At 71.1% G+C, this 98836-nt stretch carries 91 protein-coding genes, 3 tRNA genes and 1 riboswitch (1 of these 95 cut by a window edge); of the genes, 50 read left to right on the forward strand and 44 right to left on the reverse strand.

Features of this window, described 5'->3' with window-relative positions; genetic code table 11:
• On the forward strand, positions 1-304 hold the 3' portion of the coding sequence (locus ACIPY5_RS18555) for an amidohydrolase (protein ID WP_400973396.1). The gene continues 1349 nt to the left of window position 1, outside the view; 304 of the gene's 1653 nt are visible here — the last part of the coding sequence; its start codon lies beyond the left edge, outside the window; it ends in the stop codon at positions 302-304.
• A 112-nt stretch (positions 305-416) separates the two neighbouring features.
• Here ACIPY5_RS18555 and ACIPY5_RS18560 read toward each other — a convergent pair whose 3' ends face one another.
• The gene (locus ACIPY5_RS18560) at positions 417-1964 is read right to left on the reverse strand and encodes a hypothetical protein (protein WP_400973399.1); all 1548 of its coding nucleotides are present in this window, start codon (positions 1962-1964) and stop codon (positions 417-419) included.
• A gap of 151 nt (positions 1965-2115) precedes the next feature.
• Here ACIPY5_RS18560 and ACIPY5_RS18565 point away from each other — a divergent pair, with 151 nt between their 5' ends.
• The 5 genes from ACIPY5_RS18565 (at position 2116) to ACIPY5_RS18585 (ending at position 10321) form a co-directional block, all read left to right on the forward strand.
• The gene (locus ACIPY5_RS18565; RefSeq protein ID WP_400973402.1) at positions 2116-4647 is read left to right on the forward strand and encodes a CDP-glycerol glycerophosphotransferase family protein; all 2532 of its coding nucleotides are present in this window, start codon (positions 2116-2118) and stop codon (positions 4645-4647) included.
• 126 nt (positions 4648-4773) lie between these two features.
• The gene (locus tag ACIPY5_RS18570) at positions 4774-6804 is read left to right on the forward strand and encodes a primary-amine oxidase (protein WP_400973404.1); all 2031 of its coding nucleotides are present in this window, start codon (positions 4774-4776) and stop codon (positions 6802-6804) included.
• Between the two features lie 207 nt (positions 6805-7011).
• A complete protein-coding gene (locus ACIPY5_RS18575; RefSeq protein WP_400973407.1) occupies positions 7012-7524 on the forward strand; it encodes an FHA domain-containing protein in 513 nt (170 codons plus the stop codon).
• A gap of 114 nt (positions 7525-7638) precedes the next feature.
• Positions 7639-8652 carry a glutaminase A gene (glsA, locus tag ACIPY5_RS18580; protein WP_400973408.1) on the forward strand — a complete coding sequence of 338 codons (1014 nt, stop codon included), beginning with the start codon at positions 7639-7641 and terminating at the stop codon, positions 8650-8652.
• 28 nt (positions 8653-8680) lie between these two features.
• Positions 8681-10321 (forward strand): MFS transporter, encoded by a 1641-nt coding sequence (locus ACIPY5_RS18585; protein ID WP_309340394.1) that lies wholly within the window; start codon positions 8681-8683, stop codon positions 10319-10321.
• 21 nt (positions 10322-10342) lie between these two features.
• On the opposite strand, the gene ACIPY5_RS18590 is transcribed toward ACIPY5_RS18585, so the two are convergent.
• Positions 10343-11692 carry a DUF222 domain-containing protein gene (locus ACIPY5_RS18590; RefSeq protein ID WP_400973413.1) on the reverse strand — a complete coding sequence of 450 codons (1350 nt, stop codon included), beginning with the start codon at positions 11690-11692 and terminating at the stop codon, positions 10343-10345.
• 52 nt (positions 11693-11744) lie between these two features.
• On the reverse strand, positions 11745-12401 hold the full coding sequence (locus tag ACIPY5_RS18595; protein WP_400973416.1) for a histidine phosphatase family protein: 657 nt from the start codon (positions 12399-12401) through the stop codon (positions 11745-11747).
• A gap of 123 nt (positions 12402-12524) precedes the next feature.
• Here ACIPY5_RS18595 and ACIPY5_RS18600 point away from each other — a divergent pair, with 123 nt between their 5' ends.
• From ACIPY5_RS18600 to ACIPY5_RS18610, 3 genes are all read left to right on the forward strand, one after another.
• On the forward strand, positions 12525-13172 hold the full coding sequence (locus ACIPY5_RS18600) for a PadR family transcriptional regulator (protein ID WP_309340400.1): 648 nt from the start codon (positions 12525-12527) through the stop codon (positions 13170-13172).
• 11 nt (positions 13173-13183) lie between these two features.
• Positions 13184-14950 carry a sulfatase gene (locus ACIPY5_RS18605; RefSeq protein ID WP_400973420.1) on the forward strand — a complete coding sequence of 589 codons (1767 nt, stop codon included), beginning with the start codon at positions 13184-13186 and terminating at the stop codon, positions 14948-14950.
• A gap of 107 nt (positions 14951-15057) precedes the next feature.
• Complete coding sequence (locus ACIPY5_RS18610) at positions 15058-16425, forward strand: MFS transporter (protein WP_400973423.1); 1368 nt, start codon at positions 15058-15060, stop codon at positions 16423-16425.
• A 70-nt stretch (positions 16426-16495) separates the two neighbouring features.
• On the opposite strand, the gene ACIPY5_RS18615 is transcribed toward ACIPY5_RS18610, so the two are convergent.
• Positions 16496-17809 (reverse strand): MFS transporter, encoded by a 1314-nt coding sequence (locus tag ACIPY5_RS18615; protein WP_400973426.1) that lies wholly within the window; start codon positions 17807-17809, stop codon positions 16496-16498.
• Between the two features lie 92 nt (positions 17810-17901).
• Here ACIPY5_RS18615 and ACIPY5_RS18620 point away from each other — a divergent pair, with 92 nt between their 5' ends.
• Both ACIPY5_RS18620 and ACIPY5_RS18625 read left to right on the forward strand, forming a co-directional pair.
• Complete coding sequence (locus ACIPY5_RS18620) at positions 17902-18507, forward strand: TetR/AcrR family transcriptional regulator (RefSeq protein ID WP_309340407.1); 606 nt, start codon at positions 17902-17904, stop codon at positions 18505-18507.
• A 96-nt stretch (positions 18508-18603) separates the two neighbouring features.
• Positions 18604-20454, forward strand: coding sequence for a sulfatase-like hydrolase/transferase (locus tag ACIPY5_RS18625; RefSeq protein ID WP_400973429.1), 1851 nt, complete (start codon positions 18604-18606; stop codon positions 20452-20454).
• 26 nt (positions 20455-20480) lie between these two features.
• On the opposite strand, the gene ACIPY5_RS18630 is transcribed toward ACIPY5_RS18625, so the two are convergent.
• Positions 20481-21602: a helix-turn-helix domain-containing protein gene (locus ACIPY5_RS18630; RefSeq protein ID WP_309340411.1), complete on the reverse strand. Its 1122-nt coding sequence runs from the start codon at positions 21600-21602 to the stop codon at positions 20481-20483.
• Between the two features lie 113 nt (positions 21603-21715).
• On the opposite strand from ACIPY5_RS18630, the gene ACIPY5_RS18635 reads away from it, so the two are divergent.
• The 4 genes from ACIPY5_RS18635 to ACIPY5_RS18650 are packed head-to-tail and all read left to right on the forward strand — an operon-like array spanning position 21716 to position 28571.
• Complete coding sequence (locus ACIPY5_RS18635) at positions 21716-22990, forward strand: MFS transporter (RefSeq protein WP_400973433.1); 1275 nt, start codon at positions 21716-21718, stop codon at positions 22988-22990.
• Between the two features lie 25 nt (positions 22991-23015).
• Complete coding sequence (locus tag ACIPY5_RS18640) at positions 23016-24647, forward strand: family 20 glycosylhydrolase (RefSeq protein WP_400973436.1); 1632 nt, start codon at positions 23016-23018, stop codon at positions 24645-24647.
• Between the two features lie 35 nt (positions 24648-24682).
• Positions 24683-27106, forward strand: coding sequence for a beta-glucosidase (locus ACIPY5_RS18645; RefSeq protein WP_400973439.1), 2424 nt, complete (start codon positions 24683-24685; stop codon positions 27104-27106).
• A 19-nt stretch (positions 27107-27125) separates the two neighbouring features.
• Positions 27126-28571: a glycoside hydrolase family 1 protein gene (locus ACIPY5_RS18650; RefSeq protein WP_400973441.1), complete on the forward strand. Its 1446-nt coding sequence runs from the start codon at positions 27126-27128 to the stop codon at positions 28569-28571.
• An 89-nt stretch (positions 28572-28660) separates the two neighbouring features.
• Here ACIPY5_RS18650 and ACIPY5_RS18655 read toward each other — a convergent pair whose 3' ends face one another.
• The 5 genes from ACIPY5_RS18655 to ACIPY5_RS18675 form a co-directional block, all read right to left on the reverse strand.
• Positions 28661-29002: a DUF202 domain-containing protein gene (locus ACIPY5_RS18655; protein ID WP_309340422.1), complete on the reverse strand. Its 342-nt coding sequence runs from the start codon at positions 29000-29002 to the stop codon at positions 28661-28663.
• On the reverse strand, positions 28999-29361 hold the full coding sequence (locus ACIPY5_RS18660; RefSeq protein WP_309340424.1) for a DUF202 domain-containing protein: 363 nt from the start codon (positions 29359-29361) through the stop codon (positions 28999-29001). The genes ACIPY5_RS18655 and ACIPY5_RS18660 overlap by 4 nt, the downstream gene beginning before the upstream one ends.
• Positions 29358-30356: a formylglycine-generating enzyme family protein gene (locus ACIPY5_RS18665; protein ID WP_400973445.1), complete on the reverse strand. Its 999-nt coding sequence runs from the start codon at positions 30354-30356 to the stop codon at positions 29358-29360. The genes ACIPY5_RS18660 and ACIPY5_RS18665 overlap by 4 nt, the downstream gene beginning before the upstream one ends.
• 78 nt (positions 30357-30434) lie before the next feature.
• Complete coding sequence (locus ACIPY5_RS18670; protein ID WP_309340430.1) at positions 30435-31517, reverse strand: ATP-binding protein; 1083 nt, start codon at positions 31515-31517, stop codon at positions 30435-30437.
• Between the two features lie 53 nt (positions 31518-31570).
• On the reverse strand, positions 31571-32686 hold the full coding sequence (locus tag ACIPY5_RS18675) for a hemin ABC transporter substrate-binding protein (protein WP_400973449.1): 1116 nt from the start codon (positions 32684-32686) through the stop codon (positions 31571-31573).
• 49 nt (positions 32687-32735) lie between these two features.
• Here ACIPY5_RS18675 and ACIPY5_RS18680 point away from each other — a divergent pair, with 49 nt between their 5' ends.
• Both ACIPY5_RS18680 and ACIPY5_RS18685 read left to right on the forward strand, forming a co-directional pair.
• Entirely contained in the window at positions 32736-33830 is a 1095-nt protein-coding gene (locus tag ACIPY5_RS18680; RefSeq protein WP_400973451.1) for a FecCD family ABC transporter permease, read from the forward strand.
• Positions 33827-34606: a heme ABC transporter ATP-binding protein gene (locus ACIPY5_RS18685; protein ID WP_400973454.1), complete on the forward strand. Its 780-nt coding sequence runs from the start codon at positions 33827-33829 to the stop codon at positions 34604-34606. The genes ACIPY5_RS18680 and ACIPY5_RS18685 overlap by 4 nt, the downstream gene beginning before the upstream one ends.
• A 37-nt stretch (positions 34607-34643) precedes the next feature.
• On the opposite strand, the gene ACIPY5_RS18690 is transcribed toward ACIPY5_RS18685, so the two are convergent.
• The 4 genes from ACIPY5_RS18690 to ACIPY5_RS18705 form a co-directional block, all read right to left on the reverse strand.
• Entirely contained in the window at positions 34644-35438 is a 795-nt protein-coding gene (locus ACIPY5_RS18690; protein WP_400973457.1) for an HtaA domain-containing protein, read from the reverse strand.
• Positions 35439-35502: 64 nt separating this feature from the next.
• Positions 35503-37938, reverse strand: coding sequence for an HtaA domain-containing protein (locus ACIPY5_RS18695; protein WP_400973459.1), 2436 nt, complete (start codon positions 37936-37938; stop codon positions 35503-35505).
• A gap of 165 nt (positions 37939-38103) precedes the next feature.
• Positions 38104-39087 (reverse strand): biliverdin-producing heme oxygenase, encoded by a 984-nt coding sequence (locus ACIPY5_RS18700; RefSeq protein WP_400973462.1) that lies wholly within the window; start codon positions 39085-39087, stop codon positions 38104-38106.
• 94 nt (positions 39088-39181) lie between these two features.
• Positions 39182-41158, reverse strand: coding sequence for a bifunctional lysylphosphatidylglycerol flippase/synthetase MprF (locus ACIPY5_RS18705; RefSeq protein WP_400973464.1), 1977 nt, complete (start codon positions 41156-41158; stop codon positions 39182-39184).
• Positions 41159-41310: 152 nt separating this feature from the next.
• Between ACIPY5_RS18705 and ACIPY5_RS18710 the strand changes: the two genes are divergently transcribed.
• From ACIPY5_RS18710 to ACIPY5_RS18725, 4 genes are all read left to right on the forward strand, one after another.
• Positions 41311-41973: a response regulator gene (locus ACIPY5_RS18710; protein WP_400973467.1), complete on the forward strand. Its 663-nt coding sequence runs from the start codon at positions 41311-41313 to the stop codon at positions 41971-41973.
• Between the two features lie 38 nt (positions 41974-42011).
• The gene (locus ACIPY5_RS18715; RefSeq protein ID WP_309340442.1) at positions 42012-43085 is read left to right on the forward strand and encodes a histidine kinase; all 1074 of its coding nucleotides are present in this window, start codon (positions 42012-42014) and stop codon (positions 43083-43085) included.
• Positions 43086-43210: 125 nt separating this feature from the next.
• A complete protein-coding gene (locus tag ACIPY5_RS18720; protein ID WP_400973470.1) occupies positions 43211-43702 on the forward strand; it encodes a DUF2076 family protein in 492 nt (163 codons plus the stop codon).
• Positions 43703-43811: 109 nt separating this feature from the next.
• Positions 43812-45170 carry an alpha/beta hydrolase gene (locus tag ACIPY5_RS18725; protein ID WP_400973473.1) on the forward strand — a complete coding sequence of 453 codons (1359 nt, stop codon included), beginning with the start codon at positions 43812-43814 and terminating at the stop codon, positions 45168-45170.
• A 63-nt stretch (positions 45171-45233) separates the two neighbouring features.
• On the opposite strand, the gene ACIPY5_RS18730 is transcribed toward ACIPY5_RS18725, so the two are convergent.
• On the reverse strand, positions 45234-46436 hold the full coding sequence (locus ACIPY5_RS18730) for an FAD-dependent oxidoreductase (protein ID WP_400973475.1): 1203 nt from the start codon (positions 46434-46436) through the stop codon (positions 45234-45236).
• Positions 46437-46520: 84 nt separating this feature from the next.
• Here ACIPY5_RS18730 and ACIPY5_RS18735 point away from each other — a divergent pair, with 84 nt between their 5' ends.
• Positions 46521-47003, forward strand: a complete 483-nt coding sequence (locus ACIPY5_RS18735) for a MarR family winged helix-turn-helix transcriptional regulator (RefSeq protein ID WP_400973478.1) — start codon at positions 46521-46523, stop codon at positions 47001-47003.
• 150 nt (positions 47004-47153) lie between these two features.
• On the opposite strand, the gene ACIPY5_RS18740 is transcribed toward ACIPY5_RS18735, so the two are convergent.
• Together ACIPY5_RS18740 and ACIPY5_RS18745 are read right to left on the reverse strand one after the other, a co-directional pair.
• A tRNA-Ala gene (locus ACIPY5_RS18740) sits at positions 47154-47226 on the reverse strand.
• An 85-nt stretch (positions 47227-47311) separates the two neighbouring features.
• A complete protein-coding gene (locus tag ACIPY5_RS18745; protein WP_400973481.1) occupies positions 47312-48181 on the reverse strand; it encodes a hypothetical protein in 870 nt (289 codons plus the stop codon).
• 123 nt (positions 48182-48304) lie between these two features.
• Between ACIPY5_RS18745 and ACIPY5_RS18750 the strand changes: the two genes are divergently transcribed.
• Positions 48305-49681, forward strand: a complete 1377-nt coding sequence (locus tag ACIPY5_RS18750) for an MFS transporter (protein ID WP_400973484.1) — start codon at positions 48305-48307, stop codon at positions 49679-49681.
• Positions 49682-49822: 141 nt separating this feature from the next.
• Here the strand turns inward: ACIPY5_RS18750 and ACIPY5_RS18755 are convergent, their stop codons facing one another.
• Positions 49823-50464 carry a GNAT family N-acetyltransferase gene (locus ACIPY5_RS18755; RefSeq protein ID WP_400973575.1) on the reverse strand — a complete coding sequence of 214 codons (642 nt, stop codon included), beginning with the start codon at positions 50462-50464 and terminating at the stop codon, positions 49823-49825.
• 25 nt (positions 50465-50489) lie between these two features.
• Positions 50490-51386, reverse strand: a complete 897-nt coding sequence (gene galU / locus ACIPY5_RS18760) for a UTP--glucose-1-phosphate uridylyltransferase GalU (protein WP_400973487.1) — start codon at positions 51384-51386, stop codon at positions 50490-50492.
• A 72-nt stretch (positions 51387-51458) separates the two neighbouring features.
• Between galU and ACIPY5_RS18765 the strand changes: the two genes are divergently transcribed.
• From ACIPY5_RS18765 to mscL, 3 genes are read left to right on the forward strand one after another with little or no spacing between them, the layout of a single operon-like run.
• Positions 51459-52049, forward strand: coding sequence for a 5-formyltetrahydrofolate cyclo-ligase (locus ACIPY5_RS18765; protein ID WP_400973490.1), 591 nt, complete (start codon positions 51459-51461; stop codon positions 52047-52049).
• Between the two features lie 28 nt (positions 52050-52077).
• Positions 52078-52353, forward strand: a complete 276-nt coding sequence (locus ACIPY5_RS18770) for an FmdB family zinc ribbon protein (protein WP_309340454.1) — start codon at positions 52078-52080, stop codon at positions 52351-52353.
• Positions 52354-52382: 29 nt separating this feature from the next.
• A complete protein-coding gene (mscL, locus tag ACIPY5_RS18775; protein ID WP_309340455.1) occupies positions 52383-52781 on the forward strand; it encodes a large conductance mechanosensitive channel protein MscL in 399 nt (132 codons plus the stop codon).
• A 70-nt stretch (positions 52782-52851) separates the two neighbouring features.
• Here mscL and ACIPY5_RS18780 read toward each other — a convergent pair whose 3' ends face one another.
• Together ACIPY5_RS18780 and ACIPY5_RS18785 are read right to left on the reverse strand one after the other, a co-directional pair.
• On the reverse strand, positions 52852-53085 hold the full coding sequence (locus tag ACIPY5_RS18780) for a hypothetical protein (RefSeq protein ID WP_400973494.1): 234 nt from the start codon (positions 53083-53085) through the stop codon (positions 52852-52854).
• Complete coding sequence (locus tag ACIPY5_RS18785; RefSeq protein ID WP_400973497.1) at positions 53078-56776, reverse strand: AAA family ATPase; 3699 nt, start codon at positions 56774-56776, stop codon at positions 53078-53080. The genes ACIPY5_RS18780 and ACIPY5_RS18785 overlap by 8 nt, the downstream gene beginning before the upstream one ends.
• A gap of 160 nt (positions 56777-56936) precedes the next feature.
• Here ACIPY5_RS18785 and ACIPY5_RS18790 point away from each other — a divergent pair, with 160 nt between their 5' ends.
• The 4 genes from ACIPY5_RS18790 to ACIPY5_RS18805 all read left to right on the forward strand — a co-directional run bounded on the left by ACIPY5_RS18790 (position 56937) and on the right by ACIPY5_RS18805 (position 59358).
• Positions 56937-57494 (forward strand): methylated-DNA--[protein]-cysteine S-methyltransferase, encoded by a 558-nt coding sequence (locus tag ACIPY5_RS18790; RefSeq protein WP_400973499.1) that lies wholly within the window; start codon positions 56937-56939, stop codon positions 57492-57494.
• A gap of 164 nt (positions 57495-57658) precedes the next feature.
• Positions 57659-58513: a LuxR C-terminal-related transcriptional regulator gene (locus ACIPY5_RS18795; RefSeq protein WP_400973502.1), complete on the forward strand. Its 855-nt coding sequence runs from the start codon at positions 57659-57661 to the stop codon at positions 58511-58513.
• A 43-nt stretch (positions 58514-58556) separates the two neighbouring features.
• Positions 58557-58621: riboswitch (guanidine-III (ykkC-III) riboswitch) on the forward strand.
• A gap of 11 nt (positions 58622-58632) precedes the next feature.
• A complete protein-coding gene (locus ACIPY5_RS18800; RefSeq protein ID WP_309340464.1) occupies positions 58633-58959 on the forward strand; it encodes a multidrug efflux SMR transporter in 327 nt (108 codons plus the stop codon).
• A 54-nt stretch (positions 58960-59013) separates the two neighbouring features.
• Complete coding sequence (locus tag ACIPY5_RS18805; protein WP_400973505.1) at positions 59014-59358, forward strand: Lsr2 family protein; 345 nt, start codon at positions 59014-59016, stop codon at positions 59356-59358.
• 231 nt (positions 59359-59589) lie between these two features.
• On the opposite strand, the gene ACIPY5_RS18810 is transcribed toward ACIPY5_RS18805, so the two are convergent.
• The 3 genes from ACIPY5_RS18810 to ACIPY5_RS18820 form a co-directional block, all read right to left on the reverse strand.
• Positions 59590-59663, reverse strand: a tRNA-Arg gene (locus ACIPY5_RS18810).
• Between the two features lie 30 nt (positions 59664-59693).
• Positions 59694-60191: an HNH endonuclease gene (locus ACIPY5_RS18815; protein WP_309339105.1), complete on the reverse strand. Its 498-nt coding sequence runs from the start codon at positions 60189-60191 to the stop codon at positions 59694-59696.
• A 291-nt stretch (positions 60192-60482) separates the two neighbouring features.
• Positions 60483-61319, reverse strand: coding sequence for a M23 family metallopeptidase (locus tag ACIPY5_RS18820; protein ID WP_309339108.1), 837 nt, complete (start codon positions 61317-61319; stop codon positions 60483-60485).
• Positions 61320-61343: 24 nt separating this feature from the next.
• On the opposite strand from ACIPY5_RS18820, the gene ACIPY5_RS18825 reads away from it, so the two are divergent.
• Entirely contained in the window at positions 61344-61490 is a 147-nt protein-coding gene (locus ACIPY5_RS18825) for a hypothetical protein (RefSeq protein WP_309339111.1), read from the forward strand.
• A 65-nt stretch (positions 61491-61555) separates the two neighbouring features.
• Here the strand turns inward: ACIPY5_RS18825 and ACIPY5_RS18830 are convergent, their stop codons facing one another.
• Together ACIPY5_RS18830 and ACIPY5_RS18835 are read right to left on the reverse strand one after the other, a co-directional pair.
• Positions 61556-62386, reverse strand: a complete 831-nt coding sequence (locus tag ACIPY5_RS18830) for a M23 family metallopeptidase (protein ID WP_400973509.1) — start codon at positions 62384-62386, stop codon at positions 61556-61558.
• 284 nt (positions 62387-62670) lie between these two features.
• Entirely contained in the window at positions 62671-63363 is a 693-nt protein-coding gene (locus tag ACIPY5_RS18835; RefSeq protein WP_309339117.1) for a metal-dependent transcriptional regulator, read from the reverse strand.
• A gap of 194 nt (positions 63364-63557) precedes the next feature.
• Between ACIPY5_RS18835 and serC the strand changes: the two genes are divergently transcribed.
• Complete coding sequence (serC, locus tag ACIPY5_RS18840) at positions 63558-64670, forward strand: phosphoserine transaminase (RefSeq protein ID WP_400973512.1); 1113 nt, start codon at positions 63558-63560, stop codon at positions 64668-64670.
• Positions 64671-64762: 92 nt separating this feature from the next.
• Here the strand turns inward: serC and ACIPY5_RS18845 are convergent, their stop codons facing one another.
• Positions 64763-65467 (reverse strand): DUF3027 domain-containing protein, encoded by a 705-nt coding sequence (locus tag ACIPY5_RS18845; protein ID WP_400973514.1) that lies wholly within the window; start codon positions 65465-65467, stop codon positions 64763-64765.
• Positions 65460-65840: a cold-shock protein gene (locus tag ACIPY5_RS18850; RefSeq protein ID WP_251446244.1), complete on the reverse strand. Its 381-nt coding sequence runs from the start codon at positions 65838-65840 to the stop codon at positions 65460-65462. Before ACIPY5_RS18850 ends, ACIPY5_RS18845 begins: the two co-directional genes overlap by 8 nt.
• A gap of 115 nt (positions 65841-65955) precedes the next feature.
• Here ACIPY5_RS18850 and ACIPY5_RS18855 point away from each other — a divergent pair, with 115 nt between their 5' ends.
• The 3 genes from ACIPY5_RS18855 (at position 65956) to ACIPY5_RS18865 (ending at position 69738) form a co-directional block, all read left to right on the forward strand.
• Positions 65956-66231 (forward strand): multidrug ABC transporter ATPase, encoded by a 276-nt coding sequence (locus ACIPY5_RS18855; protein WP_292723193.1) that lies wholly within the window; start codon positions 65956-65958, stop codon positions 66229-66231.
• Between the two features lie 23 nt (positions 66232-66254).
• Positions 66255-68030 (forward strand): helicase-associated domain-containing protein, encoded by a 1776-nt coding sequence (locus ACIPY5_RS18860; protein WP_400973518.1) that lies wholly within the window; start codon positions 66255-66257, stop codon positions 68028-68030.
• Between the two features lie 64 nt (positions 68031-68094).
• The gene (locus tag ACIPY5_RS18865; protein WP_400973521.1) at positions 68095-69738 is read left to right on the forward strand and encodes a DNA repair helicase XPB; all 1644 of its coding nucleotides are present in this window, start codon (positions 68095-68097) and stop codon (positions 69736-69738) included.
• Between the two features lie 417 nt (positions 69739-70155).
• Here ACIPY5_RS18865 and ACIPY5_RS18870 read toward each other — a convergent pair whose 3' ends face one another.
• A complete protein-coding gene (locus ACIPY5_RS18870; protein WP_309339133.1) occupies positions 70156-70749 on the reverse strand; it encodes an NADPH-dependent FMN reductase in 594 nt (197 codons plus the stop codon).
• A gap of 123 nt (positions 70750-70872) precedes the next feature.
• Between ACIPY5_RS18870 and ACIPY5_RS18875 the strand changes: the two genes are divergently transcribed.
• From ACIPY5_RS18875 to ACIPY5_RS18885, 3 genes are all read left to right on the forward strand, one after another.
• Entirely contained in the window at positions 70873-71565 is a 693-nt protein-coding gene (locus ACIPY5_RS18875) for a response regulator transcription factor (protein WP_292720678.1), read from the forward strand.
• A gap of 3 nt (positions 71566-71568) precedes the next feature.
• Positions 71569-73275, forward strand: coding sequence for a HAMP domain-containing sensor histidine kinase (locus ACIPY5_RS18880; RefSeq protein WP_309339136.1), 1707 nt, complete (start codon positions 71569-71571; stop codon positions 73273-73275).
• Positions 73276-73420: 145 nt separating this feature from the next.
• The gene (locus ACIPY5_RS18885; protein WP_309339139.1) at positions 73421-73708 is read left to right on the forward strand and encodes a WXG100 family type VII secretion target; all 288 of its coding nucleotides are present in this window, start codon (positions 73421-73423) and stop codon (positions 73706-73708) included.
• 173 nt (positions 73709-73881) lie between these two features.
• Here ACIPY5_RS18885 and groL read toward each other — a convergent pair whose 3' ends face one another.
• The 3 genes from groL to ACIPY5_RS18900 form a co-directional block, all read right to left on the reverse strand.
• Positions 73882-75501, reverse strand: coding sequence for a chaperonin GroEL (groL, locus tag ACIPY5_RS18890; protein ID WP_309339141.1), 1620 nt, complete (start codon positions 75499-75501; stop codon positions 73882-73884).
• A gap of 117 nt (positions 75502-75618) precedes the next feature.
• Entirely contained in the window at positions 75619-76224 is a 606-nt protein-coding gene (locus ACIPY5_RS18895; RefSeq protein ID WP_309339144.1) for a LytR C-terminal domain-containing protein, read from the reverse strand.
• 73 nt (positions 76225-76297) lie between these two features.
• Complete coding sequence (locus ACIPY5_RS18900) at positions 76298-76555, reverse strand: DUF3263 domain-containing protein (RefSeq protein WP_309339147.1); 258 nt, start codon at positions 76553-76555, stop codon at positions 76298-76300.
• Positions 76556-76660: 105 nt separating this feature from the next.
• Between ACIPY5_RS18900 and msrB the strand changes: the two genes are divergently transcribed.
• Both msrB and ACIPY5_RS18910 read left to right on the forward strand, forming a co-directional pair.
• A complete protein-coding gene (gene msrB / locus ACIPY5_RS18905) occupies positions 76661-77077 on the forward strand; it encodes a peptide-methionine (R)-S-oxide reductase MsrB (RefSeq protein WP_400973529.1) in 417 nt (138 codons plus the stop codon).
• Positions 77074-77793 carry a nitroreductase family protein gene (locus ACIPY5_RS18910; protein WP_400973531.1) on the forward strand — a complete coding sequence of 240 codons (720 nt, stop codon included), beginning with the start codon at positions 77074-77076 and terminating at the stop codon, positions 77791-77793. The genes msrB and ACIPY5_RS18910 overlap by 4 nt, the downstream gene beginning before the upstream one ends.
• On the opposite strand, the gene ACIPY5_RS18915 is transcribed toward ACIPY5_RS18910, so the two are convergent.
• On the reverse strand, positions 77768-78760 hold the full coding sequence (locus ACIPY5_RS18915) for a DMT family transporter (protein ID WP_400973534.1): 993 nt from the start codon (positions 78758-78760) through the stop codon (positions 77768-77770). The two genes, ACIPY5_RS18910 and ACIPY5_RS18915, sit on opposite strands and share 26 nt — an antisense overlap.
• A gap of 73 nt (positions 78761-78833) precedes the next feature.
• Between ACIPY5_RS18915 and ACIPY5_RS18920 the strand changes: the two genes are divergently transcribed.
• On the forward strand, positions 78834-79469 hold the full coding sequence (locus tag ACIPY5_RS18920; protein WP_309339154.1) for an SOS response-associated peptidase family protein: 636 nt from the start codon (positions 78834-78836) through the stop codon (positions 79467-79469).
• 10 nt (positions 79470-79479) lie between these two features.
• Here ACIPY5_RS18920 and ACIPY5_RS18925 read toward each other — a convergent pair.
• Together ACIPY5_RS18925 and ACIPY5_RS18930 are read right to left on the reverse strand one after the other, a co-directional pair.
• Positions 79480-79552: transfer RNA gene (locus ACIPY5_RS18925), tRNA-Thr, on the reverse strand.
• Between the two features lie 76 nt (positions 79553-79628).
• Positions 79629-80597, reverse strand: coding sequence for a thioredoxin domain-containing protein (locus ACIPY5_RS18930; RefSeq protein ID WP_309339157.1), 969 nt, complete (start codon positions 80595-80597; stop codon positions 79629-79631).
• 284 nt (positions 80598-80881) lie between these two features.
• Here ACIPY5_RS18930 and ACIPY5_RS18935 point away from each other — a divergent pair, with 284 nt between their 5' ends.
• Together ACIPY5_RS18935 and ACIPY5_RS18940 are read left to right on the forward strand one after the other, a co-directional pair.
• Positions 80882-81985 (forward strand): ABC transporter ATP-binding protein, encoded by a 1104-nt coding sequence (locus ACIPY5_RS18935; RefSeq protein WP_400973538.1) that lies wholly within the window; start codon positions 80882-80884, stop codon positions 81983-81985.
• Positions 81986-82066: 81 nt separating this feature from the next.
• The gene (locus ACIPY5_RS18940; RefSeq protein WP_400973541.1) at positions 82067-83371 is read left to right on the forward strand and encodes a DUF4032 domain-containing protein; all 1305 of its coding nucleotides are present in this window, start codon (positions 82067-82069) and stop codon (positions 83369-83371) included.
• A gap of 124 nt (positions 83372-83495) precedes the next feature.
• Here ACIPY5_RS18940 and ACIPY5_RS18945 read toward each other — a convergent pair whose 3' ends face one another.
• From ACIPY5_RS18945 to ispD, 5 genes are all read right to left on the reverse strand, one after another.
• Entirely contained in the window at positions 83496-84137 is a 642-nt protein-coding gene (locus ACIPY5_RS18945; RefSeq protein ID WP_309337688.1) for an NAD(P)H-binding protein, read from the reverse strand.
• A 257-nt stretch (positions 84138-84394) separates the two neighbouring features.
• The gene (gene rlmB, locus ACIPY5_RS18950; RefSeq protein ID WP_400973545.1) at positions 84395-85420 is read right to left on the reverse strand and encodes a 23S rRNA (guanosine(2251)-2'-O)-methyltransferase RlmB; all 1026 of its coding nucleotides are present in this window, start codon (positions 85418-85420) and stop codon (positions 84395-84397) included.
• Positions 85413-86825 (reverse strand): cysteine--tRNA ligase, encoded by a 1413-nt coding sequence (gene cysS, locus ACIPY5_RS18955; RefSeq protein ID WP_400973547.1) that lies wholly within the window; start codon positions 86823-86825, stop codon positions 85413-85415. Before cysS ends, rlmB begins: the two co-directional genes overlap by 8 nt.
• 99 nt (positions 86826-86924) lie before the next feature.
• Positions 86925-87902, reverse strand: a complete 978-nt coding sequence (locus tag ACIPY5_RS18960) for a zinc-binding dehydrogenase (protein WP_400973550.1) — start codon at positions 87900-87902, stop codon at positions 86925-86927.
• A gap of 113 nt (positions 87903-88015) precedes the next feature.
• A complete protein-coding gene (ispD, locus tag ACIPY5_RS18965) occupies positions 88016-89209 on the reverse strand; it encodes a 2-C-methyl-D-erythritol 4-phosphate cytidylyltransferase (protein WP_400973552.1) in 1194 nt (397 codons plus the stop codon).
• Between the two features lie 98 nt (positions 89210-89307).
• Here ispD and ACIPY5_RS18970 point away from each other — a divergent pair, with 98 nt between their 5' ends.
• The 4 genes from ACIPY5_RS18970 to ACIPY5_RS18985 all read left to right on the forward strand — a co-directional run bounded on the left by ACIPY5_RS18970 (position 89308) and on the right by ACIPY5_RS18985 (position 92486).
• Positions 89308-89649 (forward strand): PadR family transcriptional regulator, encoded by a 342-nt coding sequence (locus ACIPY5_RS18970; protein WP_045273464.1) that lies wholly within the window; start codon positions 89308-89310, stop codon positions 89647-89649.
• A gap of 4 nt (positions 89650-89653) precedes the next feature.
• Positions 89654-90547 (forward strand): permease prefix domain 1-containing protein, encoded by an 894-nt coding sequence (locus ACIPY5_RS18975; protein WP_400973555.1) that lies wholly within the window; start codon positions 89654-89656, stop codon positions 90545-90547.
• Positions 90548-90642: 95 nt separating this feature from the next.
• Entirely contained in the window at positions 90643-91671 is a 1029-nt protein-coding gene (locus ACIPY5_RS18980; RefSeq protein WP_400973558.1) for an ABC transporter ATP-binding protein, read from the forward strand.
• Positions 91668-92486 carry an ABC transporter permease gene (locus ACIPY5_RS18985; RefSeq protein ID WP_400973561.1) on the forward strand — a complete coding sequence of 273 codons (819 nt, stop codon included), beginning with the start codon at positions 91668-91670 and terminating at the stop codon, positions 92484-92486. Before ACIPY5_RS18980 ends, ACIPY5_RS18985 begins: the two co-directional genes overlap by 4 nt.
• Positions 92487-92551: 65 nt before the next feature.
• Here the strand turns inward: ACIPY5_RS18985 and ACIPY5_RS18990 are convergent, their stop codons facing one another.
• Complete coding sequence (locus ACIPY5_RS18990) at positions 92552-93034, reverse strand: CarD family transcriptional regulator (RefSeq protein ID WP_045273462.1); 483 nt, start codon at positions 93032-93034, stop codon at positions 92552-92554.
• 167 nt (positions 93035-93201) lie between these two features.
• On the opposite strand from ACIPY5_RS18990, the gene ACIPY5_RS18995 reads away from it, so the two are divergent.
• A complete protein-coding gene (locus tag ACIPY5_RS18995; RefSeq protein ID WP_400973565.1) occupies positions 93202-93747 on the forward strand; it encodes a DNA modification methylase in 546 nt (181 codons plus the stop codon).
• A gap of 86 nt (positions 93748-93833) precedes the next feature.
• On the opposite strand, the gene ACIPY5_RS19000 is transcribed toward ACIPY5_RS18995, so the two are convergent.
• Both ACIPY5_RS19000 and ACIPY5_RS19005 read right to left on the reverse strand, forming a co-directional pair.
• Entirely contained in the window at positions 93834-94517 is a 684-nt protein-coding gene (locus ACIPY5_RS19000; RefSeq protein WP_045273460.1) for a response regulator transcription factor, read from the reverse strand.
• Positions 94514-95776, reverse strand: a complete 1263-nt coding sequence (locus ACIPY5_RS19005) for a sensor histidine kinase (protein ID WP_400973568.1) — start codon at positions 95774-95776, stop codon at positions 94514-94516. The genes ACIPY5_RS19000 and ACIPY5_RS19005 overlap by 4 nt, the downstream gene beginning before the upstream one ends.
• 229 nt (positions 95777-96005) lie before the next feature.
• On the opposite strand from ACIPY5_RS19005, the gene phoU reads away from it, so the two are divergent.
• Positions 96006-96716: a phosphate signaling complex protein PhoU gene (gene phoU / locus ACIPY5_RS19010; RefSeq protein WP_309337721.1), complete on the forward strand. Its 711-nt coding sequence runs from the start codon at positions 96006-96008 to the stop codon at positions 96714-96716.
• Between the two features lie 157 nt (positions 96717-96873).
• Here the strand turns inward: phoU and ACIPY5_RS19015 are convergent, their stop codons facing one another.
• Entirely contained in the window at positions 96874-97617 is a 744-nt protein-coding gene (locus ACIPY5_RS19015; protein WP_309337724.1) for a phosphoglyceromutase, read from the reverse strand.
• 147 nt (positions 97618-97764) lie between these two features.
• Between ACIPY5_RS19015 and ACIPY5_RS19020 the strand changes: the two genes are divergently transcribed.
• Positions 97765-98730 (forward strand): intradiol ring-cleavage dioxygenase, encoded by a 966-nt coding sequence (locus ACIPY5_RS19020; protein WP_400973572.1) that lies wholly within the window; start codon positions 97765-97767, stop codon positions 98728-98730.
• The last annotated feature ends 106 nt before the right edge of the window (positions 98731-98836 follow it).

Raw genomic sequence — 98836 nt, forward strand, 5'->3', positions numbered from 1 at the left:
GAACCTGTTCATCGCCACGACCCGGCTCTCGGCGTCCGATCCCGATCTGGAGGCGAACGTCCCCGGCAATGCGATGGCGATCGCCGACGCCGTGCGCCGCGCGACCCGCGACGCGGCCTATGCGTGCGGCTGGGAGGGCGAGCTCGGCGTGCTCCGCGCAGGGGAGGCAGCCGACTTCGTGGTCCTGGACGGGGATCCGTTCCGCGATGGCCCGCAGGCGTTCCTCACCGCGCGCGTGCGGACGACGGTCATCGGCGGAGTCGATCACGCCACGACCCTCATTTCCTCACCCCTAGGTCGTTGAGCGCCCTTCGTCTCGCTTCGCTCGCTCAGGGACCGCTCCACGGATCGGTCCCTGAGCGAGGAGCGCAGCGACGAGACGAAGGGCGCTCGACCACCAGGGGCGGACCCGCGGATCACCGCTCGTAGAGCAGGATCACGCTCCCTGCACCGTCGACGCGGCGGGTCTCGTGATAGCCGAGCGACTGCAGCTGCTCCAGACCCCAGGTGTCCTCGACTCCGGAGAACTTCAGCTCGACCACCCACACCCGGTCGACGCCGTCGAAGCGCCCCATCCCGGACGCGCGCGGGATGCCGTAGGTCTGGTCGTACCAGGTGTAGGACTTCTGGAACGGCGTCTTCAGCAGCAGGTCGGTCACGTTGCGGAACGCCGTCGGATCCGTCGCCTTGGCGAGCCGCGTGCGCTGAGACGGACGCGCGCCGTCGTCGAACACGATGCCGTCGCCCGGAACGGCGTTCGCGCTGATGAACGCGGCGATGTCGTTCCAGTCCGACTGGTTCTTGGCGTACGGTCCGCGCTGCGAGACCGCGACCGGCACCGCCGCGATCACGACCGCGGCGACCGAGACGGCCGCGAGCGTCGTGCCCAGCCACCGGCGCGGGAGGCGGGCGAGCCGGCGTACGCCGAGGGCCATCATGATCGCGACCGCGGGTGCGGAGAACGTGCCGTAGCGGGCCGTGTATCCCGACACGAACGGGCTCGCGGCGACCAGGATCCCCATCGGCAGGACCATCCAGCTCAGCGCGACGGTCTCGAGCCGCATCCCCAGCGGGGCGCCGGAGCGGCGGATCCGCACCGCCTCCCTCGCGAAGAAGATCACGGCGACGAGGATCAGCGCCCAGGCGATGACGGCGAACCACCACTCCTGGAACCACATGTTGCGCAGCAGCACCTCGGGGGTGATCGACTCGCGCTGGCCGATGAACGCGATCTGCCGGCGCTGCATGTATCCGAACCAGGCCAGCGGAGAGGCGAGCACCAGCGCCGCGGCCGTGCTCGCCGCCGCCGCCCGCCAGCGCCGGCGCAGGGGCGCACTGCACAGCACGATCACGGCGAGCGCCGGCACCATGAGCGCGAAGTAGAGGAAGAGCCAGATCCCGACGGTGAGCACAGCGGAGTACGCGATCCAGGCGCCGCGCGCACGGGAGTCGCGGCGGCCGATCTCGACCAGGATCGCGCACAGCACTGCGGCGAGCGCCGCCGTCATCGCATAGGAGCGCGCCTCCTCCCCCGCGTAGATCAGCCGCGGCAGGATCGCCGTGAAGACGCCGGCCAGCACCGCGAAGCGCAGCGTTCCGAAGCGTCCGCACATCCACACGACCGCGGCGGCGCACACGCCCATCGCGACGGCGGAGGGGAACCGGATGGAGAAGGCGCTGGACCCGAACACGTCGATCCATGCGTGCAGCCCGAAATAGTAGAGCCCGTGCACGGCGTCGACGTAGCTCAGCATGTGCACGAGGGACGGCAGCGGCCGCGTCGCCGACATGAGACTCGCGGCCTCGTCGCCCCACAGAGAAGGGATCCAGGAACCGGCCGCACTCGCGGCGACCGCGAACAGCCCGACGAGCGCCGCCCACAGCCCGAGACGACGGGGATCGGCGAGCCGCTCCCCGTCAAGGGTCTCCTGAGCCGCCGCGCGGTGCAGGGCCTGACTGGTCACGACGCCCGAGCGTAGCGTGTGCGTCTTGGCATCCCCTCCGAGGCGTTCCCCGGGCGAGCCGCGCTCCCCGGTCCAGGACCGCTCTCGTCACCGGCCCTTCACCCACCGTTCTCCGAGAGTTCCCCCGGGATGCGCCTCATATCCTTGAAGGGTGTCTCTCTCCTCCTCCGCGCGGCGCCTCCGCTCCACCACCCGACGCCTGAAGCGCGCCGTCGACGCGGAGCGCATCGCCTTCTGGCGCTCCCGCCCCGTGCGCCCCGATCAGGTGCTGTACGAGTCCTTCGCCGGCAACGGCATGCTGTGCAACCCCGAGGCGATCTTCCGCCACCTGCTGGCCGACCCCGCCTACTCCCGCCTGACGCACGTCTGGGCGCTCGCCGACGACGATGCGATCGAGCGCTTCCGGGCCGAGTTCGCCGGGGACCGACGGGTGTCCTTCGTGCGCCGTGGATCCGCCTCCTACCGCCAGGCGCTCGCGGTGAGCGGCTGGCTGATCAACAACGCGACGTTCCCGACCTGGTTCAGCAAGAGGGAGGGCCAGGTGTACCTGAACACCTGGCACGGCACCCCGCTCAAGCTCATGGGCTTCGACATGCCCTCGGGCGCCGTGCAGTCGGCCAACACGCTGCGCAACTTCCTGATGTCGGACTTCCTCCTCGCCGCGAACCCGTTCATGGCCGAGACCATGTACGAGGGCGCCTACCGGCTCACCAACGTCTACCCCGGCACGCTCATCGAGGAGGGCTACCCCCGCATCGACCGGCAGCGCCTCGACGCGGCGGCCGAAGCGGAGGTGCGCGCGGAGCTGGAGGGCAGCGGCGTCGTGCTCGGCGACAAGCCGATCGTGCTTTTCGCGCCCACCTGGCGCGGGACCTCGTTCGACGATCCCGAGGACAACATCGATGAGCTGGCCGCCCAGCTCGCCGCTCTGCAGGCCGGCGTCGGCGACGACCGCGTCGTCGTGCTGAAGACGCACCAGATCGTGCACGCGCACGCCTCGGCGCGGCCGGAGCTCGCGCGCTCGCTCGCGCCGAACTCGATCCCCTCGAACGTGCTGCTGGGGGCCGCGGCGGGCCTCGTCACCGACTACTCCTCGATCTTCTTCGACTACCTGGCGACGGGCCGCCCCATCGCGTTCTTCACCCCCGACGCCGACCTGTACTCCTCGGGCCGCGGCACGTACATGCCGCTGGACACGCTGCCGGGTCCGGTCGCCGACGACGCGGCGGAGACCGGCCGTGCGCTGGGCGCGCTGCTGGACGGCGCCGAGCCGCACCCGCAGTACGCATCCTGGGCCGAGCGCTTCGCCCCGTTCGAGGACGGCGGGGCGACCGCGCGCGTGGTGGACATCGTCTTCGGCGGCGCCCGAGAGGGCTACCGCGCCCGACCGACCGCGCACGACGGCCGCAAGCGCCTGCTCGTGTATCTCGGCGGCATGAAGCCGAACGGCATCACCACGAGCGCGCTCAACCTCCTCGGCGCGATCGACCACACCCGCTACGACGTGACCGCGCTGCTGCCCAAGAGGCGGCTCAGCACGGATCCGCTCACGCAGGCGCGTATTCCCGCCGAGGTGCGCCAGGTCTTCCGCATCGGCGGGATGAACGGCTCGAAGGCCGTGCACCTGCGCCGGCGCATCGACGAATGGCGCGGCGCCCCGCGCACCCCGGGCGCGGAGCCCTGGCACGAGGCGCTGTGGACGGCGGAGTGGATGCGCGTGTTCGGCGACGCGCGCTTCGACTGGGTCGCCGATTTCAGCGGCTACGGTCCCGTGTGGACCACGCTGCTGCTGCACGCCCCCGCGGTGCGCGAGGGCGGGCCGGATCCGGTGCGCGCGGTCTGGATGCACAACGAGATGGCCTCCGACCGCGAGCGCACCGTGAACGGCAAGGCCAGCATGAAGCGCGGCCTCGGCGCCGTGTTCTCGATGTACTCCGACTACGACCAGCTGGTGTCCGTGTCGCACCAGCTCACCGAGCTGAACCGCATCGAACTGGCCGCGTACGCACCCGCCGACCGCTTCCGCACCGTCCGCAACTTCCCCGACGTCGAGCACGTCGTGCGCGGCGCGCGCCGGCCGCTGAGCGAGTTCTTCTCCGAGTCCGACGCCCAGCACGAGGCGGCCGACACGGAGATCCCGCCCCGCCCGGCGTGGTACGAGGCGCTCCAGGCCGATGAGGGCGCGCTGCGCTGGTTCGTCACGGTCGGCCGCCTCTCCCCCGAGAAGAACCATGCGCGCCTGATCCGGTCGTTCCGCGCCGTGCACCGCGCGCATCCCGAGACGCGGCTGCTCATCGTCGGCGGAGGGCCGCTGCAGGACGAGCTGCAGCGGCAGATCGACGAGGCGGGACTCTCCGAAGCGGCGTTCCTCACCGGCGCGCAGCGCAACCCCTACGCGCTGCTCGCCGCCTCCGACTGCTTCGTGCTGTCCAGCCTCTACGAGGGGCAGCCGATGGTCCTCATCGAGGCGGCGATCTGCGGACTGCCGATCGTCTCCACATCGTTCGGATCCGTCTACGGCGCGCTGCCCCCTGGCGCGATCCGGATCGTGGAGCAGGACGACGACGCGCTCACGGCGGGGATGACCGCGGTCCTCGACGGCGAGGTGCCGCCGGCCTCCCTCGACACGGATGCCTATCGCGCCGATGTGAAGGCCGAGTTCGAGGCGCTGCTGACCGACTGAGCGTCGAGCCGCGCCCCGGAGGACCTGGTGGCGCGCTCTCGCGCGGCACCACCCGGTGATGGCAGACTCGAAGTCCGCCGGGGCGCGCATCGTGGCGCCCCCGGGGATCGAACGATCGGGACCCACATGTCGTCGCAGCCCACGCCATCGCACCCCCTGGACTCGCTCACGGGTGCGGAGTTCTCCGCCACCGCCGCCGTGCTCACCCGCGAGCACGGCATCGACGCCGGCTGGCGCTACGCGTCGATCATCCTCAAGGAGCCGCCGAAGGCGGAGGTCAAGGCGTGGCGCGAGGGGGATCCGGTCGTGCGCCGCTCCCTCTCCGTGCTGTGGCGCAAGCAGACCAATGAGGTCTACGAGGCCGTCGTGAACCTCACCGACGACACCGTCGAGTCGTGGACCCACGTGCCGGGCGTGACCCCGAACTTCACGATCGACGAGTACCACGACTGCGACCATGCGATGAAGGAGAACCCGGAGGTCCGCGCCGCGCTCGCGGGTCGCGGGATCGACGACCTCGACCTCGTCCTGTTCGACGTCTGGACCTACGGCGGCGCCGTGATCCCCGACAGATGGCGCGACCGCCGCCTCGGCTGGGTGGACCTGTGGGTGCGCGCGACGCCCGACGGCAACCCCTACGCGCACCCCGTGAGCGGACTGAAGATCATCGTCGACATGAACACGCTCGAGGTGCTCGAGATCGAGGATCACCACGACTTCGGCTTCCCCGAGGTCCGCGGCGAGTACGTGCCGGAGCTCGCGGGCATCACGCCGCGCGAGGATCTGAAGCCGCTGCAGATCGTGCAGCCCGAGGGCGTCTCGTTCACCGTGGAGGGATCCCGGGTCCGCTGGCAGAACTGGAACTTCCGGCTCGGTTTCAACTACCGCGAGGGACCGGTCATCTACCAGGTCGGCTTCGACGATCAGGGCACCCGGCGCGAGGTCGCGTACCGGCTCTCGTTCGCCGAGATGATCGTGCCGTACCGGGACTCGAGCTTCGACCACTACCGCCGCACCGCGTTCGACATCGGCGAGTGGGGCCTCGGATACATGTGCACCTCGCTCGAGCTCGGCTGCGACTGCCTCGGCGAGATCACCTATCTCGACGCCGTGCTGCCGGACACGGCAGGACAGCCCTGGACGATCACGAATGCGATCTGCCTGCACGAGGAGGACAACGCCGTGCTGTGGAAGCACGTCGACCCGGACTCGGGCACGGAGGTGCGCCGACAGCGTCGTTTCGTGGTTTCGGTGCACGCGACGGTCGCCAACTACGAATACCTCGTCTACTGGCGCTTCTACCAGGACGGCAACATCGAGTGCGAGGTGCGCGCCACCGGCATCATGGTCACGACGCCCATGGCGGAGGGCGAGCAGGGCAAGGCGACGGGCACCACGATCGACGCGCGCACATACGCGCCGTTCCACCAGCACTTCCTGATCGCCCGGCTCGACCTCGACGTCGACGGGGACGGCAACACCGTCGTCGAGTCCGATTCGATGCCCGCGCCGATCTCGGACACGAACCCCTTCGGCCTCGACCTGCACACGCAGGCCACGGTCATCCGCTCCGAGGCCGAGGCGGGGCGGCGCTACGACTGGGAGCGTCAGCGCGGCTGGAAGGTGCAGAACCCGAACCGCCTCAACGCGTGGGGGGCGCCCGTGGCGTACAAGCTCGTGCCCTCGGCGTCTTTCCCCGCGATGTTCGACGAGTCGTCCCCGATCCTCAAGCGCAACCCGGTGATCGGCAAGACCCTGTGGGTGACGCGGCACCACGACGACCAGTTCTGGCCGGCCGGCGACTACCCGACCCAGGCCGTCGACGACCTCGGAAACGGCATGACGGCGTGGATCGCGGACGACGAGAACCTCGTGGACGAGGACGTCGTGCTCTGGTACAACTTCGGGATCCACCACATCACCCGCGCCGAGGACTGGCCGATCATGCCGGCGGACACCATCTCGTTCTGGCTCAAGCCGTTCGGGTTCTTCGACCGCAATCCCTCGCTCGATGCTCCGCGCACGGTCAAGGGCGCGGCCTGCGCCTGCGGCGGCGGCGAGTGCCACTGCGACCACGGCGAGGGGCACGGAGACGGTGCGGCCCACGGCGACACGCACGGCCGCGACGAGGGGCACGAGCACGATCATCACGGGTGAGCGCGGCTCGGCCCGCTGACGCGCGACGGGTCCGTCTCCCCCCCCCGGGGCGGATCCGTCGCGCGCGCAGGAACGGCTTCGCCGGATCCGGCGCCGACGCCCGCGGCCGGGGTTACGATCGCGGTATGCGAGAGACCAGGGCGACACCCCGCTGAGCGTCCTGGACCGATGATCCGCGTCGCCCGGCCTCCGCGAAGGAGGTCGGACATGAACACGCAGGAGCAGCGCGGCACCACCACGCACGCGGACTGGGGCGCGGGGCATCCTCATCTGCTGATCACCCGCGAGGACACGCACCTGGTGCACGAGATCACGGAGGACGAGACCCGGATCGGATCCGGCGCGGACTGCCAGATCCGCCTCGAGGGCATCGACGCGGTGCATGCGATCATCCGCCACGACGGGCACGACGACTACGACCTCGAGATGGTCGGGCCCGGACAGACCAGCGCGAACATCGCGAAGGCCGCCGAGGAGGAGGGGCGCCCGGTCGAGACGCTGCACACCGGCGCGCGCTTCACCGCGGGCGACTGGCGCCTGGTGTTCGTGCGCGACGAGTTCGCCGACCACGGCCGCCCCTACGGCGGGCGCCTCGGCGGCGAGGGCGCGCACCAGCGCCGGCAGCCGCCCCGCCCGGACTACGAGAGCCAGGGCCACACCGGGGCCATCCCGGTGCCGCCGGCGCCGCCGCAGACCGCGCCGGACGCGTTCGGCGACTGAGGCGCGATCGCCGAACGCCCTTCCCACCAGGGCGTTTCCCGGGCGTCGGTGTGCGGGCGCCCTCTGTCGCCGGACGGCGCTCTGCGGAATACTGGTGCCGTCAGAGGAGACGACGTGTTCCAGGCCGCCGTGAACGATGTCCCGCAACTCAGCTTCACCGGCGCGCTCCCGCACACCGCGCGGATCGACGAACTCGTCGCCGCTGCGCATGCACGCTACTCCGGCCACGACGACGGGGCCGTCGCCGACTACATCCCCATCCTCGCGGAGGCGGATCCGGCCTGGTTCGGTCTCTCGGTGGTGGACGTCGACGGCGGTGCGCATGCGGCGGGCGAGGTCGGCGTCGCCTTCTCCGTGCAGTCGATCTCGAAGGCCTTCGTCTTCGCCCTGGCCGCGGACGAGATCGGGCACGACACGATCCGCGAGACCGTCGGCGTGAACAACACGGGACTCGCGTTCAACTCGGTCGTGGCCGTCGAGCTGAACGACGGCAGCCCGATGAATCCGATGGTCAACGCGGGTGCGATCGCGACGACCGCGCTCGTGCCCGGCGCGCACGCCGAGGAGCGCTGGCAGCGGATCCGCGACGGGCTCAGCCGGTTCGCCGGACGACCGCTCGCCCTGGACGGCGAGGTGTACCGGTCGGAATCGTTCACGAACCACCGCAACCACGCCCTCGCGCGCCTGCTGCAGAGCTACGATCGGCTCGCGATCGCGCCGGACGAGGCCGTCGACATCTACACGCGGCAGTGCTCGCTCGCCGTGACCGCCCAGGATCTCGCGGCGATGGGGGCGACGCTCGCCGACGGCGGCGTGAACCCGCTCACGGGCGAGCGCGTCGTCTCGGCGGACACCGCGCGTGACACCCTCGCCCTCCTCGCATCGTGCGGCATGTACGAGCGCAGCGGCGAGTGGCTGTTCGAGATCGGTCTGCCGGCGAAGTCCGGCGTCTCCGGCGGCATCGTGGCGATCGCCCCCGGTAAAGGCGCCATCGGCGCCTTCTCCCCCCGCCTCGACGAGGCCGGCAACAGCGTGCGAGGTCAGCGCGCGTGCGCGTTCCTCTCCCGCGCTCTCGGCCTCAACCTCTTCGCCTCCGCACCTCGTGGCACCCACGCCCCCGGCGCCTGACGGATCCGACCGCTGTGAAGGAGTCCTCATGACCGATGTCACCTCCCCCGTCACCCCGCCCGTCGAGGAGCGACGCTCCTGGGCGCCCATGATCGGGCTCTTCCTCGCCCAGGTGCTGATGTCCTTCAACGTCGCAGCCCTGCCGATCTCGCTGGGCGGGATGGTCGAGGACTTCGGCGTGCCGCCGACCACGGCCAGCTCGACCATCGTCGTGTACGGGCTCGCGGTCGCCGCGCTCGTGATGACCGGCGCCAAGCTCGGTCAGAGGGTCGGCTGGGTGCTCATCTTCCGCATCGTGGTGGCCGTGTTCGCGCTCAGCAGCGTCCTGATGATCACGGCGACCTCGATCGGCTGGGCGATCGGCGGGCAGGTTCTCGCGGGCGCATCCGCCGCCATCATCGTGCCCTCGCTCGTCGCGCTCATCGCGGAGAACTATCGCGGCGCGCAGCAGGCGACCGCGGTGGGGTCGCTCGGCTCCGCCCGCGCGTTCTCCGGCATCAGCGCATTCCTCATCGGCGGCACGCTGGGCACGTTCGTCGGCTGGCGTCCGGTCTTCTTCATCACTCTCGCGCTCGCGATCGCCGTGTTCGCGCTGAGCTTCGGACTGCGCGGCGATCGCGGCAACCCCGCGATCCGGATCGACCTCGTGGCATCGGCGCTGATCGGCGCCGCGGTCGTGCTGCTCACGCTGGGCTTCAACAACCTCAACGCGTGGGGCATCCTGCTCGCCGAGCCCGGAGCCCCGTTCTCGGTGCTCGGCCTCTCCCCCGCCCCGCTGTTCGTCGTGGTCGGCGTGATGTTCGGCCAGGCTTTCTTCCTGTGGACCCGACGGCGCATGCGCCTGGGCAAGGTGCCGCTCGTGGACCTGAGCGTGCTCGGCAAGCGCTCCGAGCGCGCCGCAGTCTACGCGATGTTCATCATCGTGGCGATGGAGGCCGCGGTGAACTTCACCGTGCCGACCTACATCCAGGTGGTGCAGGGGCGGACGCCGTTCGACACCTCTCTCGCGATGATGCCGTTCAACCTCACCGTGTTCGTGACCGCCACCCTCATCGTGCGGTTCTACAAGCGCTTCGCCCCGCGCACGATCGCGCTGTTCTCGTTCACCCTGACCACCCTCGCCCTGATCTGGCTGTCCATCGTCGTCACGAACAACTGGGAGACGTTCCCGACGATCCTCGGCCTCGTCGTCTTCGGCATCGGCCAGGGATCGCTCGTCACGCTCGTGTTCAACGTGCTCGTCACCGCGGCGCCGAAGACCCTCGCCGGCGATGTCGGATCCATCCGCGGCACGACGCAGAACCTCGCGAGCGCCGTGGGCACGGCGGTCATGGGGGCGCTGCTGGTGACCCTGCTCAGCATGGGTTTCACGCAGGCCGTCGCCGCGCACAAGGATCTGCCGCCGGAGATCATGACGCAGGTCGACCTGGATCAGGTGAACTTCCTCAGCAACGACGCCCTGAAGGCCAAGTTCGAGGAGACCGACGCGACCCCCGCGCAGATCGACGCAGCGGTGGCGATCAACGAGGAGCAGCGCCTGCGCACCCTGCGGCTCGGCTTCCTCGTGCTCGCCGGCATCAGCGCGATCGCCGCCCTCCCCGCCTCGCGCCTGCCGCGCTACCGCCCGGAGGAGATCCCCGCGCCCGACAACCTGAAGGAGAAGCCCTGACGGGAGAAGTGCGGAAGCTGCTCAGACGAATTGGACGCGCCGTGGGGGCTCGTCGATGTAGGTGCGGCCGTCCGGGCTGATCCATTCGATGATGCCGCCAGGCTGCGGGATGGCGTGCCATCGCCAGCGATCGTCGAGGTCGGGGTGTTTCAGCGCATGATGTCCGCGGCACAGGCAGGACAGATTGCCGAGATCGGTGGGGCCGCCCTTGGCGTGGTCGTGGTTATGGTCCAGGTCGCAGGAACGGGCCGGCATCCGGCACCCCGGGAACCGGCAGCGCTGATCCCTGGCTCGCAGGAATCGTCGCATCCGCTCCGTGGGGGCGTAGGTGTCGGTGCGGGTGAGCATCCCGCGAGCGTCGAGGAAGAGCCGGTCCCACACGTCGGCCGTCGCCGCGAGGCGCCGGGTGAGGTCCACATCGATCGGACCATGCCCGTCGAGCTCGGCGGGCCGGTCGTCGGCTCCGGTCAGGGTCGGTGCGGCGATCGTGACCTGCACGGTGGCGCGGATGCTGTCGATACCGCTCTCGGGCATCAGATCGGTGTCGGAGGCGAGCAGCAGATCCGTCGCGATGTCGGCGCGCATCTCATCGAGAGACCGAGTATCACGGGCCGGTTCCTGGAGGTCTTCCGCCATGGACGCGAACAGCGCCAACCGTCGCCGGTCGTCGTCGCTGAGTTCTTGGCCGGCCTGAGGAGCGTGCGGCCCCTGGAACGCACCGCCGGCCTCGGCGTCGCCGGTCAGCCGGAGCTGCCGGGCGATCGCCGTCAGTCGATCTTGGGCGGCGTGCGCGAGCGGCGAAGGCATCAGGATCTCCAACCAGGCCATCCCGTCGTCGACGTCGGTGACCCGCACCTGCCGATCAGCGCGGGCACGGCGATGCCTCTCGGTCGTGCTCTGCGGGGCGACCGCGGCGGCCGCGGACCTCGCGAAAGCCTCCGCACGCGGCGCCGTCTCCGCCACCGCGCAGGGGACCACGAGCCCCTCGTACCGGTGGTGCGCGTCGACATCCGCGATATCGAGCGGCGCCGCCGCCTGCACGATCACGACAGCATGCCGCAGCGAGATCTCGCCGGCGGCGAGCGCGGCCCTCGTCATCGGGAAACGGTCGTTGAGAGACCATCCCGTCGCGAGCGCTCGAACCGCCGCCGCCCGGGAGATGCGCAGGCCCGCGGAGACCTCCGCGAACATCGACCGCTCAGCGCTCTCGAACCCGTCGGCACCGGGGGGAACCTCGTCGAGGAGCAGCTGCACCCGCGCTCCGAGCAGGGCCGACTTCTCCGCCTCGAGGGCGGCGATCCGTCGGTCGATCTCGCGGCACCGATCCACGATCTCGTCACTGCGGACGAGGTGCGGATCGAAGATGGCCATACCCCATTGTAGAACATATCTTCGAATGAGGGAAGAGGCCGTCGGACTCCTCTCAGGACTCGGACGGCACCAGAGGCAGCTGCGGACCGTGGTTCCACGCCAGGATCGCGGGCTGCTCGCGGGTGAAGCCGAGCACGGAAACGGATCCGGCGTCCAGCGTGATCGCGGCCCCGAACCTCGGCGCCTGACGCAGGAACACCGCGGTCAGGATCCGCAGGTAGTGGCCGTGCGCGATGAGCGCGACATCGCCTTCGACCATCGCGGGCAGCACCCGGGTGAGCACGCGCGAGGCGCGCGCGGCGACCTCCTCGACGGTCTCCCCCGGCGTCTCCCCGCGGATCACGCCGTGCGTGAACGCGCTCCAGTTGTAGCCGAGCTCCGCGCGGATGTCCTTGGTCGTGCGCCCCTCGAACCCGCCGTAGTCCCACTCCACGAGGAGCGGATCGACGTCGGCCTGCAGCCCCGCGAGCTCCGCCGTGCGGCGGGCGCGCTGCAGCGGCGAGGACAGGACGAGACGGAAGTCGTATCCGGTGACGAGCGCTCCGGCCAGGCGGGCCAGCTCCTCGCCGCGCGGGGTGAGCGGGATGTCGGTGCGGCCGGTGTGCCGGCCGCTGCGCGACCATTCGGTCTCGCCGTGCCGCAGCAGCACGAGCTTGCCCTGCGGGTTGTCGGGGGCGGGATGGTCGGGCAGCGGGTCGAGAGTCTCCACCTCGCCACCGTACGCCCCGGACCTCTGCGCCGTCGCGGAGGTCGGCTCTTGACGCACCCATGACTCTTGTGTCATCCTCGGTCTGTCATCGCGAGGATGACACAAGAGTCATAGGTTGGATCAATGAAGCTCGAACACCTCCTCCTCGGCCTGATCGGCGAGAAGCCGTCCACCGGCTACGAGATCAAGCGCTACCTCGATACGCACGGACGCTTCCTGCGCTCGAACACGACGATGAGCCAGGTGTACCGCTCGCTCGCCGGCATGGTCGAGCGCGGATGGGTCGTCTTCACGGTCGACGACCGCCCCGGCGCCCAGGACGCGAAGATCTACCGGGTCACCCCCGAGGGCATGACCGTCCTGCTCGACTGGCTCACCGGTCCCTACAGCCCGCCGAGCCGCTTCCAGGATCCGGAGTTCGGCGCGCGCCTCAGCTTCGCGGGGTTCATGACCAGGGAACAGCTCATCGACCTCATCGAGACCGAGCTCACCGCCCGCGAGGAGCAGGTCGCGCGCTTCCGCCTCCGTGATCGCACCCTGCAGGTCGCCCCCGACGTGGAGTTCGACTACGAGTTCGCCGCCGCGCTCAACGAGCGCCTGCACGTCTACGGCATGGCGGCGATCGACGGCTACATGGACATGCTGCGCGAACTGCGCCGCGACCTGCTCGACGGCGTGATCGGATCCGCGCCCGCCTCCTCGCACCAGGGGTCGTCGCACCGGACCGCCCCCGAGACGTCCGAGACGTCCGCGAGCGGAGCGACCCGCTGATGCGCGCGATCATGGTCATGTTCGACAGCCTGAACCGCCACCTGCTGCCGCCCTACGGCTCGGACGAGATCCACGCCCCGAACTTCCGCCGTCTCGCCGAGCGGACCGTGACCTTCGACCGCTTCTACGCCGGATCCATGCCGTGCATGCCCGCCCGGCGCGAGCTGCACACCGGGCGGCACAACTTCCTGCACCGTTCCTGGGGCCCGCTCGAGCCCTGGGACGACTCGATGCCGGAGATGCTCGGCAAGGCGGGCGTGCACACGCACCTCGCGAGCGATCATCCGCACTACTGGGAGGACGGCGGCGCGACCTATCACACGCGCTACACGACCTGGGAGTTCTTCCGCGGTCAGGAGGGCGACACCTGGAAGGCCGATGTGGCGGCGATGGGTCCGTCGACCGGCTTCAAGGACCGCCTGCAGCGCCAGGACGCGATCAACCGCGGATATCTCGCGCGCGAGAGCGAGCATCCGCAGACCCGCACCTTCGACGCGGGCCTGGAGTTCCTCGCCACGAACGCGGATGCGGACAAGTGGTTCCTGCAGATCGAGTGCTTCGATCCGCACGAGCCGTTCTTCACGTACGAGGAGTACCGCCGGCTCTACCCGCATCGCTATGAGGGCCCCGAGTTCGACTGGCCGCCGTACGCGAAGGTCACCGAGCCCGAGGATCAGGTCGAGCACGCCCGCTACGAGTACAAGGCGCTCGTCTCGATGTGCGACCGGTCGCTGGGCCGGGTGCTGGACTTCATGGACGAGCACGACATGTGGGAGGACACCCTGCTGCTCGTGAACACCGACCACGGCTTCCTCCTCGGCGAGCACGGCTGGTGGGCGAAGAGCGTGCAGCCCTGGTTCGAGGAGCTCGTGCACCTCCCCGCCTTCCTCTGGGACCCGCGCACGGGCCTGGCCGGCACCCGCAACGACGATCTGGTGCAGACCATCGACATCGCGCCCACCCTGCTCGACCTCTTCGACGTCGCGCCGACCGAGGACATGCTCGGGATCGCGCTCCGCCCCGGCGGATCCGAGTCCCAGGAGAATGAGGACGCCTCCCCCGCGAGGGTCCACGAGGGCGCGCTCTTCGGCATCCACGGAGGGCATGTCAACGTCACGGACGGGCGCTACGTCTACATGCGCGCATGCGCGACGCCGCAGAACGCACCGCTCGAGGAGTACACGCTCATGCCGACGCACATGCGCGGACGGTTCGCGCCCGCCGAGTTCGCGGGCGCCGAGCTCGCCGAGCCGTTCCCGTTCATGAAGGGCGTGCGCCCGCTGCGGCTGCGCGGCTCCGCGATGGTGAGCCCGTTCCTGCACGGCACGCTGCTGTTCGACCTGCAGGAGGATCCGCAGCAGCTGCGACCGCTCGACGATCCCGCGCAGGAGCTGCGGATGCTGCGCCTGCTCGCCCGGCTCCTGCAGGAGAACGACGCCCCGGAGAGCCAGTACGCCCGGCTCGGGATCCCCGCGGACGCGGAACCCGGCGAGGAGCATCTGCTCGTCGCCGCGCAGGCCGCCCTCGCGACGGCCGCGGCCCAGCCGCTCCCGCCGCTCGACGACTTCCCGGCCGGACGGTTCGGCCTCGGCACGCCGCTGCCCGAGCTGCTCTCGCATCCGCTCGCGCTCGAGGTGCTGCGGGGCGCGGTGCCGCAGCTCGTGCACACCGAGACGCTCGGCATGCTCGGCAGCACCTCGCTCTACCAGCTCGCGGCGATGATCGCCCTGCCCCCGGCGCTGCTGCGCGGCGTCGCCCAGGACCTCTCCGCCCTCTGACCCCTCACCGTTCCATCCCTCACGTTCCATCCCTCACGTTCCATCTCTCACCGTTCCACCCCTCACCCCAGCCCGCTCGACGATCGACGATGATCCAGGAGACCCCCATGTCCGCACCCGAATCCGCCCCTCCCCTCGCGCCGCCGGCGGGCACGCCCACCTCGGTCATCCGCGCCGAGAAGGCGGCGCATGTGCCGCACCGCTGGCGCAACCTCTTCACCCTGACCGGCATGCTCGTGGTCGACGGCACCGAGGGCGGCCTGACCACGACGCTGTTCCCGACGATCGCGAAGGCCCTCGGTCTCGACAACGGCCATCTGGGCCTGCTCGCGGCCGCGGGGAAGATCATCTCGGTGCCGTTCGGACCCGCCTGGGTCTGGATCTCCGGCCGGACGTCACGCCGCACGGCTCTGGCGCTCAGCACCGCCCTGGCCGGAGTGTTCGGCATCGCCGCGGGCTTCTCGAGCGACTTCCTCGCCCTCCTGATCTTCAACACGCTGATGGCCGCCGCGCTCATCGGTGCGCAGCCCATCGCGAACGCCGTGGTCTCGGACCTCTTCGACGACAAGAACCGCGCCCGCGCCGTCGGCATCTTCTACGGCGCCGCCGCGGGCATCGGAGCGGTCCTCAGCCCGCTCATCGCGCAGCTCTCGCACTTTGCCGACGGCTGGCGCTGGGGCATGTGGGCGCTCGGCGGCGTCTGCATCCTCGCCGGCGCCGCGATCCTCGCGCTCTTCAAGGATCCGGGCGTCGGCGCCGCGGAGAAGCAGCTCGCCGGCCTCGATGCCGAGAAGCGCGCCGAGGTGAAGCCCACCTTCCGCAGCGTGATGTCGCTGTTCCGGGTCCCCTCCTATGTCGTGATGATGGTCTCCCGCCTGCTCTCCGGACACCTGCTGATCGGCGTGTTCGGCATCCAGTTCCTCGTCACGGTGCGCGGGTTCGACAACGCCACCGCCGCGATCGCGGCGCTTCCCTTCGGCATCGGCTACTTCCTCGGCACGCTCGGCGGAGGCTTCCTCGTCGGCGTCCTCGACCGTCGCGCCCCGCGGCGCGGCCGTGTCGCCTACATCCAGGCCGCACAGGTGCTGTTCGCGGTCGTCGCGTTCTTCGGCACCCAGTTCGCCTACACCGGCATCGGCGTCTACGCGCTGATCTGGGGGCTCATGGGCATCGCGCAGGGCATGAACCCTGGCGTGAACCGGCCGATCATCATGGCGATCACCCTGCCCGAGCTGCGCGGCCAGGCCTTCGCGATCATGATCACGATCTTCGAGGCGATCGGCTGGGCCGTGTTCTCGATCGGTGCCGGCTTCCTCGCGAACGCGCTCGGCCTGCAGGCCGTGTTCCTCTGGGTGCTCGTGATCCTCATGCTCGTCAACGCGGCCGTGCTGGGGATCCTGTACCGCACCTACCCGCGCGATGTCAGGAAGGTCGCCGACGAACTCGAAGCCCGCCGGCTCGAGCTCACCGCCTGATCCGCCGCACCGCCCGCTCGGTCGGCGAAGCGGCCCGTCCCTCCGGGGACGGGCCGCTTCGCCGTCTCCGTCAGCGCACGGATCGGATGAACTGGTTGACGACCGCTCCGATGATCGCGATGATCGCGCCCCCGATGAAGAGCGCCGCGTAGTTGTCGCCGCCGCCGATCATCAGGAACAGCGGCGCCGTGACCGGGACGAGCGTCTGCGGCAGCACGTTCGCGAGATGCAGCACGCCCATGTCCTTCGCGACGTCGCCGCGGGAGGGCAGCACCTCGGCGATGAGCGCCTGATCGACCGCCAGATACGCGCCGAGCGCGAGTCCGGCGACGACCGCGGCGATCACGAACACCGCGAACGAGGGCGCCATCGCGGCGACGACGTGCGCGATCGCGACGACGATCGCCGAGATCAGCACGAACATCTTGCGTCGCCCGAGCCGATCGGACAGCCGTCCGAGCAGGATGCTCGTGGGGATGGTCGTCGCGGCGCCGATGAGCGTGAGCAGGAGCACGGCCGGCCCGACGTTCGCCTGGGTGAACCCGAAGCGATCGAGCAGGAAGTAGAGCTGGTAGTTGGCGAGGGTCGTGTTGCCGAATGTCACGAGCAGGCGCGAGACCCAGGCGAGGGCGAAGTCGGGGGCCTTGCGCGGGCTCGTCCAGAACGCCTTCAGGAACAGCAGCAGGTCGAAGGGGGCGACGTCCTCGCGACGCAGCCGGCGGTCCTTGAGCACGAAGAGGAACACGGTCACGAGCACGAGCAGCGCGATGCCGGGGATGAGGATCGCGGCGGTGAGATTGGGCAGGAACGCCTGCGCGAGGAACGCACCGGCGACGCCGGCGAGGACCTGGGTGATCCCGATGAGACCGGAGACCCGGCCGAGCTGGCGCCGCGGCACCTGGTCGGGGATGACGGGGTTGAGGCCGGCGAGCAGGATGTTGAACGTCAGCTGGGTGAGCGCCCACGCGCCGACCAGCATCGGGATGTTCGAGGCGAAGGCGAGCCCGATGAGGCTCGCCGCCCCCGTCACCATCCCGCCCAGGATCCACGGGCGGCGCATGCCGAAGCGGCTCGAGGTCCGATCGCTCAGGGCGCCGAAGATGTTCTGCGCGACGAGGGCGACGAATGCGCCGACCCCCAGGACGAGCGAGAGACTCGTAGCCTTGCCTGCCGGATCGATCTGGTTCACCTTGAGCGCGAGCGTGATGCCGGTGGCGGGAAGCAGCGCCGTCCAGGTGCCGAGGAAGGCGAAGAACAGCGATGTCTGGAAGCCGGCCGTGACGAGCCTCTCGGGCGCCGCAGGCGGCTGCGGATCTCGGGCCGTCACGGAGGCCGTCGCGGCCATCGGATCGAGGGGTGCGGCATCGGTGCGGTTTTCGTCCACGGCGGTGTGGCCTTTCTCTGGCGGGTCCTCCATATTTACCGAGTACTCAGTCGATAGCGCAAGATCTCCGCCGAAATCGATACGATCAGGACATGACGGATCAGTCGACGCCGACCCGGCGCACCAGGGCAGCCCGCCTCAACCCCGAGGAGCGCCGGGCGCAGATCCTGGACGCGGCCGTCGCCGTGTTCGGGCGCCAGGGCTACCGACAGGGATCCCTGAAGACCGTCGCCGACGAGATCGGGCTCACCATCCAGGGGCTGCTGCACTATTTCCCCACGAAGGAGGACCTGCTGCTCGCCGCCCTCGAGCGCCGCAACGAGGCGGATCAGGAGGCCCTCGACGCCGCGTACGCGAGCGGCGGGACCCTCGAGTCCTGCCGCCACATCCTGCGCCGGAACCTGGAACGCCCTGGATTCATGCGGCTCTTCGTGACCCTCGCCGCAGAGGCGACGGATCCCGAGCATCCCGCCCACGACTACTTCCTGCGGCGCTACCGCGGGGCGGTCGTGCAGTTCAGGGACTATCTGCGCCGCGACGTCCGCGCCGGGCGGCTCGCCCAGGACCTCGACGCCGAGGACGCGGCGTCGCAGGTCATCGCCCTCATGGACGGACTGCAGCTGCAGTACCTGCTGCGCCCGGGCTTCGACCTCATCGCCGCCTTCGATGCGGCCGTCGCCCCGCTCACGCGGGACTGACCTCCCGCGGCGCGCCCCGCGGATCACGGCACGGTTGGCTGTTCTCATCCTCTCTGTTATAACTACTGAGTACTCGGTAGTTAGAAAGAGGTCGACGTGGACTCGGATAAGCGCCCCAATGTGCTCTGGATCGTCTCGGAGGACTGCCCGCCGTGGTTCGGCTGCTACGGCGACCGGCTCGCCGCGACCCCCGCGATCGACGCGCTCGCGGAGCGCGGCGTCGTCTTCACGGCGGCGAGCTCGCCCGCCCCGGTGTGCGCCCCTTCGCGGTTCGGCCTGCTCACCGGCATCGCTCCCGAGAGCCACTCCCCCGCCGACCGGATGCGGTCCTCGGCGTCGGTGCCGGACTGGATGACCACCTATCCGGAGCTCTTCCGGGACGCCGGCTACTACTGCACCAACAACGCCAAGACCGACTACAACGCCTCCTTCGACCCCGACGCGATCTGGGCGGAGAGCTCGGCGACGGCGCACTGGCGCAACCGTCCAGAGGGCGCGCCGTTCGTCGCGGTGTTCAACTTCGACGCCTCGCACGAATCCGCGGTGTTCGACGAGGACTCGCCGTTCATGGCGGCGCTCGCGCCGTTCCTCGCCCAGATGGACCGGAAGCCCTTCCCTCCCGCGATCCCCCTCGACGCCATCGAGGTCCCGCCCTATCTGCCGGACGACCCCGCGGTGCGCCGCGACTTCTCCGTCTACTACTCCGCGGTCGCCGCCTACGACGCGTTCGTCGCGGGCCTCCTCGCCCAGCTCGAGGAGGACGGGCTCGCCGAGGACACGATCGTCCTGCTGACCTCCGACCACGGCGGGGTCATGCCGCGCAGCAAGAGATTCCTCTACGAGGAGGGCGTGCACGTGCCCCTCGTGATCGCGACCCCGCAGCGACTCGGCGCGCCTCTGGGCGCCCCCGGCACGCGCGTCCCCTCACCGGTGTCGACGCTCGCGATCGCCCCCACCCTGCTGGGTCTCGCCGGGCTCGACGCTCCCGCGCACATGGGCGCCGAGCCCCTCACCCGCACCCTGCCCGCTCATGCGTACAGCGCGCGCAACCGCATGGACGAGCGCTACCAGCTGGCGCGCACGGTGCGCAGCGGGCGGTACCGCTACATCCGCAACTACACGCCGCACCGCCCGCATCTGCAGCATCAGGCGTTCGCGTGGAACGCCGCGGGCTACCGCGCGTGGGAGCGGGCGCATCTGGACGGCCGGCTCGACGCCGCGCAGGAGCGCTGGTGGCGCCCCGCCCCGGGGGCGGAGCTGTACGACCTCGAGAGCGACCCGCACGAGGTCGTGAACCTCGCCGGATCCGCGGCGCATGCGGAGGTGGAGCAGGAGCTGCGCACCGCGCTGCGCGCGCACATCCTCGCCGTGCACGACAACGGGTTCCTCGCCGAGGACTCGCCCGCGCGGGGCTGGGACGAGAGCCGCGCACCGGGCGCGTATCCGCTCGAACGCGTGCTCGCGCTCGCCGACCGCGGCGCGGATCGGGACGCCTCGGCCGTCGAGGACTTCCTCGCCGCGCTGCGGGATCCGGATCCGACGGTGCGGCGCTGGGGCGCGATCGGCCTGCTCGCCCTCGCTCCGGATCCGGCCCCGGGGCCGGCGGCCGTGGCCCTGCGGCGAGTCCTCGAGGATCCGGACCCGTCCGTCGTGATCCCCGCCGCCGAGGCGCTCGCCCGGATCGCCGGCGACGAGGCCGCGTACCGCGTGCTCGCCGGGATCCTGCGGGACCACGACAGCGTGTGGTCCCGGCTCGAGGCGGCGAACGCCCTGACCTTCCTCGATCTCGACCGCGTCCGCCCGCACCGCGACGCCGTCGAGACCGCGGCCGGGTGCGGACACGAGTACCTGGGGAGCGCCGCCCGGTACCTGCTGTTCCAGCTCGACGGGACCTACACGCCGGACTCCGTGGTGTTCGACGCGAGCGCGATCCTCTCGGCGCGCTGACCCGCCGGCACCCGCGCGGGAGGCGGTCAGCGCCGGGCGCCGGAGCGCACGCGGCTGAGGATCCCCTGCAGCAGCGACGATGGATCCACGAGCTCCGGCTCGTAGAGCCAGGCGATGAGGATCCCGAGGCAGGATCCGACGACCCAGTCGGCCTCGATCGCGGGGTCGCGCACGCCCTCGTCCGCGAGCATGCCTTCGACCGATGCCCGGGCGGCGGAGAGGCGCTCGCGGAAGAACACGTGCGCCGGGTGGGACGGCACGGTCGCCTCGCAGATCAGGACCACCTCGGCCGCGGTGACCCACCTCGGCCGGGCGGTGAGCCCGAGCACCTCGGCATGATCCGCGGGCGCGCCGAAGAGCCCGGAGAGCACGGCGTCGAGGAGCGCGCGCTTCGTCGGCGCGGTGTGGATGAGCGCGGCACGGGTGATCCCCGCATCGTCGGCGACGGCTTGCATCGAGGTCTCGTAGTAACCGTGCGCGGCGTACTGTCGCGCGGCCGCGGCGATGACCTCGCCGTCGTCCGCGGCCCGCGGGGAGGCCTCGGCGGGGACGACGGGTTCCGCGGCGGCGGTGGCGGGGAGATCGCTCTCGTGCCGTGCGAGCTGACCCACGAGATCGATCTCGCCCGGGAAGTAGAGCCAGAGGATCTGCAGCCCCTCCCACCCCGCGACGAGCAATCGCAGCTCCCGCTCGCGCTGCGCCGCGGTCGATCCCAGAGCCGTGTAGGAATCCACCGCGAGAGCGATGCCGGCGCGACGGCGCTCCAGCATGAGCGCGTGCCCCGGGTGCGTCGGGCTCGTGCCCTCTCCGAGCAGCGCGGTGAACAGCTCGATCCAGCCGGGCACGGCCTGCCCCGCCCGCGCGATCGCCGACGCCGACATGACCTCCTCGCCCTCTGCCCCGCGACGCTCCCAGCGCGCCGCGCTCTCGGCGTCCAGACGGGCGATCAGGGCCGTGAGGATCTCACCGCGGGACGAGAAGTAGCGCAGCACGGCGGGGTGCGAGACGCCGGCCGCGCGCGCGATGTCCCGCAGCGAGGTCGCCCGGTAGCCCTGCGCGATGAACAGCTCGTGCGCCGCGTCCAGGATCCGTTCGACCCGTTCGCGTCCCGTGCGGTAGCTGCCGCGCGCCTTCGTCTCGTTCTCCATGATCGATCGAGTCTTGCAGATCCGAATACTTACCACTACGGTGGTGACACTGTCCGAGAGTGACGATGCTCCCGGAATCAGGATCCCCGAGTCCTTTCGCCCTGGAGACATCGATGTCCACCAACGCTGACGCCCCCTCGCCCACGATCGAGCGCGACCCCCGCCTGTCAACGGACAAGCTGCCCGTCGACCTGCGCCGCCTGTTCCGCCTCGCGCCGTTCGCCGCCGCGGCCGCCCCGATCGCCTACGGCGTCGCGGGCTTCTTCATGGCGATCCAGGTGCAGGGGTTCGACCCCGCCGCCAAGGTCCAGCACCTCGCGCTGATCAACTCCCTGTCCGCGATCGCGGCGATGCTCGCGCAGCCGGTCTTCGGCGTGCTGTCCGATCGCACGCGTTCGCGATGGGGATCCCGGCACCCCTGGATGCTGACCGGCGCCGCGATCGGCACGGTCGGCCTGCTCACCGCCGGCCTCGCGCCGAACCTGGCGGCCCTCACGGTCTGCATGCTCGTGGTGCAGTTCGGGTTCAACGCGTGGCAGGGCCCGTTCTCGGCCCTGCTGCCGGACCGGGTGCCGGAGCGTTTCCGCGGCCGCTACTCGACGTTCGTCGGGCTCGGGGTGCTGCTCGGCGCCGTGATCGGACCGATCCTCGGCTCCTTCTTCGTCCGCCGGATCCCGCTCGGATATGCCACCGTCACGGGACTCGTCGTGGTGCTCATCCTGCTCTTCACGCTCCTGGTGCGCGGCCGCGACAACCGCGGCGAGCCGCGCCGACCGTTCTCGATCGGCGCGTTCCTCTCGGCGTTCTGGGTGAACCCGGTCCGCCACCCGGACTTCTTCTGGGGGTTCACGGGCCGGATCCTGCTCTTCGGCGGGTACTACATGACCTCGACGTACTCGCTCTACATCGCGCAGGACTACATCGGTCTCACCCTGTCCGAGGCGACCGCCCTCGTCCCGCTGCTGAGCCTGATCGCCCTCCCCGGGCTGCTCATCGCGACCGCCGTCTCCGGCCCCCTCTCGGACCGCATCGGCCGCCGCAAGCCCATCGTCCTCGTCGCGGGCCTGCTCATCGCCCTCGGCGCCGCGATCCCGTTCCTCGTCCCGACCGTCACGGGCCTCATCCTGCAATCCGTCATCGTGACGATCGGCTTCGGCGCCTTCGTCGCCGTCGACCAGGCCCTCATGGCCACGGTGCTCCCCGACCCCGAGGCCTACGGCAAGGATCTGGGCGTGCTGAACCTCGCGGCGACGCTCCCCGGCACGATCGCCCCCGCCGCGGCCGGCTTCCTCGTGATGTCGCTCGGCTACGGGCCGCTGTTCCTGGTCGTCGGAGCGATCGGCATCGCCGGCGCTCTCGCGGTCCTCCCCATCCGCACCGTGCGCTGAACCCGCCTGACCAGAGGACATCTCGATGAACCATCCCGCCGCCCTGCTCCTGCCCGCACCGCGCCTCGCCGAGGAGCGCGACGGGATCCTCTCGCTGTCCGACGGCGCCCCCGTGACCGTGGCCTCCCCCGACCTCCTCCCGCTCGCGGATCTCCTCGTCGAGAGCCTGCACGCGGCGACCGGCGTGCGGCCGAGCGCACCGCGCACGGGAGCGTCGGCGCCCGGAGGGATCCATCTCCTCGTGGAGCCCTCCGACGAGGGGATCGCCGCGATCCCGCCTGCTCGCGGCGTGAGCCCGGACGGGTCGCCCCTCGACACCGAACGGTTCTCGGTCCTCGTCGACCCGGACGGCGCGGGCCTCGTCGGCAGCGGGGCGGCCGGCCTGCATCACGCGACGACGGTGTTCCGCGCCCTCGCGGAGCAGTCGCCGCGTCAGGGGTCCGCTCTCTCGATCCCGGCCGTGCGGATCCTCGACGGCCCGGCGCTGGCCTGGCGGGGACTCTCCTTCGACGTCGTCCGCAACGCCTTCTCCCGCGCGGAGGTGCTGCGGGTGATCGACCTGCTCGAGCGGTACCGGATGAACGTGCTGCACCTGCACCTGACCGACGAGCAGGGCTGGCGCCTCGAGATCCCTTCGCGGCCCGCCCTCACCCCGCCCGGTACCCCGTACTTCTCGGAGGAGGACTTCAGCGCGATCGTCGCGCATGCGTCCGCCCGGCACATCACCGTCGTCCCCGAGATCGACATGCCCGGTCACAGCGGAGCCGCGATCGCCGCCTACCCCGAGCTGTCGCCCACCGGCATCGCCCAGCCCGTGATCGCGGACCCGATGGAGGCGACCGCGCGGATGGCCGCCGAGGACTTCGCCCCGCAGTTCCTCGACCCGCGCAAGGACGAGGTCTGGGCGTTCGTGGACGAGGTGATCGGCGCCGTCGCCGCCCGCACACCGGGCCCGTACCTGCACATCGGCGGCGACGAGGCCTTCGGCATGCCGCAGGAGCTGCACGACGCGTTCGTCACCCGTACCAGGGAGATCGTCCGCGCGCACGGGAAGGAGCCCGTCGGCTGGCAGGAGACGGTCCGCTCCGCCGCCGAACCCGGCGAACTCGTCCAGCTCTGGATCGGCGAGGACCCCCTCCCCGACGCCGGAGAGAACCCCTTCTTCCGCATGCTTCCGCCCCGGCTCATCGACATGCTCGCGACGACGTTCGGCGAGGCCGGGGGCGACCCTCGGCGGATGATCGCGCAGCGCGCCAGGGTCATCATGTCCCGCACGGACGTCGCATACCTCGATGCCCCCTATGCCGAACCGTCCGCGGAGCCGGAGGAAGAGGCCCTGCGTTCCCGGCTCGGCCTCCCGACCTATCCGGCGGTCACGATCGAGAGCGTCGCGACCGCTCGGATCCCCGGCTTCGACGAGGACTCGGATCTCGACATCATCGGCTTCGAAGCGGCCATCTGGTGCGAGACGGTTCAGAGCTTCGACGACCTGACCTTCCTGCTCCTCCCCCGCCTGCCCGCGCTCGCCCAGCGCGCCTGGGACGCGGGCCCCGCTCGCCCGTGGGAGGACCTCCGCCCCCGTCTCGCCGCGCAGGAGCCGCTCTGGCGCCGCGACGGCCTCGCCTTCTTCGCCGCGCCCTCCGTCCGCGGACGCTGACACCCCGACCGCCCCTACCCGAAAAGGATGACCGCATGACCCCCGATCTGCCCGCACTCGTATCCCGGCTCTCCCTCGCGCAGAAGGTGACCCTTCTGACCGGTGCCTCGACGTGGACCCTCGCCTCCGAACCGGCCGTCGGCCTGGCGTCGATCATGGTCTCCGACGGCCCCACCGGCGTCCGCGGACCCGCGATGGACGACCGGGATCCGTCCGCGAGCCTCCCCTCCGCCACCTCGATCGCCGCCGCCTGGGATCTCGATCGCGTGCGCCGGCTCGGGAAGCTCATCGCCGCCGAGGCGCGTGCGAAGGGCGTGGGAGTCGTGCTGGGCCCGACGATCAACCTGCACCGCTCCCCGCGCGGCGGCCGGCATTTCGAGGCGTACAGCGAGGACCCGTGGCTGACCGGCGAGATCGCCGCCGCGTACATCGAGTCGCTGCAGGCCGAAGGCGTCGCGGCCACGCCCAAGCACTACATCGCGAACGACAGCGAGACCGAGCGGGAGAGCGTCGACGTCATCGTCGACGAGCGCACGCTGCGCGAGCTCTACCTCGCCCCGTTCGAGCGGGCCGTGCAGGCGGGCGCCTGGATGGTCATGTCCTCGTACAACAAGGTCAACGGCGCGCACGCCGCATCGAACGATCTGCTGCGCACCCCGCTGAAGGACGAGTGGGGCTTCGACGGCGTCGTGGTCTCCGACTGGAACGGCGTGAAGGACACCGTGCAGAGCGCCAACGCCGCGCAGGACCTCGTCATGCCGGGTCCGGACGGCCCGTGGGGCGCCGCGCTCATCGCAGCCGTGCAGGCCGGCGAGGTCCCCGAATCCGCGCTGGACGAGAAGGTCGAGCGCCTGCTGCGTCTTGCGGCCAGGATCGGCGCACTGGAGGGGGCGCCCGCGGCGAAGGACGTCCCGGCATGGACGGCGCCCGCGATCGCCGAGCTGCTGCGCGAGGCCGCCGCGGACGGCATGGTGCTCATCCGCAACGACGGGACGCTGCCCCTCGAAGGCGCGCCGAAGGTCGCGGTGATCGGCCAGCACGCCCAGCACGGCCGCGGTCAGGGCGGCGGTTCCGCGATGGTGTTCCCGGCGGTCGAGCACTCGCCGTGGGACGGCATCGCCGAGGCGTTCCCCGGCGCCGTCGCGGCACCGGGTCTGCCGCCCGTCGCCGAACTGCGCCCCTTCTCCCGGGGAGCCCTCACCACGCCCGACGGCGAGGCGGGGACGCAGGTGCACTACATCGGCGAGTCCGGCGAGGAGTTCGGCGCCGAGACGTTCCCCTCCGGACGCTTCGGCTGGCTCTTCGCCCCCGAACTGGCCCGGTCCCAGCGGCTCGAGTTCCGCACCGTCTACACCGCGGAGCAGTCCGGCCCGCAGCGGATCGGGTTCGCGGGCCTGGGCCGCGCGACGCTCCGCATCGACGGCGAGACCGTGGTGGACGAGGAGATCGCGCCCCTGGCCGACGACCTGGTCTCCGGGGTGCTGCATCCGCCCGTCCGCTCCGCCGAGGTCGACCTCGAGGCAGGGCAGCAGGTGCGGATCGAGCTCGATCTCGTGCCGTTCCTGCCCGGGGGCTTCCCGTTCGCGATGATCCTCCTCGGCACCGAGAGCGTCTTCGGCGATCCGGCCGCCGAGCTTCAGCGCGCGATCGACGCCGCCAGGGACGCGGACGTCGCGATCGTCGTGGTCGGCACGAGCGACAGCATCGAGTCCGAGGGCTTCGATCGCCCGACCCTCGCTCTTCCCGAGGGTCAGGACGACCTCGTGCGCCGGATCGCCGCCGTCAACGACCGCACGATCGTGGTCGTGAACTCCGGCGCCCCCGTGCTCATGCCGTGGATCGACGAGGTGGCGGCGGTGCTGCTGAGCTGGTTCCCCGGGCAGGAGTTCGGCACCGCCCTCGCCGATGTGCTCCGCGGCGCCGTGGAACCGGGCGGCAGGATGACCACGACCTGGGCCCGCGCGCAGGAGGACGTGCCGGTGTGGAACACGACCCCGCAGGACGGCAGGCTGGCCTACGACGAGGGTCTGCACATCGGCTACCGCGCCTGGGGGGCACGCCCCGACGGCCCCGTGCCCGTCGCACCCTTCGGGTCGGGACTCGGATACACGCGATGGCGCATCGCCGACGAGAAGGCCATCCTCTCGGACGAGGGCGCGCGGATCTCCGCGACCGTGACCAACGTCGGCGGCCGCAACGGCAAGCAGGTCGTCCAGGCCTTCGTGTCCCGCGTGGACGACTCCGCGATCGACCGCCCCGCGCTCTGGCTCGCGGGCTTCGCGACGGTCCGTGCCGCGGCGGGGGTCGCCACCCCGATCGCCATCGAGATCCCGCGGCGGGCATTCCAGCACTGGTCGGTCGAGGAGCATGCCTGGATCGCCGAACCAGGGCGCTACGCCGTGCGGATCGGCGCCGGCGTCGACGCCCTCGGCGACGAGCACATCATCACGATCGACTGACGAGAAGAGGAGACGGATCATGTCACGAGTACCGGAAGGGTTCCTCTGGGGAGCCTCCACCGCCGCCCACCAGGTCGAGGGGAACAACACCTCGAGCGACATCTGGCGCTGGGAGGGCGACGGCTTCCTCGCCGAATACTCCGGCGACGCCGACGACAGCTACCACCGCTACCCCGAGGACATGCGTCTGCTGGCCGAAGCCGGGTTGACCGCCTATCGGTTCAGCATCGAGTGGGCGCGGATCGAGCCGGAGCGCGACCGCTGGTCGCTCGCCGAGCTCGCCCACTACCGCCGCATGATCGACACCGCCCGCGAACTCGGACTCGAGCCGGTCGTGACGCTCCACCACTTCACCTCGCCGTACTGGTTCGCCGAAGCCGGCGGCTGGATGGGGGACGAAGCGCTCGATCGCTGGCGCCGCTACGTCGAGAAGGCGTCGACGATCCTCGACGGCGTCGAATGGGTGTGCACCATCAACGAGCCCAACATGGTCGCCCTCATGCAGAAGTTCCTCGCCGGGACCGTGTCCGGAGACGGCGAGGGCCTCACGCTCGCGCATGACGGGCCGTTGACCCCGGACCCCGCGCTCGGCGAACGGATGGTCGAGGCGCATCGGGTCGCGACCGCGGTGCTGCGCGAGCGCACCACCGCGAAGGTCGGCTGGACCATCGCCCAGCAGGCGTTCACCCCGACCCCGGGGAACGAGGAGGTGTTCCGCGAGACCACGTGGGCGTGGGAGGACCTCTATCTGGAGGCCTCGCGCGGCGACGACTTCGTCGGCGTGCAGTCGTACACGACCCAGCCGGTGAACGAGCACGGGCCCGTGCCTCATCCGGCGCACCCGGACAACACGCTCACCGGATGGGCGTATCGTCCGGATGCTCTCGGCCTGGCCCTCCGGCATGCACACGAGGTGACGGGTCTTCCCCTGCTCGTGACGGAGAACGGCATCGCGACCGGGGATGACGAGCGCCGCATCGCCTACACGACCGAGGCCCTCCGGCATCTCGCCGCCGCGGTCGAGGACGGGATCGACGTCCGCGGCTATCTGCACTGGTCGGCGCTCGACAACTACGAGTGGGGCCACTGGGCTCCGACGTTCGGGCTGATCGCGGTCGATCGGGAGACCTTCGCGCGCACGCCGAAGCCGAGCCTCGCCTGGCTGGGCGAGGTCGCCCGCTCCGGAGCATCCGGGATCCCCGCCGGGACCGCCTCCTTCGCCGCGGATCCGCCGGCCGCATCCGGGGCGCCGGCGCTGTTCTCCCGGGATTCCCCCTTGGGCGACCTCCTGGACGATCAGCGCAGCAGGGCCCTGCTCGAGGCCGCGGCTCCCGGGATCGGCGCGCACCCGATGATCGGCATGGCGCGGGCCTTCCCGCTCGCCGCGATCGCCGGCATGGCGAAGGATGTGCTCTCGGCGGAGGCGCTCGACGCCCTCGACGAACGCCTCCGCGCGATCGTCTGATCCGCCCCGCGCACCAGTGCCCCGGGTCGCCCTCTCCGGAGGGCGGCACGGGGCGCTTCGTCGTCCCCGTCAGCGTCCGACGAAAGCGTTCATCCGCGGCCGAGCACGAATAGCAGGCAGAGCACGCCGACGAGCAGCGTCGCGCCGGTCAGCGCGGCGACCGGCCAGCCCGAGCGCAGCACCACCGGCTCGGTCGAGGTGAGCGCCCGGTGCTGGCGCCGGTAGCGCCGGTGCGAGCCGACCAGCACGATCAGCGCCAGAGCGAGACCCGCGAATCCGAGCACGAGTGCGGCGCCGCCGATCACCGACGGCAGGATCCGCATGATCACGACGGATCCCCCGGCGAGCGCGAGCGCCGTGCGCCGCCAGGCCAGAGCGGTGCGCTCGGGCTGCAGGCCGGGGTCGAAGACCCGCTCGGGTTCGCGGGTCACGCCAGCAGCACCCCGAGCAGCACGAGCACTCCGGTCGCCACGACCACGACGGCGAGAGGGATCGCGATCCACGGCGGTCCCAGCGGAGTCGACTCCCGCAGCGAGCGCTCGGTGCGCATCCAGCCCAGCCACGCCTGGACGGGCGTCAGCAGCCCGGCCACGATGAGCAGGATCGAGGCGGCGTGCCGGAAGCCCGGGTGCATGCCCAGCCCCAGGGCCTCGAGTGCGACGCCGCCCGCGAGCAGTGCGAGGGAGGTGCGGATCCAGGCGAGGAACGTGCGCTCATTCGCGAGGGTGAAGCGGGCGTCCGGCTCCTCGCCGCGGTCGTAGACGCGCCGGGGGAAGCGGCTGGTGCTCATGCGTTCTCCGTTCGGAGCGAGACGGTGCGGAATCCGGCGTTGCCCATCGACGAGTCGGGCGTGTTCGAGCTCCGCGCGGAGTTGCGGTAGCGGTTGCAGTAGGAGATGTGGCACAGGTAGCTGCCGCCGCGCAGCACGCGCGCCATGCCCAGCGACGGGCCGCGCGGGTCCGCCTCGGCCGAGCGCTCGTATGCGCGCGGATCGAACCAGTCCGCGCACCACTCCCACACGTTGCCGACCGGCTGGAAGAGCCCGTACCCGTTGGCGGCGAAGGCGCGCACGGGAGCGGTGGTCAGCCAGCCGTCCTCGAGGGTGTTCTCGCGCGGGAACGAGCCCTGCCAGATGTTCGTGCGCCAGCCGCCGTCGTCCGGCTCCTGGTCGCCCCAGGGGTACTTCGCGCCGTCGAGTCCGCCCCGGGCGGCATACTCCCACTCCGCCTCGGTGGGCAGGCGCCGGCCGGCCCAGGCGCAGTAGGCCAGGGCGTCGTTCCAGCTCACGTGCACGACGGGGTGGTCGGCGAGCGCGTCCAGATCCGAGCGGGATCCGCCGGGGTGCGCCCAGTCCGCGCCGCGCACGCCGTACCACCAGGGCGTGCCGGCGGCCGGGCCCATGATGTCGGCGTCGGAGGCGCTCACGGCCAGGTGGAACACGGCGGAGAAACCGAAGGTCTCGGCCTCTGTGCGGTAGCCGGTGTCCTCGACGAAACGGGCGAAGTCGGCGTTCGTGACCGTGGTCGCATCGATCTCGAAGGCTTCGAGCGCGACCCTGTGTCGGGGCGTCTCGCCGTCGCCCCGGTTCTCATCGCCGGACGAATCGCCCATGACGAAGGATCCGGCGGGAATGCGCGCCTGCGCGATCGCATGCCGGCCGGCCGCGTCTCCCGCCCCCGCCTCCCGCGCGCCGAGCAGCGGAAGCGTCGCGCGACCGCCGGAGAGCACGTCGCGCGGCGGAGCGCCGCAGGCGCAGTCGGGACCGCAGGAGGTCGATTCACCCATGGGATCCATCTTCCTCGCTGTCGCGCCTGCGGGCGAAACCGGCGCGTGCTCTCCGCACCGCGCGGCGGACCGAGGCTGTCAGCGCAGCGCGATCGGCACGTCGGATCCGCCCTCGTGGGTGAGCCGGGACCCCATCTGCACGAGCTGCGGCTCGGCGGCGAAGCCGCCTGCGAAGAGCGCCTGCCCCTGCGCGAACCGCGGCGAGCGCTCCAGGATCTCGCGCGGAGCGAAGCCGAACACCTCGCCGAGCTCGGCGAGATCGCGCTCGGAGCTCATCTTCATGAGGGCGAGGTTGTCGCACTGGGAGATGACGTTCGGGTGCACCTTCGAGGGGCGCTGCGTCGACAGCAGCAGCCAGAGTCCGTACTTGCGCCCCTCCGCCGCGATCTGGACGATGCGGTCGGTGAGCAGCCGCTGCAGCGGCGTCGCCGCCTCGGGACCGCAGAGGTTGTGCGCCTCGTCGATCACGATGAGCCGGCCGACGCGCTCCTGACGCCGCGCCCAGAGCTCGTCGAGCACGGCGAGGGCCGCGGTCTGCATCTGCGCGGGCGTCGCGAAGTGGCCGAGATCGACCACGGTGGCGTCGGCGCGGTCCCCCACGATGTCCGTGACGTCCCTGCGGTCCCAGGCCCACATGTCCCAGTCCGGGAGGCCGAGGTTCTCGATCCGCGTCGCGATGCGGGCGTAGCCGGGGTCCCCGGTCGAGCGCAGCCACTCGACGACGGGCGCCTCCTCGTCGACGAGGTACTGGGTGTCGATCCGCAGCATGAGGTTGTAGTCCTCGGCGTCGCGGATCGGATCCAGCTGCAGCATCGCCGCCCGCGCGCGGATGTCCAGGTCGACGAAGCGCACGAGCAGCCGCTGCGTGTGGCCCGGCGCGGAGTGCAGGACGCGCACATCGCGCTCCCGGAGCAGGTCCGCCTCCGCGGCGGGTGCGTCGTCGCGCACCTTCCCGAGCGACACGAAGTCCGAGTTCGGATCGAACACGACCAGCGGCAGCCGGGTGTGCAGCAGCAGCTGCTCGAGCAGCACGCCGAGCGCGTAGGTCTTGCCGGATCCGCTCTGCCCGCACCAGAACGTGTGACGGTTGAGTCGCGACGCGTGCAGGAAGGCGGGGGCGTCGGAGTCCAGGAGCGTGCCGATGGGCAGTTCAGCGGGCATGCTCGACATCCTAGGGAAGCCGTCGGGCGACGACGGCGTCGAGCTGCTCCGCTCTAGCCGGACGCGCCGCTGTCCGGTGCGTAGAGGGCGCGCGCGAGACCGTCCATGATGTCGGGGAGCAGCGTTCCCGCCGCGAAGATCCGGGTGTCCTCGGCATCGATGATCCTCCGGTGCTCGCCCGCCGTGGTCAGGGCGATGCTGGGCTGCGCGGCGAGCAGGCCGTCGATGCCGCCCGCGCTCTCCAGTCCCTTCGTCATGACGAGGATCACGTCGGGGTCGATCTTGACGAGGGCTTCCGGCGTCAGCGGCCGCTCGCCGACCCACCCGGCTTCGGATGCGGCGTCGACCGCGCCGACCGAGGAGATCAGGCTGTCCGCTCCGCTCCCCTTGCCGAACAGGTAGTACACGCCCGCGGTGCCGCGCACGTAGAGGAACACGACCCGCGGTCGCCGGGACGGATCGTCCGGCAGCAGCCGAGCGATCTCCGCGGTCTTGCTCCCGATCGCGGCGCGCAGGGCGCCGTTCACCGTCTCGGCGGCCGGGGCGATGCCGAGCGCCGCCGCCACCTGGCCGATCGCGCGGTAGGTGCTCTCGGCATCCGTCGCCCGATCGATCGTGACGACCGGGATCCCGGCGTCGCCGAGCTGGAGCACGACGTCGGTGGGGCCGATCGAGCCGTCGGTGAGGATCAGGGTGGGCTTCAGCGCGAGAACGGCCTCCGCATCGATCGTGTGGCCCTTCTTGGTGACCACGGGAAGCGCCGCCGTCTCCGGCAGGTCCGTGGAGACGTCGCGTCCGACCAGATGATCGCCGAGCCCGAGCGCGTGCACGAGCTCGGCGACCGTGCCGCTGAGCGAGAGCGCCACGATGCGGGACGTGTCTCGCACGGTCACCTCGCGTCCGCCGCCGTCCGCGGACTGCACGGTGGCGGGAAGCCGCGGCGCCGGTGCGGTGATCGGCGGCATCGTCGGCCCGCCGATCACGACGGTCGAGGGTCCCTCGACCGTCCGCGGGTTCTCGACAGGGGTCAATGAGGCGAGGGCCGGAAGTGCGGGCCGGGACGATGCCGGTGCCGCGAGCTGCGCGGCTCCGGTGTCGCAGGCGGCGAGCGCCAGCGCGAGGAAGGCCGTTCCGATCGTCGCCGCGATCCGTCTGGTCGTTCGCCTCACACCCGCACCCTTCGACAATGGTTAAGTAAGCCTAACCTAAGATGATTCCATGCTCTCTTCTCCCCCGGCGCCCCCGGCGGCGGCCCTCCCGCCGCGCGCACCGAGGCCGCGCGCCCGCCGTGCACGGGTTCTGGTGCCCGCCGCACTCGGCGCCGCGCTCCTCGCGGCGGTGATCCTCTCCGCCGGCGTCGGCCAGCTCGCCGTGGCTCCGGCCGAGGTGCTCGGCGCACTGCTCCGCCCCCTCGGCGCGACCGCCCTGCCGCAGCCGGAGGAGATCGCGACGGCGACCCTGTGGTCGATCCGCTTCCCGCGCGTCGTGATGGCGATGCTGGTCGGTGCGGCGCTGGCCGTGGCGGGCCTGCTGATGCAGGCGGTCTTCGGGAACCCTCTTGCCGAGCCGGGCGTGGTCGGCGTATCCTCGGGCGCCGCCGTCGGCGCGGGCGTGTGCATCGTCTTCGGCCTGAGCGCGCTGGGCCCGTGGACCGTGCCGACCTTCGCCTTCCTCGCCGGGCTCGGCGTCAGCCTCGCCGTCTATGCGCTCAGCCGCGCGGGCGGGCGCACCGAGGTCATCACGCTGATCCTCACCGGCATCGCCGTGAACGCGGTCGCCGGCGCGGCGATCGCCCTGCTCACCTTCCTCGGCGACACCCAGTCGCGGGAGCAGATCGTGTTCTGGCAGCTCGGCAGCCTCGCGGGGAGCCGTTGGCCGCAGGCGGCCGTGATCCTGCCGCTCCTGCTCATCGGGATCCTGATCGCCCTGCTCATCGCGCACCGGCTCGATCTGCTCTCGCTCGGCGAGCGCACCGCAGGGCATCTCGGCGTGCACGTCGAACGGCTCCGCCTCGGGACGATCGTGCTCGTCGCGCTGCTGGTGGGGGCGGCGGTCGCCTTCGCCGGGATCATCTCGTTCGTGGGGCTGGTGGTCCCGCACCTCATGAGGATGCTCCTCGGCCCCGCGCATCGTCCGCTGATCGTGGCGAGCGCCCTGGGCGGCGCCCTCCTGCTCACCCTCGCGGACCTCGACGCGCGGACGATCGTGCCGATGGCCGATCTGCCCCTGGGAATCCTGACCTCGCTGATCGGCGGCCCGTTCTTCTTCTGGCTCCTGCGCCGCACCCGGCGATCCGCGGGAGGCTGGGCATGAGCGCGACCGTGGCCGAGCTGCGAGCGGTGCAGGTCGCGCGCGGCGGGAGGGCGCTGCTCGACGGCGTCGATCTGACCTTGCACGCGGGCGAGGTGCTGGCGGTGCTCGGCCCCAACGGCGCCGGGAAGTCGACCCTGCTGGGCGTGCTCGCGGGAGACCTGCACCCCGATTCGGGGGAAGTCCTCATCGACGATCGCCCGCTGTCGGACTGGCGCGTCGGGGATCTGTCCCGGCGACGCGGAGTGCTGCTGCAGGAGAACAGCACGGCGTTCCCCTTCGTGGTGCACGAGGTGGTGCGGATGGGGCGCGCACCCTGGCGTCGCACGCCGAGATCCGAGGAGGACGACGAAGCCGTCTCGGAGGCGATCTCCGCCGCCGACATCGGCCCGCTGGCCGAGCGCGCCGTGCCGACGCTGTCCGGCGGCGAGCGGGCGCGCACCGCGTTCGCGCGCGTGATCGCCGGCCGCACGGGGATGCTCCTGCTGGACGAGCCGACCGCCGCCCTCGACCTCGGGCATCAGGAGGCGCTGCTGTCTCTCGCCCGAGCGCACGCGCGGGCCGGAGACGCGGTGCTGGTCATCCTCCACGATCTGAATCTCGCCGCCGCCTTCGCGGACCGCGTCCTGCTGCTGCAGGAGGGGCGCGTGGCCGCGTGCGGGACGCCCGCCGAGGTGCTGACCGAGGCCACCGTGTCGACCGTCTACCGCACGCCGGTCGAGGTGATCCCGCACCCGGTCACCGGCCGTGGCATCATCCTGCCGCGGCGCCCGATGTGAAGGGCGCCGCGGCAGGGTGCCGTGCCGCGGCGAACGCTCAGCGACGCCGGCGGATCGCGATCGCGGTGGCGACCGCCCCTCCCCCGACGACGACGGCGCCGAGCGTGATCGGGATCCACGGCACGGCCCCCGGCGTGCCGGCAGCATCCGCCGCCGGCACCGCCGTCTGCGACGGCGACGGGGCGAGGGTCGACACCGGGACGGGCTCCGGAGCGGGGCAGGAGAGCTGCACGGTCGCGGTGACCGGATCCAGTTCCTCTCCTTCGGCGTAGAAGCCGCCGAACGCGGGTGCTCCCGCGGCGCTCAGCGCCAGCGGCGCTGCGCTGAGGGTCAGCGCTCCCGCCGCGGCATCGACCGCCGGTGCCGCCGCCAGGGTCCCGATCTCCGCCTGTTTCGCGTCGATCGCGGGAGCGCCCGAGGTGTCGGTGCCGCGCACGTCGAGGAGCAGCGTCGCTCGGCCGTCGCCGCCGATCTGCAGCGTCGGCGACGCGATGGTGAGGTCGAGGATCCCGCCGTGGCCCGTGAAGTGCACGGAACCGGGGAAGCCGACGCGTCCGGCCCCGCTGACGGGGTCGATCTCGCCGGTCGCCCCGGTGAAGGCGAAGGCGGGTGTGGCGTAGGTCGCGCCGTCGCCCGCCTCCCAGCCCCCCTTGGCGATGCTGCCCGAGATGTAGGAGCGGAAGGACTCCTTGACGCCCCAGGTGAGCGTTCCGCCCTGCACCGTGCAGGAGGCCGAGGCGGGTGCGGGCGTCGCTGCGCCGGCCGTGGGGGCGACGACGAGGACTCCGCCGAGCAGCAGAGCGGCAGCGGCGGACAGGCGTGCGATGTTCATGAAGCCTCCATGCGCGGGGATGCCCGCCCGTCATCCGCCGGGCGGGCATCCTTCGGCGTGTCGATCAGGCCGCGCGACGGCGGCGGACGGCGACCAGGGTCAGACCGGCGAGGAGCATCAGGACGCTCATCGCGATCGGGAAGGCCGGCGAGTCGCCGCCGGTCATCGCGAGGGATCCGCTCGCGGCGTCGGTCGTCTCATCGCAGGGCGTCTGCGCGCCGAGCGCGACGCGGAACGAGATCGGATCGAGCGCCGTGCCGGCCTCGTAGAACCCGGCGAACGCGGTCGCGCCCGCGCTGGTGAGGGTGGCACGAGCCCCCTGCACCGACACGCTCGATCCGGAGATCTCCGCAGAGCCGAAGGACAGATCGGCGAAGTGCACGGTTCCGCTCGTCGCCGGCTTGCCGGTGGTGTCGGTCGAGGTCACCTGCGCGTAGAGCGCGGCGGATCCGGATCCGTTGAGCACGATCGTCGGCGAGGCGAGCCGGAAGTCGAGCAGTCCATTGTGCCCGGTCGCGGTGATCGCGCCCGAGAAGACGATCCGGCCGCGCGCGCCGGAGTCCGTGTTCAGCGCTCCGCTGCTCGCGGAGAAGGATCCTCCGGAGAAGGCGCCCTTCGCGATCGGGCCTTCGACGTAGGAGCGGAAGCTCTGCTTGAGCCCCCAGTCGAGGCCGCCGCCGTCGACCACCCGCGCGACGCAGGCCGGGATCGCCGGGCCGCTCTCCGCGGGGGTCGAGGGCGTGACCACCGGGGCCTCCGGGTTCGGCGCCGCACCGACCGTGAAGGCGCGGGTCAGGAATGCCGTTCCGGGTGCGGGCTGGACATCGCGGAAGACTCGCAGTTCGTGCGCACCGGTCGGGAAGCCGGCCGGGACCGTCCACGCCGCGCTCGCGACGCCGGAGGCGTCCGCGACGGCTCGGCCCGCATCGATCGGGTCGGAGTGCACCTCGAAGCGCACGGCGTCGCCCTGCTTCAGGTCGGAGACCCGGAACGTGACGGTGTCGCCCGGGCGCGCCTGGACGCCGACGGGGAGGATGACCTCGGCCGTGGGCTGGGGCTCGGGCTGGACGGGGCGGTCGCCGCGGAACTCGAGCGGCACGCCGATCTCCTGAGCGGCGTTCTTCTGCCCGCCCGCGGCGTAGGTGTAGACGCCGTAGGAGCCGGTCGCACCGTCGACGGGCTTGAGCGTCGTGCGCCAGGCGAAGGATCCATCGGAGGCGAGCTCCGCCCACTGCGCCCGCACCGTCTCGCGGTACTGCGCCGGGATCGCCTCGAGCGTCGCGGCTGTCAGCGCCCATCCCTGGGTCGCGACCTTGCGCGTGGTCGAGGCGGCGCCCTGCGAAGGCCGCCAGTCCGCGCCGAAGCTGCCGAACACGACGTAGTCGCCCTGAGGAAGGTTCGCGGGGACGGGCACGCCGCGACCCCCGACGTTCGCGGCAGGATCGAATCCGGTGCCCTTCACCACGATCTCATCGCCGGTGTAGAGCGGCGTCCGGCCGGCGGGCGTGACGCCGTCGGCGAGGAAGACCTGGACGGCCGGGGTGAACGTGCCCGGCTCTGGCTCGGTCGTGCGCCCGGTCACCGTCACGGTGACGATGTCGGACGCCGAGGACTGGAACGCGGCGGGGTCGGCCGGAGCGAAGCTCGCATGGATGGAGTGCGCTCCTGCGGTCAGGCCCGAAGCGGTCGTCGACGCGGCTCCGCCCGCCGCCGTTGCGGTCCCGATCACCTCGTCGCCGTCGCGGAAGGTCACCGTCCCCTCCGCGGCGGGCGAGACGGTGGCGGTCAGGACGGTGCTGCCGCCCTCGTCGAAGCGATCGGGCGCCGCGGCGAGCACCGTGGCGGTGGGGGCGGCCGGCGCCTGCACCGTCGCGGTCAGCGTGAGCGGATCCAGCGCCGTCCCGGCCGCGTAGAAGCCGCCGAAGGCCGCCGCGCCCTCCGCCGTGAGCGTGACGGCCGCGTTCGCCCAGGTGTAGGTCGTGCCGGAGACCTGCGGGGACCCCAGGGCGACCGTCGCGAACTCCACGGCGTCGTGTGTGAAGAGCTCGCCGGGCTCGGTCGTGCTCTTGAACTCGCGTCCTGTGACGTCGAGCAGCAGCGTCGCCGCGCCGCCCGAGATCACGACCTGCGGGTGCGTGAACGTCAGATCCAGCGCGTTCACCCCGTTCATGGCATGACCGGTGAAGTGCACGCCGTCCCCCTCCCCGAACTCGACGGAGGCGGTGCCGAGGTCGGCGGAGGCGGTGCCGCCGCCCCCCGGCCAGTGGAAGCCCGCGCCGGTGGACCCGATGGTCTGCACCTGGCCGTGGGCGATCGGGCTCTTCACGTAGCCGACGAACGAGGACTTCACGCCCCAGTCCAGGGATGCCTCGGACAGCGTGCTGTCCGAGGGCGCTGCGGCGGCGGCCGCAGGCGCCAGAAGGGCGCCGACGGCGAGCGCCGCGGTGGTGACGAGGGTGAGCAGGGCTCTCGGCCTGCGCACGGGACTGATGGTGTTCACGACGGACTGTTCTCCTCACAGGAGGTCGATCTCGGGGCGGATGGGGAACGGTTCAGCAGATTCTCAACCTTTACTTAGGTTAGCCTCACCTAATCTGTCCGTGCAAACACGAAGCCCCCGGCGGTCAGGCCGGGGGCTTGGTGAAGAGCGCGAGTCGGGTTCGCGTCAGGCGGGAAGTCGTGCCGCCCCGAGATCGAGGAACACCTGCGTGTTGAACCGGTACGCCGCCCGCACCTCGTCGAGCATCCGCCCCTGCTCGTCGGCGCTCAACCGCTCTCCGAGCGCGTCCAGCACCCGGCGATACGAGTCCTTGAACACGGCGGGGTCGCCCACGGCCGTGAAGTCGTAGAACGAGACACCGGCACCATCGAGGTCGAATCGCCCCGCGACGCGTCGCGCGATCGCCTGACCACCGGACAGGTCTCCGAGATAGCGCGTGTAGTGGTGGGCGACGACGCCCGCGAGCCACCCCTCGGTGGCGAGTTCGCGGATCCGCGCGGCGTAGGCCTCGGTCGCCGGCACCGGCCTGATCTCGGCGCGCCAGTCCGCTCCGAGCAGACGGGCGAGATCGCGCTCGAGCGCGACCACCCGCCCCAGCCCTTCGGGGTGCAGTGCCGCGAGGAGCGGATCGGCGGCGAGGAGCCGGGCCGCGTCGTCGAGCGCCTCGTAGAGGAACCAGTGCTGAGCCGCCAGCTCGGCGTACTCCCGCACACCGCTGCGGCCGCGCATGATGTCCGTCATGAACGTGGCGCCCTCGCTGTCACCGTGGTCGGTCCACGTCGCCTCGCGAAGTCGGCGGGCGAACCCCTCGGGAGCCCCCTCCCCCGCGGCGTGCCCGTGCGGCGGCGCCGCATGCTCCTCGCGCGCGGGCACGCCGAGGCGCTCGCACGCCGCACGGTAGAGCATCACCACGGCGCGGCGGATCTGCGGACGCTCGGAGAGCGGAGCACCCGGCCAGGGCACGATGAGCTCGTGGTCGCCGCCCGCATCCGAGACCCGCCAGCGACCCGCCGCCGCATCGAGCCCGATCATCGTCGCCGACGCCGCTCCGGGATATCCCCAGGCACGCGCGATCAGAACGTTGTCGTCGGCGTGGTCGCCGTTCATGTGGGCGGTCACCGCCGCGACGACGGCATCATCGAAAGACATGGCGTTCTCCTTGGTTAGGTAAGGCTAACCAATTCAACCACGGATGCTCTGGGATCACAGCGCTACCTCGTCGGGCCTCCCCGGCTCAGCGCCGTCAGGTCGGCACGCGCAAGGCGCGGACGACGTGCGTCAGCGTGAGCGTCGGCACATAGGTGCGCAGCAGTGCGGGGCCGATCCGGGGAAGCTGGAGCGGCTGCGGGTAGCTCATCCACAGCGGCTCATGCCGTGCCCCGAACTTGGCTTTGAAGCGCTCGAGGGACGCGAATCCGTAGCTGGGCTCCAGCAGCAGGGACATCCGGCGGGACATCCAGCCGATCTGCTGCCCTTCGTGCGGTGCCAGCGGGGTTCCGGAGAGACCGATTCTCCGAAGCCCGTCCTCCGCCGCCTGGCGGACCGTCGAGACGATCGCGAACTCCATCGCGCCGGGCATCGCTCCGCGATCGCGACGCATGACATCGAGCGTCCACCCGATGAGTTCGCCGTCTCGATGAAGGGGAAGCCAGCTCGTCACGACCTGCACGCGACCGTCCGCTCCGATCGCGAGCATCAGGCGCACCGCGGGATCGGTCAGCTCTGCGAGCCCGCCGAGGGTGAAGCCCATCTCGGGCAGGCGCTTGCCGTCGACCCAGGCCGTGCAGAGCGCATCGACCTGCGCACGGATCGCGGGCGCGCTGTCCGCGTAGGAGGTCCACACCGCCGTGAGGCCCTCGCGATCGGCTCTGTTGACCGCCGTGCGGAGATCCTGCCTGCGCTTGCCGCTGAGCGTGAACCCGTCCACGTCGAGGACCGCGTCCGTGCCGACGGCGATGCGCGCCCAGCCCTGCCCCTGCAGCGTCGTCGCCGCCTCGTCATGGATGCTGTAGAACACCGGCGTCCACCCCCGCGATTCGCAGAACTCGGCGAACGAACGCAGCGCGCGGGGCGGGTCGTCGGAGATCGGATCCCCGACGGTGAAGGCGATTCCGTCGCGGACGCGGTAGGCGACCGCCGCCCCGTCCTCCCCGAACCACAGTGAATTGCCCGCCCAGGTGGCCATGTGCGCGAACGTCGAGTCCCCCGACCGCCTCAATGCCGCGTGCAGCCGCCGGCGGTCCAGGTCCGTCACGGGAGGGGCCGGCCGACGGATGACCTTGCGCGCCCCCAGCGCCAGGAGCAGGACGGCCAGAGCGGGAAGGCCCCCCGACAGCAGCAGCACGACCTGCCATTCGGTCTCGGCCGCCGTGACGCCCTGCCAGACGAACCCGCCGTCGAGGATCGGACGCACGATCAACTCGATCGCGGTGACCACGGCGACCGCGGCGAGAGCGGTGCCGCCCAGGACGACGCCGAGCATCCGGCCCCGCATGATGAGCGCCGCGCTCACGGCGAGCAGCAGGGCCGCCACCGGCGCCGCGCTCGCGTCGACGACGGCGCCGGTCCAGGCCAGCACCCCGGTGGCGTTGGGAACGACCGACCCCAGCGCCAGCGCGCTCGCCACGACCACCAGCACCGCCGCCAGGGCACTGCGCCAGCGCGTCTGCACGCTGGGCCGCCAGCCCGTGCCGGGAACCGCCGGACGGCCGATCATCGCCACCAGTCCTGCGGCGAGCACGGCGAAGACCCGCGCCACATCGGATGCATGACCCGACAGCAGCAGCAATGTGACGACGCCCGTTCCGACGATCCAGCGCAGAGTGCGTCGAGTCGCCGGCCTGAGCCGGCTGGACACCGCGAACAGGAGAGCCGCGCTGGTCACCGACGGCGTCCACGCCTGATAGCTCAGCGCCTCCTGGGACATCGGCTCGCCGAGGACGGCGGCCGCCGCCAGCACGCCCCATGCGGCCACGACTCCCGCGGCGGTCGCGGCGGTCGCGACGCTGAGCGCCCATCGGGTGCTCACCCATCGCTCCGCCAACGCGACCGACACGAGAAGCAGGATCCAGGACAGAACGCTGAAGTGCGCGCCCTTGAGCTCCACTTCGCTCGCCCAGGTGGCTCTCGCGACGACCGCGCCCAGCGCCGCGGCGGAGAGGGCCAGCGACAGCGGGTAGCGCAGAGAACCCCTGGCGAGACGAGACAGAACATGGCGCATGAGACCAGTCCATCGAGTGCCCCGCCGGGAGTCGTCACCCGATCGGCGTATCCGCATCCGTCGATCGGCGGGGATCGGGTCCGTCTGGCGGCGGTGATCGGACATCGACGCGCCGCTGTGCCCTAGCGTTCTTGAGAGGAGAGAGGAATCCCATGATCCGTGTCGTGATCGTCGACGACGAGGCCCTCGTTCGCAGAGGGTTCTCGATGATCCTGAACGCCACCGACGACATCCGCGTCGTCGGCACCGCGTCCGGCATCGAAGCGCTCGATGTGATCAAGGTGGAGAGACCCGATGTGCTGCTGCTCGACATCAGAATGCCCCAGGTCGACGGGCTGACCCTGCTGAGCATCGTCTCGACCCTGCCGGAGCGCCCCGCCGTGGCGATGCTCACGACCTTCGACGCCGACGAGTACATCCTGACCGCCCTCGGCTCCGGCGCCTCCGGATTCCTCTTGAAGGACACCGAGCCCGAGCAGCTCGGCCAGTACGTGCGGGCGCTGGCGGCCGGAGGGGTCGTGCTGTCCTCGCGAGCCTCCCGCACCCTGCTGAACGCCCACCCCGGCCCGACGGCCGAGCTCGATGAGGAGGCCGAGCGCGTCTCGATACTGACCGATCGCGAGAGACAGGTGCTGAGGCTCGTCGCCGAGGGCCTCTCCAACGCCGACATCGGCGCTCGCCTCTACCTCGGCGCCGGAACCGTCAAGGACCACGTCAGCGCGATCCTCGCCAAGCTGGGTGTCACGAGCCGGGTGCAGGCGGCACTCGCCGCGCAGCGCGCCGGCCTGCTCGACGAACGGCCCTCGGATCGGTGAACCTCCTCCTGGCGGCGTGGCGCCGCATACCTCCCTGGGTGACGGACCTCCTCGCGGTCGCCATCGCCATCGCCGACTCCTTCCTCACCTATGCGGACGACGGGCCGCTCGCCGTGGGCACGATCGCGCTCGCCTGCGCCGCCCTGCTGATCCGCCGCCGGTGGCCGCTGATCGCGTTCGCGCTGACCCTGCCGGCCGCGCTCATCGCGAACATCCTCGCCGCGCCGATCATCGCCCTCCTCGCGCTCTCCAGCCGCACCCGCCGGCGGTGGCTGCTGTTCCTCTGCGGAGCGCTGTTCGCGGCTTCCGAGGCCATCGGCTGGCCCCTCACGAACCTGCTCACGGCTGACCAGAACTGGACGGCCGTGACGTTCATCTATCAGCTCGCCACCGCCGCCGCTCCGATCCTGCTCGGCCAGCTGACGCTCGCGGCATCCGATCTTCGGGCCAGGATCGCCGAGATCGAGGCGACCAGGCAGCATGAACGGGAGCTGTATGCGCAGAGCCTGCTGACGCAGGAGCGCAACCAGCTCGCCCGCGAGATGCACGACGTGGTCTCGCACCAGGTGAGCCTGATCTCGGTCCAGGCGGGCGCCCTGCAGGTGACGGCTGCGGATGCGGAGGTGCGAGGCGCCGCCAGCTCCATCCGGCGGATGGCCGCCACGACGCTCGACGAGCTGCGCTCGATGGTGACCCTGCTGCGGGCCGCCGGCACGCGCAGCCCCGGCCTGGCACCGCAACCCACCATCGCCGACCTGACCGACCTCATCGCAGCGAGCGGCCTGCCTGTCACGACCACGGGAGAGCTCCCGCCGGATCTCCCCTCCGCCGCACAGCGCGCTGTGTACCGAACGGTCCAGGAGGCGCTGACGAACATCCGCAAACACGCGCCCGGATCCGCGATCCTCGTGCAGCTCTGGTCGGACGACCGATCCTGCGGAGTCGTCATCGGCAATTCCCGCCCCTCGGAGCCGCCGTTGGATCTTCCCAGCGCCCGGCTCGGGCTCCTGGGACTCCGGGAGCGCGCGGAACTGCTCGACGGAACCCTCATCGCCGGGACCGCCGGGGACGGGTTCGAGGTGCGTCTCACTCTTCCCCGCTCCCCCGCCTGACCCGCCGACCGGGCAGGCGCTTCCCACCACCTGGCGGATCCGATCTCCCTTCCCTGCGCACAGCATGGGCATGTCCACACGATCGACGTCGATGAACGATCCATCGCCGTGAGAAGGGAACCCTCATGCAGACCTCCGATGCGCGCCTGATCATCGATCTTGCGGACGCCGTCCGCAATGCCGCCCCGATCCAGAAGGATCCCGAGGCCGCGCAGCTGATCTCGCAACTGGTCGGCTCTCAGCCCGATGCGCTCTACTTCCTCGTGCAGACGGTCCTGCTCCAGAAGGAGGCGCTCGCCGCGCAGCAGGCTCAGCCCGCCCCCGCGACCGGCGCCTCCTCTGCCGCGCCCGCGGCACCTCCCGCGCCGCCCCGGTCCGAGGACCAGCGCGGACGGTGGGGCGGGCTGTTCGGCTCGCGTCGGCAGTCCGGCCCGGATGGCGGGGCCGCAGGAGGCAGCTTCCTCAAGACGGCAGCGGCGGGAGCGGCCGGCGTCGCGGGCGGGGTGCTGCTCGCCCAGGGGATCTCCGGCCTCCTCTCCGCCCCGCAGGACCAGCACCGCGCGGAAGACGACGAGGACGACTTTGACGGGGACGACGACGGCTGGGATTCGTTCTGATCCGATGGGTGCGCCCCCCCGATCGGGGGTGCACCCACCCCCCGATCGGGGGGTCGCGCACCGAGGATCCCCGGGTGCGTTCGGGGTCGCGGCTCGCGAGGATCGGACGGTGACCGACTTCTTCTCCGCGCTCTGGCTCGGGTTCCTGCACGTCCAGATCCTGGACGGCGCGGTTCCTGTGCTCGTCTACCTGATCGCGGCCGGCAGCATCCTGGCGACCCTGCTCTGGGGACCGACGAAGCGCTGGATCCTGACCGCGGCGCTGGCGGCGGTCGCCGGCGGCGCCGTGGCCGTCGCCCTCTGGCTGGTCTGCGTCCGCTGGCTCGACCTCTTCGGAGGAGGACTCGGAGCGCCCACCTACATCTGGCTGGTCGCGACGCTCGCCGCCGTCGCGATCGGAATCGCCTCCCTGTTCCGGAGAGGAGCGCTCCGACGCCTCGTCGCCGTCGTCGCCATCGTCTCCGCCGCCGTCGCCGGCACTCTCGGCATCAATACGGCGTTCGGCCTGAACAGCACGGTCGCGAACCTGCTGAACGTCGTCGCGGACAAGCCCGTCCGGCTCCCTGCCCCCGCGGCGACCCTCAAGGCCACGGACGCACGTGCCGCACCCCTCTGGGAGTCCTGGGCGCCGCCCGCCGGCATGCCTGCCAAGGGCAGCACGGGCACTGTCGCGATTCCGAGCACTCGCAGCGGCTTCAACGCCCGAAGCGCCGGACTGTACCTTCCTCCCGCCGCACTCACGTCGGCGCCTCCACGCCTTCCGGTCGTCCTCATGCTCATGGGCCACCCCGGCAACCCCGACCCCCTGCCCATCTCGCGGGTCCTGGACGAGTACGCCGCCGGCAACCACGGCCTCGCGCCGATCGTCATCGTCGCCGACCAGGTCGGAGCGGACGTGAAAGACACCGGGTGCGTGGATTCGCCCGTCGGCAAGGCCCGCAGCTACCTCCTGCAGGACGTGATCCCCTGGATGCGCGCGAATCTCAACGTCTCCCCCGATCCCCGCCTCTGGAGCATCGCCGGCTACTCGAACGGCGGACAGTGCGCGATCTCGCTCGGCGCAGAGCACCCCGAGATGTTCGGAACGGTGATCAGCATCTCCGGGGAGGAGTTCCCCGGCGCCACCAATCCCGCGGAGGCCGTCAAGCGCCTGTTCGACGGAGACGCCGGGAAGTACGAGCAGGCGAAGCCCCTCACGCTCCTGGCACAGCACCGCTACTCCGGAACGACGGCCGTCTTCACCGCCGCGAAGGACGATCCGAAGTACCTCGCGGTCGCCCAGAAGTTCGCCGCAGCAGCGGAGGCCGCGGGAATGACCGCGCATCTTCGCGAGCTGCCCGGTGGCGGCCACGGCGCCGCAGCGCTCGCGGGCGGCCTCCAGGCCGCGTTCGCCATCGCCTACCCGGCGCTGGAGCTCTCGGCGCCGGGCAAGGAGGCGACATCGTCCACGACATCGAGAAGTCCCTGACCACGAAGGCCCCGAGCGGCTGCTCGGGGCCTTCTGTTCCGGTGGGCCTGCCGCCTGCCGAATTCAGGCGACCTTCGAAGCGAAGTCGATATGGTGCCCCTGGAGCCACATCATCGACTCGCCGCCATCACGGGCGGCACGGCGGAACCCGATGGGCAGGATCGCATCGCGGATGACGCGGGCGACAGGACCGGCGGCCTTCCGCGCGGAGCCTCGGTGACCGTAGGCGACGATCTTCTCGACGCGCTCGCGACGCAGCGAGACGAAGGTCTCGAACGCGCGGGCGGTGCTCGAGCAGTCGCGGAGGCACTGGGCCAGGATCACCGCATCCTCGAGAGACATCGCGGCCCCTTGCCCGGCCGACGGCGACGTGGCATGCGCGGCATCTCCGATCAGGACCATGCGGCCCCGCCCGTCATGCCAGTTCTCGACGACGGGCATGTCGTAGGTGGTCCAGCCGGTGAGCGGGCCGGGAGCGGCGTCGAGGATGTCGAGCGCAGGCCCGGCGTCTCCCGCCATGAGCTCTCGCAGCCAGTTGCGCCAGTCCGCATCGGACATCCCGGACAGCACGCCCTTCGCGGGCTCCTTCGGCATCGGCGGGTTGGCGAACCACACGGCGCCGCCGTCCGGGGTCTTCATCCAGGCGAAGAAGCACCTCGTGCCGAACTGCATCACGAACTCGCGATCCGGTGCGTCGAGGGAGAAGTTCGGGATATACCCACCGGTGTTCAGCACCGGCACGTACCGAGGTGCCGCGGCGCCAGGATCGATGACCTGACGCACGCGTGAGTGGATGCCGTCCGCCCCGACGAGGAAGTCGCCGTCGGCCGTGCTCCCGTCCGCGAAACGGGAGCGGACGCCGGTCGCCGTCTCTTCGGCGCCGACGAACTCCTTCCCGTATTCGATGCGGATGCCGCGGTCGGCGGCCTGTTCGGCCAGCAATGCGTAGAGGTCGGCACGCGGCATGAGAATCGACGTCTGCCCGTCGGGGCGCCGTGCGGCCATGGGCATCCGGCCGAGCGGCTTGCCCTTGCCGTTGACGAAGCTGATGTCGTCGGTCTCGTAGCCGATCCCCTCGACCGGACCCGCCAGGCCGATCGCGCGCAGAGCGTCCATCCCGTTGGCCTGGAAGGAGATCCACGCACCCCGACGGTCGTCGTCCACGCTCCCCCGCTCGTAGATGACGGAGTCGATGCCGACGGACTGCAGCGCGACAGCGAGTACCGGGCCGGCGATGCCACCACCGATGATGAGTGCACGAGTCATTTCTCGTTCCTTCCGTGTCCGGCCGGCTGCCCAGCCTGATCGTGTAGCTTGATTATCAAACAATCATGAGAGGAGATAGCTTGAATGTCAAGTGATCTTGAGGAGGCGCTCGCCGCCCTGGGCCCGGTCATCCAGAGCTATCAGTCGGCCGTCGACGATTTCGACCGCGAAGCAGCGCGCATCCTGCGTGTGAACGACACCGACCTGCGCTGCCTGGAGACCCTCGTGGATGCCGGCGATGACGGGATCACCCCGCGGGAGATCGCCGACCGGCTCGCCCTCACCACCGGCAGCGTGACCACCATGCTCGATCGCCTGGAGAGGGTCGGTTACCTCGCGCGCACACCGCATCCGAGCGACCGCCGTCGGCTGATCGTGCGCCCGACCCCACGCGCCCTGGAGCTCATCTGGGGGATCATCGGGCCGCACATCGCCGAATCCAGCGCGGCCGTCGCCGAAGCGTTCAGCACCGCCGAGCTGAAGATCGCGCGCCGCTTCCTGGAGACCGTCACCGAGGTTCAGCGCAGCCACGTCTCCCTGCTGCGGGCTCGCGACGCGCTCGGGTGAAAGCGCACGGGCGGCACCGGGCCGCTGACGCCCTTGCGCCGGTCGAGAGCACTCATCGCACCGGCGGAGCGTCCTCCGGCGGGACGAGTACCGCTCCGGCCGGAGGAAAAGAAGAAGCCCCCGATCTCTCGGGGGCTTCTTCTGTTCCGGTGGACCCAGGGGGATTCGAACCCCCGACCTCTTCATTGCGAACGAAGCGCGCTACCAACTGCGCCATGGGCCCGTGAACCAGATCAGCCTAGCACGGGCATGCGCGCGCACTCGTCATCGGCGGCCCTCACGACGCCCGCCGGGCGTGTCGGATCCGCTCAGCCCGCGGCGCGCTGGGCGAGCAGCTGGCGCACGTGCGCCTCGATCTCGGCGTCGTCGACGTAGCCCATCCGGGCGTAGGGCGACTCCTGCGCGGCGGCGGGAGCGGGCAGCTCCGTCGGCGCCGGCGGGGCGATTTCATCGGCCTTGCGCTGCAGCTCGGCGGCGCGCGCCGCCTCGCGGGCGAGGGTCTGCGCATCGATCGTGGCGCGGGCCGCGTGCGCCCGGGATCCGGTGACGGAGACGAGGGGCTCGGGCAGCGTGCGCGGCGTCCAGGTCCGCGGACCCTGGTCGTGCAGCTCGGTCTCCCGTGCCGGTGCGTCCTCGGCCACGGGCGGCGCCAGGACGCGCGCGGCGCGGCGGACCGCACGACGGGCGACCGTCGCCATCCGCTGCAGCATCAGCAGGGCGAGCAGCGCGACGGCTCCGCCCGCCCAGAGCAGGATCGAGGATCCGGCGGTCATGAGCTGCCACACGCCGACGCCCACCGCCGCCAGCGCGAGGAGGAAGAGCACCGTGGCCGTGAGCCGGGTGCGTCGACGGGCGCGCGCGCGACGGAAGGCGGGATCGGCGTGCGTGGCGGCGAGCTGCTCGCGCAGACGCTGCAGGTCGGCCTGCTCGCGGTCCGTCTGCAGCCGCTTGGCCAGCTTCTGCTGCGCGAGTGCGGTGCGGGCGTTCAGTTCGAGCTGCACCTCGCGGGGCGCCTCGCTGGTCTCGGCGAGCACGCGCAACGCGCGGTTCAGGCGCAGAGCATTGCGCTCGGCGGCGTCGTACTGGTGCTGCCCCCGCCACGAAGGCAGGAAATAGAGCAGCCACAGCAGCGCCGCGACCAGGACGATCACGCCCCCGCTCAGCACCGGCCCGTTCATGCCCTCCACGGTATGCGACGGGCCGCCCGCGACGGCGCCGACACGCGCACGCCGACGTCACGCAGGCCCCCGCGGATCCCCGTAGCCGCCCCGATGTCCCCGCCGGCGAGTAGGGTCGGGCTCGTGGCCTCGTTCACCCCTCTGCAGCGGCTCGTCATCGCGGTCGCGGTGCTCGCCTCGTTCGTCACCTTCCTCGACGGCACCGTCGTCACGGTCGCCCTGCCCGCGATCAGCCGCGAGCTGGGCGGCGGCATCACCACCCAGCAGTGGGCGGTGGACGCCTACCTGATCACGCTCAGCGCCCTGATCCTGCTCGCCGGATCCGTCTCCGACGCCTACGGGCGCGTCCTGGTCATGCGGATCGGGCTCATCGCCTTCGGGATCGCCTCGGTCGCGGTCGCCGTCGCCCCCACCCCCCTGGTGCTGATCATCGCGCGCGCCGCACAGGGTGCGGCCGGCGCGCTGCTCGTGCCGAGCTCGCTCGCGCTCATCACCGCCGTAATGCGCGGCGAGGTGCAGTCCAGGGCGATCGGGGTGTGGACGGCCTTCACCACGGCGGCGCAGCTGGTCGGACCGCTGGTCGGCGGTCTCTTCGTGGATCTGCTGTCGTGGCGCTTCGTCTTCCTGATCAACGTGCTCCCGATCGGCGTCACGCTCGTGCTCCTCGGCCGGCTCCGCCTGCCCGAGCATGAGCGCACCACGCAGGTGGACTGGCTCAGCGGCGCGCTCTGCGCGCTGGGTCTCGGCGGCGTGGTCTACGCGCTCATCGAGCAGCCCCACCAGGGCTGGGCCTCCCCGGTGATCCTCCTCACCGCGATCGGCGGCGCCGCACTGCTGATCGTCTTCCTGCTGCGCCAGCGACGGGCGCACCCGCTCATGCCGCTGTCGCTGTTCCGCGTGCGCAACTTCGCCTGGGGCAACCTGTCGACGCTGTTCGTGTACGCGGCGCTCTCGCGGAACGGCTTCGTGATCGGCGTCTACCTGCAGCAGGGCGCCGGGCTCAAGGCCACGGAGGCGGGCCTCGCGAGCCTGCCGATCACGATCCTGATGATCCTGCTCAGCTCGCGCGTCGGCCGGCTGGCCGGCCGCCTCGGACCCCGGCTGTTCATGGCGGCCGGCCCGCTGGTCATGGCCGTCGGCGCGCTCCTGCTGCTCCTCGTGTCCGAGAGCTTCAACTACTGGTGGCAGGTGCTTCCGGCGATGATCGTCCTCGGCATCGGCCTGTCGCTGACCGTCGCCCCGCTCACCTCGGCGATCCTCGGATCCATCGAGGAGAGCCGCTCCGGGATCGCCTCCGCGGTCAACAACGCGGTCTCCCGCGTGGCCGGACTGCTCGTGGTCGCGATGCTCTCCACGATCGTCGGCGGAACCCTGAACCTCGCGGGCTTCCACAGCGCCACCTGGGTCACCGCCGGACTGTTCGCGGTCGGCGGGATCGTCTCCTGGATCGGGATCCGCCGTCCCGTCCCCGAGGCCGTCCCCGAGCCCGCCGAGAGCTGAGCCAGCCGCGCGCTGCGCGCGTCGCGCCTCCTCGTCGACGCCCCCACGCAGGTTCCACGCCCCCTCGCAATGCCGTCCGTGCGGAGGGGCGTCGACGCTGCGAGGGGGCGTCGACGCATCCCGGGCTCGCGCGCGCCGAGGTCAGCCCTGGATCCCGGTCTCACCCGGCGCGGCGGTGGAGGGCAGATCCGAGGCCGGCACGGCCGCCCAGTCCGCGGGGACGCGCCCCGAGGCCCAGCGGCTGAGCACGCCCTCCGGCACGTCCTCCCGCACGAGCGAGAACGCGAGGTGGTCGCGCCAGTCGCCGTCGATGTGGATGAACCGGCGACGCATCCCCTCGTAGCGGAAGCCGAGCTTCTGCACGACCCGCAGGCTCGGCCGGTTCTCCGGCCGCAGGCAGATCTCGATCCGGTGCAGCCCCAGGTCCGAGAACGCGAGATCGGTCGCCATCGCGACGGCGGCCGGGGTGATCCCGTGCCCTGCGAAGCGCTCGCTCACCCAGTAGCCGATCGTCGCGGAGCACAGGGATCCGCGCATGACGCCCCAGATGTTGAGCTGGCCGGCGATCTTTCCGTCGTACTCCATCACGAACGGATAGCCGGTGCCGTCGCGGTACTGCTGCAGCAGCCGCCGGATGCTCACCCGCATGTCGATCCCGGTCTGCAGGCCGGGCAGCGTGGCCTCCCACGGCTGCAGCCAGCGCCGGTTGGTGATCAGCTCGTGCTGCAGCGGGCGCGCGTCCTTGGCCCGGATGAGCCGCAGCTCGACCGGTCCGTGCCGCATCGGTGCCGAGACGTCCACGATCCGCTCAGATCCTCTCCGCGTACTCCTTGAGCCAGACCCGCAGATCCGGCCCGAGGTCGTCGCGGTCCGCGGCGAGCTGCACGATCGCCTTGATGTACTCCAGCCTGTCACCGGTGTCGTAGCGCCGTCCGCGGAAGATCACGCCGTGGACGCCGGGACCCTCGGGATCCGCGGCGAACTCCTGCAGCGCGTCGGTGAGCTGGATCTCCCCGCCCTTGCCGGGCGGCGTGCGCTCGAGGATCTCGAAGATCGACGGCGGCAGCACGTAGCGGCCGATGACGGCGAGGTTCGACGGTGCCTCCTCGCGGGTGGGCTTCTCGACCAGCCCCATCACGCGGCGGACGTCGTCCGCGGCGCCCTCCGGGACGCCGTCGGGGTCGGCCGTGCCGTACAGGTGGATCTGATCGGGATCCACCTCCATGAGCGCGATCACCGCCGCGCCGCTGCGCTCGTGCTCGGCGATCATCGCGGTCAGCAGCGGATCGCGCTCGTCCATGAGGTCGTCGCCGAGCAGCACCGCGAACGAGCTGTCCCCGACGTGCGTGCGAGCCCGGAGCACGGCGTGCCCGAGGCCCTTGGGCTCGCCCTGGCGCAGGTAGTGGATGTCCGCCATGTCGCTGGAGGCGACGACGCGGGCGAGCCGGCGGTGATCGCCCTTCTGGGTGAGCTTCCCCTCGAGCTCCGGCATCTGGTCGAAGTGATCGGAGATCGCGTTCTTGTTGCGTCCGATGATGACGAGGATGTCGTCGATGCCCGCCGCCACGGCCTCCTCGACCACGTACTGGATCGCGGGCTTGTCGACGACGGGGAGCATCTCCTTGGGCATCGCCTTCGTCGCGGGCAGGAAGCGCGTGCCCAGGCCGGCCGCGGGGATGACCGCCTTGATGCGTGCCTTCGTCATCTGCTCAGCTTAGGGGCGCGAACCGGCTTCGGGCCGGAGCGGGCTCAGCGGCTCCCCGGTAGAATCGAGGCCATGCCGGGCGACATCGACCATGCGAAGCGCGCGCTGCGCGCCGATCTGCGCGAGCGCCGCAGCCTGCTGTCCGACCCGCAGCGCGCCGCGGCCGAGACCGCCCTCACCGCTCGTCTCGACGAGCTGATCGCCGCGACCGGCGCACGGTCGATCTCCTGCTTCCTGTCCACCACGACCGAGCCCGGCACGCGCGCGTTCATCCGCGCCGCGGTCGCCCGCGGCATCAGGGTGCTGCTGCCGATCACCCGCGAGGACGGCCTGCTCGACTGGGCGGTGGCCGGATCCGACGAGGAGATCACGACGGGCCTGCACGGCCTGCCCGAGCCCACGGGAGAGATCCTCAACCCGATGGCGCTCGACGAGGTGGATCTGCTGCTCGTCCCGGCGGCCGCCGTCGACCGCACCGGGATGCGGATGGGCTGGGGACGCGGCTACTTCGACCGCACGCTCGGCTCGATGCAGAAGTGCCCTCCCGCGTACGCCGTCGTCTACGACTCCGAGATCCTCGACGAGGTGCCCCACGACGTGCACGACCAGCCGGTCACCGGCGCCGTCACGCCGCTGCGCACCGTCGTCTTCCCCCTGACCTGACCCTCCGATCCGAGACCTGCGAGGCCCCATGCCCACCTACTCCTACGCCTGCACCGCCTGCGGGCACCGTTTCGACGCCGTGCAGTCGTTCTCCGACAGCGCCCTCACCGAATGCCCCGAATGCCAGGGCCGCCTGCGCAAGGAGTACGGATCGATCGGCGTGACCTTCAACGGATCGGGCTTCTATCGCACCGACTCCCGCGCGGGATCTGGGGTTTCCTCCTCTGTGGGGGCATCATCGAAGTCGGAATCGACGGCGAGCGCCACACCTGCGCCCGCCTCCGCACCGGCCTCTGGATCCTGAGGCCGACCACTTCAGGGGAGAGAAAAAGCATGATCAAGGGCTTCAAGGAGTTCATCCTCCGCGGCAACGTCATCGACCTGGCCGTCGCGGTCGTCATCGGCGCCGCGTTCTCGGCGATCGTCAATGTGGTCGTCGAGCAGCTGATCAATCCACTCATCAATCTGTTCTTCAAGGCCGAGAGCCTGGACAAGGCAATGATCCTGACCGTCGGGTCGTCTCATTTCGGCTTCGGCGCAGTCATCGGCGCAATCATCAACTTCCTGGCAGTCGCGCTCGTCGTCTACTTCGCGTTCGTGATGCCGATGAACCACTTCAACCAGCGCCGCGCCGCCAAGGCGGGCGTCACCGAGGAGCCCGAGGCCCTGCCCTCCGAGCAGGAGCTCCTCATCCAGATCCGCGACCTGCTCGAGAAGCAGAAGTCGGCCTGATCCGACCGGTTGCGACGCCCCGGCGCCCTCGTGGCGACCGGGACGTCGTCGTCTGCACGGGCACGACGCCTCAGTAGTGCGGCGGGACCTCGCGGCGCAGCGCCGCGTCGTTCGGGCCGGATGCGCCCCTGGTCTCCGTCCTCGGCTCGCGATCGCGCTCGTCGGGTTCGGCATGCGTGCCGGGCGCGGGCGTCAGGCGCGCCCGGCGGGATCCTCGCACGCGCACGATGCGCTGCCGGGATCCGGGGTCATCGGAACCCGCCTCGGCCGGCTCGGGCGTCGCGGAAGGATCGCGGTCAGGCATCGTCCACGTCGAGCGGCTGGGTGTCGCCGTCCACGCGCGGTGCGTCGAGGGGCACCCCGAGCACCTCGCCGATCCGGCGAGCGACCCCGGCGGGATCGCTGTACAGGTCGAAGGCGTGCACCCGGATGTAGTGCCAGCCCAGACGCCGCAGCACCTGGGGGCGCAGCCGCAGGGTCTCCCGGAGCGATTCGGCCCGCGATTCCGGATCCGGCTCGATGACGACGGCCTTGCCCGCGTGCTGAGCGACGAGCGGCAGCAGTCCGCGGTAGTCCACGTCGACGGAGACGCCGATGCGGCGCAGCTCGCGGGCCAGGGCGAGGGTGAGCGGATCCGCCTGATCCTCCGCGCGCTCCTCGCGCGCATGCCCGGCGAGATCTCCGAGGATCGACATGAGCGTGGCCGCACCGTGATCCAGGCGTCCCTCGTCGAACGAGGACGGGCGGATCGACGAGACGATCACCATCGAGCGACGCGCCCTGGTCATGCCGATCGTGAGCAGCCGGTCGCCGTCGGGCGAGGACAGATCGCCGAAATCGCTGAGCACGCGACCGTGCTTGGTCACGCCGTAGCCGAGCGAGAAGATCACGCGGTCGCGGCTCTCGGCCGCCGCCTCCTCGAGCGTCAGCACGATGAAGGGCTCCTGCGTGTCGCGGCCGACGAACTCGGCCACGTCGCTCCGGCCCGCGAAGGCGATCGATACCGCGGCGAAGACCCGCTCGGCGTGCGTACGGCTGGCCGTGACGACCATGAGCGACTCGGTCGGGCGGTGCACGGCGTGCTCCACCACGAGAGTCACGATGCGCGCGACCTCGGCCTCCGGGCTCTCCATCGCCCCCGTCTCGGGGTGCGGGATCCCTACGCCGCCCTCGACGTAGTCCACCGTGAGCGATCCGCGACCGAGGTAGGAGCCCGCCCAGGGCAGCGACACGATCTCACCGCCGTAGAAGGCGTCGTTGATGAGCGAGGCCAGATCCTCACCGCCGGCGCGGTAGCTGCGGGTCAGCGTGACCACGGGCAGCAGCTCGGAGAGGCGCTCGAACACCGACACCTCGTCGAACGGCACCTCCTCCTCACGGTCCTCCGCCGGCATCGTCGCGACCTGGAACGCGGTCGGCTTCTGCAGCACGGGGTCGCCGAAGGCGACGATCTGCCGCGCGCGGCGGATCGCGGGCGTGGCCTCGGCGAGGTTGATCGCGGCGGCGTCGACGAGGATCACGGCGTCGAACTCCACCGAGTCCGGCAGATCCGGCACCTGATAGGGGGAGGCGATCCAGACCGGCGCGAGCACGCGCATGAGCGTCGGGGCCGCGGCCACGAGTTCCGCGACCGTGGTGCGGTGCTGGGTGAGTCCATGCCGGAGGTTCTGCGCCTCCGCGGCCTCGTCCACGATCGAGATCCGCCATTGCCCGCTCAGCTGCCAGGCGAGGAGCGGACCTGCGGCCCCGGCGTGCGCCTCGTCCACGAGCCGGAAGTCGCGCTCGAGCTGGTCGACGACCGAGGTGTTCGCGCCCAGCAGGGAGCGGTTCTGCCGCAGCGCCTGCTCGAGCAGGGACTGCCACCACGCGTACTCCAGTTCGGCGCCCACCCGATCCTCGGAGAGGTGCCGGGTGGACAGGTCGATGAGGAGCGGTTCGAGACCGAGGCCCGCCAGCTCGTCGCGGATGCGGGCGCGCTCGATGAGGTTGTCGAAGACGTCCGACTTCGCCGCGAGTCCTGCGAGCGTGCGCAGCAGGCGCGCGACCGGAAGCGTCGCGAGCGGCTCCTTGCGCCCCAGAGCCGTGTCGAGCTCGGCGAGCTGCGCCTCGACATCGCGCCAGGCGACGGAGACATCGGCGAGGCCGAGCGGCACCTCTGGCGCGACGCCGGCATCGACGTAGCGCTGCCATTCGGTGCGCTGGGCCTGGATGCGCGTGAGCGCGTCGTGCATGTCCCCCACGTGGGCGCCGGGCCGCACGTACTCCTTGGCGAGCTGGCGCAGCCGGCGGCGGTTCGCGCCGGTCATCGCCGCGCTGTCCCGGCGGCTGCCATGCGCCTTGATGAGCTCCCCGAGCGGCCGCTCGAACACGGCGGGGGTGAAGTGGTCGAGCGAATCGCGGATCCCCCGCAGCAGACGCAGGTACTCGCCGAGCTCCGAGATCGTCGCGAAGGGGCGCATGTGCGTCTGGGCGACGAGCTCGTAGCCCAGCTCGAGCAGCTCCGGCACCGTGCGCGCGTGCAGCTCCTCGGCGAGCGCGTGCACGCGGTGCGCCTCATCCGATGAGGAGAAGACGACCCCGTACCAGGGCGAGTCGTCGGGGCCGAACCGGAACTCCCCCAGCCGCGCGGCCTGCGCGAGCGCCTCGGCGGCGTGCGTGCGGTCCTCCGCGAGATTCTGCAGCGCGGGGCGCCCGAGCCGCGCCGTCGTGGTCGGGGGTGTCGGGAGCAGCGCCAGCCGGGTGAGCATGCGGGTCGCGTCGAGCACGCTCGCGCCGAGCGCCGGATCCGTCTCCGTGAGCGCGCGGCGGTAGTCGCGCAGCACGGTCCGCAGCCGCAGCAGGGCGTCGTCGATCTCCGCGAGCTTGGGCGCCTTGGCCTTCTCGTTGCGCCCGATCGCGCGCACCAGATCCCGGCGCACCGAAGCCGGCGAGACGGCGAACCCGTCCAGACCGATCCCGCTCAGGCGATGCCGCACGCCGTCGAGCGTCGAGCGACGGGGAGAGACCACGAGCACGCGCTTGCCGGCGCGCACGAGCTCGCCGATCGCGTTGATCACGGTCTGCGTCCCACCCGTTCCGGGGAGCGTCGAGACCGTGAGGGAGTGCCCCGCCGCGATGCGGGCGAGCACCTGCTCCTGCTCGTTGTCGGCATCGAGGAGGAGATTGTCGGAGGCCGGGGCGCGGTCGTCCGGTCCGGCCGTGAACGGCTGCGGTCCCGGCGCCGAGACGCGCTCGCGGTCGGCGGCATGGCCGGCCAGCGCGTTCAGCATCGGATGGTCCAGGTCGTGCGCGTCGCGTGCCATCGCGGTGCCGACGTCGGCGAACGTGGACACCATCATGCGCGGCTGCACCGAGAACGTGTCGACGGATGAGGTGGCCGCGCGCAGCATGTCGATCGCCGGCTGCGGCGCGAACACGCCGTTCTGGTACGCGAGGGCGGCGAGCCGGGTGTCGTCGATCGTTATCCCGAAGTGATCGCGCGCGATGCGCACGAGTTCGGGGTTGAGGAAGAACTGCCCGTGCAGCTTCAGCTCGTAGTCGGCGTAGTGCCGGCGGATCGCGAGCGGACGCAGCAGCATCGGGGCGGCGTAGTCCACGCCGCCGATCCGCCAGGTGCACAGTCCCACCGCGAGGTGCACGGCGTCGAGCCCGCGCACGGTGCGCAGTTCGGTGTTCTTCGCCGTGATCCGGTCGGCCGCGAGGCGCGCGCCGCGGAGCCCCACCTCATCGCGGAACAGGTTGGACAGCAGGGTCGAGCGGCCCGTGATGAACTGCGGCAGGCTGCCCGGGTGGGCCCTCGAGATGTCGATCCCGCCGGCGGTGACATCGCGATAGGCGGTCAGCGGCGAAGGACCGCCGAGCTCCGCCGCTTCGGCCCTCAGACGGGCCCGCTCCGCGGTCGCGGCGTGCACCGCCTGCACGCCCGGCTCTGCCACGTCGACGTCGCCGGGCGTCACGGACTTCTCCTCCGCGTTCTTCCCGTCACGTCGCCACACACGACAAAGACTAGGCGTGGTGGATGGGCAGAACCGTCAGATCCACTGGGTTTCGCCGGATTCAGGTGGTTTCCCCCTCCACAGCGGGCCTTTTCCGGATTCTCCGCACCGATTGCGGATCCGGCCGTCCTGAGCGCGCGCGGTGATCGAGGATGGGTGCATGACCTACCGCTACGACTTCGCCGACACCCCGTTCGGGGATGCGCTCTGCGTGTTCTCCGATGAGGGGCTCGTGGCGTTCGACCTGCCCGAGGGCATGCATCGCGACTCGCCCTGGGCGCTCGAGGCGATCGCGCGGATGCTGCACGCCGTGCCGGAACCGGATCCGGGCGCGAGCGCGGAGATCGACGAGCTGCTGCACGCGTACTTCTCCGGGGAGCCGATCCGCTTCGATCGGGAGCTCACCCTGGACTGGCGGCTCGCGAACGGCTTCACCCGCTCCGCGCTGCAGTCCGTGTGCGAGATCCCGTGGGGCGAGAGCGCGAGCTACGGCGAGGTGGCGGCGATGGCGGGCAGCCCCGGTGCCGCACGCGCGGTGGGGACGGCGTGCAGGAACACCCCCTTCTCGATCGTCGTGCCCGTGCACCGCGTGGTGCGCGCTGACGGCTCGCCCGGTGAGTACGGCGCGCATCCCGAACGCAAGCGATACCTCCTGGATCTGGAGGCGGACGCGGCCGCCCGAGCCCGTCCCGTGCAGCACGTCCGCCCCGGCGTGTAGGCCGCCGGGGCGGACGTCGTCCCCTCCGTGCGACGCGGCGCTCCTGCGCCGGTTCCTCTGACCGTTGCGGGTGCTCCTCGACGAACCCCCGACCGCACCCGGGTGATAGCGTCGACGCTACGAAACGACGGGACGGGGCGGCTGCCCCGGGAGCTGGTAGTCGGATGAACTCGTTCGAGACAGTCGGATCCGACGCGGATCTGGTCGCGCAGGCGGTGCGCGAGCTGATCCGGCGCACCCGTTTCCCCGTCGCCTTCGGCGGCCTGCTCGACAGCGGCGAGGTGCCCGTCACCGCGATCGTCGGCTCCCGCACCCGCAGCCTCGAGGGGCTGCGGGTCCAGCCGCAGCGCGGCCTCGGCGGCCGCGCGATGATCGAACTGCGCCCGCGCATGACGCACGACTACGGCGCCTCGCAGCAGATCACGCACGACTACGACGGCTTCGTCCTGGGCGAAGGGCTGCGCACCCTGCTCGCGATCCCCGTGATCGTGTCGGGGAGGCCGCGCGGTGTCCTCTATGCGGGCGCGTGGGAGGAGCCGCCCGCCGGCGGGATCACCACCGCCCCGGCGATGCAGATCGCCGACGCCCTCGCGAGTGAACTGCGCATCCGCGAGGAGGTGGAGCGCAGGCTGCGCACCGCGAGCGCGCCCATTCCCCCGCCGGCGCTGAGTCCCGCGCATCGGGAAGAGCTCCGGGAGAGCTTCGCCGAGCTGCGATCGATCGCCGCTCTCGTGCCCGATGAAGCCGTGCGCGAGCGCCTCGGCGAGCTCGAGCGCCGCCTGCTGACCCTCTCCGCTCCCTCACCGCTTCCCCCTCCCTCCGAGGTGCGCCTCTCGCCCCGCGAGCTGGACGTGCTGAGCTGCGCCGCGCTCGGACAGACCAACGCGCAGGTCGCCGCCGAGCTGGGTCTGCGCGAGTCCACGGTCAAGGCGTATCTGGGCACGGCGATGGCGAAGCTCGACGCCCCGACCCGGCATGCCGCCGTCGCGCGGGCGCGGCGCGGCGGTCTGATCCCCTGACGAAGGCTGCCCTGCTCCTGCCCAGGCAGCCGCGATAGTCTCGACGCAGCGCACCGCGCACCCGGACGAGGCGGGCCAGTACCCGGACAGCGAAAAGACTGGCTCTCAGGAGGCCCGCCATGGCGTGGATCGTGCTCATCATCTCCGGAGTCTGCGAGGCCGTCTGGGCGACGGCCCTCGGCAAGTCCGAGGGGTTCACCCGACTCTGGCCCAGCATCATCTTCGTGGTCGGCCTCGTGGCATCGATGTTCGGGCTGGGCTGGGCGATGCGGGAGATCCCGACCGCGACGGCCTATGCGGTGTGGGTCGGCGTCGGCGCCTCGCTCACCGTCGTGTGGGCCATGATCACCGGTGATTCCGAAGTGTCCTGGATCCGGATCCTGTTGATCCTCGGTCTGGTCGGATGCATTGTCGGATTGAAGCTGATCGATCCGGGACATTCATGACATTCCGCATTCCAATCATTGCCTTGGATAATTCCTGCACGTAGATTCATCTCCATGGCACGCAAAATCGTTCATCAGCTCGTCGACGATATCGACGGTTCCGTTCTCGAGGTGGGCGAGGGCGAGACCGTGCATTTCTCACTCGACGGTTCCGCCTATGAGATCGATCTGACCAGTGCGCACGCCGCAGATCTGCGTGCGGCGCTCGCTCCGTTCGTCTCTTCGGGTCGGCGCACGCAGCGCGCGGCGACAGGGCGCCCCTCCGCCGCAGCCAAGCGCCCGAACCGCAACCCGGAGACCGCGGCGATCCGCGCCTGGGCCGGCGACAACGGCTACAAGCTCTCGGAGCGCGGCCGCATTCCAGCCGATGTGATCGAGGCATACCGCGCCGCGCACTGATCGCGAGATAGCAGAGAAGGGACCGCCATTCGGGTGGTCCCTTCTTTTGCGCCCCTGGAGGGTCAGGTTTCGCGCCCGCTTCTCCATTCGCCCCGCGGTCGACGAGATCCCGAGGTCGGCTCTCGTCGAGAAGCAGGTCGACGTGCGGATCCTCCTGGCGCACGGAGCCGCGCCTCTGGCGGTCGACAAAGCAGAAGAAGACCACCCCTCCGGGCGGTCTTCTTCTGCTTGTGCCCCCGACAGGATTCGAACCTGCGACCTGCCCTTTAGGAGAGGGCCGCTCTATCCGACTGAGCTACGAAGGCGCTCTCCCAGTCTAACGAGCGCGCGCGGCTCTATGCCGCCATCGCCAGGTACGGCTCCCAGCGGGGGTCGCCCCGCTCGGATCCGCGCACCGTCCATCCTGTGCCCCGCGGCGGAGCAGGAGTCAGACGCAGCTCCCAGCCCATCTCCTGCGGCGTGCGGTCGCTCTTGACGTTGTTGCAGCGCAGACAGCAGGCGACGAGGTTCTCCCAGGAGTTCTTGCCCCCGCGCGAGCGCGGCAGCACGTGATCGATCGTGGACGCAGACTTCCCGCAGTAGCCGCAGCGGTTGCCGTCACGACGCAGCACCCCGCGTCTCGTCACGGGTGCGTACCGGGCTCTCGGCATCCGCACGTACCTGCTCAGCACGATCACCGCGGGGCGGTCGAACGGTCCGCTCGCCGCCCAGACGGGATCGTCGACGGCGCATTCGACGACGGAGGCCTTCTTGTTCATGACCAGTACGATCGCGCGTCTGAACGACACGACCGCGAGCGGTTCGTACCCGGCATTGAGCACCAGTGTGCGCATCCTGCATCCCTTCGATCCGACCGGGACGGCTTCCCGGTCTCTCGACCGTGCGCAGACGGAGGGTCCGCAGGATACGAAAACGGCGCTGTCTACGAGAGACAGCGCCGTGAGCGCACGGATGATCCGTGCAGATCCTGCGGGCAATGCCGAAGAACGAGTCGACCGAGGGCATCCGTGGTTCGGATGCTCGGTATTCGTCCCATCGTGTTCCTCCGCCCTTGCGACGACGGAATCAGGCTAACCCATGCCCCGGCGACGACGCGGAGAACTTCCGGTGAACGCCGAGCCGGATCAGCGGACGTTGACCTCGAGCCATGCGAGCGGGTCGATCTCGGTGTTGTTCACGAGCACCTCGAAATGCAGGCAGGATCCGGACACCCAGCCCGTGTTCCCGACCTCGCCGAGGTACTGGCCGGCGGTCACGCACTGCCCCACCCCGACCGCCCGGCTGCCGTAGTTCATGTGCCCGTAGAGCGTGGAGATCGCGGCGGAGCCGCTCAGCGCGGGGTGGGCGAGTTCGATCGTCTCGCCGTAGCCGCCGTAGCTGCTCTCGGAGATCGTGACGCAGCCGTCGGCGGCGGCGTAGATCGGAGTGCCGATCGGTGCGGCGAAGTCCTGTCCCATGTGGCTGCGACCGCTGCGGGCCGCGCCGAAGCCGTCGCTCAGCGTGTAGGAGCCGGCCGCCATCGGATAGATGACCTGCCCGGGGTTCGCGATCGGCGCCATGTTGCTGCGGACCGACGCGACGGCGGGCTTGGCGGCGGCGGCCTCCGCCGCGGCCTTAGCGGCCGCGACAGCCGCCTCCTGCGCCTTCTTCTGCTCGATCTCCTGCGGAGTCGTCGCGGTGAACGAGCCTCGTGTGCCGGCGACGGCCGTCGCCTCGGACGCGACGACGATCGACTGCGCGTGACCTGCCGCGATCTGCTGAGCGGTCGCCGGCGAAGCGGTCGCCGGCGCGGCGCCGGTCGCGAGGGCGGGCAGGGCGATCGCGGTCACCAGCGCGCCCACCGCGGCGAGCACGGCGAAGGTGCGGATCGGGCGCACGACGGATCGGGAGACCGGGTTCTTCGCACGCTTCGGGGAACGCGTGACGACGGACGTATCGGTCTGTTCGAGTTCTTCGGCCAAGGGCTTCCTCCAGGCCTCGGCGCCGTGCGTCGGCTCGTCCGTATTCTCGTGCTCGCCGGGATTTCGACGGGCATCAGGATGACCACGGCGGTGACGAACCGGGAGGCGGCCGCCGGGGTTATCGCCGACGGGCTTCTCGTCGACGACCTCCCCGACGTTACCCGATCGTGATGAATCTGTCACCCCCGGATCCGGAACGACCGATCCGAGCGGCCGGCGCAGACGGCTGATGCCGATCAACCCGCGTTCGCGGCGAGCCAGGGCTCAGGATCGATGACCGAGCCGCCGATGCGCACCTCGAAGTGCAGGTGGGATCCGTAGGAGTTGCCGGTGTTGCCGACGAGGCCGATGAGCTGGCCCGCGGAGACCTGGTCGCCCGCCTCCACCATACGGCTGCCGTAGACCATGTGACCGTAGCGGGTCTCCACCATGGTGCCGTTGAGATTGCTCATGATCATCATCGAGACGCCGTAGCCGCCGATGCTCTCGGCCGAGGCTGTCACGGTGCCGGCCGCAGCGGCGTAGATCGGGGTGCCCTCGGGGGCGATCATGTCCCAGCCCTCATGGCCGCGACCGGAGCCGGGGCCCTCGCCGGGGGTGAAGCTGGTGACCGGGTAGCGCACGGCGCCCGAACCAGGAGCGACCAGCGCCATCCCGGCAAGAGACGGGCGGGAGCTGCTGGCCGTCGCGGCCGATGCCGCGGAGGCGGCGGCAGCGGCGGCTCGCGCAGCGGCGGCCTCCTCGGCCTTGCGCTTCTCGATCTCGTCGGGCGTGGTCGCCACGAACTGTCCGCGCGTGCTCGGGGCCTGCGTGGCCTCGGACGCGACGACGATCGACTGCGAATTGCCGGCGGCCAGCTGCTCGGTCGTGACCGGAGCGGCATCTGCGGCGCCGCTCGTCGAGACGAACGCCGGGAGGGCGATCGCGGCGACCAGGGCGCCGACGGCCCCGAGGATCGCCACGGTCCGCACCGGGCGCACGAAGGCGGCGGATCGGGTCGCGGCCTTCTGACGCGCGGTCGGGTCGGCGCTCGTCCGACTCGTGGTCTCGATCGTGGTCTCAGGCAAAGTCTGTCCTCCGGCCTCTGCGCGAGGTCGCGCCGGTCCGTCGTCGATCGGGTCGGTCCGCACAGGTTCGGACACAAGTCTCCCCACGGCGGCGACGGGCCGATGAGGCGAGCGCCGTGGAGTCCGTCGACAGGCTTCTCGCCGACGGCCCTCTCGACGCTACCGGAAAGTCACGAACGTGTCACGCTGCCCCAAGGATCCGCTGAACGCCGGTTTCCCGCGGATCCCGCGACGCGCGCACAGGCGTTGTCCAGACAGCGCCCTCCCGAGCGTGGCGGAGGTCCTCAGGCGACGAGGAAGATGTGCGAAGCGAGCTCGACCGGGAGCTCGAGGCCCTCGTCCTGCCCGTCCACCTCGATCAGGACGTAGCCCTCGTTGAAGCGGAACCGGCCGCGGGCGCCGGGAACCACCCCGGCGTCGCGCAGCTGCTCCAGCAGCTCCGGATCCACCTGCGCCGGCTCGGCGAGACGGCGCACGGTGCCCTCGGTGGGCGTGCCCGCCGTGTTCATGTGCTCGACCAGGCCGATCACGCCCTCGTCGAAGGTGCGGGCGGGGGTGCCGCCGAGCTGGTCCAGACCCGGGATCGGGTTGCCGTACGGCGACTCGGTGGGGTGCCCCAGCAGCTCGACCAGACGGCGCTCCACCTGCTCGCTCATCACGTGCTCCCAACGGCAGGCCTCGTCGTGCACGTAGGCCCAGTCCAGCCCGATCACGTCGGAGAGCAGACGCTCGGCGAGGCGGTGCTTGCGCATCACGTCGACGGCCTTGCGGCGCCCGGTCTCGGTCAGCTCGAGGCGGCGGTCCTCGGAGACGACGACGAGACCGTCGCGCTCCATCCGGCCGACCGTCTGCGACACCGTGGGACCGGAGTGCCCGAGGCGCTCGGAGATCCGCGCGCGCAGGGGGACGATGTTCTCCTCCTCGAGTTCGAGGATGGTGCGGAGGTACATCTCCGTGGTGTCGATCAGATCTGCCATCGATCCCCCTTGTCGTGCCGCGGATGCGGTCGCCTGCTGTTAGGCAAGCCTACCTTCTGCGGATATGCGCCGGCTCTGCACTCCCTGCGGCGCCCCATGCCCGGCAGCGCAGGATCGCCGTGCGACGGCGCAGGGCCCGTCGCGTGCCGTCATACGGGCGGAGGAGGCCCCTCCACGGCACCTAGAATCTGTGCATGGCGATCGAGATTCCCCGCGAACTTCTGCCCGTCGACGGCCGCTTCGGATGCGGCCCGTCCAAGATCCGCCCCGAGCAGGTGAGCGCCCTCGCCGCCGTCGGGTCGAGCCTGCTGGGCACCTCGCACCGCCAGGCGCCGGTGAAGAACCTCGTCCGCAGCGTCCGCGAGCAGCTCGCCTCCCTGTTCCGCCTTCCCGGGGGCTACGAGATCATCCTCGGCAACGGCGGATCCACCGCGTTCTGGGACGCGGCCGCCTTCGGCCTCATCGAGAACCGCGCGCAGAACCTCGTCTCGGGCGAGTTCGGCGGGAAGTTCGCGAAGGCCGCGGCGGCACCGTGGCTGCAGGCTCCCGATGTGCGGAACGCCGAGCCCGGCTCGCGCGCCGAGGCGGAGATCGTCGAGGGCGTGGACGTCTACGCCTGGCCGCACAACGAGACCTCGACCGGTGTCGCCTCCCCGGTCCGCCGCGTCGCCGCGGATGGCGCGCTCACCGTGATCGACGCGACCAGCGCCGCCGGCGGGATCGACTTCGACGTGACCGAGACCGACGTCTACTACTTCGCCCCGCAGAAGAACCTCGGATCCGACGGGGGCCTCTGGTTCGCGGCGATGTCGCCCGCCGCGATCGAGCGGATCGAGCGGATCGCCGCATCCGGACGCTACATCCCCGAGTTCCTCAGTCTGAAGAACGCGGTCGACAACTCGCGCCTCGAGCAGACACTCAACACCCCGGCGCTGACCACGCTGCACCTGCTCGACTCCCAGCTGCAGTGGATCAACGGCAACGGCGGACTCGCCTGGGCCGCCGCGCGCACGAACGAGTCCTCCCAGGAGCTCTACCGCTGGGCGGAGGCGAGCACCGTGGCGACGCCGTTCGTCGCCGAGCCCGCCGACCGCTCCCCCGTCGTCGCGACGATCGACTTCGACGATTCGGTGGATGCCGCCGCCATCGCGAAGACCCTGCGGGCGAACGGCATCGTCGACACCGAGCCCTACCGCAAGCTCGGCCGCAATCAGCTGCGCATCGCGACGTTCGTCTCGATCGAGCCGGAGGATGTGCGTCAGCTCATCCGCTCGATCGACTATGTGCTGGAGCACCAGGGCGCCTGAGCCCCGCGGCGATACGAGAGAAGGCGCCTCCTGAGGGAGGCGCCTTCTCTCGTATCCGCTGCGCTCCCGAGTGCTGCTCAGGAGGCCGAGGCTCACTCCTCTTCGGAGTCCTCGTCGTCGGAGTCGTCGTCGGAATCGTCGTCCTCGGAATCGATCGAGTCGTCGAGCTCGTCGATGTCCACGCCGTCGAGGTCGCCCGCGTGCAGACGCGGTGCCGCCTCGTCCACGTCGTCGTCCAGCTCGTCGTCGTCCAGTTCGTCCTCATCGAGATCGTCGTCGAGGTCGTCGGCGTCGGATCCCTCCTCGAGCTCATCCGCGGGAAGATCTTCGGCCTCACTCGCCTCGGCGTCGTGCTGAGCCGAGGCGGCGAGCTCCGCCTGGTGCGCGCGGTAATCGGCGAGACGTTCGGCCCACGGCACCCACTCGGGTGCGAGAAGGGCGCCGTCGCCCGGCAGCAGTTCGGCCTCCAGCACGGTCGGCTCCTCGTCGCCGACCTGGGCGACGGACACCGTCCAGTACCAGCCCGGGTAGCCGCCGAGCCGGTTCTCGAAGCGCAGGGAGAGGACGCCGTCGACCTCGGGGAGGTAACCGGCGGCCGGCCCCACCGACGCCGCGGGGGTGATCTCGTGCAGGGCCACGAGCGCCAGATCGCGTGCGCCCAGCAGGCGCTCGCTCACGGGCAGCACGGCGACGGGTTCATCGGCCGAGAAGCGCTCCTCGACCGCCGGCGCGACCGCCCCGGCCGCGACCTGATCCGCCTCGACCGGCTCGACGCCGCTGACGTCGCTCTCAGGCATCGAAGTCCTCGGCCACGTTGCGCAGCACGGCGGCGATCTTGCGGCCGTGGCTGGACGAGGGGTAGCGGCCGCGGCGGAGGTCGCCGCCGATGCCGTCGAGCAGCTTCACCAGGTCCTCCACGATCACCGCCATGTCGTCCGCGGGCTTGCGCTTGGTCTTCGCGAGGCTGACCGGAGCCTCGAGCACGCGCACGGACAGCGCCTGCAGACCGCGCTTGCCGTCGGCGACACCGAACTCGACTCGGGTGCCGGCCTTGACCGCGGACCCGGCGGGGAGGGACGTGGCGTGCAGGAAGACGTCCTGGCCGTCATCGGTGGTGATGAAGCCGAACCCCTTCTCGTCGTCGTAGAACCTGACCTTGCCGGTGGGCATGGGAGAACCTCGCTGCAATACTCGGGCGCCGGATCCGTGCGGATCCGACCGGGACGCGTGCGGAAGCCCCGCACCCCACCAGCCTACCGGTCACGGAGCGGGTAGGCTGGGACGGATGAGCACTCGGCAGCCTGCCCCCGAGCCGGAGATCCGCCGGATCGACCGGTTCCTGACGTTCGGCGCGCTGACGCTGGCCGCACTCTCCGTGATCTGCTTCTTCGTGATCATCATCGCGACCGCGGTGGGGATGAAGCAGGCCGATTTCACGCACGGCGCCTGGCCGGTCGTCGGAGTGTTCCCGTTCTGGGGCCTGCCGATCGCCTTCGTGATGATCATCGTGCTGCTCATCATGAGCTTCGTGCGGAGAGGCCGCGCGGCGCGGCGCTCCTGACGCCGCCGCGAGCTGTTCTCCCCATGAGCACCCATGCGCGCCTTCTCGCCGAGGCGCTGTCCGCGCGCAACGACGAGGAGCTCGCCGCGCTCTTCGGCCGACGAGAGGTGCGCCCGGAGGCCGGCTGGAACGACTTCTTCGACGCCGCCGAGGCGCTGCTCGACCCGTCGTCCCTGGCGCGCGTCCTGCCACGGCTGACCCGCGCCGAGGCCCGCGGACTCGTGGCGGCGGCCGCCGGCGCGGATCCGGGTCCCGTCGCGGAGTCCCTGCGCGAGCTCGCGCTGATCTCGCCCTCCGGTTCGACGCTGCCCCCGTCCGTGGCCGCCGCCGTCGCCGGGCGCGACGCACCGGGCACGGCGAACGCGGCCACCCCCGGCTCCGATGCCTCCTCCGAGGGCGGCGATGAGCCTTCGGCGGCGCGCGCGGCCGAGCGGGCGTTCACCACGGTCGCCACCCTCGCCGACGCGCTGCTCCTCGCCGAGGAAGGACCGCTCGCGCTGCTCGCCGGCGGCACGGTCGGGCTCTCCGAGAAGCGAAGGCTGAGCGAGCGCGGCCTCCCCGACGATCCGGCGCTGCTGGACGACGTCCTCGCGGTCGGCACGGCCGCCGGCCTGCTCCGGCCGATCGATCGCGCCCTGCTGCTCTCCGCCGCCGGTGCGGCCTGGCTCCGGCTCCCCGGCGCCGAGCGGTGGGCTCGGCTGGTCTCCGGCTTCCGCGACGCGCTCCCCGAGGTGCTCCGCACCGAGGACGGCGGCTGGATCCCGCTGAGCGAATGGGCCGACGAGCACCCCTGGGATCCCGCCTGGCCCGCCCGCACCGATGCCCTGCTCCGGCAGGCCCGGCTGCTGGGACTCGTGGTGGACGAGCGTGCGAGCCCCGAAGGCCTCGAGGCTCCGTGGGCAGAGGCGCCGCGGCGCGGCGCGGATCCGGATCCCGCCGCCCTCGCGGCCTTCGTGCCCGCGGAGGTCGACCGGATCTTCCTGCAGAACGACCTCACGGCGATCGCCCCCGGCCCCCTGCTGCCCGCGCTCGACCTGCGGCTGCGCGGCATGGCCGCGCGGGAGTCGGCGAGCCAGGCCTCGTCCTACCGCTTCACCGCCGATTCGCTCAGCACGGCGCTGTCGGCCGGCGAGACGGAGCAGGGCGTCCTGACCTTTCTCGAGGAGATCTCGCTCACCGGAGTGCCGCAGCCGCTGCGCTACCTGCTGGCGCAGAGCGCGAACAGGCACGGCCAGGTGCAGGTGGGCACCGACCCCGAGTCCGGGCGCACCCGCGTGCGCAGCCGCGACCCGCACCTGCTGCAGGCGATCGGCGTGGATCAGGCCCTGCGTCCGCTGGGCCTCGTCCCGGAGGACAGCGCGGAGGACGGCACCGTGCTGACCACGCGCGTCAATCGCGACACCGTGTTCTGGGCGCTCACCGATGAGCACTACCCCGCGGCTCTCGTGGACGCGGCGGGCGCCGTCGAACGCCCGGTGCGCACCACCGCCGAGAGCGCTCCCCCGCCGCCCTCCGACGCGCAGCGCTATGCGGCGCTCATCGCGCACCTCCGCGAAGCCCGCGAGGGCGACGCGGACGCGGCCTGGCTGGAGCGCGAGCTCGAGCACGCCGCGAAGCAGCGCGCCGTGCTCGCCGTCCAGGTGGCGATGCCCGATGGCACGGCGCGGGAGCTCGTGCTCGAGGTGACGGGTTTCGGAGGCGGGCGCCTTCGCGGCCGAGACAGGGCGAGCGACGTCGAGCGCACCCTGCCGATCCGTTCGATCCTGTCCACCCGCGCGATCGAGGACACCGGATCCTGATGCTCCGCGGTCGCGCCCGGCGGCGGGCGCCTGCTCCCCGGGACGACCGGTAGACTGATCCGCTATGTCCGATGGCCCGCTGATCGTCCAGAGCGACCGCACCGTCCTGCTCGAGGTCGCGCACCCCGACGCCGAGAGCGCCCGTCACGAGCTCGCGATCTTCGCCGAGCTGGAGCGCGCGCCCGAGCACATCCACACCTACCGGGTCACCCGGCTGGGACTGTGGAACGCCCGCGCGGCCGGCCACGCGGCCGAGGACATGCTCGAGACCCTGGACCGCTGGTCACGGTTCCCCGTGCCGCCATCCGTGTCGGTCGACATCCGTGAGACCGTGAACCGCTACGGCAGGCTCGTGATCGAGCGGGACGACGAGGGCCTGCTCATCCTCCGCTCGACCGACCCCGCGGTGCTCACCCAGGTCGCCGGGAACAAGCGGATCCAGCCGCTGCTCGTGGGGCATCCCTCCCCCGACAGCTACGTCATCGACGCCTGGGCCCGCGGGCAGATCAAGCAGGAGCTGCTGAAGATCGGCTGGCCCGCCGAGGACCTCGCCGGCTACACGCCGGGGACGCCGCATGAGATCACCCTGGCCGAGGACGGCTGGACGATGCGCCCCTATCAGCAGGACGCGGTCGACGCGTTCGCGAAGGACGGATCCGGTGTCGTCGTGCTCCCCTGCGGCGCCGGCAAGACGATCGTCGGCGCGGGGGCCATGGCCGCGACCAAGACGACCACGCTCATCCTGGTCACGAACGCCGTCTCCGCGCGGCAGTGGCGCGACGAGCTCATCAAGCGCACCAGCCTGACGGCCGAGGAGATCGGCGAGTACTCGGGGCAGGTGAAGGAGGTCAAGCCGGTCACGATCGCGACCTACCAGATCCTCACCGCGAAGCGGAAGGGCCAGTACGCGCACCTGTCGCTGCTGGACGAGATGGACTGGGGTCTCGTGGTCTACGACGAGGTGCACCTGCTGCCCGCGCCGGTGTTCAAGCTCACCGCGGACCTGCAGGCGCGGCGACGGATCGGGCTGACCGCCACGCTGGTGCGCGAGGACGGCCGTGAGGGCGACGTGTTCAGCCTGATCGGACCGAAGCGCTTCGACGCGCCGTGGAAGCAGATCGAGGCGCAGGGCTTCATCTCCCCCGCCGCCTGCTACGAGGTGCGCGTGGATCTGCCGCCGGACGACCGGCTCGAGTACGCCGCCGCGACCGACGACGAGCGCTACCGCCTCGCCGCCTCCGCGCCGGCCAAGATCACCGCCGTCCGCGAGTTGATCGCGAAGCACCCCGGCGAGCGCATCCTCGTGATCGGGCAGTACCTCGACCAGCTCGAGGAGCTGTCCCAGGCGCTGAACGCCCCGTCGATCACCGGAGCCACTCCCGTGGACGAGCGCGAGGAGCTGTACCGCCAGTTCCGCGAGGGCGAGATCGAGCTGCTCGTGGTCTCCAAGGTCGCGAACTTCTCGATCGACCTGCCCGAGGCCTCGGTCGCGATCCAGGTCTCCGGATCCTTCGGCTCCCGCCAGGAGGAGGCGCAGCGGCTCGGGCGCCTGCTGCGCCCCAAGCAGTCCGGGCACACCGCGAGCTTCTACACGCTCATCGCACGCGACACGGTCGATCAGGACTACGCGCAGAATCGCCAGCGGTTCCTCGCGGAGCAGGGCTACAGCTACACGATCATGGACGCCCACGAGCTCGAGGCCGCCTGACCCCGCCCTCCCCCATCGCTTCCTTGTCGCTTCCTTGTCCGCGAGACTCCAACTCCGCGACGAGACTGCACGCGCTGAGCGCAGTCTCGTCGCCCAGTTGGAGTCTCGCGGTCAGGAGGTCGGGCCGGGGATCCGGATCCGGCTCAGGCAGGCGGTGCCTGATCCGGCCTCAGCCCGCAGCGCCAGCAGGGTGCGGCGGGATCGTCCAGCAGCGCGCCGCACTCCGGGCACACCTTCGAGAGCCAGCACGCGGCGTCGCCCCCGCGCTCCTCGTCATCCACACTGCCCTCGCTCTCCGCTCGCCCCCCGCCTCGCCCCCGCTCGCTCTTGTCCGCGAGGCTCCAACTCCGCGACGAGGCTGCACGCATAGACCGCAGTCTCGTCGCCCATTTGGAGTCTCGCGGTCAGCAGGGCCGGTCAGGTCTGCGGGATCACCGTCAGCACGCGGGCGGTGAACTCGGCGAAGGCGGACATGAACTGGCGCAGGAACTCCTCGGTCCCGGGCGTCGTGACACGGCCGTCGTCATCGATGAGACCCGGCGAGTAGTGGATGTAGGCCTCGGGCGCTGTCATCTGCCGCGCGTTGAGGAAGCCCAGGGTCCCCCGCAGCGACTGCTGACCGACCGCGGTGCCGATCGCACCCATCGATGCACCCACGACACCGGTCGGCTTGTGCGCCCACACGTTCTGGCCCCAGGGCCGGCTGCCCCAGTCGATCGCGTTCTTGAGGGGGCCCGGCAGCGAGCGGTTGTACTCGGGCGTGACGAACAGCACCGCATCCGCACTCGCCACCGCGGCCTTGAAGTCGAGGGCGACCTGCGGATAGTCGGCGTCGAAGTCGCGGTTGTACAACGGCAGGTCGGCATAGGAGATCTCGAAGAACTCGAAGCCTTCGGGGGCCAGATGCGTCAGCGCGTTCGCGAGGCGGCGGTTGATGGACTCTCTGGAGAGGCTGCCGATGATGATGCCGACACGGTACGGACCTTCGTGCTCGATGATGTCGATCTTCATGGGTCTCACTCTGCACCCGGAGGGGCCTGATCGTCACGCATCCTGAGCCGTCGCATAGCCATTCCCTAGGGAAGTTCCGCCCGCAATCAGCGCGAACACGGATCGGGTCACCATAATGGGGGCATGACTGAAGCGCGCATCCTGGTCGTCGACGACGAACCCAACATCCGCGATGTCCTCTCCACGGGCCTGAGCTTCGCCGGATTCTCGGTGAAGACGGTTGCCAACGGCGCCGCCACGATCTCGGCAGTGCTGGAGGAGGAGCCCGACCTCATCATCCTCGACGTGATGCTGCCCGACATGAACGGATTCAGCGTCACCAAGCGACTGCGCGGCGCCGGATTCACGGCGCCGATCCTGTTCCTCACCGCGAAGGACGACACCGAGGACAAGATCGAGGGCCTGAACGCCGGCGGCGACGACTACGTCACCAAGCCCTTCGCCCTCGACGAGATCGTCGCCCGGGCGCAGGCGATCCTGCGTCGCACGATGCAGGCGGACGAGGAGTCCGTGATCCGCGCCGGGGAGCTGTCGATGGATCAGGACACGCACGACGTGTTCGTCGGATCCACCCCCATCGAGCTCAGCCCGACCGAGTTCAAGCTCCTTCGGTACCTCATGCTCAACCCCAACCGCGTGCTGTCGAAGGCGCAGATCCTCGACCACGTCTGGGAGTACGACTTCAACGGCGACGCCGGCATCGTGGAGAGCTACATCTCGTATCTCCGCCGCAAGATCGATCCGCACACCGAGGAGCCGGTCATCCAGACCAAGCGCGGCTTCGGCTACATGCTCAAGGTGGGGAAGTCCGCGTAACGGATGGCAGAGCCTGACGCGATCACGCGATGGTGGCGCCGGATCAGCCTTCGCGCGAAGGTCACCGGCGTCACCGTCGGCGTGCTCGCGCTCGGCCTGGTCGTCACCGGCATCGGGACCATGCCGATCCTGCGCAACCTGCTGATCGACAACGTCGAGTCCCAGCTGCCGACTCTCGTGACGAGCGACCTCGCCACGATCACCCCGGATGGAAACGGCGCGTTCAGCGTCACCCTGAAGGACGAGACGCTCGGCCTCGCCGACTACTTCGTCGCCGTCTACGACACGGCCGGCGCGCTCGTGTACTCCGGCGGCGGCGCCCCGAAGGCCGTCAAGCCCGAGTTCCCGACGTCCTATCCCCTGGCCCGCGCGACGCTCGACTCCGGGCGCACAGAGCCGATGGTGCTGCGCGGCTCGGATGGCTCCGAGTTCCGCGCGGCCGTCGCGGTGCGTGAGGATCCCAGCACCAACATCACCTACACGCAGATGGTCGCGGTCTCGCTGGATGAGCCGGATCGGATCCTCGCGACCTTCTTCGGCGTCTTCACCACGGTGGCGCTCGTGACGATCATCATCGCGGCGCTGGCGACCAGAGGTCTCGTGACCCTCGCGTTCCGCAGGCTGGGGCGCGTCGAATCCACCGCCATGGCGATCGCCGCGGGCGACTTCAGCCAGCGCCTCACGGATCTCGAGCCGACCACCGAGGTCGGCCGGCTGAACGGCGCCATCAACACGATGCTCGACCGCCTGGATGCCGCGATCTCCCAGCGCGACCGCTCCGTGCAGCAGATGCGCCGCTTCGTCGGCGACGCCAGCCACGAGCTGCGCACGCCGCTCGTGAGCGTGCGCGGATATGCAGAGCTCTACCGGATGGGTGCGATCAAGCCCGGCGAGGACACCGCGCGAGCGATGGACCGGATCGAGAAGGAGGCGCTGCGAATGGGCGTGCTCGTCGAGGATCTGCTCGCCCTCGCCCGCCTGGACGAGCAGCGTGAGCTGACCATCGAACCGCTCGACCTGCGCCCGCTCGCGCAGGACGCCGCCCTCGACCTGCGCGCGGCCGCACCGGAGCGCCCCGTCACGGTGGTCGACATGACCGCCGAGTCGCAGCCCACGGATCCGCCCGCCCTTTCCGCCACCGCGATCACGCGTCCCGCTCCGGTGACGCGCAGCACTCCCACCCGCGGCCGTATACCCGCGATCCTGCGCCGTCGTCCGAGGGACGGCGCTGCGGTTCCCGAGATCGACTTCTCCGAGGCCATCGTCGCTCCCGTCTCCACCCCGCCGATCGTGCTCGGCGAGGAGAACAAGGTGCGCCAGGTGATCGCGAACCTGCTCGGCAACGCCCGGCGCTTCTCCCCCGGCGATTCTCCGATCGAGGTCGTCGTCGGCGCGGACCGGCGCAGGGACGTGGGCTGGTTCTCGATCGTGGATCACGGCGAGGGCGTGCCGGAGCAGATCAGGGATCAGATCTTCCAGCGCTTCTGGCGCGCCGACTCGTCGCGCACGAGGGACACGGGCGGCGCCGGTCTCGGTCTCGCGATCGTGGCGTCGATCGTGCGAGCCCTGAACGGCTCGGTGCAGGTGACCGAGACGCCGGGCGGCGGTGCGACGTTCACCGTGTCGCTCCCGCTCGCCCCGCCGCGGGCGACGCCGGAGCACCTGCTGCAGGACACGCAGCCCATCGAGCCGCTCGATCTGTCGCGCTGACCTCGGCGCCCTCGCCGGCGCCCGGATCGGTCCGCACATCCCGCGCGGGGCGGGATTCCGCACGGGTTGCGTGCGAGGCCCGCACCGGTACCGTCCTGATCCCTATCGTCGAGCGCATCCGATGCACCTCGACGAAAGGAATCCCATGACCGTCTTCAGCGTCGACACCGACGCGGTCTCCGCCACCAGGCTCTCCGCGCAGGCCACCGCCGACCGGTTGCAGAGCGACTCCGCGACCCTGCTCTCGCAGATGACGCTGCTGCAGTCGTCCTGGCGCGGACCCGCCGCGCTCGCCTGTCAGGACGCCGCGGAGCAGTGGCGCGGCGCGCAGGCGCATGTCGAACAGGCCCTCGCCGCGATCGCGCAGGCCCTCGGATCCGCCGAGCAGTTCTACGCGCAGGCCGAGAGCGAGTCCGCGGCGCTGTTCCGCTGAGCGGGCGACGGGTGCGCCGACGAGCCGTGGACGCGCCAGAGCCCCGCGGACGCGCCACGGCCCCGCGGACGCAGCACGGCCCCGCGCCGCCGCGCGCGCTCGCTCCGCCCGTTCCGAACACGGAGAAGGCCCCCGGGACGGATCCCGGGGGCCTTCTCGAAAGGGGGTCGGACTCAGAAGTCCATGCCGCCGGAGGGGTCGGCCGGCATGGCCGGCGCCTTCTCCGGCTTGTCGGCGACGACGGCCTCGGTGGTGAGGAACAGGCCGGCGATCGACGCGGCGTTCTGCAGCGCCGAGCGGGTGACCTTGGCCGGGTCGATGATGCCCTGTGCGAACATGTCGCCGTACTCGCCGGTCGCGGCGTTGAGGCCGTGACCCGTGGAGAGCTCGGAGACCTTGTGCGCGACGACACCCGGCTCGAGACCGGCGTTGAGCGCGATCTGCTTGAGCGGCGCCTCGATCGCGACGCGAACGATGTTCGCACCGGTCGCCTCGTCGCCCGAGAGCTCGAGGCCGTTGAGGGCCTTCGTGCCGGACTGGATCAGCGCGACGCCACCACCGGCGACGATGCCCTCCTCGACGGCGGCCTTCGCGTTGCGGACGGCGTCCTCGATGCGGTGCTTGCGCTCCTTGAGCTCGACCTCGGTGGCCGCGCCCGCCTTGATGACGGCCACGCCGCCGGCGAGCTTGGCGAGGCGCTCCTGCAGCTTCTCGCGGTCGTAGTCGCTGTCGGTGTTCTCGATCTCGCGACGGATCTGGGTCACGCGACCGGCGATCTGCTCGGCGTCGCCGGCACCCTCGACGATCGTGGTCTCGTCCTTGGTGACGATGACCTTGCGCGCACGGCCCAGCAGGTCGAGGGTCGCGTTCTCGAGCTTGAGACCGACCTCCTCGGTGATCACGGTGCCGCCGGTGAGGATGGCGATGTCCTGCAGCTGCGCCTTGCGACGGTCGCCGAAGCCCGGAGCCTTGACGGCGACGGACTTGAAGATGCCGCGGATCTTGTTCAGCACCAGGGTCGCGAGGGCTTCGCCCTCGACGTCCTCGGCGATGATGACGAGCTCCTTGCCGTCCTGGATCACCTTGTCGACGACGGGCAGAAGGTCCTTGATGTTCGAGATCTTCTGGTTCGCGATGAGGATGTACGGGTCCTCGAAGACGGCCTCCTGGCGGTCCGGGTCCGTGACGAAGTACGGGTTCAGGTAGCCCTTGTCGAAGCGCATGCCCTCGGTGAGCTCGAGCTCGGTGCCGAAGGTCTGGGACTCCTCGACCGTGACCACGCCCTCCTTGCCGACCTTGTCGATGGCCTCGGCGATGAGCTCGCCGATCTCCGGGTCGGCGGCCGAGATCGACGCGGTGGCGGCGATCTGCTCCTTCGACTCGATCTCCTTGGCGGAGGCGAGCAGCTCGGCGGTGATGGCGGCGACGGCCTTCTCGATGCCCTTCTTCAGGCTGATCGGGTCGGCACCGGCTGCCACGTTGCGCAGGCCCTCGCGGACGAGCGCCTGGGCGAGCACCGTGGCGGTCGTGGTGCCGTCACCGGCGACGTCGTCCGTCTTCTTCGCGACCTCCTTGACGAGCTCCGCGCCGATCTTCTCGTACGGGTCGTCGAGCTCGATCTCCTTGGCGATGGACACGCCGTCGTTCGTGATGGTGGGGGCGCCCCACTTCTTCTCGAGCACGACGTTGCGGCCACGCGGGCCGAGGGTCACCTTGACCGCGTCGGCCAGGATGTTCAGGCCGCGCTCGAGACCGCGACGGGCCTCCTCATCGAAAGCGATGATCTTTGCCATGAGTTCTGTCGTCCCTCCTGGACGTAGACATTGGGTTTAGCACTCAGATCAGTCGAGTGCTAAACCCAGTCTGGCACTCGACCCCTGTGAGTGCAAGCCGCGGAGAGGCGTCCGGCCTCAGCCCGCCGAACCGTCGCCCGACGTGTCCGCGGGGGTCGGCTCGGTCGTGGGCGCGTTCTTCGCGAGATCCTGCCCGAGCACCACCGTCAGCTGCTTCTGGCCGGCCACGACATCGTCGCCGTACTGATCGCTCTGGGCGGTCTTCGTCGCCCCGATGAGGTTCGCGAGCGCCTGCGCCGCGGACTTGTCCGCCTCGGTCTTGTAGTAGACGGTCGTCGCCGGGAAGTCCTGCGTGCTGGCGTCGCTCGCGGCCACGGCGTTCCCGGCGAACCCGGCGGCGACGATCGTGTCGCGCGTGCTCGCGGCGAGGCCGTTCGCCGTGGTCGCGTTCAGCACCAGCACGGCGTAGGACGTGTCCAGCGCCGGCGCGGAGGCGGTCGCCGTGCGCGAGACGCTGGGCATCGGGGTGGCGCTGTCGAAGCTGATCCTGCCCATGGCGAGCATCGCGGCAAAGATGCCGATGGCGATGAGCGCGGCGGTCGCCACGGCGGCCCAGAGCAGCACGAACCAGCCGCGCATCCCGGGGTTCTCGGCGCGGTGGGCGCCGACGCGGCCCTGTGCGTGCGGGATCACGTCGAATCGGTCGCGGGCGGAGTCTGGCATTCCACGATGTTATCCGGGGTGCTCCTGCGGTTTCCGTGAACGACAGGCCGGGAGCACGAGCCGCGTTCCCGCCTCAGCCGGCGGAGAGCGCGGTGCGGCCGCTCCGGCGGGCCGCCGCGTCCTCGCGGATCCGGCGAAGACGGCGCACCAGCATCGGATCCTCGACCAGCGCCTGCTCGGAATCGATGACCCGGTCCAGCAGCTGGTAGTAGCGCGCCGGCGTGAGCTCCAGCTCGGCGCGGATCGCCTCCTCCTTGGCGCTGGAGTGCCCTGGGCGCCGCGCCTCGAACGCGAGGATGACGCGTTCGCGGTCGCTCAGGAGGTCGGTCACCGTCCCAGGCTACGTCCCGGCCGGCGCCGCACCGGGACGGCGCGCCCGTCTGTGGCCCCGCGGCGCGCGGAACGCGGGAGAATGGATCCGACCCCGGGAGGATCCATGTCGCACCGCGTGACCAAGACCGACGCCGAATGGCGGGCCGAGCTCGACCCGCAGCAGTACGCCGTGCTGCGCGAAGCCGCGACCGAACGGGCATGGACCGGTGAGCTGCTCGACGAGCACCGCGCCGGCCTCTACACCTGCGGCGCCTGCGGCTCCGAGCTGTTCCACAGCGGCACGAAGTTCGACTCGGGCTGCGGCTGGCCGAGCTTCTACGAGTCCGTCCGCCCCGAGGCCGTCGAGCTCATCGAGGACACGAGTCTCGGGATGACCCGCACCGAGGTGCGCTGCGCGAACTGCGGTTCGCACCTGGGTCACGTCTTCCCCGACGGGTTCGGCACGCCCACCGGCGACCGCTACTGCATGAACTCGATCGCGCTGTCCTTCCAGCCGGACGAATCCGCCACCGAGGCATGAGCGCGCTCGAGGCCGTCCGACGCCGGCAGTCCTGGTCCAAGGTGACCCCTGAGGCGCCGACGCGGGAGCAGCTGCTGCCCCTGATCGCCGCCGCCGGCCGGGTCGCCGATCACTCCTCGCTCCGCCCCTGGCGTCTGATCGAGCTGCGCGGCGAGGACCGGGAGCGACTGGGATCCGCGATCGCGCAGGCGACGGGCGACTCCTCCCCGTCGTCCAAGCCGCTGCGCGCCTCCCTCCTGATCGCCGTCGTGGCCAGCTATCGGCGCAGCGACAAGGTTCCGCGCTGGGAGCAGGAGGCGGTCGCCTCCGGCGTCGCGCATGTGCTCAGCCTGCTGCTCGACGAGGCGGGCTGGGGCGTCATCTGGCGCACGGGCGGCTACACCCGCACCGCGGCCGTGGCGCGCGCGCACGGGCTCGGCCCCGACGAGGAGCTGCTCGGGTGGCTCTATGTGGGCGGCAAGCCGGGCAAGGAGCCGGGGCGGCGCACGCCCGTCGACGCCGAGGCGCTGCTCTCCCGCATGCCGGCGAAGCGCGCGGACGACGATGGCGCCGCGGCGCAGGATCCCGGAGGGTCCGACGCCTGCGGGAAGAAGGCGAAGAAGAAGGCCAAGCACAAGGCGAAGAAGGCCGCCGAGAAGGCGAGGAAGCGCGCCGAGAAGCGGAAGAAGGCCGAGAAGGCGGAGCGGCGGCTCAGGAAGGCCGAGAAGCGGAGCTGAGCCGGCGGCGGCTCCGCCACGGCAGCGCGGCCAGCACCGACAGCACCGCGGCGAGCACCATGACGACGACCTGCCACGCGGCGGGTCCCGCCGCGGGCGGCCAGATGAGATCGATCAGCACCGACACGGCGAGCTGACCGAGCACGGCCCCGAGCCCCATCAGGAGCACCCCGGTGCGGGCCACGATGACGACGCCCAGCAGGATGTAGGACGCGCCGAGCAGTCCACCCAGGTACAGCCACAGATCGCCGGGGAACGCGATCGGGAACGGCTTCGGAGCTCCCGCGACGAGCAGGCTCGCGCCCGCCGACACGGACAGCACGAGCACTCCCCCGAGGAAGCTCATGTACGTCGCACCGAGCGGCGACGCGATGCGCTGTCCGAGCCTGCCGTTCACGGCGGACTGGAACGCGATGCCCGCCCCGGTCAGGAACGGCAGCACGAGCATCCACGCCGGCGCCCGGCCGAGCACGTCCCCGCCGAGCGAGACGCCGACCGCGACGAGGGCGCACGCGCCGCCGAGGAGACGGCCGGGCGTGATCGCGACGACGCCGGCGGGTCCGAAGCCGAACCGGTCCAGCAGCAGGCCGTGCAGCGTCTGGCCCGCCACGACGCCCACGCTGAACAGCGCGACGCCGAGCACGCCCGCGACGAGACCCTGGGTCGACACGGTCAGCGCGCCGCAGGCGCCGCCGAGCAGCATCCACCACGGCACGCCACCGGTGCGGATCCCCCGCCAGAGCCGTCCGAGCGAGGCACGCCCCGACCGCGTGAGCAGCACCGGGAAGCTGAGCAGCACCAGACCCACCGCGAAGGACACCCAGCCGGCGAGGATGCCGTTGCCCAGGTGCACGCCGAGCTGGCCGTTCACGCGCGCCTGGATCGCCGTCATCGCCCCGATGGCGACCGCCCCGCCGAGCGCGAGCACGGTGCCGCCGCGCCTCTTCTTCGGAGCGTTCGCCGTCACTGTCCCGAGCCTACCGCCGCACCTGCGAGTGGCAGCCCTCGCCGATGTCCGAGGGCGGAGGTACGCTCCCTCCATGTGCGCGAGCTACGGTCTGGATCCCCGATTCAGCGATCAGCAGCTGATCGAGGAGGCCGACGACGAACTCATGGAGGGGATCCGCGCCTGGGCGCGGCGCAACGCGGACGAGACGCTGCGCCCCACCGGGCGTCTGCTGCGCAACCTCAACCCGATCCTGGTGCCCTCGGAATCGCGGACGCCGCAGCTCGAGGAGGCATGGTGGGGCTTCCTGGTCGACGGCAGACCCTCGCGGTTCCCGTCGATCAACACCCGTTCCGAGCGCCTGCAGGAGCGCCCGGGGAGCCTCCGCGGACGGGCGATCGTGCCCGCCACGCGCTGGTTCGAGATGCAGAAGCCGTCCAAGACCTGGCACGAGTTCGGCCTCGACGGCGCGCTGTTCGGCATGGCGGCGGTGACCCAGCGCGGACGCGCCGAGGACGGATCCTGGTTCACGTGCTACTCGATCGTGATGCAGCCCGCGCCGCAGCGCCTGGCCGGGATCCACGACCGCATGCCGGTGCTGCTGCCTGCGGCGTTCGCGCAGGACTGGCTGAACGGCGCAGCCACGCGCGAGCTCATCGACGAGGCGCTGCTGGCCTCGGCGGACGCGACGCAGTGGGTGCAGAGCGCATCCATGACCGCGTCGCCCTGAGCAGGGTCGGAGCCTCCTGCCGGACTCGAACCGGCCACCTGCGGTTTACAAGGCCGCTGCTCTACCAGATGAGCTAAGGAGGCGAGAGTGGCCCGAGAGCCGCTCCCAGCGTAGCAATGCGCGACGCCCCGGCACGCACGTGCCGGGGCGTCGAGCGCCTTACTTCGCGGTCGTGGGCGACGGCGTGGGCGAGACCGTCGGGGCGCTCGTGCCGTAATACGAGTCGCTCGCGACGGACAGCACGAACTGGCTGAACTCGGCCGCGTCCGTGAGGGATCCGGCGTAGACCTGGCCGTTCACGACGATCGTCGGAGCGCCGCTCAGGGCGCCCTTCTTGGAGCCGGGCAGCGGTCCGTCCACCGCGCGCTGCGTGACGTCCTTGACCCAGGAGCCGTAGGTGCTGTCGTCGACGCAGTTCTGCAGGCCCTTGGCGTCCTTGACGCCGCTCGAGAGGGCGAGGTCGATGAGCTCCTTGTCGCTCTTGCCGTCGGTGTCCTGCTTCGGCTGGTCGATGAGGAGCGCGTGGTTGAACGCGTAGAAGACATCGGGCTGCATCGAGGCGACGCAGGCCGCCGCGGACGCCGCGCGCAGCGAGTACTTGGTGCCGTTGGAGTTCGCGGTCAGCAGCGCGACGGGGTGGTACGTGACGGTCGCCGCATCCTGATCGACCCAGGTGGCGAGCTGCTTCGCGTTCGCGCGCTCGAAGTCGCTCGCGCCCGGCGAGAGGTAGTCGACGTACACGTGGATGTCGACCGTGCCCGCGGTGGCCGTCGGATCGGGCGTCGGCGACGCGGATCCGGTCGCCGCCGGCGTGCCGGCGGTCGTCGGCGAGGGCGTGGGCGTGCTCGCGGATCCGGCACGTGCCGCGGCGAGATCCTCCTTGGTCACGACGACGCCGTCGTCCTGAAGGTTCGACGGGGTGAGCGAAGGCTTCGACACGGCGGACCCGACGGCCCAGGCCACGGCGCCGCCGGCGGCGCCGACCACGACGATCGCGACCGCGGCGATGATCACGCGTCGCATGATCCGGGCGCGGGACTGCTTGGCGTTCACCTGCTGGGCCTTCTCCCGCACGGCCGCACGCGAGTGCGAGGGCGTGGGGACGTTCGGCGTTTCGTCGCTCGACATCGTTCCTCTTGATTCCTCGGGATGGGCATCCCCGTCGCCTGCTGCCGACGGGAGCGGCAGGGCACGGGTTCGATGCTAGCCAGGGAGGCTGAGAAATGACCAGACGGCCCCTGGTCGGAGCCTGCGAGAACCCGCACGGAAAGCGCTTCACCGACCATGCTGGACCCACCGGGAGCTCTCATGTCATACTGATCCCGGTCCGATGGCGGGCCACGGCGGGTTCACCCTCGTCGCTTTTTCACTACGGATCGTCCGGCACGTACCTGCCGGTGAAGGAGAAGACAATGGCAACTGTGACCTTCGACGAGGCCACCCGGCTCTACCCCGGTGGCACCCGCCCCGCGGTCGACAAGCTGAACATCGAGATCGCCGATGGCGAGTTCCTGGTTCTGGTCGGCCCGTCCGGTTGCGGAAAGTCCACCTCGCTGCGCATGCTCGCCGGCCTCGAAGAGGTCAACGCGGGCCGCATCCTCATCGGCGACCGCGACGTGACCGACGTCCCGCCGAAGGACCGCGACATCGCGATGGTCTTCCAGAACTACGCGCTGTACCCGCACATGACCGTCGCCGAGAACATGGGCTTCGCGCTCAAGATCGCCGGCGTCGGCAAGGAGGAGCGCGCCGCCCGCGTCCTCGAGGCCGCCAAGCTCCTCGACCTCGAGCCCTACCTGACCCGCAAGCCCAAGGCCCTCTCCGGCGGCCAGCGCCAGCGCGTCGCCATGGGCCGCGCGATCGTGCGCCAGCCCCAGGTGTTCCTCATGGACGAACCGCTGTCGAACCTCGACGCCAAGCTCCGCGTGCAGACCCGCACCCAGATCGCCTCGCTGCAGCGCCGCCTCGGCGTCACCACGGTCTACGTGACCCACGACCAGACCGAGGCGCTCACCATGGGCGACCGCATCGCCGTGCTCAAGGACGGTCTGCTGCAGCAGGTCGGCTCGCCGCGCGACCTGTACGAGAACCCGAGCAACGTCTTCGTGGCCGGCTTCATCGGCTCGCCCGCCATGAACCTGTTCACCTCCGACCTCGCGGACGGCGGCGTGCAGTTCGGCTCCGAGGTCGTCCCGCTCGACCGCGAGACGGTCGGCGGCGCGACGGGTTCGCAGGTCACGATCGGCGTGCGCCCCGAGGACATCACGGTGGGACCTGCCGACGGCAAGGGCCTCTCGGTCGTCGTCGACCTCGTCGAGGAGCTCGGCGCGGACGGCTACCTCTACGGCCACACCGAGATCAACGGCAAGCGCACCGACCTGGTCGCGCGCGTCGACGGCCGCAACCACCCGAACGCGGGCGAGACCGTCACGCTCGCGGCGAACCCGGGTCACGCGCACGCCTTCGACCTCGAGTCGGGCGAGCGCCTGAACAAGAAGCCGATCGCCGCTTCCTGATCACCGTCTGATCGACGCGGCGCGGGGGTTCTCCCCCGCGCCGCGTCGTCGTCTCCCCCGCCGATCCCCTGAGGAGCACCGTTGAAGGACGCGCTGACCATCACCGCGAGCGCCGTGGATCCCGGGCTGCTGTCGCTGCCCTGGTCGCAGCCGCTGTCGAAGTGGCCGTCCGAGGTGATCGTCTCGCTGCCGAAGGGCCTCTCCCGCCATCTGGTGCGCTTCGCGGATCTGTCCGGATCCGTCGTCGCTGTGAAGGAGACCACGGAGGAGATGGCGCGCCGCGAGTACGAGATGCTGGGCAACCTCGCGCGTCTCGATGTGCCCTGCGTCTCCCGCGTCGCGGTGATCGCCGGTCGCACCGACGGCAAGGGCGAGCCTCTGCCGGCCGCGCTGGTGACCTCGCATCTGCGGTTCTCGATGCCCTACCGGGCGCTGTTCACGCGCGTTCTGCGGCCGGACACCGCCACCCGCCTGGTAGACGCGCTCGCGCTGCTGCTCGTGCGCCTGCACAATGTCGGCTTCTACTGGGGCGACGTGTCGCTGTCGAACGCCCTGTTCCGCCGCGACGCCGGCGCTTTCGCCGCCTACCTCGTCGACGCCGAGACCGGCGAACTGCATGAGGAGGGGCTGACCGACGGCCAGCGCGCGTACGACCTGGATCTTGCCCGCACCAACATCGCCGGAGAGATCCTGGATCTCGCCGCGGGCGGACGCCTCGAGCGGGGCGTCGACGCGGTCGCGATCGCGGACGGCATCGTGTCCTCGTACCGGTCGCTGTGGGCCGCGCTCACCGCGCACGAGTCGTTCGCAGCCGGCGAGGCCTGGCGGATCACGGAGCGCGTGGAGCGGCTGAACGCGCTCGGCTTCGACATCGGAGAGATGTCGATCCAGACCACCGCCGACGGCACCAGGGTCGAGATCGAGCCGAAGGTCGTGGACGCAGGCCACCATCAGCGCCGCCTCATCCGCCTCACCGGCCTCGACGTCGAGGAGAACCAGGCCCGGCGGCTGCTGAACGACCTGGACGAGTTCCGCGCCCGCTCCACCAAGCAGTGGGCGGACGAGGAGATGTACGCGCACGAGTGGCTCACGCGCGTGTTCGAGCCCGTGGTGCGCGCGATCCCCTACGACCTGCGCGCCAAGCTCGAGCCTGCCGAGGTGTTCCACCAGGTTCTCGAGCACCGCTGGTACATGTCTCAGGCGCGGGGGCGCTCGGTGCCCCTGGCCGAAGTGCTCACGTCGTACATCAACGACGTGCTGCGCCATCGCCGCGACGAGGCCACGATCATGGGTCCGCCCACCGAGACGATGTCGCTCCCCGTGATCACCGGATCCGTCCCCGTCGACGACGAAGACCCCGACATCGACTGGCGCGACCTGGTCTGACCCCGCCCCCCCGCTGCCCCCAACCAACCGCGAGACTCCATCTGGGCGACGAGACTGCGCAGCTGGAGCGCATTCTCGTCGCGGAGATGGAGTCTCGCGGTCAGAAGAGGGGGGCAGGCTGAGGTCAGTAGCCGACGGTGAAGCGCTCGCGGCGGTGCTTGCCGTTCTCGATCTCGTCCACGAACGCGATCGCGAAGTCGGCGCCGGAGATGGTCGAGTGGCCGTCGGCGTCGCGCACGACCACGTCGCCGCCATCGCGGTAGGAGCCGGTGCGCTCGCCCTCGGCCCACGGGCCGAAGACCTCGGCCGGGTGCACGAAGAACCAGTCCAGCGACGCGTCGGCGTTCTGCAGCACGGCGAGGGAGTCGATGCCGACCTGCGCCTCGTGCTTGTACTCGTCCGGGAAGTCGAGGTCGATCAGGCGCGGACCGCCCGGGGCGGACAGGCTGCCGCCGGCGCCGCCGACGACGCTCACGCGCGTGCCGGTGCCGCTGAGCTTGTCGACCAGCGCGGTCAGGGCGGGAACGACGGCCTGCTCCATGTCGCCGCGCGGGGACAGGGCGGACACCACGACGTCGGCGTTCTCGAACACGTCGCCGAGCGTGTCGAGGTCGGTCACCGAGCCCTGCACGTTCGTGACGCCGTCGACGGGAGCGGACGGCTCGGAGCGCGAGACCGAGACGACCTCGTGCCCGCGCGAGGCGGCTTCCTGGACGATGTGACGACCGGCGTATCCGGTCCCTCCGATGACGACGATGCGAGCCATGCGCGTTCCTTCCGTTCGCGTCCCGGCTGTTTCTGCACCGGGTACGGGAGGTGCAAGGATCCGCGGCCGCGTGCTATTCCGCATCGATCGGATCCTGCACGGATGTGCACGCGGGGTCAACGCGATGCGCTCTGGGTCATGCGCCGCACGGCACGCCGAAGCACCGCGCAGGCGCGCCCCATGCGGAAGCGCGCGCCCTTGCCGGACGGAGCGCCCGACGTCCGTACGGCCTCGCGGCGCCGAACGGTGCGCCGAGATCAGCCCTTCGCGGCCCGGACGGTCGATACCTGGTACAGCGCGACCGAAGCCGCGATCCCCGCGTTGAGCGACTCGGTGGCCGCCGAGATCGGGATCGAGACGATCTGGTCGCAGGTCTCGGTGACGAGGCGCGAGAGCCCCTTGCCCTCGGATCCGACGACGATCACGACGGGTCGGTCCGCGAGCTCGATCGCCGGCAGCGAGACGTCGCCGCCGCCGTCGAGACCCAGCACGAACACGCCCTGCTTCTTGAACTCCTTGAGCATGGACGTGAGGTTCGCGGCGAGCGCGACCGGGATGCGGGCGGCGGCTCCTGCGCTGGTCTTCCACGCGGCGGAGTTCACGCTCGCCGAGCGGCGCTGCGGGAGGATCACGCCGTGCCCGCCGAACGCGGCCGTCGAGCGGATGATCGCGCCCAGGTTGCGGGGGTCGGTGATCCCGTCCAGCGCCACGAACAGCGGGGTCTGGCCGCGATCGATGACCTCCTCGAGCAGGTCCTGCGGGTGCGCGTACTCGTAGGGCGGCACCTTGAGTGCGACGCCCTGGTGCACGCCGTCGAAGCCGGCCATGCGGTCCAGCTCCTGACGGGTGACCTCGAGCACGGGGATCTCGCGGTGCCGGGCGATCGCGAGCATCTCCTTGACGCGGTCGTCCATCTCCACGCGCTGCGCGATGTACATCGTGGTCGCGGGGATCTTGGTGCGCAGAGCCTCGAGCACCGAGTTGCGCCCGGTGACGGTCTCGGTGTCGTTCGAGGCCGACGACGAGGAGACGCGCCGGTTCGGGTTGGATCCGCCCTGCGGCTTCTGCCCCGCGCCCGATCGCGCCCCGGGACGGCCCTTGCCGCCCGCGGCGGCGTAGCGCTCCTGCGCCGCCTTGCGCTTGCCGGCGACGTGCCAGGCGCGGTCCTCGGCCTTGGGGGTATTGCCGCGGCCCTCGAGGGCCTTCCGGCCGTTGCCGCCGGTGCCCTTGGTGGCGCCCTTCTTCTTGCTGTTGCCCGCTCCGGGCCTGCTCGGCTTAGCCATCGATGCTCCAATGAGTTCCGTCTGGAGTGTCCTCCAGGGTGATGCCCGCCGCACCGATCGCATCGCGGATGCGGTCGGCGGCGGGCCAGTCCTTGTCGGCGCGGGCCTGCGCGCGCTGGGCGATCATCGCCTGCACGAGCGCATCCAGCGCGGTGGTGGTCTTCGCGTCGGCTCCGGACGCCCGCCACTCGGGCGCGAACGGATCGATGCCGAGCGCGCCCGTCATCGCCCGGACCGCGCTCAGCGCCGCACGCACGGCGTCGGCGTCGCCCCGGTCCAGGGCGGCGTTGCCCGCGCGCACGGTCTCGTGCAGCACGGCGAGCGCCTGCGGCACGCCGAGGTCGTCGTCCATCGCGGAGACGAAGGCGTCGGGAAGGGATCCCATCGCCATCCCGCCGTGGCCGCCGACGGTCCGCTGCGCGCGCTCCAGGAACGTGCGGATCCGGCCCAGCGCCGCCTCGGCCTCGCTCCAGGACGAGTCGGAGAGGTCGAGGCTCGAGCGGTAGTGCGCCGCGGCGAGCGCGTAGCGCACCACGAGCGGATCGTGCCGGCCGAGCACGTCGGCGGCGAGGGTGAAGTTGCCGAGCGACTTCGACATCTTCTGCCCGTCCACGGTCACGAGCCCGTTGTGCACCCAGTACCGTGCGAACGCGTCGCCGGCGGCGGTCGACTGCGCCAGCTCGTTCTCGTGGTGGGGGAAGCGCAGGTCGAGTCCGCCGCCGTGGATGTCGAACTCGGCGCCGAGGTAGCGCCGCGCCATGGCCGAGCACTCGATGTGCCAGCCGGGACGGCCGGCGCCCCACGGGGACGCCCACGTCGCGTCGGCCGGCTCTCCGGGCTTCGCGCCCTTCCAGAGCGCGAAGTCCTGCGGGTTGCGCTTGCCGCGCGGATCCGCGTCCTCCGCGGCCTCCATCGCGTCGACGGACTGGTGGGTGAGCTCGCCGTAGGCGGCCCAGCTGCGCACGTCGAAGTACACGTCGCCCGATCCGTCGGCCGCGGCGTATGCGTGCCCGCGCTCGATGAGGCGCTCCACGAGCTCCTGCATCTGCGGGATCGAGGCCGTCGCCCGGGGCTCGTAGGTGGGGGGCTGGATCCCGACCGCGGCATAGGCCGCCGAGAACTCCTGCTCCATGCGGTACGCGAGTCCCCACCACGGCTCGGCATCGGTCGCGTTCGCGAGCACCTTGTCGTCGATGTCGGTGACGTTGCGGACGAACGTGACGCGTCCATAGCGCAGCTGCAGCCAGCGCCGCAGCAGGTCGAAGCTCAGCGCCGCACGCACATGCCCGATGTGGGGGCCGGACTGCACGGTGGGTCCGCACACGTACATCGTCACGTTCGAGGGGTCGAGCGGAACGAAGTCGCGCAGTTCCTGCGCGCGCGTGTCATGGAGGCGGATCGTCACCGCTCAAGCCTACCGGGGCGCCCCTGCGAGACCGCGGCGGGTTTCCGGGGGCGACCGCGCGGACGGTTCGCGCGATCGCGCCGGGGGATCCGCCCGCGATCAGGGACGCAGCAGGATCTTGCCCTCGCGCCCGGCGCGGAGGTTGTCCTCCGACGCCTCGGCGATCCGCTCGAACGGGAGCACCGCGGAGACCGGAAGGGTGAGCACGCCCTCGCGGATGCGCTGGAGCAGCTCGCCGAAGAGCGCCCCCCGCTGGTCCGCCGGCATCGCCGCAGCGACCTTGGAGCCCCAGAAGCCGCGCACGGTCAGCTGCTTGAAGATCACGTCGCCCGAGGAGATGCGCATGGTCGGCGACGCCATCGCACCGAACACGACGAGCAGGCCGCCCTCGCCGAGCATCGCGGCGACCTGACCGCTCGCGTCGCCGCCCACGGAGTCGATCCCGGCGCGGATGGGAGCGCCGCCGGTGAGGGCGCGCACCCGGTCCTGCCAGTCCTCCGCGTCGGTCGCGACGACGTTCTGCACGCCCTGCGCCTCGAGCTCGGCGATCCCCTCCGCGCGACGCACGAGGCTGACCACGTGCGCGCCGCGGGCGGCGCCGAGCTGGGCGACCATGCGCCCGACGGCGCCGTTGGCCGCGTTCTGGATCATCCAGTCGCCCGCCGCGAGTCCCAGCGAGTCCAGCACGCTGATCGCGCTGAACGGCATGGATCCGAGCTGCGCGGCCTGCTCGTCCGGGATGTCGTCGGGCACGGGGATGAGCCCCGCGGCGGAGGCCAGCACGAACTCCGACCAGGCCCCGAAGGCGCCGCCGACGGTGACGCGACGGCCGAGGAGCGCCGCGTCGACGCCCTCGCCGACCGCGTCGACCACACCGACCGCCTCGGTGCCGGAGCGGGCCGGCAGCTCGGGCTTGTAGCCGTAGAGCCCGCGCACGGTCAGCAGATCGTGATTGTGCACGGTGGCCAGCAGCACGCGCAGGCGCACCTGCCCCGGTCCGGGCTCGGGCGACGGCACGTCCTGCACGGTCAGGACTTCGGCGGGATCCCCGAAGGAGGAGTGGACGAGTGCGCGCATGACGATGACCTCTCTACGACGTCTGCTGGATGCGGCGGGTGGCCGCGGCATCCAGCGTAAGCACGTGCGCGAGGGACCGGATCCGAATCCGGAGGATCCCTACGGTTATCGATTCAGCTCTGGGCGATCGGATGCACGAGAGCCACAGCCGTGACCGCGATGCCCTCGCCGCGCCCCGGGAAGCCGAGCCCGTCCGTCGTGGTGGCGGAGACCGCGACGGAAGCCCCGCCGAGCGCCGCCGAGAGCGCCCGCTCGGCCTCGGCGCGACGCGCGCTGAACCGCGGGCGGTTGCCCTGGAACTGCACGGAGACGTTGCCGATCGCGAACCCCGCCTCGGCGAGGATCTCGGCGGTGCGGGCGAGGAAGACGTCGCCGTGCGCGCCCGCGTACTCCGGGTGCGCCGTGCCGAAGTGCTGTCCGATGTCGCCGAGCCCTGCCGCCCCCAGCAGCGCATCCACGATCGCGTGCGCGACGGCGTCGCCGTCGGAGTGCCCTTCGAGCGCGGGCTCCCCCGGCCAGTCCAGGCCGGCGAGACGCAGGGTGCCGCCCGCGGCGAAGGCGTGCACGTCGGTGCCGATGCCGATCCGGGGGACCACGGGTCCCCCGGCCGAGAACCGGGCCGAGGACGAGAGGATCATGCGGGCGCGCTCCAGGTCGTGCGGGGTGGTGATCTTGAAGGCCTCTTCGGAGCCGAGGACGTGACGCACCACCCCACCGGCGGCGGCGAAGAGGGCCGCGTCGTCGGTGTACTCGACACCCTGCTCCGCGGCCTGCGCGTACGCGGCCAGGAGCTCCGCCCGGGGGAAGCCTTGCGGCGTCTGCGCGGCGGCGAGCTCGGCACGGTCCACGGGTGAGACCACATTCTCGCCGCGCACGCGCTTGAGCGTGTCGACGACGGGCAGCGCGGGGATCACGCCGATGCCCGGCCCGACCGCGATCGCGACCGCGGTGAACTGCGCGGGCGGGGTGAGCGCGCGGGCGGCATCGTGCACGAGCACGACCTCGACGCCGTCGGCGAGCGCGGCGAGCCCCGCGGCCACGGAGCGCTGACGGGTGTCGCCTCCGGCGACGATCCGCACGGGGCGGTCGCCCGCCATGGCCGCGACCTCGGCCTCACGCCCTGCGGGCACGACGAGGACCACCTGGGAGGGCGCCGCGGCGAGGACGCCATCGAGCGCGTGCTCCAGGATCGTGCGGGCGCCGAGCGGCACGAGGGCCTTGGGCGCCCCCGCGGCGAGCCGGGTACCGGAGCCGGCGGCCACGATGATGACGGCGGTGCGCGCGGGCGGCGCAGGGAGGTCGTTCACGCTCTCACGTTAGCGCCGGATCCTCCGCTCCCCTCCTCCGGTCCCGCTTTCGAGAAAACCTTGCGTGAATGAGTACTTGATCTGATACAGTACTTGACATGAACGATGACGCCTTCTCCGCGGACCTCCTGCGCGGGCACACCGACACGATCGTGCTCGGCATGCTCCGCGGCGGCGACCGCTACGGCTTCGAGATCTACAAGACCATCCGGGACGCCACCGGAGGGGATCACGAGATCAAGGAGGCCACCCTCTACGCGACCTATCGCCGTCTCGAGAAGGACGGCCTGGTCGAGTCCTACTGGGGCGACGAGACGCAGGGCGGCCGTCGCAAGTACTACCGGATCACCGACGCGGGTCGCGCGGTGTACCGACGCAACGTCGCGGCCTGGGTCGCCACCCGCCGCGTGATCGACACGCTTCTGGACGCGAAGGACTGAGCACATGAACACCGACATCCACCGCCTCCTGGACGAGGCCTTCGCCGGGATCGAGATGACCCCGGCCGCACAGGATCTGAAGGAGGAGATCCGCGCGAACCTCGCGGCGCAGGTCGATGACCTGGTCGCCGGGGGCGCCTCCCCCGCCGAAGCCGCGCAGCGGGCGATCGCCGAGCTCGGCGACGTGCGCGCGCTGCTCGAGGACGAGCCCTCCGCCGGCTCCGCGCACGCGCCAGGATGGGAGGCGCTCACGGCCCGCAACCGGGTGCGTCCGAAGCCCGGATTCGTGGTGCGGACGGTGCTGCTGAGCCTCATCGCGACCGCCGCCCTCGTCGGCATCCTCCTCGTCGTCCTGCTCCTGCACCCGGCCGCTCCGCTGGCCGTCGCCGGACTCGGCGCGGTCGTCGCGATCGCGCTCGGCATCGTCACGGCGGACGCGCTGCTGCAGGAGACCACGACGAACCACCCGCTGCCGGCTTCCCGTGCGGTCGGCTTCGGGCTGGCCACCGGCGGAACCCTGCTCGCGCTCGGTCTCGGCGGAGGCTTCGCGCTCGCCCTCGACCAGCTCTGGCTCGTGATCCTCGCCGCGGTGCTGCTGGTCGGATCCATCGCCCTGTTCTCCTACCTCGGGGCGACGCAGACCAATCGTCACAAGGCCTGGACCCGCGGCGCCATCGCGCAGATGCCGCCGAACCGCTTCGAGACGGATCCGGAGTCCGCCGCCCGTTTCGGCATCTACACGGCGGTGATCTGGTTCCTCACCCTCGCGGTGATCGTCGTGCTCGTCTTCACGGTCGGCTGGTGGTGGGCGCCGGTGGCGTTCGTCGGCGGCCTCGCCGCCATGATGCTGCTCCTCGCACGCATGCTCTTCGCACCGCGCAGCGGCGACCGCCGCTGACCGATCCGGCGGAGCCGGTCCCCTCAACACGATGAGACCGGCTCCGCCCTCCCGCACCACGCAGAGAAACCCTCAGAACGGAAGGGATGTTCGTCATGCCCGCACACCAGCGCCTCGACGGCGACGCCATCGTCGCCGAAGACCTCGTCAAGGAGTACCGCGGCCGCGGCCGCCGCCCCGCCGTCCGCGCCCTGGACGGCCTGAGCCTCGCGGTTCCGGCCGGGCGCGTCTTCGGGCTGCTCGGCCCGAACGGCGCCGGCAAGTCCACCACCACCAAGATCCTCACCACCCTGTCCCGCGCGACCTCCGGCCGCGCCCGCGTGGCCGGACACGACGTGACCGACGCCCCCGGCGACGTGCGCGCGGCGATCGGCTACGTCTCCCAGGGCACCGGAACGGATCCGAACCTCACCGCGACCGAGAACCTCGAGATCGCCGGACGCATGCGGGGCCTCGGCGGACCCGACGCCAGGGCGCGCGCCACGCGACTGCTGACCGAGTTCGGCCTCGACGACGCGACGCGACGCCCGGTGCGCACGTTCTCGGGAGGGATGCGGCGGCGCCTGGACGTGGCTGCGGCCCTCGTGCACCGCCCGCAGGTGCTCTTCCTCGACGAGCCCACCACGGGCCTCGACCCCGAGGCCCGTGCGGTCATGTGGGCCGAGATCCGCCGCCTGTCCGGCGAGGAGGCCCTCACCGTGGTGCTCACCACGCACTACATGGAGGAGGCCGACCGGCTCGCCGACGAGCTGCTGCTCGTGAACCGCGGCCGCGCCGTCGTCCAGGGCACACCCGACGAGCTCAAGGCCGCCCTGCACGGAGATGCCGTCCGCGTGACGCTCGTCGAACCGGATCCGGTCGCCGTGCGCGCCGCGGTCTCCGCCGTCCCCGGGCTGCGCGACGTGCTCGTCGAGGCGGCCGGCGTCGACGGCCTTCTGGTCGCCCGCACGGACGACGCCGCCTCGGCGGTCGGCGCGGTCATCGCCGCCCTCGACGGCGCCGGGATCCGCTACGGCCAGGTCGCGGCATCCCACCCCACCCTCGACGACGTGTACCTGCACTTCGTCGGCCACACCTTCGGCGACGCTCCCGCGGCCGCCCTCACGGAAGAAGTCGCCGCATGAGCGCGATCGCCCTCTCCCCCGCCTTCGCCGGCGCCCCCGCGCGTCCCGGCTGGTTCACGCAGACCGGTCAGGTGCTGCGACGCTGGTCGATCGTCTCGGTCCGCCAGGCCTGGGGTCCCGTCATGAGCCTCATCCAGCCGGTGATCTGGATCCTGCTGTTCGGTCAGGTGTTCCGCACGCTGGGCGCCCTTCCGCAGTTCGGCGGACACGGCTACATCGACTACCTGGTCCCCGGGATCCTGATGATGACCGTGCTGTACTCCGGCGCCTGGGCCGGCACCGGCTACATCGACGACATCGATTCCGGGGTCATGGATCAGTACCTCACCTCACCGCTGCGGCGCTCGTCGATCATCGCGGGGCAGCTCCTGCAGCAGCTCGTGATCAACGTCCTGCAGTCGCTCGTGGTGCTCGGCATCGGCTGGCTCGGCGGCGCCCGCTACCCCGGCGGCATCGGCGGAATGCTCGTCGCGCTGGGCGTCGCGACGCTGCTCGCGACGATCTTCTGCTGCGCCTCCACGGCGGTCGCGCTCACCTCCCGCAGTCAGATCGCGCTGATCAGCCTGTCGCAGCTGATCGTGCTCCCCGCGACGTTCCTGTCGACGACGATGATGCCCGCGACGGCGATGCCGGAATGGGTGCAGAACGTCTCCCGGTGGAACCCGATGACCTGGTCGGTCGAGCTCGGCCGCGGCGGCCTGACCGGAGCGTATCCGGCCGAGGGCTGGTGGCAGGCCGGTGGCCTCGTCGTGCTGGCCGTGCTGGCGTTCGCCTGGGCGCTGAGCGCGATCCGCAGCTACCAGCGCTCGATCTGACGCCCGCCCGCAGGCGCGAAGAAGGGGCGGATGCCGTGATGGCATCCGCCCCTTCTACAGGGAGATCAGGAGGCGAGGACCTCGTCGAGCAGCGCCCCGGCCTTCTCCTCGTCGGTCTTCTCCGCGAGCGCGAGCTCGGAGGTGAGGATCTGACGGGCCTTGGCGAGCATGCGCTTCTCCCCCGCGGACAGCCCGCGGTCCTGGTCGCGGCGCCACAGGTCGCGCACGACCTCGCTGACCTTGATCACATCGCCGGAGGCGAGTTTCTCGAGGTTCGCCTTGTACCGGCGCGACCAGTTGGTCGGCTCCTCGGTGAACGGGGCGCGCAGCACCTCGAACACCCGGTCCAGTCCTTCTTGGCCGATCACATCGCGAACACCGACCAGGTCGACGTTCTCCGCAGGCACCTCGATGATGAGGTCTCCCTGCGTGACGTTCAGCTTCAGGTACTTCTTGGTCTCCCCCTTGATCACACGGTCCTTGACCTCGATGATCGTCGCGGCGCCGTGGTGCGGATAGACCACGGTCTCACCAACCTCAAAAAGCATAAAGTCGTGTCCTTTCGGCAACCTCCAGGATACCACAGCGGGAATGCGCTAAGGTTTGCGCCCCCGCATCGACCGGCCGTGCTGCGCGCAGGCGGGGCGAGCCGTGCGGCGCGGGCGCGTGCCCCTAGAATGGTCCAGGATCATCACGTGAATTTTCTGGAGGACCCGTGAAATCGCGCCTTGCTGCGTCCATCGCCCTCAGCGCCCTCGTCATCGTCGGCGCCACCGGGTGCGCCGGGATCACTCCGCAGGCGACCACCATCGACTACTCGGCCTCCGACGGCGCGAACGTTCCGAAGAGCGGCCCGATCGAGGTCCGCAACGCCTTCGTCGTGGTGGACGAGTCGGGCACTCTCGGCAACCTCGTCGCAGGCCTGGTCAACACCACCTCCGACGCCCAGACGATCCACATCTCGATCGGGGACGGCCCGAGCCAGAGCGTGCGCATCGCGGGTCAGAAGTCGGTCAGCCTCGGCGGCGACGACGCGAAGCCGATGACGTTCGAGAACCTCGACACGAAGGCCGGCGCCACCATCGACGTCTACTTCCAGTCGGGCGACGCCGAGGGCATCAAGTACGCGATCCCCGTGCTCGACGGCACCCTGCCCTACTACTCGAAGCTGGTTCCGACCCCGCAGCCGAGCCCGACCACGAAGCCGGTCGCCCCGGCCGTCGAGGTCACCCCGACGCCCAGCGAGACCCCGGTCGGCTGAGCCCCGTTCTCTGCAGAGAGCCCCCGGATCCGCGAGGATCCGGGGGCTCTTCTCGTCGGCGGCGGGTTCCGCCGCCGACGAGAGGCTCAGCCCTCGAAGCGGTAGCCGAGACCGCGCACGGTGACGAGCATCACCGGCTCGGACGGGTTCTGCTCGATGCGCGAGCGGATCCGCTTGATGTGCACGTCCAGGGTCTTGGTGTCGCCGAAGTAGTCGCTGCCCCAGACCCGGTCGATCAGCTGGCCGCGGGTGAGGACCCGGCCCGAGTTGCGCATGAGCACCTCGAGCAGCTCGAACTCCTTGAGGGGCATGTTGATCACCTCTCCGTCGACGGCGACGGTGTGCCGATCGAGGTCGACCGTGACGCGACCGCCCTCGAGGATCCGCTCGTCGACGTCCTCCTCGGCCTGCACGACCCGTCGCAGCACGGCGCGCATCCGGGCGAGCAGCTCGCGCGACGAGTACGGCTTGGTGATGTAGTCGTCGGCGCCGAGCTCGAGACCCACGACGATGTCCACCTCGGAGTCCTTGGCGGTGAGCATGATGATCGGCACGGCCGAGCCGGTGCGGATCTGACGGCACACCTCGGTACCGGGCATCCCCGGCAGCATCAGGTCGAGCAGGACGATGTCCGCCCCGCTCTCGCGGAACAGCGCGAGTGCGGTCGGACCGTCCTCGGCGATCTCGACCTCGTAGCCCTCGCGGCGCAACAGGTACGCGAGCGGGTCGGCGAGGTCGGGTTCGTCTTCGACGAGGAGGATGCGGGTCATACGAGTTCTCCGGTATCGGTGCGGATCGGGTCCGTGGTCGTGGCGGGAGAGGCGGCGAGGCGTGCGGCCTTGCGCGCCTGGCGCTTCTTCTTTTCCTTCTTGGGCTTCTTGCGCTTGCCGCCGTCGTCCTCGACGTCGGGCGCCGCGATCTGGGGCAGGCGCATGGTGAAGGTGGAACCGCGGCCGGGGCGCGACCACAGCCGCACCTCGCCGCCATGCCGCTGGGTGGCGTGCTTCACGATCGACAGCCCGAGACCGGTGCCGCCGGTGCGCCTCGAACGCGCCTCGTCGGCGCGGTAGAACCGCTCGAAGATGCGGTCGCGGTCGGCCTCGTCGATGCCGATCCCCTGATCCGAGACGGAGATCTCGATCACGCCGTCGTCGACTCGCACGCCGACGCCCACGCGGGATCCGCGCGGCGAGTACACGATCGCGTTGGCGATCAGGTTGCCGACGGCCTCGATCAGGATCTGCGCGTCGCCCTGCACCCACGCACCGCGGTCGCCGCCGCGGGTGAGCTCGACGCCGGCGGAGGCGGCCTGCACCGCGTGCGCCTCGACGCTCGTCGCGATCACCTCGTCGATCGCGACGGGGCCGAAGGCGCCGAGCCCGTCGGAGGACTGCAGCCGGGAGAGGCTCATGATGCGCCCGGTGAGCTGGCCGAGCCGCCCCGCCTCCGCCTGGATCCTGGTGGCGAACGCGCGCACCTGGGCGGGATCCTCCGCGGCCGACTCGATCGCCTCAGCCAGCAGGCTCACCGCTCCGACCGGGGTCTTCAGCTCATGGCTCGTGTTGGCGACGAAGTCGGTGCGCATCTGCTCGAGGCGCTCCTGCTCCGTGACGTCGCGGATGATGAGCAGGCTCAGCCGAGGGCCGATGCGGCTCGCCCGCGCCGCGACCAGACGCGGGTCGAGATTGCGGCCGCCGCGCGTCAGCCGCAGCGTGCTCGTCTGGGATCCGCCCTCGCGCACGGAGCGCACGAGCTGGCTCAGCTCCGGGTTCTCCAGGGCGGCGCCGACCCCGATGCCGAAGCGGGCGGCGGCCGTGCTGGCGGCCGTGACGAGCCCCGAGGGATCCACCGCGCAGGCGGCGTCGTCCATGGCGGCCAGGACATCGGTGAGGCCGTCCGGGAGCTCGCTGGACGCCTGCTGCTCTGCGGCGGTCCGCGCTCGCATCGCGGCCACGATCATCGCGGCGATGCCTGCGCCGATCGCGATCCCCAGCCCGAGGGCGAGGAGGGCGAGCAGAGTGCTGTCCATGGCTCCAGCGTAGAGGTCGTTCACCCCCCGGATCCGCGCGTTCCCGCCTCTCGCACCCTCTGGCGCGCTAGTGTTCACGAGGACGGCACCAATCGTTAACCTTCGCCGAAGAGAATCGCCACGTGCGTGTCACGACCCGTGACAGGCACCGTCCCGTGCCCGCTCTGCGGGCCGCCGTGCGACTCAGACCATCCGGTGCCCCGGGTCACAGAACGAAAGGTGCGCAGCCATGCGCGAAGTCTTCCACCAGTCCCTCGAGGATCTGCAGTCGCAGCTCGTCGAGATCGCCGACCTCGTGGCCGTGTCGATCGAGAAGGCCACCCGCTCGTTCGCGACCAGCGATGTCGCCCTGGCCGAAGAGGTCATCGCCGACGACGCCCGCATCGACGAGCTCGCGGTCGCGCTCGACGAGCAGGCCATCGAGATCCTCGCCCGCCAGCAGCCGGTCGCCCGCGACCTGCGCATCGTCGTCACCGCGCTGCGCGTGAGCGCATCGCTCGAGCGCATGGGCGACATGTCGGAGCACATCGCCCAGCTCGCGCGCCTGCGCTTCCCCGAGCGCGCCATCCCGAAGGGCCTCAAGGGCACCTTCACCCGGATGGGCGAGCTGGACGTGGAGATCGCACGCACGCTCGCCGAGCTGCTCCGCACGCAGGACCTGCGCTTCGCGGACACCATCCGCAACGCCGACGACGACGTGGACGAGCTGCACGCCAGCGTCTTCGAGAAGGTGCTCAGCGACAACTGGAAGGGCGAGGCCGGTGCGACGGTCGACGCCACCCTGGCCAGCCGGTACCACGAGCGCTTCGCCGACCACGCGGTCGCCGTCGCGAAGAAGGTCGTCTACCTGGCGACCGGCGACTGGGCCGTCGACGAGGAGGACATCGCCCTCGCGGTCGAGGCGCAGCACGAGGCGGAGTCCGGATCCGGCCACGCCTGACCCCTCACGTCGAAGATCCGCCCCGCCGTCCGGTTCGGGGCGGATCTTCTCGTTTCGGGGCGCACCACGACACGGATTCCCGGCAGGACGCGCCCCGAAACGACGGATCCCGCCCCGAACCGGAGAACCGGTCGGGACGGGATCGACGTCTGCGGGGTTACTTCTTGCCCTGGTTCGCCACGGCGGCGGCGCCGGCGGCGGCGGCCTCCGGGTCGAGGTAGCGGCCGGGACCCGTGGGGACGTTGTCCTCGTCCAGCTCGTAGACCAGCGGGATGCCGGTGGGGATGTTCAGCTCGGCGATGTCGTCGTCGCTGATGCCCTCGAGGTGCTTCACGAGGCCGCGCAGCGAGTTGCCGTGCGCCGTCACGAGCACGGTCTTGCCGGCTTCGAGGTCGGGCACGATCGCCGAGGACCAGTACGGCAGCAGCCGGTCGATGACGAGCTTGAGCGACTCCGTGCGGGGGACCTCGCCGTCGATGCCGGCGTAGCGCGGGTCGTTCACCTGGCTGTACTCGCTCGCGTCGTCGAGCGGAGGCGGCGGCACGTCGAACGAGCGACGCCACAGCTGGAACTGCTCGGGGCCGAACTCCTCGAGCGTCTGCGCCTTGTCCTTGCCCTGCAGGGCGCCGTAGTGCCGCTCGTTGAGCCGCCACGAGCGGGTCACGGGGATCCACAGCCGGTCGGCGGCGTCGAGCGCGATGTTCGCGGTCTGGATCGCGCGGCTGAGCAGCGAGGTGTGCAGCACGTCGGGCAGTATTCCCGACTCGGCCAGCAGCTCCCCGCCGCGGCGGGCCTCGTTCTTGCCCTGCTCGGTCAGGCGGACGTCCACCCAGCCGGTGAACAGGTTCAGTTCGTTCCATTCGCTCTGCCCATGACGGAGCAGGATGAGGGTGCGCGTCATGCTCCCAGCCTACGGCGTGCGCCGTGCCGCTCCGAAGCCGGGGGTCCTCGCATGACGGAGATCGCTTAGGCGACGCATAGCAGCCGCACAGGCCGGGATCCGGTGGCCCCGGGAGGATCCTTCTGACAGCCACGAGAGGATCCGGACATGAGTACCTTCCCCGACCCGACCCGCACGCCTGAGGGCCCCGCCTACGAGGGCCGCCTGCTCGACCGCCCGGACGAGGAGGTCGTGGATCAGGGCGCGCCGTTCGACATCCGCACACTCATGTCGCGTCGCATGGTGCTGAGCCTCGTCGGGCTCGGCGCGGGCGGAGCGGTGCTGGCCGCGTGCGCGCCGATCGCGTCGAGCGCCGCGTCGACGGCGACCTCGACCCCGCTCCCCACCGTGACCAGCACGCCCGCCCCCTCCTCGTCGTCCACCGCGACCACGGCGGTGCCGGCCGCGGAGATCCCCGACGAGACGGCCGGCCCCTACCCCGGCGACGGCTCGAACGGCCCGGACGCGCTGACCGACTCCGGCATCGTGCGGCAGGACATCCGCTCGTCGATCGGCGGCGGCACCACGGCGGCCGGGGTACCGCTGACGTTCTCCCTGAACGTCCTCGACATGGCGAACGGGGATGCGCCGTTCGCGGGCGTCGCGGTCTACGCCTGGCACTGCAACGCCGCGGGCGGCTATTCGATGTACTCCTCCGGCATCCAGGACGAGACCTATCTGCGCGGGGTGCAGGTCGCCGACGCCGACGGGCGGGTGTCGTTCACCTCGATCTTCCCCGGCTGCTACTCCGGCCGGTGGCCGCACATCCACTTCGAGGTGTATCCGAACGCGACCGCCATCACGGACGCCGCCAACGCGATCGCGACCTCGCAGATCGCCCTGCCGCAGTCCGCGTGCGAGGCCGTGTACTCGACGGGAGGCTACGACGGCTCGACCCAGAACCTCGCGCAGATCTCGCTCTCCTCCGACAACGTGTTCGGCGACGACGGAGGGGCGCTGCAGATCGCCGCGATGACCGGCGACGCCGCCAGCGGCTACACGGCGACGCTCACGGTGCGCGTGGACACCAGGACCGCACCGACCGGCGGATCGATGGGCGCCGGCCCGCGCTGACCGTCGCGGGCCTAGGTGTACTGACCTCGACCGTTGTTGATTCGGTCGATGGGGGTTTGGCCTCCGATGCCGAGGTGGGCTCTGTCCAGGTTGTAGTGGTCGAGCC

Source organism: Microbacterium sp. NPDC089698, assembly GCF_044749045.1.
Lineage (GTDB): Bacteria > Actinomycetota > Actinomycetes > Actinomycetales > Microbacteriaceae > Microbacterium.

Bases quoted from the DNA above. Each gene is read 5' to 3' on its own strand.
- ACIPY5_RS18935 (WP_400973538.1), top strand. From the start codon at position 80,882: ATGGCAACTGTGACCTTCGACGAGGCCACCCGGCTCTACCCCGGTGGC.
- ACIPY5_RS19020 (WP_400973572.1), top strand. From the start codon at position 97,765: ATGAGTACCTTCCCCGACCCGACCCGCACGCCTGAGGGCCCCGCCTAC.
- ACIPY5_RS18735 (WP_400973478.1), top strand. From the start codon at position 46,521: ATGTCAAGTGATCTTGAGGAGGCGCTCGCCGCCCTGGGCCCGGTCATC.
- ACIPY5_RS18670 (WP_309340430.1), bottom strand. From the start codon at position 31,517: ATGCCCGCTGAACTGCCCATCGGCACGCTCCTGGACTCCGACGCCCCC.
- ACIPY5_RS18765 (WP_400973490.1), top strand. From the start codon at position 51,459: ATGCCGGGCGACATCGACCATGCGAAGCGCGCGCTGCGCGCCGATCTG.
- ACIPY5_RS18600 (WP_309340400.1), top strand. From the start codon at position 12,525: ATGAAGCTCGAACACCTCCTCCTCGGCCTGATCGGCGAGAAGCCGTCC.
- ACIPY5_RS18805 (WP_400973505.1), top strand. From the start codon at position 59,014: ATGGCACGCAAAATCGTTCATCAGCTCGTCGACGATATCGACGGTTCC.
- ACIPY5_RS18910 (WP_400973531.1), top strand. From the start codon at position 77,074: ATGAGCGCGCTCGAGGCCGTCCGACGCCGGCAGTCCTGGTCCAAGGTG.
- ACIPY5_RS18710 (WP_400973467.1), top strand. From the start codon at position 41,311: ATGATCCGTGTCGTGATCGTCGACGACGAGGCCCTCGTTCGCAGAGGG.
- ACIPY5_RS19000 (WP_045273460.1), bottom strand. From the start codon at position 94,517: ATGACCCGCATCCTCCTCGTCGAAGACGAACCCGACCTCGCCGACCCG.
- ACIPY5_RS18570 (WP_400973404.1), top strand. From the start codon at position 4,774: ATGTCGTCGCAGCCCACGCCATCGCACCCCCTGGACTCGCTCACGGGT.
- ACIPY5_RS18885 (WP_309339139.1), top strand. From the start codon at position 73,421: ATGACCGTCTTCAGCGTCGACACCGACGCGGTCTCCGCCACCAGGCTC.
- serC (WP_400973512.1), top strand. From the start codon at position 63,558: ATGGCGATCGAGATTCCCCGCGAACTTCTGCCCGTCGACGGCCGCTTC.
- ACIPY5_RS18590 (WP_400973413.1), bottom strand. From the start codon at position 11,692: ATGGCCATCTTCGATCCGCACCTCGTCCGCAGTGACGAGATCGTGGAT.
- ACIPY5_RS18870 (WP_309339133.1), bottom strand. From the start codon at position 70,749: ATGAAGATCGACATCATCGAGCACGAAGGTCCGTACCGTGTCGGCATC.
- ACIPY5_RS18780 (WP_400973494.1), bottom strand. From the start codon at position 53,085: ATGCCTGACCGCGATCCTTCCGCGACGCCCGAGCCGGCCGAGGCGGGT.
- ACIPY5_RS19015 (WP_309337724.1), bottom strand. From the start codon at position 97,617: ATGACGCGCACCCTCATCCTGCTCCGTCATGGGCAGAGCGAATGGAAC.
- ACIPY5_RS18945 (WP_309337688.1), bottom strand. From the start codon at position 84,137: ATGGCTCGCATCGTCGTCATCGGAGGGACCGGATACGCCGGTCGTCAC.
- ACIPY5_RS18895 (WP_309339144.1), bottom strand. From the start codon at position 76,224: ATGCCAGACTCCGCCCGCGACCGATTCGACGTGATCCCGCACGCACAG.
- galU (WP_400973487.1), bottom strand. From the start codon at position 51,386: ATGACGAAGGCACGCATCAAGGCGGTCATCCCCGCGGCCGGCCTGGGC.
- ACIPY5_RS18660 (WP_309340424.1), bottom strand. From the start codon at position 29,361: ATGAGCACCAGCCGCTTCCCCCGGCGCGTCTACGACCGCGGCGAGGAG.
- ACIPY5_RS18585 (WP_309340394.1), top strand. From the start codon at position 8,681: ATGACCGATGTCACCTCCCCCGTCACCCCGCCCGTCGAGGAGCGACGC.
- ACIPY5_RS18745 (WP_400973481.1), bottom strand. From the start codon at position 48,181: ATGAACGGGCCGGTGCTGAGCGGGGGCGTGATCGTCCTGGTCGCGGCG.
- ACIPY5_RS18720 (WP_400973470.1), top strand. From the start codon at position 43,211: ATGCAGACCTCCGATGCGCGCCTGATCATCGATCTTGCGGACGCCGTC.
- ACIPY5_RS18960 (WP_400973550.1), bottom strand. From the start codon at position 87,902: ATGCGCGCACTCGTCCACTCCTCCTTCGGGGATCCCGCCGAAGTCCTG.
- ACIPY5_RS18815 (WP_309339105.1), bottom strand. From the start codon at position 60,191: ATGCGCACACTGGTGCTCAATGCCGGGTACGAACCGCTCGCGGTCGTG.
- ACIPY5_RS18795 (WP_400973502.1), top strand. From the start codon at position 57,659: ATGAACTCGTTCGAGACAGTCGGATCCGACGCGGATCTGGTCGCGCAG.
- ACIPY5_RS18880 (WP_309339136.1), top strand. From the start codon at position 71,569: ATGGCAGAGCCTGACGCGATCACGCGATGGTGGCGCCGGATCAGCCTT.
- ACIPY5_RS18730 (WP_400973475.1), bottom strand. From the start codon at position 46,436: ATGACTCGTGCACTCATCATCGGTGGTGGCATCGCCGGCCCGGTACTC.
- ACIPY5_RS18690 (WP_400973457.1), bottom strand. From the start codon at position 35,438: ATGAACATCGCACGCCTGTCCGCCGCTGCCGCTCTGCTGCTCGGCGGA.
- msrB (WP_400973529.1), top strand. From the start codon at position 76,661: ATGTCGCACCGCGTGACCAAGACCGACGCCGAATGGCGGGCCGAGCTC.
- ACIPY5_RS18985 (WP_400973561.1), top strand. From the start codon at position 91,668: ATGAGCGCGATCGCCCTCTCCCCCGCCTTCGCCGGCGCCCCCGCGCGT.
- ACIPY5_RS18650 (WP_400973441.1), top strand. From the start codon at position 27,126: ATGTCACGAGTACCGGAAGGGTTCCTCTGGGGAGCCTCCACCGCCGCC.
- ACIPY5_RS18930 (WP_309339157.1), bottom strand. From the start codon at position 80,597: ATGTCGAGCGACGAAACGCCGAACGTCCCCACGCCCTCGCACTCGCGT.
- ACIPY5_RS19005 (WP_400973568.1), bottom strand. From the start codon at position 95,776: ATGGACAGCACTCTGCTCGCCCTCCTCGCCCTCGGGCTGGGGATCGCG.
- ACIPY5_RS18605 (WP_400973420.1), top strand. From the start codon at position 13,184: ATGGTCATGTTCGACAGCCTGAACCGCCACCTGCTGCCGCCCTACGGC.
- ACIPY5_RS18770 (WP_309340454.1), top strand. From the start codon at position 52,078: ATGCCCACCTACTCCTACGCCTGCACCGCCTGCGGGCACCGTTTCGAC.
- ACIPY5_RS18665 (WP_400973445.1), bottom strand. From the start codon at position 30,356: ATGGGTGAATCGACCTCCTGCGGTCCCGACTGCGCCTGCGGCGCTCCG.
- ACIPY5_RS18975 (WP_400973555.1), top strand. From the start codon at position 89,654: ATGAACACCGACATCCACCGCCTCCTGGACGAGGCCTTCGCCGGGATC.
- ACIPY5_RS18860 (WP_400973518.1), top strand. From the start codon at position 66,255: ATGAGCACCCATGCGCGCCTTCTCGCCGAGGCGCTGTCCGCGCGCAAC.
- ACIPY5_RS18680 (WP_400973451.1), top strand. From the start codon at position 32,736: ATGCTCTCTTCTCCCCCGGCGCCCCCGGCGGCGGCCCTCCCGCCGCGC.
- ACIPY5_RS18800 (WP_309340464.1), top strand. From the start codon at position 58,633: ATGGCGTGGATCGTGCTCATCATCTCCGGAGTCTGCGAGGCCGTCTGG.
- phoU (WP_309337721.1), top strand. From the start codon at position 96,006: ATGCGCGAAGTCTTCCACCAGTCCCTCGAGGATCTGCAGTCGCAGCTC.
- ACIPY5_RS18755 (WP_400973575.1), bottom strand. From the start codon at position 50,464: ATGCGGCACGGACCGGTCGAGCTGCGGCTCATCCGGGCCAAGGACGCG.
- ACIPY5_RS18705 (WP_400973464.1), bottom strand. From the start codon at position 41,158: ATGCGCCATGTTCTGTCTCGTCTCGCCAGGGGTTCTCTGCGCTACCCG.
- ACIPY5_RS18610 (WP_400973423.1), top strand. From the start codon at position 15,058: ATGTCCGCACCCGAATCCGCCCCTCCCCTCGCGCCGCCGGCGGGCACG.
- ACIPY5_RS18685 (WP_400973454.1), top strand. From the start codon at position 33,827: ATGAGCGCGACCGTGGCCGAGCTGCGAGCGGTGCAGGTCGCGCGCGGC.
- groL (WP_309339141.1), bottom strand. From the start codon at position 75,501: ATGGCAAAGATCATCGCTTTCGATGAGGAGGCCCGTCGCGGTCTCGAG.
- ACIPY5_RS18635 (WP_400973433.1), top strand. From the start codon at position 21,716: ATGTCCACCAACGCTGACGCCCCCTCGCCCACGATCGAGCGCGACCCC.
- ACIPY5_RS18645 (WP_400973439.1), top strand. From the start codon at position 24,683: ATGACCCCCGATCTGCCCGCACTCGTATCCCGGCTCTCCCTCGCGCAG.
- ACIPY5_RS18700 (WP_400973462.1), bottom strand. From the start codon at position 39,087: ATGTCTTTCGATGATGCCGTCGTCGCGGCGGTGACCGCCCACATGAAC.
- ACIPY5_RS18640 (WP_400973436.1), top strand. From the start codon at position 23,016: ATGAACCATCCCGCCGCCCTGCTCCTGCCCGCACCGCGCCTCGCCGAG.
- ACIPY5_RS18855 (WP_292723193.1), top strand. From the start codon at position 65,956: ATGAGCACTCGGCAGCCTGCCCCCGAGCCGGAGATCCGCCGGATCGAC.
- ACIPY5_RS18970 (WP_045273464.1), top strand. From the start codon at position 89,308: ATGAACGATGACGCCTTCTCCGCGGACCTCCTGCGCGGGCACACCGAC.
- ACIPY5_RS18850 (WP_251446244.1), bottom strand. From the start codon at position 65,840: ATGCCCACCGGCAAGGTCAGGTTCTACGACGACGAGAAGGGGTTCGGC.
- rlmB (WP_400973545.1), bottom strand. From the start codon at position 85,420: ATGGCTAAGCCGAGCAGGCCCGGAGCGGGCAACAGCAAGAAGAAGGGC.
- ACIPY5_RS18990 (WP_045273462.1), bottom strand. From the start codon at position 93,034: ATGCTTTTTGAGGTTGGTGAGACCGTGGTCTATCCGCACCACGGCGCC.
- ACIPY5_RS18845 (WP_400973514.1), bottom strand. From the start codon at position 65,467: ATGCCTGAGAGCGACGTCAGCGGCGTCGAGCCGGTCGAGGCGGATCAG.
- ACIPY5_RS18575 (WP_400973407.1), top strand. From the start codon at position 7,012: ATGAACACGCAGGAGCAGCGCGGCACCACCACGCACGCGGACTGGGGC.
- ACIPY5_RS18620 (WP_309340407.1), top strand. From the start codon at position 17,902: ATGACGGATCAGTCGACGCCGACCCGGCGCACCAGGGCAGCCCGCCTC.
- ACIPY5_RS18630 (WP_309340411.1), bottom strand. From the start codon at position 21,602: ATGGAGAACGAGACGAAGGCGCGCGGCAGCTACCGCACGGGACGCGAA.
- mscL (WP_309340455.1), top strand. From the start codon at position 52,383: ATGATCAAGGGCTTCAAGGAGTTCATCCTCCGCGGCAACGTCATCGAC.
- ACIPY5_RS18920 (WP_309339154.1), top strand. From the start codon at position 78,834: ATGTGCGCGAGCTACGGTCTGGATCCCCGATTCAGCGATCAGCAGCTG.
- ACIPY5_RS18875 (WP_292720678.1), top strand. From the start codon at position 70,873: ATGACTGAAGCGCGCATCCTGGTCGTCGACGACGAACCCAACATCCGC.
- ACIPY5_RS18980 (WP_400973558.1), top strand. From the start codon at position 90,643: ATGCCCGCACACCAGCGCCTCGACGGCGACGCCATCGTCGCCGAAGAC.
- ACIPY5_RS18865 (WP_400973521.1), top strand. From the start codon at position 68,095: ATGTCCGATGGCCCGCTGATCGTCCAGAGCGACCGCACCGTCCTGCTC.
- ACIPY5_RS18835 (WP_309339117.1), bottom strand. From the start codon at position 63,363: ATGGCAGATCTGATCGACACCACGGAGATGTACCTCCGCACCATCCTC.
- ACIPY5_RS18790 (WP_400973499.1), top strand. From the start codon at position 56,937: ATGACCTACCGCTACGACTTCGCCGACACCCCGTTCGGGGATGCGCTC.